Below are 115343 nucleotides of genomic sequence, written 5' to 3'. Positions count from 1 at the left end.
CAAGACATGGCACAGTGGAGTAGCTTTGAAACGGGGCATTTGTATGTACCAAATGCTTTTGTTCAGATCAGCTCGATTATGCCACAAAAACGCAACCCCGTGCCAATTGAACATATGCGTTTGATTGCTTCAAAAGGTATGGGCTTGTGCGATACCTTAGTAAATGCAATGCACAACACACCATTTACCGATATGAATGATAGTGAAAGTGAATCTCAACAAGTGGGCTTTCTTGCTTTTGATAATAGTCATCGTTTACTGTCTTTATTAACAGCTTTTGTGACTTCAGTACAAATCAATGAAACCAAGGTCCATCAACATCTAGATCAAAGTTGTGCGACTATTACCGAATTAGCAGATACCTTGGTAAGAAAAGAAAATTTGTCCTTTAGACAAGCGCATCATGTGGTAGCTGAATTGGCTACTTATGTAGTGGAGCATGAATTAAGTTTACAAACTGTTTCGGTAGATATATTCACACAAATATTCGAAAAACACATTGGACGATCTAGTCAATTAACTGAAGACGATCTACGTTTTTACGTATCAGCAAAAAATTTCATAGCAGTGCGTGACGGTTTAGGCGGTCCAGCCCCATCAGAAATGCGTAAGGCAGTAAGCCAATATAAAGCCCAATTACAAAGTTCAAATGCACAATGGTCATCTATTGAAACATTTACTCTTAATGCAATAGATGTAAGAAGTAAAGTGGTTACCGATTTAATTAGTAAGCGATCATAGGAGCAAATCATGGCACAGGTATTATTAAAAAATATTGCTAAATATTATAACAAAACGAAAGTCATTGAAGAGCTGAATCTATCGATTAAAGATCAAGAATTTGTCGTACTTGTAGGACCATCAGGTTGTGGTAAGTCGACTTTGTTACGTATGATTGCAGGGCTTGAAGAGATCAGTGATGGAGAGCTATATATTGGTGATCGTCTATCAAATGAATTAGAGCCAAAAGATCGTAACATTGCGATGGTTTTCCAAAATTATGCGCTATATCCGCATTTGACAGTCAAAGATAATATATCGTTTGGCTTACGTGCGACAAAAATGGATAAGCAAGAGATTGAAAAACGAGTGGCTCATGCAGCTGACATTTTGGGGGTCACCCATCTATTAGATCGTAAGCCGTCAGAGTTATCAGGCGGGCAAAGTCAGCGTATCGCAATGGGCCGTGCGATAGTGCGTCAGCCTGAGGTATTTTTATTTGATGAACCGCTGTCGAATCTCGATGCAAAATTACGTGCGAATATGCGTGTGGAAATTAAAAAATTGCATCAACGTGTTAAAACAACGTCGATTTATGTGACACATGATCAGGTTGAAGCCATGACTTTAGCTGACCGTATTGTGATCCTAAAAGGTGGGGATATTCAGCAAATTGGCACGCCGATGGATTTATACCATACCCCAGCCAATGTTTTTGTCGCGACCTTTATTGGTAATCCTCCAATGAATATTCTTAACGGAACGTTAACGCAGAATAACGACAATAGTGACGAAAACTGGTGTGTGAAATTTTCAGACACAGAAAGCTTATCTTTTAGTATCGATAAGCCTTTAACTACCTATCAAGATAAGCCTGTGAAACTCGGTGTTCGTCCAGAAGATATTCGCGTGCTACGAAATAATGAGCAACCACAATCATATGAACGTGTTTTTTCAGTTCAGGCGACAGTCATTGAGCCGCTAGGAGCAGATACCACTATATTCACAGATATTGCCGGTATGGAAATAAAAGCTATTACTGATGGTCGTCATACCATTCATCTTAACGATCCGTTAAAAATAGCCATAGATACTCGTCACTTACATTTGTTTGATGCACAGACAGAAGAGCGTATTTTTAGTACGCAAGTAAGTGTAAAAGTGCAGAACTAATTGAATAATAAAAATAATTAAACCTTCCTCTTATAAAGAGGGAAGTTTTAGGAGGTTATTAATGGATAACAATAAACAAAGAAAAAAGCCGACAAATAGTGAACTTAACTTATCTGCGCTGGAACAATTGTGGCTACAAACAAACTCACTTTCTACTACGTTAACCTTTTTGCAAACCGGGGCGCACCCTGATGATGAAACAACTCGAGCGTTAAGCTATTTATCCAGAAAAATGGGTGCAAGGGTTGCTTATTTTTGTGCGGTTCGTGGTGAGGGTGGGCAAAACAGCATTGGTAAAGAAAAAGGCACGGCTATCGGTTTATTACGAAGTCGTGAAATGGAGCAAGCGGCTCGCCATGTCCCTATGGAGCTTTATTGGAGTAATACTGATTTTGATACTACCATTCGTGATTTTGGTTTTTCTAAAAATCCTGAAGATACTTTCCAAAACTGGGATAAAGAGAAATTATTGGAATCGTTGGTAAGAGTTATCCGTGAGCTAAAACCTAATGTAATTTCTCCAACGATGTTGGATATCGAAGGACAACATGGTCAACATCGTGCAGTAACACAAGCAACTATCGAAGCTTATTCTTTGGCTGCTGATTCAACAGCGTTTCCAGAACACTTTAAGCAAGGTTTATCGGTATGGCAAGCGAATCAATTGTTATTACCTGCTTGGAGTGCTAGCGGCGGTACTTATGATGAAGCATTACCACCACCTAAAGCGCATTTTGAATTAGCGACAGATATTATATTACCTATATGGCAACAAAACAGTTATCAATTAGCTGAAGAAAGTCGTCAATATCACCAGAGCCAACAAATGGGCTTTCAAGTTGATAGTCAATTTGGTGTAAAAACACCTTTTCATGTGCTAAAGGAACACTATGAAAACCCTCTCCCTGTTCTGGGAGCTGGGGTGCCGTTGTCGTTAAATGACTGGGCTAAATCATTAAATATGGATATCAATTTACAAAGTTGTGTCAATATTATTCAACAAATGCAGTCTTCTTTTCCTGAGCACCAGAAGCTTAAAGAGCAAGCACTTAAAGCGTTACATTGTTTACGTAATGTTGATACAAAAACTAATGTGTATTTAGAAGCACATTTGGCATTTAAAGAAGTGCAGTTGCTTAAATTGATTGCTGATATTTCAGGGTTGTTTGTTGAGGCTAAATTGGAATCAAATTCATTGTATTGCCTTGAATCTAGCTCGTTAACTGTGTTATTCAACAATACTCAAAATAGTGTTTTTGACAATATTCAAGTGCACTTATATGATCAATGGAATAAACCGTTAACAACGGTGAAATTAAATCACCTTGGTGCATTTGAAGAAGCACAAAAGAACATGCACTTTACGGTTCCTTCACGAGAGTTTTATCCTTTACAGCGTTATGTTTCTCTTCAAAACGAAAATAATGCGTTACGTGCCGAATTAATTTATCAAGTAGATGGTATTGATATAAAACAAAACATTTCTATTCCTCCTGTGATTATTAAGCCGGAAGTAGATATTTCTTTTACATTGTCAGCACGTTATTTGAATCTTAAAAAAGAGCGTTCTTTTGAAACCGAGGTGAAAGTATCAGGTAACAGAAAAGGTCATGTAGCTGTTTCGTTACAAGCACCTAAAGGCTGGACTGTGACACCATCTAGCGCTGAATTAAATTTAACTAAACATGAACAAACCGTGATGTTTAAGGTATCAGCACCGAATGATGTTAATTTAAATGCTTACACTCTTTCTGCTAATGTGAAACAAGGTAAAAAACAATGGAACTCTAAGTTTCAATCTATTGATTATCAACACATTTATGCTACAGGTTATACAGTAACGGCAGAGCAAAAAATACAAGTGGTTGATTGTGTTGTACCCAATAAGTCTGTAGCTTGCTTGACTGGTGCAACAGACGATTATTTACTCCAGTTGAAGTCATTAGGGATTACATTAGACGTCATTAATGAATTAACCCCCAATGTATTAAAGAGCTACGATACCTTGCTTGTCGGCAGTCTTGGTTTTGCTAGCGTTCAAGAAACGGAAGCATTAAAACCTTGGATTTTACAAGGTGGACGTATGGTAAGTTTATATCATCGCCCGCATGATAACTGGAATCCACCAAGTCACTTAGTAATAGGATCTCCATCTTTCCGTTGGCGTGTGACACAAGAAGATAGCCCTGTAAACTATCTTGTACCTGATTCACCGTTATTAAATTTACCTAATGTACTTGATGAGAAAACATGGCAAGGATGGCACAAAGACAGGGGCCTGTATTTTGCTAAGGAGTGGGGAAATGATTATAATCCTTTGTTGGAAGTGATTGATGCCGAAGGCATTCGTTATAACGGCTCTTTGCTGTATGGCAAAATAGGTAACGGTGAGCATATTCACTGTTCATTATTATTGGGATACCAACTTGAACGGGTTGTTAGTGGTGCCGCTTCATTCATTGCAAATTTGTTGACCTATAAGGTTTAAGAATGATTTATGGATAAAATGCGGGAAGTAATTTTACAGAAAGCATTGGAAATTGATGTTTCCTCTCCTGGTATGTTGTACCAAAAACTGGCAAATAATATTAAGGCAGCAATAGATAAAGGCATATTAGAGGAAGGAGACTTTTTCCCGCCGCAACGAGAATTGGCGGCAAATTTATCGGTGTCTCGTGTAACTGTTACTAAAGCTATAGACGAGTTGAGAAGGCAGGGTGTCGTTAAGCTAATTCCACGTCAGGGTGTGCAGGTGATTGCCAGTAAAATCAGTGCGATTGTCCCACCTAGATTACAATTGTCTGATCAATATAATTTTACTAGAGATATGCAGGCTCGTGGTATGACTCCTTATACACACTGGCTTAAAAAAGATAACGCTATTGCCACTACTCATGAAGCACTCACTTTAGGACTGCCACAAAATAGCAAAGTTGGACATTATTGGCGTTTACGTTATGCGGATGATCTACCTATTGGAATCGAAGTAGCCTGTGTACCTGCAACGGTTATTCCTGATTGTAAAGAAGTGGGCGAATCGTTATATGAGGCATTAAAATCTCGTGGGATTTTGCCTGTTCGAGCTACACAAACGGTTACAGCTTGTGCAGCTGATAAATATACGGCAGAACAATTAAAAATAACTATAAACACGCCAGTACTTTATATCGAACGCCGTGGTTATGATAAAATCAATCATTGTGTTGAATATACTCGTTATTGGTATTTAGCCGATAAGTATTGTTTCATTGCTGAGATAACGTTAGATTATTAATCTATAAATCATTTTTTATAATTGCACGAATTTGAATTGGTCTACCAATACACCTAACCTTACGCATTTATCGATTCATTTTGTGATGTTATTTAATGACATCACGGTAGGCATGAGAACAATATTGGCTGCCCACTTTGAACTTATGTGCTGCCTTAGCCACTAATTACGGCCTATTCATACTCTTGGCAATGGTTTTAACATAGGGCCGAATTCCTTGCTCTGCTAGGTCTCTTGAATGCGTCTAGCACCGTTTTGTTGTTTACTGTCATCAAACGCTGCTTTAATACGCTCGTCACGGTGCTGTTGTGCTTGTTGACGTTTACTGGTCTGTTTGCACGATATATTCCACGCATAAAACCCACTTGGCGATACACACAACACCTTGGCCATTCGCGTAATACGGAATGTCTTTTGGTGACCTTACATAAATTCAAATCGTGCTATTTTTGATTCTTCGCGAAATAGGTGGCGGCTTTTTTAAGTGCAGATGTACGCCAGTAATAAAGTTGAGGCTCAGCCACACCAAGCTCTCTAGCCGTTTGTGCAACACGACTTTACTCGCCAATTTAAGCGCTTCTTCTTTGAATTCTGCTGAATAGGTTTTACGTTTATTCTTAGTTGTCATTATTCACCTCTGTGAGTTTGTTTACTCACTTAATGAGGTGTCCAAAACTAATGGTTCAGATCGGTACCACCAAGAGTATTACTAAAAAGCGTGGATTTCAAAAAACACTATAGGAATGCTTAGGATATAAAAAACCCGAGAGCCTTTATTTTAATGGACTTTCGGGTCTTTATTGGTTCTCAATGAACCTGTGTATGGTGCGGATGGGGAGACTCGAACTCCCACGGCCTAAGCCACAGCCCCCTCAAGGCTGCGTGTCTACCAATTCCACCACATCCGCAATCTAACTTTTAAACTAGAGGTTTGGTACGTCATCTTCTTTAGGTGCTTCTGTTACTGGCACATCAGCATCTGTTGTAGATTGCATAGTTTGTTCAGTCACTGGCACAACTGGTACGTCAGTATCAACAGCTTCTTCAACAACTGGTACTTCTAGGTTTTGCCAATCATCGACTGCTTTTTCTTTATCGGCTGTTTGGTTACCCAAAATCAGACTAATAACAAAAAATAGCGTCGCAAGAATGGCCGTTGTTCTAGTTAAGAAGTTACCAGATCCTGTTGAACCAAAAACAGTATTTGAGCCACCACTACCAAAAGAAGCGCCCATACCGGCGCCTTTGCCTTGTTGGATCAGAACAAATCCGATCAACATAACCGCTACAATCAAATAAACAATAACTAAAATTTCATAAAAAACCATGTGCTGCCTCTACTGATTTGCCGCTTGGCAAATACTTAAAAAATCTTCTGGATTTAAACTGGCACCGCCAATTAAACCACCATCTACATCTGCCTGAGAAAACAACTCTTGGGCATTGTTACCTTTAACACTGCCGCCATATAAAATAACTATATTAGCCGCAATCTTGTCATCTTGTTTTGCTAAATGTCCGCGAATAAAAGCATGCACTTCTTGGGCTTGCGCCGGACTAGCTGTTTTACCTGTGCCTATAGCCCATATAGGCTCATAAGCTAAAACTATTTCAGCAAATTGGCTTATGCCAACTTTAAGCAATACTGCATCTAGCTGCGTAGCGATATAATCGAATAAAGTGCCATCTTCTCGCACACTTTCTGGTTCGCCTACACATAAAATTGGGGTCAAATTGGCTTTTAAAACCTGTGCAACTTTTAGTGCTACTAATTCGTTAGATTCATGGTTGTCAGCACGACGTTCAGAATGCCCAATAATCACATATTGGCAGTTGAACTCTTTAAGCATGGCGACAGACACTTCTCCAGTATGTGCCCCCGAATCAAATTCGCTAATGTTTTGCGAGCCCAATTTTAATTTGCTGTCAAACTGTCCAAAATAAGGGAAAGGTGGACAAATCACCACATCCATATTTTCAAGACTGGCAGCAGCGAGTTGCTTCTGCATTTGCTCAACCAGAGCTTTATCGCCATTCATTTTCCAATTACCAGCGACTAATTGCCTACGACTATTTGTTCGCACGTTGTGCTCCGTCATGTCACATCACACGCCAATAAAAAAGCGCGCGAGATATTAACTAACCCAATGACAATATACAAGTGGTTACACCTATTATTGCCCTGTAAACCTTATCAATCGGTTACTTTACGCACAGCATCAGCAATATATTCAGCCCAAGTACTAGAATCTTGTGCATCATTCGCTTCTACCATCACTCGAACCAGTGGTTCAGTACCACTTTTGCGTAACAATACTCGCCCTCGATCATCCAAGGCTTTTTCTGCTTTAATGACTGCTTGTTTAACCGCTTCGTTTTCCAGTGGTTTAGTACCTTCAGAAAATCTCACATTGATAAGAGTTTGTGGATATTTAACCATGCCACGGCTCAACTCATTCAAGGTCATATCAGCGTTTAACATAGCGGCTAAAACTTGCAACCCTGCCACTATACCATCACCTGTAGAAGCAGCAGATAAGTTCAATACATGGCCAGAACCTTCACCACCAATTGACCAGCCTTTTTTCTTGAGTAACTCCATAACATAGCGGTCACCTACTTTGCTACGCACAAAGGGCACACCCAAAGTGCCTAGAGCCACTTCTAAGCCTAAGTTGCTCATCACTGTGCCAACGACACCACCTTGTAAACGTCCACTCTTTAGGGCATCTCTGGCAATGATGTAAACAATTTGGTCACCGTCTATCACATTGCCCTTGTGATCAACTAGCATGATGCGGTCACCGTCGCCGTCTAGCGCAAAACCTAAGTCAGCTTTATTTTCGATAACACTTTCAGTTACCGCCTTCATTGATGTGGCACCCACTTTACGGTTGATGTTTAAACCATCAGGTTCAGTGCCAATCTCAATCACTTCAGCACCTAATTCGCTAAGTACATTTGGCGCTATGTGATAGGTTGCGCCATGAGCGCAGTCGACCACAATTTTTAATCCTTTTAGTGACAGTGCAGAAGGGAAATTACCTTTGCAAAATTCAATATATCGACCTGCCGCATCTCCAATACGCACCGCTTTACCCAGTTTATCTGAAGCGACACACACCATGGGTTTATCCATTTGTTCTTCAATGGCTATCTCGATTGCGTCGTCTAATTTCATACCATCAGCAGAAAAAAACTTGATGCCATTATCATAGTAAGGATTATGTGAAGCACTGATAACAATACCGGCTTCAGAACGAAATGTTTTAGTAAGATAGGCAATAGCTGGGGTTGGCATAGGGCCGAGCAGACCGATATTAATACCTGCTGCTGATAAACCTGCTTCCAATGCAGACTCCAACATATAACCTGAAATTCGGGTATCTTTACCAATCAGAACTTTATTTGTTCCCTGCCCCGCCAAAACTTTACCCGCGGCCCAACCCAGTTTCATCACAAATTCGGGATTAATGATAGTTTCACCAACTTTTCCACGAATTCCATCTGTACCAAAATATTTTCTATCGCTCATTATTAGTCCTGTAAGCGTTAATTATGTTTACTACTTTAACAGCATCTACTGTCTCTTTAACATCATGTACTCTAATTATTTGCGCACCCTTTTGCGCCGCTATAGTGGCAACAGCAACATTACCAGCTAAACGTTGACCTATTTCTCGCTGCAACAAATTTCCAATCATAGACTTACGTGACATACCAGCCAAAACAGGCACATTTAATTTATGAAAGACTTCCAAATTAGCTAACAATTGGTAATTATGCTCTAGTGATTTACCAAAACCAAATCCTGGATCTACTATGATTTGTTCCTTTTCGATCCCAGCTTGACAACAAACAGCAATGCGCTGCTGTAAAAAGGTCATCACATCATTAACAACATCATCATAACTGGGGTTTTGTTGCATCACTCTAGGTTGCCCTAACATATGCATCAGGCACACTGGCACTTTAGCTATTAAGGCTGCCTCTAAGGCACCGTTTTCTTGTAGAGCACGAACATCATTAATTAAGCTAGCGCCGGCATTAATGGCTTCAGTCATCACTTGGGCTTTACTGGTGTCTATGGAAATAATGGTATCAAAGCGTTGGTTTATTGACTCAATCACTGGGATAACACGATCCAGTTCTTGTTGCACTGAAACATCCTGGGCATCAGGCCGGGTGGACTCACCACCAATATCAATAATGTCAGCACCTTCACTTAACATTAACGCCGCTTGAGTCAACCCATTTTCGAGCATATCAAACGCCCCACCATCGGAAAATGAATCCGGAGTGACGTTTAAAATCCCCATCACTTTAGGTGTAGATAAATCTAAGAACTTATCTCTAAACTGCATAGCTGCTCAATATTTCTTATTCTTTTATATGTCCTAATAAATAAAAAACGCTTTGCCGAACCATCAACAAAGCGTTTTAATCGCATCCAGTAAGTTTAGCTGGTAGCGTCACCAGGCGTGCCTACATTAGGCTTCACTGGCTTATCATCTTTTTTATCGGCTTCGGTCACAGGTGCACCGCCCGAAGGTTTGCCGCTACTGTCATCTTTGTTATCACGTTCCCAATCTGCTGGGGGTCTTGGTTCAATTCTTGCCATTAGATCGTCAATTTGTTTGGCGTCAATGGTTTCGTATTTCATTAAACAATCTTTCATTGTTTCCAAAACATCACGGTTTTCTGTCAGAATTTTTTCTGCACGTTCGTAATTGCGATCAATAATAGATTTAATTTCTGCATCTATTGCACGGGCTGTATCGTCAGACATATTCTTAGATTTAGACATACTGCGCCCTAGGAATACTTCGCCTTCTTCTTCAGCATATAACATAGGTCCCATTTTTGAAGATAAGCCCCACTGGGTAACCATTTTACGAGCAATGTCGGTAGCCCGTTCAATATCATTTGATGCGCCCGTAGTTACGCCATCTTCACCCAAAGTCATAGCTTCGGCGATACGTCCGCCAAACAGACTAGAAATCATACTTTCAAGATGCTGTTTACTGTGGCTATATCTGTCTTGTTCAGGCAGATACATGGTTACCCCTAACGCTCTGCCGCGAGGGATAATCGATACTTTATATACTGGGTCATGCTCAGGCACCATACGGCCAACAATCGCGTGACCTGCTTCATGATAAGCAGTATTGGTTTTTTCTTCCTCAGACATCACCATGCCTTTGCGTTCAGAACCCATCATGATTTTATCTTTGGCTTTGTCAAACTCATCCATGGCCACTACTTTTTTGCCTGTACGAGCGGCAAACAATGCAGCTTCGTTGACTAAGTTAGCCAAATCAGCACCAGAAAACCCTGGAGTTCCACGTGCAATCAGGCTTGCTTCGACATTGTCGCCTAATGGTACTTTACGCATATGTACTTTAAGGATTTGTTCGCGGCCACGAATATCAGGTAAACCAACTGTTACTTGACGGTCAAAACGACCAGGGCGTAATAACGCAGGATCCAGTACATCAGGACGGTTAGTTGCAGCGATAACAATAATACCTTCATTACCTTCAAAGCCATCCATCTCAACTAACATCTGGTTAAGGGTTTGTTCTCTTTCATCGTGACCACCACCAACACCGGCACCACGTTGACGGCCAACAGCATCAATTTCATCGATAAAAATGATACAAGGAGCGGACTTCTTAGCCTGTTCGAACATGTCACGAACACGAGAAGCCCCAACACCAACAAACATTTCTACAAAGTCAGATCCAGAGATTGTAAAGAAAGGTACCTTTGCTTCGCCAGCAATTGCTTTAGCCAACAAAGTTTTACCCGTTCCTGGAGGACCTACCATCAGTATGCCAGTAGGAATTCGACCGCCTAACTTTTGAAATTTACCTGGGTCGCGAAGAAAATCCACTAACTCAGATACATCTTCTTTAGCTTCATCACAACCTGCCACATCGGCAAAAGTAGTTTTAATTTGATCTTCACCTAACAGCCGTGCTTTGCTTTTGCCAAAAGACATGGCTCCTTTACCACCGCCGCCACCTTGCATTTGGCGCATAAAAAATATCCAAACACCAATCAGCAGTAGCATTGGGAACCAGGATATAAATATCGAGGTTAAAAGAGACGACTCTTCTGGCTCTTTACCAAATACCGCTACATTGTTTTCAATCAACTCATCCATCAAAGCAAGATCTGTGTAAGGAATAATAGTAGTAAATGACTCACCATTACGTTTTACACCATTTATCTGCCCGCTATTTCTGTCGATAGTGGCACTACTAACCACACCATTACTCACATCACGCAAAAACAACGTGTAATCAGTATTGGTTGATTTAGATTCATTGCCTGAAAAATTTTGGAAAACCGACATCAGTACGACGGCGATAACCAGCCATAAGATTAAATTTTTTGCCATGTCGCTCAAGTTGTTAAACCTCTGTTGTTGCTAGAGTCAGTGTGACTCTATGAATTGCGTCTCGCGCCTTATTACTCGTTAACGTCGAGACTACTATAATTTGTACCCTGTCGCTACCAGATAAACCTCTCTAGAGCGCGCTCGGGATGATTCAGGCTTACGAGTTTTGACTGTTTTAAAAGCAGTTTGTAACTCTTTCATAAACGCCTCAAACCCTTCACCCATAAATACTTTGATTACAAAACTGCCATTTCTCTTCAAAACTTGGTGACACATGTCTAAAGCTAATTCACTTAAATACATTGACTTAGCTTGGTCTATCGCATCGTTACCACTCATATTGGGCGCCATATCAGACATCACAACGTCTACGTTCTTGCCGCCGATTTTGTTCAATAATTCGTTTAAAACATTTTCTTCACGAAAATCACCTTGAAGAAATGATACTCCTGCTAACGGATCCATAGCTAAAATGTCACAAGCTATAACTAAACCATCGTCCCCCACTACTTTGGCCACGTATTGAGACCACCCACCGGGCGCAGCACCTAAATCAACCACTGTCATAGAAGGTTTAATCAAACCATCTTTCTGTTGAATTTCTTCTATCTTAAATCCAGCTCTAGATCTCAGACCTTGTTTTTGCGCTTTTTGCACAAATTTATCGTCAAAATGTTCTTTTAACCAACGCTGGCTACTAACAGATTGTTTATTTTTGCTCATCGAACTGTCAAAAACACTGTATTCAAATTAGGAATAAATGGGAGATGGCGCTAGAATAGCTCTTTTCAACCATCCATCTTTAATAAATTTGTAAGAAAAATTAATCAATGACTTTATCAAACAAACAAAAGCAACATCTTAAGGGCCTAGCCCATTCTATTAAACCAGTAGTGCAATTAGGCAATAACGGCCTAACAGAAGGCGTTTTAGCTGAAATAGACGGCGCTATTAAACACCACGAATTAATCAAAGTTAAAATCCCAACTGACGATAAAGAAGAAAAAGCTCTGATTATGGATGCCATCATTAGAGAGACAGGTGCAATTAAATTACAATCGATTGGACACATTTTAGTTTTATTTAAACAAAGCGATGAAAAAAAGATAGAGCTACCAAAACGTTAATCTTTTGCGCAACCGATAAGTAATTATATGAGCGAAATAAATAAAACAGGCAGTATTGTTTGTGTGAGTACTGGCATGACACTTGGCGCACACATGTCGCCCATCTGTCGAAGCCACATTGAACAGGCTGATGTGGTATTTGCTGCTTGCCATCCCATGATCGAACTTTGGTTACAGGAGATGAATTCTGATGTTCGCTCTATGCAACAATTTTATGGTGAAGGTAAAGACAGACGTATTACTTATCGTGAAATGGTTGCGGCTATGATGAGCGAAGTACGCGCAGGTAAAAAGGTAGTGGGCGCATTTTATGGTCATACAGGCGTATTTGCTTGGGCACCGCATAAAGTGATCGAAGAGGCAAAGGCAGAAGGTTATGCGGCTCACATGGAGCCTGGTATTTCAGCTGAAGATTGTTTATATGCGCATTTAGGTATTGACCCTGGTACCTATGGTTGTCAAAATTTTGAAGCCAGTCAATTTATGTTTTATCAACGTAATATTGATCCCAGTGCTTATTTGATTTTATGGCAAGTAGCCATTGCCGGCGATAAAACCGTCAAACGTTTCAGTACCGGCCCGGCATACAGACAACTTTTGATTGAACTGCTAACCGAACATTATCCTTTAGATCATAAAGTGGCATTATACGAATGCCCAACTTTGGCTATTGATGAAGCCCGCATAGATTGGATACCACTAAGTGACTTTACTCATGCTGATATATCATTGATCACCACGATGGTTATACCTCCTAGTAAAAAAATGCATAAAAACCAACAAATATTAGATAGACTTGCAGAGTTAGATAAAAAATTTCAATAAACGCCAAATTTACTAAATATTAAAAATAGGAACTATCTATGACAGCTATACAAATTTTAGAAAAGCTAGGCGCCAATGCCTCATTCAACCCATCCCATCTAAATGAAGAAGATAAGTTGGGTATACAGCAAACGTTAAGTGACACAAAACCATTTAACGCCATTCAGAGTCAAACTCCTCCTGACGAAGAAGAAATTCCAGAGCAAAACCAAGATGATGAAAAAAATGACGAGAAGGAATCGTGATTTTTAGACTATAAAAATCAAAAAACAAGTCATAAATTAAATGTTTAAGTTATTGGTCTTGCTAATCTGTGTCTATGCTTCTGCGGCTTATGGAGACATAGACTATGATCATATACTCAAACAAGCAGATAATTTAAAGACGTCCGCCCCAAAACAATCAAATGATTTACTTGAAAGTATAGATAAAACACAATTATCCAAAGAACAGAAAGATCTATATAGCCTTATAATTGCCAACAATTTTTTTACTTTTGGTAAGCCGAATAAAGCCAAAAAATCGACTTTACAGTTGCTTGAAGAAGCACCAGAAATTTCAATAAAAATAAGAGCACTGACTCAGCTCATTACATTTTACATAACAATCAATGAGTGGCCTAACGCCATACATACAACAAAATCTCTGCAGCAAGAATTATCTTTGGCCTCTCAACTTGACTCCACAATACGTGAACAAGCGGAATTTAAAATATTTGACTTCTATAACCAGATTGGCGAATACCAACATGCTAAAAAGCTGGGAGTAGAATTAATATCTAAAGCGACGAATACCAAGGTCCGCTGTCTCATTGAAACAAATTTGTTAAACAGTCATATGGAAACCACTCCAGAACAAATTAGTCCAGGTGATTTTTATCACGTACAATCATTATGCCAAGCTATCAAAGACCCAATGCTAGATAATATTGTTAATGCTTATTTTGCTAAATACTATTTAATTATTAAGCAACCTTCAGAAGCCCTTGAGGTCTTAAACAATAATCTAGATTATGTAAAGACGACTGGGTATCAAGCTCTAATCGCTAGTTTTTATGAACTTATGGCAACCGCTTATTTAGCAAAAAAGGATTATCTGCATGCTGAAAAATACGCGAAAATAGTACTAGATACACAACAACAACACCAGTATGACCCCAGTATCACAGCGGCATATAAAGTCATGTCAGAAGTCACTAAACAGGCAAAAAACTTTGAGCAAGCATTGTATTATTACCAAGCGTATTCTAATGCTAAACAGTTAAATCTAGACCAAGAAAATGCAAAATTGCTGGCTTTACAAAAAGCCGAATTTGATGATGCAGAAAAATCCGTGAAGATTGCCCTTCTTGATAAAGAAAATGCGCTACTAAAAACCCAAGCCTTATTAGACAGTACTGCCGCCCAAAATAAACGTTTAGCCTTAGCACTATTAAGCATAGTTTTAATAGTGTTTGTTTTATGGACTTATAAAAATCGCCGCAACTACCTAAGAATGCAACACTACGCGCAAACAGATGAGCTAACAGGAATTGCAAACCGTCATTATTTTACCCAACAAGCCAATACCGCTATTAAGTATTGCAAACGCACTGACCAAGCGGTTAGTTTTATAATGTTTGACCTAGATTATTTTAAACGTATTAACGATAGCTATGGCCATAAAGCAGGTGATGTGGCATTAAAAATTGCAGTAGATGCTGTGAAATTGGCGTGTCGAAAAAACGATATTTTAGGCCGTTTAGGCGGTGAAGAATTTGGTATTTTATTACCCGGTTGTGCTAACCACTTGGCGTCATTTATAGCAGAAAAGTGTCGCAAGGCCATTGAACTCGCAGATTTCACGTATTCAGGTCATGACTTAGATGTTACCGCTAGCTTTGGTATTGCTGATTCCAGTAATTGCGAATACAATTTCGAAAAACTATTCGCAGGTGCTGATTTCGCATTATATCAATCAAAAGATATGGGGCGTAACCGCGTGGTGCAATACCAAAAAGAAATCTCTAATTTTGATATCTAATACCAGCCATTTTTTCCCCATTATCCTTTGATAATTTAAGTTTGTATTCTAGTGGTGATGTCCACCAGCACCATGGGCATGACCATGCTCAATTTCTTCATCGGTTGCTGCACGTACATCATCAACTTGAAATTCAAATTGTAAGGTTTTACCCGCTAAAGGATGGTTAGTATCTATGGTTACCATAAATTTGCCTACTTTAAGAATTGTCACTTCACGCTGACCTTGCTCTGAATTAACTACAGCTGTCATTCCCGCTTTCCATTTAGGTTTTTTCTCAGCACTGAGTAAATGTTTTACAGGGATACGCTGTTCACTGTCTGGCTGGATTTCACCGTAGGTTTCTGCGGCTTCCAATTCAGCTTCAAGCAAGTCTCCCTTTGACATAGACTCTAAAGATTTTTCGATACCTGGCATCATATTGTTATAACCATGGAGATAAGCAACGGCTTGATCATTAAAATTAGATTCTAACTCTTTGCCGTCTAAATCTTTGATTCGATAATGGAATTGTACAACTGTGCCTTTTGAAATTTTCATAATATGATCTTATAAAGTAAAAAATAATGGCAAGATCCTAACAGAATAATGCTTCACTGTTGAGAATTTAAACTCAAGGTATTGGGTATATAAAAAATAAAAAGCAAAAGGCTAAAAGTAAAGCGTTTGAACCACAGAGGGCACAAAGTACACAGAGAAAAACATCAAACAAGTTACAGGTTAAAACCGAAACTCATCAGTGTTCCCCCTATTTATAACAATTCATCTTAATTTCCTTCCTCTGTGTAGCGCAGCGCTCTGTGTTCTCTGTGGTGAATAACCTTTTGCTTTTTTTATCCCCTATCTGAACCACGCATTTAGAGTTATTAAGGGTATATATGAACTTACTCATCATCTGCACCGGCTACTATATTGGCAATATTCAGCAAGCTTGAAACCGCCATATAATTAACCGAACCTTTTGGATATCGGCCTTTGGTATTATGTACACCCGCCTCTTTGTCCATCAACAACGTCAGCGCATCATCAACAGTTTCAACCACACATATATGGAATTTTTGCGCTTTTACCGCTGCTAACACTTCTTTATCAAGCATAAGATTTACTTGATTAGATTTCGGAATAATCACCCCTTGAGTGCCCGTTAACCCACGATGTTGGCAAAGTTTAAAGAAACCCTCAATTTTTTCATTCACACCACCTACAGACTGCACTTGGCCATATTGATTGATTGAACCGGTAATCGCTAAGTCTTGACGAACAGGCATTTTGGTAAGTGCTGAAATTAGCGCGACCAATTCTGCCAATGACGCACTATCTCCGTCTATGTGTCCATAAGACTGCTCGATAGCAATATTAGCTGATAAGGTTAACGGAAATAACTGCGCATATTTGTGTCCTAAATACCCAGTTAATAACATCACACCTTTAGAATGACTAGGTTGACCGAGTTCGACCTCCCGCTCAATATCTACTACACCATTGGCGCCTGCATATACTGTTGAGGTGATGCGCGCTGGTGTGCCAAACATACTATCGCCGATTTCTAGGACCGTTAGGCCATTCACTTTACCTACGTCTATACCTTGGGTGGCAATCAGAATTTGGCCTTGTTTAATATCATCTAAAACGGCTTCACTAACTCGCCCCGTGCGATGGGTTTTTGCCGCCAATGCAGACTCAAGATGAGTCACATCGAGTTCTTGAGAATGCTTTTGTCTACAAAAATATTCGGCCTCATGGAGTAACTCAATCACGTCTGAAAAACGCGCAGATAAACGTTGTTGATGTTCTGCAAGACGCAAACTGTATTCTACTAATCGATACATGGCTTTTGCCGAAATACTGTGTAAACCCAACTCTTTTACTTGAATTCTGACGCGCCCAACAAAATCAAATAAGGTTTTTTTATCTAAGGGGATCTCGTGGTCAAAATCCACTAACACCCTAAACAACTCATAAAATTCATCGTCGTAATCTTGCAAGGTGTAATAAAGGTCGCGGGAGCCCAACAATATCACTTTGACATCTATAGGTATTTGCTGTGGATTAAGGGTAATAGAATTCACCATGCCTACTTCATGCTGTGGCAAATCCATTTTCAAGGAACCAAATTTCAATACTAATTTAAGGGTTTCCCAGGCAAAAGGTTGTTCAATGAGTTTGTCTACATCTAGCAGTAAATAGCCACCATTTGCCCGATGCATTGCACCTGGCCTGATCATCCGATAATTAGTAAAAACCGACCCTTGAATATTGGTATATTCAACCCGACCAAACAAATTTTGATGGGTTGGGTTAGGCTCATAGACCACCGGAGAGCCGCTGTTTAATTCATGTGACACTATAATATTCGGTAAATACTGTTCTTCTAAAATAGAACGTTTATCGTATTCGTCGTGTTTTTCATCTTTTTTATCGTCAGCTAATACTTCAACCACAGTTTCAACTAAATGTGGCTTAAGCTGACGTAGAAATTTTAAGATAGCCAAGTCAGATGAATATTTGTGCTCTAAATCTTTTAGTAGAGGCTTAATGCCCTGCTCTGCCGTTTCCTTTTTTAATGATCTTAGTTTTTCAGCCGTGGCTCGTTTCCATTTAGGTAACTCAATTAACGCTTCGCTTAATTTTTTTTCTAGATCATCAATTAATTGATAATAATGTTGCCGCTCTTGATCTGATACTTTTGCAAAGTCTTCATCGCTAACAAGGTTTCCATCCACAATCGGCGAAAAAGTAATAGTGCCACCGTCTTCATTCAAAGCCACACTTTGTTGTTGTGCGAGTTTTTCAACTTCATCAATGGCTTTGTCATACCCTTGATCAAATTCACGGGTGATCGCCGCTTTTTTTCGCTGATAACCAGGATTATCGAATGCTGCAGGAAAAGTATCTAATAATTCATCCACCAAATTTTCGAGGTCTTTGCTGAGATTTTTACTTTCTCCAGCCTTCAACCTTAAAGAAAAAGGTTCACGTTCATCTTCAAAATTATTGATATAACACCAATCATCAGGTGTGACGGTTTTACTCACATATTTATCAATAAATTCATGTACTAAGGTAAAACGCCCAGTGGCTTGTTCGCCCATCACATAAAGATTGTATCCTCGCGCGTCTATACCTAAACCAAAAGACAAAGCGTCACGCGCCCTATCCTGACCGATAAAAGTGGAATTTAACGCATCCTGATCTTTTAGCGCTTGATTAATCAAACGTCTACTGGGTTTTGCAGTCAGTTGCTGCAGATGTAAGGCATATTTGCTTTGCATGTTAGAAGGCTTAATTACGACAAATGAGGAATATACCAATTAGTGAAACCCGTAATCAGCAGGCTGTCAAACGGATACGAAAATAATCTGGAAAAGTGTCTACTTTTAATACAAATCACAGAAATTATGGCTAAACCAATAGCGAACCTTTAACAGGTTAAAAATTAGCCATTTAGTCATAAAACAGTGAATACTCCTAAAAACTTCAGAATAAGCTCGATAAATCACGTATTTACTATTGTTAGCATGGGATACGCTAAGGTATTCTAACAAGCTAAATTTTATATCATTGTTTAGGGTCGTTTTGACCTTATCCCTCTAGTCACGGAAATCTTTTTTAATGGCCGAAAAACAGTACCAACCTCAAGAAATCGAAAAAGAGGTTCAAGCCTACTGGGAAACTCAGCAGACTTTTAAAGCAACTGAAGACGCTGATAAAGAAAAATTCTATTGCCTTTCTATGTTTCCTTATCCAAGTGGTCGTTTACACATGGGGCATGTTCGCAATTATACTATTGGTGATGTGATCAGCCGTCATCAAAGAATGTTGGGGAAAAACGTATTACAACCTATGGGTTGGGATGCTTTTGGATTACCGGCAGAAAATGCGGCGATTAACAATAATACTGCGCCAGCCAAATGGACTTACTCAAATATTGAGTATATGAAAACCCAATTAAAAACCTTGGGATTTGGTTACGACTGGGATCGCGAAATCGCCACCTGTAAAAAGGATTATTACCGCTGGGAACAATGGTTTTTTACCCGCTTATTCGAAAAAGGCTTAGTCTACAAAAAAAATTCTACAGTTAATTGGGATCCCGTAGATCATACGGTTCTAGCTAACGAGCAAGTGATTGACGGACGCGGCTGGCGTTCGGGTGCCTTAGTGGAACAAAAAGAGATACCTCAGTGGTTTGTTAAAATCACAGACTATGCGGAAGAATTGCTCGATGATTTAGAACAATTAGAAGAATGGCCAGAACAAGTTCGCGCTATGCAAAAAAACTGGATTGGCCGTTCAGAAGGCGTAGAAATAACTTTCGCACTTGAACAAACAGTGGCTGAACTCACAAATTTTGATGTGTATACCACTCGCCCTGATACTTTATTAGGTGTGACTTATGTTGCCGTTGCAGCGCAACATCCTATTGCTCTAGAAGCCGCCAAAACGAATAATGATTTAGCGACATTTATTGAAGAATGCAAAACCACAAAAGTGGCCGAAGCTGACATGGCCACCATGGAAAAGAAAGGCTGCGCTACTGGATATTTCGCCATTCATCCTTTGACTGGCGACAAAGTACCTGTTTGGGTCGCCAACTTTGTATTGATGGGTTATGGATCAGGCGCAGTGATGGCCGTACCAGGACACGACCAACGAGATTGGGAATTTGCCACTAAATACAAACTTGAAATAAAACAAGTGATCCAAGGCGATGCGCAAAATACCCTTGAGTGCGATTTAAGCCAAGGGGCGTTTACCGAAAAAGGCCTATTGGTTAACTCTGGTGAATTTGATGGCCTGACCTCAGAACAAGCCTTTGATAAAATTGCCCAAGCGCTTATCGAGCAAGGTAAAGGTCAAAAGAAAATCAATTATCGTTTAAGGGATTGGGGCGTTTCACGACAACGCTATTGGGGCAGCCCTATCCCAATGTTGAATTTAGAAAATGGCGAGTCAGTACCCGTACCTACCGACCAATTACCAGTTGTATTGCCAGAAGATGTGCATATGAACGGGGTAATTTCTCCCATCAAAGCCGACCCTGAATGGGCAAAAACCGAATATAAAGGGCAACCCGCTTTAAGAGAAACCGATACTTTTGATACCTTTATGGAATCATCATGGTATTACGCTCGTTTTTGCAGTGCGCAAAACGATCAAACTATGTTGGACCCAGAGCAGGCAAACTATTGGTTACCTGTTGATCAATATGTAGGTGGGATCGAACACGCTATCTTGCATTTATTGTACTCACGATTTTTTCACAAATTAATGCGTGACGAAGGATTGGTACAATCAGATGAGCCTTACAAGCGTTTGTTATGTCAGGGTATGGTGTTGGCTGATTCGTTTTATCGTGAAGATGCGGCAGGCAAAAAAGAATGGTATTCACCTGCTGATGTTATCAGTGAAAAAGATGATAAAGGTAGGATCATCAAATCTATACTTGAGTCTGATGGTAAGGAAGTGATCCATCATGGCATGATTAAAATGTCCAAGTCGAAAAATAATGGTATCGATCCACAGCAAGTGATTGATCTATACGGTGCTGATACCATTCGCGTGTTTACTATGTTTGCAGCACCACCTGAACAAACACTGGAATGGATTGATTCTGGGGTTGAAGGTGCACACAGGTTTGTAAAACGCCTTTGGAACTTAGTACAAGATCACTTAGAAGCTGGAGAAATAGCCCCTCTAGATAAAGCGAATTTATCTGGCGAGCAAAAAAACCTCAGACGTTTAGTGCATAAAACCATTGAAAAAGTCAGTGATGATATTGGTCGTCGCCAAACATTTAATACGGCTGTTGCTGCCACCATGGAATTGCTTAATCATTTGCAAAAAGCAGCTAATACTTCGGCACAAGATTTAGCCGTATTACGCGAGGGCATAGATTCAATAGTCTTGTTATTAACGCCTATCGCACCACATATTTGTCATGTAATGTGGAAAGACTTAGGCCATAAAAATCCTGTCGAAACTGCACCATGGCCTTTGGCTGAAGCTGACGCCATGATTGAAGACGAAAAGCTAATAGTGGTACAAGTGAATGGCAAAGTTAGATCTAAAATTACTGTCGCTGCTGATGCCACACAAGAGCAAGTTGAGTCTATGGGTTTAGCAGAACAAAATGTGCAGCAACATACAGATGGCAAAACTATTCGAAAAGTCATCTATATACCGGGTAGATTGCTCAACATAGTGGCGAATTAAGGTGCTAAAACGCTTACGCCTAAAAGTCTGTATTCTCACTATCATTTTCACGATAGTGGGATGCGGCTTTAAGTTACGCGGCGATTACGGACTGCCTGCAGATATTGGGCAACTGCAATTATTGGCGGCGCAAAAAAACACCCCGCTATATCGAATTTTGTGGAAACAGCTACAAGGATTTAACATAGAAGTCTTGGATAACACAGCCAGTGTTAATCGAGCTGAGCAACAAATCGCTGTCGTTGTTTATTTAACATCTGACAAGCTTGAAAGACGTTTGTTATCACTATTTTCAACTGGGCAAGTAGCAGAATACGAATTAGTATATACCATAAAATATCAAATCCAATTTCCCGCACTAGATGCGCAAGAAATAGAGTTTGATGTCACAAGGGAATACCAAGACGATCCAAATGCGGTGTTAGCTAAATCTCGTGAATTGGACTTGATCCAAAACGAAATGCGCCAAGAAGCATCCAATCGCATTATCCGCCAAATTGCCAGCTCTTATAGTAACTGGCAACAGACTACAGGTGGCTAATGCAGGTTTATCCAAACCGTTTTAATCTTGAAGCCTCCTCAGAGCTAAAGCCTTTTTATTTAATTTTTGGTGATGAGCCGCAACAAAAACTCGAATGTATAGAGTTAATTCGAAGCGCAGCATTAACCCAAGGCTTTGACGAACGCCAGTCTTTAGTGGCAGATGGCCAATTTAGCTGGGACACTCTGATCGAAGCAACTCAAACCTTGTCGCTGTTTTCTAGTAAGCAAATTATTGAGCTCGAATTACCCACAGGAAAACCTGGCGCTGAAGGTAGCAAAGTATTAAGTGCGTTAGCGCAAAAAATTAATCCTGATGTGCTGATTGTGTTACATGGTGGCAAAATCGGTAAGGATGTTCAAAACACCAAATGGTTTAAGGCAGTGGACAAATTCGCCGTCTATGTGCCTTGTTATCCATTAGAAGGTAATGCCTTATATCAGTGGCTAAATAACCAAATGCGCCTTGCAGGCATGCAGCCAAGTCAACAAGTTTCACAGTTATTGGTTGACTACTGTGAAGGCAATTTACTGGCAGCCAAACAAGAAATCCAAAAGTTAATGCTGCTTTATCCGCAAGGCAACCCTACTTACGTACAGGTAGAACAAGCGGTAGTTGATCAATCCAGATTCACTGTGTTTCAATTAATCGATGTTTTACTCAGCGGAGACGCTCAAAAAGCAGTCAAAATGCTTTATCGCTTAGAAAGCGAGGGTGTCGAACCTAATATTATAGTTTGGGCATTAACCCGAGAGTGGCAAACCTTGCAAGCGATATTATTTGACCGCAAGCAAGGTAAAACCATTAACTGGAATCAGCACCGTATATGGAAAAGCCGCCAACCTTTATATCAATCAGCATTACAACGTTTATCCTTAGAGCATATGCGAGAACTACAGCAAAAATTAACTGAATTTGATAGCGCCATCAAACAATCGCAAGTGGTGCGTCCTTATGTGGAATTATGTCATTTATGTTTACTCTTTGTTCCATGTTCACTAAATAACGTGCCTTTAGATTATGGTATTTTAGATTAGGGGGATTTAATTACATGCAACTTGCTCCCCCTTTAGGTATTTTTGGTGGCACCTTCGACCCTATTCACAATGGGCATATTTACCCAGTACTGGAGGGGGCGAAAAAGGCCAATATCAAAAAAGTCGCCTTGATGCCCTGTTACATACCAAGCCATAAAAATCCGGCCACCGCTTCGAGCGAAGATAGGCTTAAGATGGTAGAGCTAGTTTGTGCCGAGCATCCTTTATTTTATCCTGACTCTAGAGATATCAATCGTGGAAAGCCCACCTTTAGCGTCGACTCATTAACAGAATTACGGGAAGCCATGCCCACCACCCCGCTGTGTTTTTTCATCGGAACCGACTCATTACAAAACTTGTTTACCTGGCACGATTGGCCAAGACTATTTTCTCTTTGCCATTTTGTGGTGTGTGACAGAAATGGTGGATCAGTAAAAAATCTCAAGGATCATTCTGACGGCTCTTCAAAACTCCTAGCTGAAGGCTCTTCAAAATTAAAAACATTACTAAATAAAAGGCAAATTTTTAATCCTATGGAACTCCATAAGAGTCTCGCTGGACACATTTATGTGGCCAATACACAGACATTAACTGTGTCATCTAGCAAAGTCAGGCAACAACTAGCGAAAAATCAATCAGTTGAGTCTTTTTTACCAGCTACTATATTAGAATATATTCAACAACATAAGCTCTATCAGCCAAGTGCTGATTTCTGTTAAACTATGTCAAACTCGAATCGTATAAAATTCAACCAAAAGGAAATCCTTTGGATCACCAACAATTAAAAGCCTTTGTAATAGAAAAAGTCGAAGACTTAAAAGGCCGTGACATCATTGATTTAGATGTTGCAGAAAAATCTTCAGTTACCGAAACCATGTTAATTTGTTCAGGTAATTCTAAACGTCATGTTATTTCAATTGCCGAAAATGTGGTAGTTGAAGCCAAACAAGCCGGCACCGCACCTTTAAGTATTGAAGGCCGAGAAACCGGCGATTGGGTGTTAGTTGACTTAGGTGACGTGGTGTTACATGTGATGCAAGACGAAGCCCGAGATTTCTACCAGTTGGAAAAACTCTGGGGTTAAGCCAGTGCGCATACAAATGATCGCAGTGGGCATGAAAATGCCCGCTTGGGTTGAACAAGGTTTTTCAGAATATTGCAGACGTTTTCCTGCCGATATGCCTTTGCATCTAACCGAAATAGTTGCCGGTAAACGTGGCAAAAATGCCGATATCAAACGTATCTTACAAAAAGAAGGAGAATTAACACTAGCTGCCATTCCCAAAGGCAATAGAGTGGTCACCTTAGAAGTTACAGGTGTACCTTGGGACACGCCAAAATTGGCTAAAACCATGGAAAGTTGGCAAATGGATGGCCGCGATGTCAGTTTATTAATTGGTGGGCCAGAAGGCTTAGCCCCCGAATGTATAAAAATTGCGGAACAAAAGTGGTCGTTGTCGAGTCTTACCTTACCACACCCTTTAGTGCGCGTAATTGTAGCTGAGAGTCTGTATCGAGCTTGGTCTATCAATAATAACCATCCCTACCATAGAGAATAAATTTGCCGTCACCACGTATCCTTATAAAAGACCATTCAGCAGAAGCAAACCTTTTTGCAAGGCGTACTTTTATTGGACTATTAGTGGTATTTGTAATGATAGGCATGGTGTTGACAAATTTGTATTATTTACAAATAAGTCGCTTCGAAGATTACCAAACTCGGGCAAATGGTAACCGTATAAAAGTATTACCTGTCGCCCCAAACCGTGGCTTAATTTATGACCGAAATGGTATATTGTTAGCAGAAAATCGTCCTGTTTTTAGTCTACAAGTTATTCCAGAAGATATTGAAGATCTAGAATTAACCATCAAGGCACTAAGCAGCTTGTTAGATATTGACGAAGAAGATGTCAGTGACTTTTATAAAGATTTAAAAGGCACAAGGCGATTCAAGCCGGTTAACTTAGTCAACCGTTTAACATCTAAAGAAGTCGCACTATTTTCTGCTAAACAACATAAGTATCCTGGGGTATCTATCGAAGCAAGACTCGCTCGCTATTACCCTTATGGGAGCGCACTTACCCATGTATTAGGTTACGTAGCTAAAATTAACAAAAAAGATTTACAGAAACTCAGTGAAGCGGGATTTGAAGCAAACTATGCAGCCACTTATGACATAGGTAAAAGAGGCATAGAAAAATACCACGAAGAGAAGCTCCACGGAAAAGTAGGATTTCAAGAGGTGGAGGTAAATAATCAGGGCAGGATAATACGAATATTAGACTTCAATCCACCAGCTCCTGGTCAAGATATAGTGTTAAATATCGATATGAAATTGCAACTTGAAGCGGAAAAGGCCTTTGATGGAAAAAAAGGCTCTGTTGTTGCTATCGATCCTCGAGATGGCGGTGTATTAGCCTTATATAGTAGTCCTAGTTACGATCCCAACCTGTTTGTGCACGGTATCAGCAGTAAGAATTACAAAAAATTACTGACCACAGATCGCCCTTTGTTTAACCGAGCTACCCAAGGTCAATATCCGCCAGCCTCAACGATTAAACCGCTTTTAGCATTAGCTGGACTTGAAGAAAAAGTCATCACACTTGAAAGCGAGATTAATGACTATGGAAAATATAAGTTAAAAAATGTTGAACGTGTATGGCGAGATCATAATCCATGGGGCCATGGTAAGGTGAACGTCACTAAGGCAATCGAAGTGTCCTGTGATATATTTTTCTATGATATGGCTTATAAATTAGGCATAGATCGGATCAGTGAAAATATGAACGAATTTGGGTTTGGTGAATATACAGGTATCGATTTACATGAAGAAGCCGATGGCATTATGCCAAGCAGGGGGATTGTCAAAGCCTTGTTTAATCGCCCGTGGTATATCGGTGATACCATCAATATAGGCATAGGACAAAGTTACTGGACTGCTACACCTATACAACTCACTCAAGCAATTACTACTTTGGTCAATAAAGGTAGACGAATTATTCCACAAATTATTCGCGGTAATATGCAAAATGATGCAGTAGTAGTACAGGATATAAAAGAAAGGCGTCCCATAGCCATAAAAGACGAGCACAATTGGGATATCGTATTGGATGCCATGTACGGTACAGTAAATCGAAAAGGCTCTGCACGTAAAGCATTTAGAGGGGCTCATTATATCTCGGCAGGTAAAACCGGTACAGCTCAATTAGTCACTATCGGTCAAGACGAAAAATATGATGCTGAAAAGCTCTCCAAGAAAAACCGCGATAACGCTATGTATGTGGGTTACGCCCCTTTCGACAAACCTCAAATAGCTGTTACTGTAGTGTTAGAAAATGCAGGACACGGCGGCGCTGAAGCGGCACCTATTGCTCGTAAAATGATGGATAATTATTTTAAGGGCCAAACATTTCCTAAACATACAGTCATTGAGTATCTTGGGCAAGAACAAGAGGAGCTTGAGCTTACCCAAGCTGAGGTGCAACTCTAATGATGAGAACTAAGCTAGCTGCAAACAGTCGCACTTTTTTACAGAGAATACATTGTGATAGTACGCTATTGATTGGATTACTGGTGTTAATGGCGGTAGGTTTAGTGACTATTTATTCAGCTGGAGGCCAAGATATTGGGCTAATTCAAAGACAGCTAACACGCCTTGGATTGGCTCTAGGGGTGATGTTCGTTGTGGCACAAATACCCCCTATGGCTTATCAGAAATTGTCCGTTTATTTTTACGTTATTGGCATCGCCATGTTAATTGCCGTCCTAGTGATAGGTGTATCCAGTAAAGGGGCTCAGCGCTGGATAGATTTAGGGGCATTTCGCTTTCAGCCTTCTGAAATCATGAAACTAGCAGTGCCTATGATGGTGGCCTGGTATATTACCCGATTTAACTTGCCACCTAAAACTTGGCATATATTAGTTGGCTTTGCATTGGTTGCAGTGCCCACCTTATTGATTGCACGTCAGCCAGATTTAGGCACCTCACTTTTGATTGCATGTTCAGGCGTTTTTGGACTGTTTTTAGCTGGCATGAGCTGGCGCTTTATATCCTTTGTTGCTATTGCTATATCAGCTTTCACCCCTATTATGTGGACGTTTTTGATGCAAGATTATCAAAAACAAAGGGTTCTGACTTTTCTCAATCCTGAAAGTGATCCTTTAGGGGCGGGTTATCATATTATTCAATCGCAAATTGCCATAGGTTCAGGAGGTGCACAAGGTAAAGGTTGGTTACAAGGCACTCAGTCACAGCTGGAATTTTTACCCGAACCTCACACTGATTTTATCTTTGCTGTATTTAGTGAGGAATTTGGTTTTTGGGGCGTGGTAGGACTGTTGTCTATTTATGCCTTTATTGTAATTCGCGGCATGTTAATCGCTGTAAAGGCGCAAGATGCATTTAGTAAAATTTTGGCCGGTAGTATTACTCTGACCTTTTTTGTTTATGTGTTTGTTAATATGGGCATGGTTTCAGGTATTTTGCCTGTCGTTGGCGTCCCTTTACCTTTGGTTAGTTATGGCGGTACGTCTATGGTGACCTTACTAGCAGGTTTTGGTATTTTAATGGCCATTAGCACTCAAAAAAGAATTATGTCTCGAGAATAATAAGAGTTTTTAGGAGAAACTATGCAGTTGTTTAGATCATTTTTGACATTAGGTTTGTGTTTATCAGGCTTTAGTATTCAAGCCTCGCCAGTAGATCTACAAAAGCAGTTTATTGATTTGATGGTTAATAAACATCAGTTTGATCGTAGTGTGATTGAATCAACTTTAGCAAAAGCCAACAAAAATGAAGCCATTTTAAAATCTATTGCCAAACCTTGGGAAGCCAAACCTTGGCATCAATATTACCCCATATTTCTCACCGAAAAGCGCCTAACAAAAGGTTTAGCATTTTGGCAAACCCACCAACAAACATTAGCTCGTGCAGAAGAAGAAACCGGTGTACCCGCTGAAATCATAGTTGCGATCATAGGTGTAGAAACATTTTATGGAACATATACCGGTAAATATTCGGTTCTAGATGCACTGGTCACTTTAGGTTTTCATTATCCACCTAGGGCCAAGTTTTTCCGCAAGGAGCTAGCGGAATTGTTTTTATTGGCTAAAGAAGAAAACTTTGATATCACCGAGCTTAAAGGTTCCTATGCTGGGGCTATGGGGTGGGGTCAGTTTATCTCCTCTAGTTATCGTCATTATGCAGTAGATTTTGACGGTGATGGGGTACGGGATCTATTAAACAATCCTGCTGATGCTATTGGAAGTGTCGCCAATTATTTCAAAAAACATCACTGGAAGGCCAATACCGATATTGCCTATAAAGCACAAGTTAGCGGTAGTCAATATTCGGAATTATTATCAAAATCACTTAAGTACTCTCATAAATGGGCGCAGTTAGAAGACGCTGGCGTAAGTATTACTGAGCCCAACTTAAGTAAAGATATGAGTGTCAAATTGTTCGAGTTTGAGCAACCCAATAACAAAGAATATTGGATAGGTTTACCTAATTTCTACGCTATCACCCGCTATAACCACAGCCCATTGTACGCAATGGCGGTATTTCAATTCAGCCAACAACTCAAACAAGGCTTCGACTCAGCAACTTTAGCTAAAGTAGACAATTAGTCCTGCCATGATAAATTTTAGTCGTTGCCTTTGTTTTATAGCTTTAGTTCTGATTATCGCTGGTTGCGCTCCTAAAGGGCGTTATAATCAACACCACGACTCAGCACCTAAAGTTGTTCCTGAAAAGGTGACTAGCCATGATGCAGTCGCTAAATATGAGACATACGCCACAGCTAACTTGCGTCCATATACCATTAGAGGGATACACTACAAGCCGCTCAACACCGGCAAAGGTTTCAGCGATAAAGGGCACGCCAGTTGGTATGGCCAGAAATTTCATGGTCATCAAACAGCTAATGGTGAAATTTACGATATGTACCAAATGTCGGGGGCCCACAAAACCCTGCCATTGCCATCTTTTGTGCGTGTTACCAATTTAGAAAATGGCAAACAAGTAGTGGTTAGAGTTAACGATAGAGGACCTTTTCATAGTGGTCGAGTGATAGACCTCTCTTATGCAGCGGCGTTAAAATTAGATATGTTTAAAACAGGCGTAGCTGAGGTAAAAATCGACGTTATCCACGTAGATCAAGAAGGACAAATCACAGTAGGACGCTCCCCTATTATCAAAAAAGAGACCAGTATTAGTAATAATCAACGGGTCTTTATCCAAGTCGCGGCTTTACAAAACAAAACACAAATAGACAAGATGGCCAGAGGTTTAAAAACTTTATATCAACGCCCCTACAAAACCAAATTTGAAAAAGGCATTTATAAGTTACACCTTGGGCCCATGACAGACGAACATGAGGCAGATGAGTTGCTTAGCGTTCTTAAAAGTAATGATTACCCTGGTGCATATAAAATCTACTCCGATTAGTCACTATTGATTTGTCACTCTTCTTGGTTAAACCTTGAGTAAACTTAAACTTTTTATAATAATTTGAGTCTCACTTTATTGTAGCTGACAAAATCTCCCATATTATTGAGGATTAGTCATTAGTTGAGCAGCAATTTAACCTTCAAAGTGCTATATTGCGGGGCAAAATTTGAGGTCATGATTTATGTTGGATAAACGTATCTAAGACTTCTATTCTTACAACATTTTCAAAAACGGTAGTTTAATGCTTAAACCAATAACGTCTTTCAGTTCTCTCGTAAACAGTCTAGTCCTGTTTTTATGCATATTTTCAGCTTCTGCTGCTGTGGTTATTCCACCTGCACCAAGTGTCTCAGCTAAAGGTTTCATATTAATGGACTTCCAAACTGGTAATGTCATAGCGTCGCAGAACGCTGACATTCAGTTACCGCCTGCTAGCTTAACCAAAATGATGACCAGTTATGTCATTGGTATGGAACTCGCTAACGGTAATATCAAAGAAACTGATTTGGTAACTATTTCTGAAAATGCTTGGGCGAAGAATTTCCCAGACTCTTCAAAGATGTTTATCGAAGTAGGCAAAAAGATATCGGTAGCTGATCTCAACCGCGGTATTATCGTGCAATCTGGTAATGATGCATGCGTGGCAATGGCAGAACATATTGCAGGCAGCGAAGATGCTTTTGCTAGCATGATGAATATGCATGCAACCAAACTTGGCATGACCTCCACACATTTTGTTAATAGTCATGGCCTGCATGATGGTGACCACTACACTTCGCCAAGAGACATGGCGATATTATCGGCAGCTCTGATACGTGACGTTCCAGAAGAATATGCAATCTATGCAGAAAAAGAATTTACTTTTAATGATATTAAACAATATAACCGCAATGGCTTATTGTGGGATAAAAGCCTGAATGTTGATGGCATAAAAACAGGTCATACTTCAGATGCGGGATACAGCTTAATTACCTCGGCTTACCAAGGCGATATGCGTTTAATATCAGTTGTGATGGGCACAGACAGCGAGCGCGCACGTAAAGTTGAAAACAAAAAATTACTCAAATACGGTTTCCGATTTTTTGAAACTATTACCCCTTATAAAGCCGGTGATAGCTTCGTAACTCATCGTATTTTTATGGGTGACAAAGAAACTGTCGACCTTGGTATTTTGCAAGATACCCCAATTAATATTCCTCGTGGCCAAAGCAAAAATTTGCAAGCTAACTTTAAGTTAGATAAAAACTTACAAGCTCCCATTGCCAAAGGCGAAGTAGTCGGCAAACTGTACTTACAAATTGAAGGTGAAGATATTGCTGAATACCCCTTGGTCGCTTTACAAGAAGTAAAAGAAGGTGGGTTTATCGACCGTATGGTTGATTTTGTCAAATTACAACTTGGCTTTGATAGTTAATTACACTGCCGTTTTATTAAATATTCGAGAGAAAGATGGACACAAATTTTGATCAACTGCTGGATTTTCCATGCCAGCAAACCTTTAAAATCATGGGCATTGCCCATGAACGTTTGCCAGAAGATGTCATTTCTTGCTTACAGGTTCATGCGCCTGGCGATTACGCGCCAAAAGTAAAACCCAGTTCAAAAGGTAATTACCACTCTATTTCACTTAGTATTACAGTTACCAGTAAAGCTCATATGGAAACCCTTTATGTCGAACTTGCAAAACTGGAACTAGTAAAAGTTGTTCTGTAGAGTGTGTTTGTCTGCAAAATGCCAATTAAATTAATAGTCAGGCAATTAGGCGTTCAAGCTTACTTGCCCATCTGGCAGGCCATGCAAGACTTCACCAATAACAGAGACGCTACAACCGTCGACGAGATATGGTTAGTTGAACATCAAGGGGTTTTCACCCAAGGCCAAGCGGGTAAAGAAGAACATCTGCTGATGCCTGGCGACATTCCAGTAGTTAAAGTCGATAGAGGTGGCCAAGTCACCTACCATGGACCCGGGCAACAAATGATGTATGTGCTGCTTAACCTTAAACGTAACAAATTAGGTGTAAGAACCTTAGTCACTGCATTGGAAGAGTGTGTGGTTAATACACTAAACGAATATGCTATAAATGCCTATCCTAAAGCAGATGCCCCTGGCGTCTATGTTGATGGCAAAAAAGTCTGTTCAATTGGACTGAGAATACGCAAAGGTTGCTCTTTTCATGGTTTGGCCTTAAACGTCAATATGGACTTAAGCCCGTTTAAACGGATAAATCCCTGTGGTTATGCCGGTCTGGAAATGGTAGATTGCGCACAACTTAATGGTCCTGACACACTTGTTGAAGCAGGTACCAAACTGACTGATCATTTATCAGCCTTATTAGGCATAAAAAACAAAGAATACAGAGAAGGTTTTAATGACTAACGCACGCTCGCAAGCCGGAGTAAAACTTCGGGATGACGAAAAAGTTAAACATATCCCTATCACCATCATGCCAACTGAAAAGGCAGAGATGTTGCGTAAACCTGCGTGGATCAAAATAAAGCTGCCGCGCAATACAGACAAAATTGACCATATAAAAAACACCTTACGCAAAAATAATTTGCATTCGGTGTGTGAAGAAGCCAGTTGCCCTAACCTAGCCGAATGTTTTAATCACGGCACTGCAACCTTTATGATCTTAGGTGATATTTGCACCCGTCGATGCCCATTTTGTGATGTGGCACACGGAAAACCTTTACCTCCTAGCGCAGAAGAGCCAATAAAGTTAGCCAAAACCATTGCCGAGATGAAGTTAAAATATGTGGTGATCACCTCTGTTGACCGCGATGACTTACGTGATGGTGGTGCTCAGCACTTCGTAGATTGTATCGCCGCTATTCGCGAGCATAGTCCTGCGACTAAAATAGAAGTGTTAGTGCCCGATTTCAGAGGCCGTATGGACAGAGCCCTTGAAATACTCAAGATAAGCCCTCCCGACGTTTTTAATCACAACCTTGAAACTATCCCACGTTTATACCGGGAATGCCGACCAGGTGCTAACTATCAATGGTCGTTGGACCTACTCAAGAAGTTCAAACAGCAGCACCCTGATATTCCCACAAAATCAGGCCTAATGATGGGCATGGGCGAAGACAAACACGAAATAACCGAAGTATTAAAAGATTTACGCTCACATGATGTAGAAATGCTGACCTTGGGGCAATATTTACAACCCAGTAAACACCACTTCCCATTAAAACGTTACGTACACCCTGACGAATTTAATGAACTTGGTGAAGTAGCCAAAGAATTAGGCTTTAGCCACGCAGCTTCTGGCCCTATGGTACGTTCTAGTTACCATGCAGATAAACAGGCTGCTGGTGAAGAAGTGAAATAATATTTAAGTTATCTAGAAACCAAAAAGCCCAGTTAAATCGCTGGGCTTTTTAGTTTTTGTTCGTGACAGGTTATTTCAACAATGCCAATAATTCAGCGGTTTTTTGTTGCATCAATGCAATATCGGCTCTGGATTCAACATTTAATCTAACCACAGGTTCAGTGTTAGATTTGCGTAAGTTAAAGCGCCAATTTTCAAACTCTAAACCAATACCATCGGTGTAATCCACCACTGTGGCACTGGCTTCATATTTATCCAATACAGCTTTAATAGAGGCATCAGAATCGGCTAGGGTACTGTTAATTTCACCTGAAGATGGGAAGGCAGCAATACGTTCTTTTACTAGCTGCGACAAGGGCTTTTGTGTGGTGCACAACAACTCAGCAACCAACAACCATGGGATCATGCCTGAATCACAATAGGCAAAATCACGGAAATAATGATGAGCACTCATTTCACCGCCATATATTGCATCATCAGCGCGCATACGTTCTTTTATAAAAGCATGGCCAGTTTTACTTTTTATCGGTACACCACCTGCTGCTAAAACAATATCTTCGGTGTTCCAATAAACTCTAGGGTCATAAATAATTTTTGAACCTGGTTTTTTATCCAAAAAGGCTTTAGCAAGCAAACCTACAATATAATACCCCTCAACAAAATCACCTTTTTCGTCGAACAAGAAACAGCGGTCGAAATCGCCATCCCAAGCAATGCCCATATTGGCAGTGTGTTCGATAACAGCATTAGCGGTATCTGCCCTACTCTCTGGCAATAAAGGATTAGGAATACCATTTGGAAAAGTACCATCAGGTTGATGATGCACTTTGATAAACTCAATCGGCACGTTGGCCGCTTCTAAGGCACTTTGAATAGCATCTAATGCGTCACCCGCCGCACCATTACCCGCATTAACTACCAATTTTAATGGAGTGATGTTGTCTGTATCAATATAAGACAACATATGGGCGACATAAGGCTGCATATTGTCTAAAACACTATACTGACCCGTTATCTTTAATTTATCGGCTTGCACCGAGGCCTCACCTTGAATAAATGCTTGTTCACTGACCAAGCCATTCGAATAAAACTCAAGCCTAGCTTGAACATCAACTTCTGCATACGTTTCAGCCAAATCACGAATAGCGTACAAACCAGTATCGCCACTGACAGGTTTAGAGTCAGTTTTAACTAATTTCATACCATTATAATCAATAGGGTTATGACTAGCTGTGACTTCGATACCGCCATCAACACCAAGATACTTAGTGGCAAAATAAATTTCTTCGGTACCTGTAATACCTAAATCGGTGACTGTTGCTCCGCCATCGATTAAACCTGTTGATAAGGCTAACTTCAATGGCTCAGAGGTTAATCTCACGTCTCCACCAACAACCACTGTTTTAGCCTGCATATACTCAGCAAAGGCACGGCCAATGCGATAGGCCACTTGTTCATTTAGTTGTTCAATTAATTTACCGCGTATGTCATACGCCTTAAAACATGTAATTTTCATAAAATCTCTTATGTATAAGTCACAATCAACTATGTCTATTTGGTTTCGATACGGCCGTAACGGTCAGAAAAACGCACAATGTCGTCTTCACCTAAATAGGATCCTGATTGCACTTCGATAAGTTCCAGCGGTATACGCCCAGGATTTTCCAATGCATGTACCACACCTATTGGAATGTAAGTCGATTGGTTCTCAGATAACAACAATGTTTGCTCGCCATTAGTGACTTTTGCGGTACCTGAAACCACAATCCAATGTTCCGCTCTGTGATGATGCATTTGCACTGAGAGTTTTTCGCCAGGTTTGACTGTAATTCGTTTTACTTGGAACCGTTCACCATTATCAATAGAGTCATAACTACCCCAAGGTCTAAAGACTTCGCGATGGAATTCCCACTCAGGGCGATGTTCTGCTTTAAGTTGATTAACCACATTTTTGATGTCTTGCACTTTATCTTTATGGGCCACCAACACCGCATCTTTGGTTTCGACCACTACAATATCGTCTAAACCCACAACAGAGATAAGGCGTTGTTCAGAATTGATATAACTGTTGCTGACGCCATCAAGAATAGCATCGCCGATCACCACGTTATTGTTCGCATCTTTTTGCTTGGCTGTTTCCCATAATGACGACCAACTGCCCACATCACTCCACCCTGCATCAAGTGGCACCACACAAGCAGAATCCGTTTTTTCCATTACGGCATAATCGATGGAATCATCAGGGCAAGTAACAAAAACCTCAGCATCTACACGCACAAATTCTAAATCTGCGGATTCAGAGGCAATGGCTTTTTTACATATTGCCAGCATCTCAGGGGCATATTTTTCAAGTTCTTGGAGGTAACGACTAGCTTTAAACATAAACATGCCGCTGTTCCAATAATATTCGCCAGAATCAACATACTGTTGTGCCGTGGCTAAATCTGGTTTTTCAACAAAGCTGGCCACATCAAAACCAACATCTGCACTGGCAACCTTGTCGCCACGTTTAATGTACCCGTAACCTGTATGGGCCGAGTCGGGCACAATACCAAAAGTGACTAATTTACCTAACTTGGCTAACGCTTCGGCCTGAGTGATAGCTTTATGAAATTCTGATGCATCATTTATCAAATGGTCGGCGGCTAAAATAAGTAAAATCGGATCTTCACCATTTAGCGAAGCATGCAAAGCAGCCAAAGCAATAGCCGGTGCGGTATTACGTCCCATTGGTTCGAGCAAAATACCACCGTGCTGAATATCTTGTTGACGAAGTTGCTCTGCGACTAAAAAGCGATGGGCATCATTACAAATAACAATAGGTTGGTCGGCATCTGTGCCCGCTAGCCTTGCGATAGTGTCTTGCAACATAGTCAAATCACTGGTGAGGCTTAGAAACTGCTTAGGCAAAGCCGCTCTTGATTTAGGCCACAAACGACTACCACTTCCACCAGCTAAAACAACAGGTTTCATCACACATTCCTTTTGGATTATTCTTACTTCTTAAAGCAACAAGATTGCTGCAATTATATATCTGAATAGTATTAAAGCTTGGCCGGTTATTCAATCAAGAACACCAAAGAAGCCAACTTTAATCTAAATTCAATAAAGAGAAATTGACTTGAAAAAGATAACAGACTCTATTGGAGTTATGCACCACGCCACTGATACAATAACAATCCGAATAAAATTGTTTTATTAATGTGAGTTTATGGATCAGCAGCAAGTAACCGAGCAACGTTTTGGTGGCACTCAAAGACTATATGGATTATCAGGAACTGATATTCTACGCAATTCACATGTCTGTGTTGTGGGCATTGGAGGTGTAGGATCTTGGGTAGCTGAAGGATTAGCCAGAACCGCTCTTGGGCATATCACTTTGATTGACTTGGATGACATTTGTGTCACTAACACCAATAGACAAATCCATGCACTGCAGGATACTGTTGGCGAAGCTAAGGTCGAAGCCATGGCTAAGCGGATCACCCAAATTAATCCAGCTTGTGTGGTCACTCAAATCGAAGATTTTGTGACCCCAGATAATGTTTCAGAATTACTCAATAATGGCTATGACTACGTTGTGGACGCTACCGATAGCATAAAAGCTAAGGCGGCTATGGTTGCCCATTGTAAGCGTAATAAAATCCCAATCATTACCATCGGTGGCGCTGGCGGACAGATTGATCCCACCCAAGTTGCAGTGACAGATCTCAGTAAAACCATCCAAGATCCTTTAGCGGCCAAATTACGTTCGGAACTACGCCGATTTTTTAACTTCAGTAGCAACCCCAAACGACGTTTTGGTATTGATTGTGTGTATTCGACTGAACAGCTTCGTTACCCACAAGCTGATGGCAGTGTATGTATGAACAAAACTCTGACTGACGGTAGTGTTAAATTAGACTGTAACAATGGCTTTGGTGCAGCAGTGGCGGTGACTGCCACATTTGGTTTTGTTGCAACTGCAAGGGTAATTGACAAGTTAATCAGTAAACATAGCCAAGTAAATCAGCAGCCTTAACTCGCTGTTCTATACTTTTTATAGTCTAAAAACAAAGCGACACTCAACCAAATACTGACAGCTATGACTAAAAACCAGGTGTTTTCTGCCATTTGCATAACTTGTTCACTTAATACTGACGTTCCCAAAATAAGCAATAAATAATACGGCAAGTTTAATAATCCAGCCCAAAGTACCACTTTGGGCGATTGCTGATTTGCCCCTTGAGCAAACATAAAAAATGCCAGAGAATTAATATGTATCATCGCCACTAACAACTTTTTAACTGATAACTTTGATTGGTTTGTTTTTACCTTTATCTCCTCCTTTGCAAACTTTCTACCTAAAAAATAGTTAATACATGACCCTAACGTTGCCGCTATAACCATGGCTAATGTTAACAAAAGTATGTCTTGCGGCTGTGGTTTAGATAATACAACTAACACCACAGCAAAAAATTGCCCAGGGAAGTAAAACCCAACATAAACAATAGATTCCAACAAAATAATCAATAAAATAAGTAAATAGAAATAGTCCTTAAAATTCCCGTGAATGCTCTGCAATAACTCTAGCCCCGAAGGGATCACCCCATAAGAAACTAAAACAGCTAACAGGCATAATGCGGTCAGCGCTGATAAGGGTAAAACAAAAGAATACTTCAAAAATGAACACACCTATTTTTAATTAGTGTTGCTTTATACGAAAACAACCGCCAACAGATCATCCAAGCAAATTACATTTCTAATCGACAAATTAGTAAATAAACAACACAATAGGCTTATAGAAGGCAGACAGAGACATAATATGCTAATGACATCGGCAGAACTGACAGATTTAATGATAGACAGCGCACAAAATGCGGTAACCACCACCGAAGATGAATTTAATCTTACTTTGGATGGCACTGAAAAAAGTATCGATCAGGTAGATGATGTTATTTTAAGTTGGTTAGGCCGATATAAAGATCAAGCCTTAGAAGAAAATGCGGTGTTTACCATTTGTAATATCTACGGAGCTTATGTAGGCGAAATATTTCGCAATAAGGTGGGTGGCAACTGGGCTTATGATGAATCCGATCCTGACGCACCTTATGTAGTACTGAACTATGCAGGCAATACTTATGCATTTGCGGGGATTTGTTACCAACGCTTGGTAAATGATAGTCAAATCAGTGTCAGAAGTTATTACGACCAAGCACTAGCTAACAATATCCAATAACATGGCTAAGCCAGTACCTCTAAATCATTGGTTTTACTGGTGTTGTCGGAATAGATTTTTTCCAGTCCTTTAACATCAATTGTGTATGTTTGTCTTTTACCAAAAAATAAACAATTAGCGAATCAAGCAGTAATGTGACGGCAATGACCCATGAAAATTGCCAATATTTCATGCTGGCCAGCATAATGTGTAAGCCTAAATCTGCCAATACAGAAAATATTAATAACGGTTTAATACAAGAAAACATCCAACATCTATCTGCATTCCATATTTTTTCTCTAAAGCCTAAAAGCAGCAATACTAAAAAAGCCGGAAAAGCGATGGCGAGGCTGATATAAAGATACTGTTTGTCAGGATAAAACAGTGCCAACAACTGTTCACCATTTTCTCGAACTGAAACTGAACCAACTAATATCAGCAAACTTCGAGATAAAAACGCGATACAAATATATAAAGACACAGCAGGTTTCACTCTGCCGGCCTCATCGTAATATTTTAGAGGCAGTAATATTTTCATTAATATGGTTTTATGAACTTATAGATTTTAAGAATAAAAAATATGCTTATGCCTTACGCAAAACACTACGAATTTCTGCTAACACCTCGTCGGCATCAGATAGACTGGTGACCGAACTATATACGTGCATATTCGAGAAAACATCAACCTTTTCTCTATTGCCAACTTTAAAGTTTACGTCAGTTAAGGCTTTTTGAATTCTTGAGAATAACTCTTCCGCTATCACATTTTCAATATTGACTAAACACACAATAAACTGGTCTGCGCCTACACGGCCAACAATGTCTTTTTCTCTGGTTACTTGCTTTAAACATTCTGCGACTTGTTTCAAGGCTAATTCACCAACCTTGTAGCCATACTGTGCATTAATAGCAGTAAAGTTACTGACATCAATTAGGGCCAGTGCATTAACCTTGTCATCTATCGGTGCTTTTACTTTTTTAATTTGAGTTACGACTGAGTGTTCGTTAAACAATCCCGTAAGTGGATCAGTGGCTAATTTGCGCAAATAACTTCGGCCTACAGTTAGATAAACTAAAACGATCAAACCTAGAATAGTCATTAACACCAACAAAATGATCTGTAAGCGCTGCTCTTTGGCTTTGGTTAAATGAGTTTCTAAACCAATAATTTCATTGTGCAAATTAGCCGCTCCCAAAACACGGGCTGATTGCTGTTGTTTTTTAATCTTTTCTAGCGAGATGGAGAAGTAGTTATCAAAACTAAGCTTAGCCGCTTCAATATTTCCCAAAAACAAATGAGCTTTAACCAAAAAAGCTGCGTAGTGAAGATGATTAGATAAGCTAGCTGGCATAGCCAAGTTAGTATCATTTTGTTTTTGTAAAAATTCACTCACACATATTCGATCTTTATCATGCAAACAGAGCGCAGCTGCATACCAATCATATAAAAGGTTCATAGTCTTTTGAGATATTTGTTTTAGAAACACATTCCAGCTACGCATACTATTGCGTAAAGCTTCAAAATCGTTAGTGCGATAAGCTTGGCGGCTTTGTGCAAAGTGAAACAAGCTATTACTCAATGGCGTATTAATTTTTAAATTGCGCTTTCCTAATTCCTCAATCATCAATTTTGCATTCTCATAATCACCACTGCCAGTGTAAGAAGTAATAAGACTGATCAAAGGGGCAATTTGGTTTTTCTCTTCATAGACCTTTAAACCAAGTTCATAGGTTTTTTCATACTGCTCAGCTGCTAGGGCTCGCTGGCCGATAGAGGCGTATAACAACCCAATATTATTATGGATATGGGCTATTGACTCTAAATCGTCGCTCTCAGAATAGGATTTAAGCAAGGCAAACAAACGCCCAAGTTTAATACCTATATCTTGCTTATCTTGATCACAAACGGTGATAAGTCCAAGTTGCGAGCTTAAATAAACATCAGCAAATTTGTCTTTCGCCAATTGTTCAGACTGACGATAATAATCACATTTTTGCGGACTTTCCTGAACATCAAAAATATAACCTAGGTGATAATACACACTGGCATAGCTCTGAGAGTTTTGAGCCATCAGAGGATCTGATAACAGATTTTCAAGTATCATTTGTGCTTGATCATTCTTGCCAACACAAATCAACCATTGCGCTTTATGCACTTTTAACTTAATAAGTTGTTCTGGCAACACACTGCGGCGCTTAATATATTCGTCGACTTGTGGAATAAATTGATCATCTGGGCAGTTATAGGTAGAAACCTGAATACTTTGAATAAAGTCGTCTATTTTGTCGGCTAAAACACTTTGAGAATAGGTAACAAAAAACAAGCCAATAAACGAGGCTCTTGAAATAAGGAGAAAAGGAAAAATTAGAATACACTTCATATTCGGTAACCATAATTGTTACCAGAGATTTTTTCCAGTTCAATTCACCTCAAAATAAATAAAAAAATAAATTTAATCCCAGACCCACAAAAACTTCTTAGTATTATCGCGGCAATAGGTTACTTGATAATTTTTCCTTAAACAGATTACGACTATCTAAATCATTTTTGTCATGGCACTGCAATCCAGTGCCAACAAGTTCAATCGTTTGAGTACTTGTCAAAATATTTTGTGAATAAGCCACTTGAGCAAACTCACAACAAGACAAAATAAAAAATGCGACCCAAAACAACTTTTTGTTAGACATGCCCTACTCCTTTATTTAATAGATAAAATACAAACGAACTTTGTTTATATTTTATCTATATAGAGCAAATCTAAAGCCAAGTAATAATAGGTAACATTTTCAATGAGTTATATTTCACACCCAATTTCATAGTGAATAAAATCGCTAATTAGTGTTCAATTTAACTAAATTTTGTGTGATCACTAAAATCTTCTAAAACATACTAAGAAGCCGCCCTTAGCGACTAAAATATTATAGATTTTCCGCGTCCATTAGCTTCCGAAGCTGCATCAACTTTGCCATCTTTGTTTAGGATGACATGCATATCTCCAAAGCGACGGTTACTCATGGTGTAGCCCATTTGTTCTAATTCAGAAATCACAGCAGGATCAATTCCATCATGGTAACGAATAACATCTTTTGGTAATAATTGATGATGGAACCTAGGTTTGTTGACTATATTTTCTGCGCTCATAGAAAATTCCAAAGCATTTAGAATAGACAGATACACCGAACTTATAATAGTGGTGCCTCCGGGTGAACCCGTTACAAAAACAACCTCTCCATCTTTTAGAACCATACTTGGTGTCATAGATGACAACATACGTTTTTTAGGTTGAATTTCGTTGGCTTGACCGCCTACCGCACCAAAGACATTGGCGACTCCGGGTTTTGCGCTAAAGTCATCCATTTCATCGTTCAACAAAAAGCCTGCCCCCTCGACTACTACACTGCTACCGTATCCAAGATTAATAGTAGTGGTATTCGATACTGCATTGCCCCATTTGTCCATCACTGAAAAATGAGTGGTTTCTTCGCTTTCTTTTAGCCCAGGTTTGATTAATTCAGTCACTGAAATTTTATCTTTCAATATTGTTTGACTACGCATTGTTAGATATTTATCTGCAATTAAGCTTGCAACAGGCACTTCGACAAAATCTGGATCACCAAGATATTCAGCACGGTCTGCAAAAACTCGCTTACCAATTTCTGCTAATAAATGTAGATATGCAGCAGAGTTGTGAGTCAGTTTTTGTTGATCTCGCGTTAATATGTCGTACATCTTCAACCATTGAATAATAGCGATACCACCAGAGCTGGGGGGAGGTGATGTAAGTAATTGATATTCCCGCCACTTGGCACTTAGAGGTGTACGAGACTTAGCTTCATAAGACAATAAATCTTTTTCTGTCACTAAACCGTTTTCCTGACGCATAAAGTCACTGATTATTTTAGCTGTTTGGCCCTTATAGAAACCATCTCGCCCTTGATCACGAATACGTTTTAAGGTGTCTGCCAATTCTAATTGCTGAAATACCTCATTCGCTTTTGCTGCTGCGAAATAATCTTTAAAGTTCACTTCAAAACTACGTTTTTCTAATCTAGCTATATGCCTTTCAATAGAACCAGCAAGTTTGGGGTGTACCTTAAATCCCTGTTCTGCAAGATTTACGGCTGGTTGTACTAATTCTTTCCAAGGCAAACTGCCATGCTTTTCATGGGCTAACCACATACCTGCGACAGTACCTGGTACACCAGATGCCAAAATACCTATAACTGATTGATAAGGGATAACGTCACCGTTTTCGTCCAAATACATATCTCTATGAGCAGATAAAGGGGCTTGTTCGCGATAATCGATAAAATCAGTTTTTTTATCTTTATACACCAACATAAAACCACCGCCACCAATATTGCCAGCTTCAGGCAAGGTTACGGCTAAGACAAATTGTGCTGCAATTGCGGCATCGACAGCATTACCGCCTTTTTGTAAAATCTCTTTAGCTACATCTGCACTGTAACTATCAGGCATAGCCACAGCGGCTTGCATTTCTGTGGCCGTATCTGTGATCCTAGCTGCTTTTTGTGTTTGTTCGAGCTGCTCAGTGCATGCAAAAAAACATAGACTTATGAACGCTAGAATAACCTGGCTCATAAATTTATATGCGGTTGTCCCAATTGGCATTATTAACTTCCTCTTAAAATTTAAATCATTACTAAATTAGCCATAAACACTTTTTATTTAGGTGAATACGCAAGCCTAAATTAGGCAGTCTTACACTGGCAGTGCGGTAGTATATTTAATTTGTTCCATCGCGAAACTCGATGTCACGTCAGACAAATCAATTCCGCCCACCAATTTCTTATAAAATACATCAAAGGCTTGCATGTCTGCTACTACTACTTTGAGCATATAGTCATATTCGCCGCTCATGCGGTAAAATTCGACAATTTGTTCAATGTTTGTGGCGTGATCAGCAAACTTTTTTAGCCAATCAGAATCATGTTTAGCCGCCTTAACTTGCACAAAAACTGTCATGCTTAGGCCAATTTTTTCAGGATTAAGCAAAACAACACGTTTATCAATAATGCCTTGTTTTTCCAAAGACTGGATCCTTCGCCAACAAGGAGTAGTACTTAAACCGATTTGTTCTGCAATGTCTGCCACCGATTGAGTTGCGTCTTTTTGCAACAACCTCAGTATTTCACAATCTAATCTGTCCATAACTTTTAATATCACTTTATCCGGCTTGAATAGAATATTTTTCTAACATATCAAATTATTACAGAATTATATGTAATTAAATTCCAAATATCACATGTCACAATACTCCGCAAACACTACAGAGCTCATATAGTTATCACAGTCAAGGAATTGGGCAAAAAAGGGGCAATATACAAAACCCGCTCAATTATAGATAAAAACCCTAATCCGCTAATGCTGGATCAATTTGCCAATTAAGCTAACCCTGATATACATTTTAATAATACTGCACAAGAAATATGCCGCGATACGCCTTACGGCAAGCAAGGTTGATATTTTAGTACTGGGTTATTTTTGGACTAAGACAAGTCGACTAAAAAGTCATGACAAATGAACAAAAAAAACACCCAACCCCTTGAAGAGCAGCGCATTGCTTTTAGCAAAAAACGTTTTCTCGCAATGCCTCTAGCAGGCAGCATAGTGTGGACTGTTATAGGTATAATTGGCGCAACAATATCACCTGTGTGGCAAGTTTGGTCTGTATGGATCGGTTGCGGAAGCATTGTGTATTTGGGCATGGCGTTAGCGCCAATTTTGGGCGAGGATTTTTTCAATAAACAAACGCCTAATAACGCATTTAACCATCTGTTTATGGTTGGACTGGTGATGGCTTTATTAGTATTTTCGTTGGCCCTTCCATTCGCAATGCAAGATTACACCTCCATTCCTCTGACGGTTGGGATATTAAGTGGTTTAATGTGGATGCCCTTTTCATGGGCGATACAACACTGGGCTGGTTACTTTCATGCCATTAGCCGCACTGTTTTGGTTTTGAGTGTTTGGATAATATTTCCAGAACATAGATTTGTAGCTATACCGGTTGTCATAGTAGTAATTTACATTATTACTATGCTGGTACTTGAACGCAGGTATAAAGCAGTCAACTGTTTACACGAAGAATAAAACGCACCTATAAATGAGATGCAAAAACATGTTGAATTTTTCGTTGTGCGCTTAAGCTTAAAAAGCTTTGCATGCGACTAAATAGGTCCAAAAGTTCATCGCCATGTTGAACAACAAAATCTGAATTATTGATTGCTATTTCAGTTTCGTTGGCGGCGCTAAGTTCACATAATTGTTGCAACAACTCAGAGGATATAGCAGATCTTTGAGTTGTTATGCGGTTATAAAATATAGGTTTATCGACCTTCCCAAACTGAGTGAAAAAAGCATCTCTGTCACAGGCACAATAGTGATATACGATGTTTTCTATTTCACTACCAATTACAGTCGCCACTTCTTCTCTTTGCGCTAACTCAAATAGGTTTTGTGCAAAAGCTGAGGTGCCATAAGCTGCATGATACAAACCCGCGTCTTGCAATACTTGAGATGCGTTCCATTCTTTCAATAGACACCTAGTACCTTCAAGATGGGCAATGAGTGAACCATCGACGTGTTCAAACTCCCCAGCACCTAGTTCTATCAATAGTCTAAATTTTTTATCCATAACCTCTCCAATTTCAAGTCATCTAGCTAAAACTAATAATATACTTACTTATATAACCCTCTAGTGCAAGAGCTGCTATTGGGCTCCATCAATTGATTTGATATATAGAATTGGCATTTTTAGAATTTAATATGTTAGGCTAATTTTTCGAGTTTTGGTGGTTCATAATAATGACTAAAATTAAGCATTGGGTTAGTGTGTATACAACCAATAGAGTCACCAATTTTGGATTGCAGTAATTATCAAGTAGTCAATATTTGAGGTGAAAATGATCGGAAATTTGCATTTAAACGGAAACCCAACCCTTAGATCTGACTTTGAATTGAGATCTAGAAAGCTTGCGAACATCTTACAAAAGCAAGGTATTGGAGAAAACGATACTGTTGCAATTTTAATGCGTAACGACGTTAAATACTTAGAGGTGATCCAAGCCTGTCGATATATTGGTAGCTACTTCGTGCCACTAAACTGGCATTCTGTTCCAACAGAAATTGAACACATAGTTCAAGACTCCAAAGCAAAAATACTGATTGCACATAAGGACTTAATTCACCAACTTGAAAAGCAAGATTTACCCGAAGTATTGTTTGCAATTTTTCCAACACCACCCGAAGTTGTAGAAAATTACCATCTTGATTTAGATATACAAACTCAATCCGCTGATATGGCCTTAGATATAGAGTTGTCATTGCAAACCGCCCAACCAATCGATTCACAGCCCAAGCCTTTTAGAGGAATGTTTGCCTATACATCTGGTAGCACTGGCAGACCCAAAGGTATAAAACGCAAAGCTGATGATAGCATGGTTGATAAATATTCGGTGTACCAAGGGTTATCAAAGTCCTTAATGCAATTAACCACAAACGACCGATTCTTTGTAGCCGCACCTATTTACCACAGCGCCCCTAATACACTAAGTATTTGTAGCCTAGCAGCATCTGATGTAGATCTTTATATTGCCACTAAATTTGATCCCGAAGAATTTTTGGCCAGCATAGACAAATACAAAATAACCCATATTTATATTGTGCCTACCATGATGATTAGGTTATTAAAGTTGCCGCAAAATATTCGTGAGCAATATGACATAAGCTCATTAAAATACGCAGTATCTACTGGCTCAGCCTGTCCTGCCGAGATTAAAATGGCGATGATTGAGTGGTTTGGCCCGATATTTTATGAATCATATGGCGCCAGTGAAATTGGCTTTATGACCTTAATATCCTCACCCGAGGCAATAAAGAAACCTGGTTCTGTAGGTAAAATAGTGCCCGGTGGTGCCATCAAGATATTGGATGAAACACAACAAGAATTAGGCCCACAACAATCAGGGTTAATTTATGTCCATTTACCTATGTTTGGTGAATTTGATTATACCAACTATGATGGTGAAAGCAGTGCCTACACTTATCAAAACTATACTTCAGTAGGTGATGTTGGTTTTTTAGATGACGAAGGTTATTTGTTTATTAACGATCGTCAAAAAGACATGATTATTTCAGGTGGCGCCAATATATTTCCCCTTGAAATTGAGTCGGTTTTAATTCAAATGGATGACATAGTTGATTGTGCTATTTTTGGCGCACCAGATCCAGAGTTTGGCGAAATGGTTGTGGCGGCCGTTCAATGTAAGCCAACAACAAATATCACCCTTGCGCAAATGCATGATTTTTTAGATGGCAAATTGGCTCGCTTTAAGTATCCCAGAAAACTTGATATACATGAGAAACTCCCTAGAGAGGACAGCGGCAAAATTTTCAAACAAAAATTACGGGCAACATAAATTCTAGATCACTCGATCACCAGTTTTTTGTAACTCACTTTCTCAATATCTGAAACTTCAACAGAAATCGAAATAGGTGGCTGGATATCGTTTTTTAGTTTATCCAGCACTAAAGTGCTTAAGTCTTTTTTCTGCTGGTGATCCCTACCATGCAAAATTTTCAATGTAATATGTATAAAAGGCATGTCAGATAAACCAGTTTGAAAGTGCGTATATTCAATAGCCCGTGTTTTAATAGACGACTCTTCAAATAACCCCGACAAAAATACATAGCTATGTACCGCCCCCACTAACCTTTTAATAGATACACTTTGCTCTAGATTTTCAGAATATTCAATAATACAGTGAGGCATTTCAGGTCCCAACTTTAGGTAGAATTATCAATGGAAATAAGATCTTATCATCTTGGTGAAGAACATGAAATATGGCAACTATCCAATCAAACTATCCATAATGTCAACGCTCAGCATTATTCTCAAAAACAATTAGACGCTTGGTCCCCTGCTCTTTTCGACAAAACTTTATGGAATAACAAGCTAGCTAAACTCAATTCTTTTGTTTGTATTAAGGATAAAAAAATAGTGGGTTATAGTGATTTACAATCAAGTGGTTATATCGACCATTTTTTCTGCCATCACCTTTATCAGCGACAAGGTATAGGTGCTGCATTAATGGCACATATTCATACGTTAGCTAAGCAACAACATATTACTCAACTATCCGCTGACGTCAGTATCACAGCCAAGTTATTTTTTGAGGGAAAGGGCTTTAAAGTAGTGAAACAGCAAGTTGTGCCAATTAGAGGGCAAAAATTAAGCAACTTTAAAATGATGAAGTCATTATTATTTTAAAGGCGCAGTGTACTCAAAATATAAAATAATTAAGCTCGACACTGCGGTCAACATCAGCACATAACCATTAATACCAAAATGATCATTGTCACGGCGATTGCGCCTGCGCTTCATAATCAATACCACTACACTTATCAGCACACATAAAGACAACAAACCCGCTAAATACACAGTAAGCGTTCTAGACCACTCTTGACGCACTTCTACGCCCCAGAATGCTTGCAGCCCAGAGACAAATTCGGGCCGGGCATCATGAAACACTAACAGCGCACCAATAAACACAAACCAACCCAAAACGTTGACAAATACCATAGATTGATAAAACTTGTCTTGTTCCCTTGGCAACTTTCTTCTGTTTTGCACCGATTTTGATCTTTGCTCTAAGTTTTTCATATGCTTAATAATACTAGCTTTATTGTCGATTTTTCTTGAGTCTAAGCGCTACCTGAGTAAGATTACACATCTTGCGAGATTAGCCAAGTAAACTGCATGTCTAAATGCAGTCAATTTGTGTTTGTTTTCGGCTGTATCCTAAGTTTCAAGAGTATTTTTTTGTCTCCTTACATGGCTTCCAGAAAAATTCAGTAGATTTGATCTTACAAATTGTACTTTTGTTTATGCTTAGGAAAACAGTTTACATATTTAATGATGATGGGATCGATATCCCAATAATTGGAGAGAAGTAGATGGCGCACGCCCCGGTGGCAGACATTTTTGCCGGTAAATATTCAGTTGGTGACCAAGTGACAGTTAAAGGGTGGGTTCGTACTCGCCGTGATTCAAAAGCAGGTTTGTCTTTTATTGCCTTACACGATGGCAGCTGTTTTGATCCTATTCAGGTGATTGCACTTAATACCATTGAAAATTACTCTGATATTCAAAAACTCACTACTAGTTGTTCACTTGTGGTGACAGGTTCATTGAAGGAATCACAGGGTCAGGGGCAATCTTTAGAAATTGAAGCCACAACAGTTGAAATAATTGGCTGGGTAGAAAATCCGGATACATTCCCTATGGCGCCTAAACGCCACAGTTTGGAATACTTACGTGAGCATGCACATCTGCGTGCTCGTACCAACGTAGGCGGCGCGGTTACCCGTGTTCGCAACTGTTTATCTCAAGCCATTCATCGTTTTTTCTACGAACAAGGTTATTGCTGGGTAAGCACTCCTATATTGACAGCTAGCGATACCGAAGGCGCTGGTGAGATGTTCAGAGTATCAACTTTAGATATGCTGAATATTCCTAAAACTGAAGAAGGCAAAGTAGATTACAGCCAAGACTTCTTTGGCAAAGAAACCTTTTTAACCGTCTCTGGACAGTTAAACGGTGAAACTTACGCAACGGCTATGTCGAAAATTTATACTTTTGGCCCTACTTTCAGAGCCGAAAACTCCAATACTAGTCGTCACTTAGCCGAATTTTGGATGATCGAACCTGAAGTCGCCTTTGCTGACTTAGCCGATATCGCGCAGCTATCTGAAGATTTGCTTAAATATGTATTTAAAGCAGTTTTAGCAGAACGTCCAGACGATATGGCGTTTTTTGCCGAGCGTATAAATAAAGAAGCCATCTCTCGATTAGAAAAAGTCATAGACCAAGATTTTGTGCGCATGGATTACACTGACGCTATTGAAATTTTGCAAAACTGCGGTAAAAAGTTTGAATTCCCTGTCAGTTGGGGTGTGGACTTGTCATCGGAGCATGAGCGTTATTTAGCCGAAGAACATGTTGGCGCACCTATCATCATGCAAAACTATCCTAAAGACATTAAAGCTTTTTATATGCGCATTAATGACGATGGAAAAACGGTTGCAGCTATGGATGTATTAGCACCTGGCATAGGTGAAATTATTGGTGGTTCACAACGTGAAGAACGCCTTGACGTTTTCGACCGCCGTTTAGCAGAAATGAACCTTAGCCAAGAAGACTACAGCTGGTATCGCGACTTACGTAAATACGGCACAGTTCCTCATTCTGGCTTTGGTTTAGGCTTTGAGCGTTTGGTTGCTTATGTAACAGGCATGCAGAATGTCCGTGACGTCATTGCCTTCCCAAGAACACCGGGTAATGCTAGTTATTAAACACAGCTAATGTTTATATTTAGATTAAGCCACCTTTTGGTGGCTTTTTTAATGGTACATATTTGTTCAGTTTATTGAGTTGATGAGCTCTAGACGTTTATTTCACCTGACATATACTCAACAGCATTGCCGCTTAAAATAACCCTGCCCTCAACTAACTGACAGTGTACTAAGCCACTTCGTTTCGATAATTGTTTGCCACATAAAACAGATGAGCCAAGACGAAGTCCCCAATAAGGAGCTAATTCACAGTGTGCAGATCCAGTTACAGGATCTTCATTAACGCCTAATTTAGGGAAAAAGCAGCGGCTGACAAAATCTACATCAGAACCTTGTGCCGTCACTACTACCCCTCTTAAATCGAGGTTTAACCACTGTGAAAAATCGGGTCTAAGATCTATGACCTCTTTTACACTATTTAACACCACTACATAATCAAATCCAGCCAATACGGTTTCGGCTTTTATTTTGCCTAATCCTAATAATAATGCAGCAGGCGTACCAACGACTTGCGGCATAGAAATAGGGAAATCCATGCTGAAACCTGTAGCGGTTTTAGTCACTACTAATTGCCCACTTTTAGTATCAAAAATAGCGCTCGGAGCACTATAATTACAATGTTGATACAAGACATAAGCCGCAGCTAAAGTGGCATGACCACACAAATCCACTTCTTCTACAGGAGTAAACCATCGAAGCTGAATGTTTTTATCAGTTCGAACAAAAAAGGCAGTTTCGGATAAATTATTTTCTTCTGCAATTTTTTGCAAAAGATGATCATCCAACCAGTTTTCCAACGGGCAAACCGCTGCGGGATTACCTTCAAATACGTTATTCGCAAAGGCATCCACTTGGTACAGTTTTATCTTCATCTAACTCCCACCAAGATCAAAGTAATCTTGTTTAATATTGAGGATCTGTAATAAATTTAATCAGTTTTGATACTATTAGTGAGGGGCGTAGAATTTCCATGTGAAGCCCGAAGAGTTTCATAGTGTTCTCGACGAATAGTAGCAAACTCATCAGCCGCAATAGCATCTCTAACAGCGGACTCAAGCAGGTGTTTCTTATCAAAAAGTGGAGAATTTTGGCTTATAGTCACATAATAATCATTCATTTCTATGGGTTGGTAATCCGCTAAAACAATATCATTTTGCAGCCCCATCCGTGTAATGAGTGGTAGCGTACTTTCTTGAAAATGAATGAAAGTATTAATTCTCCCTTTCATTAATAGTTGTACTTTTTGTTTAAGTGTCGATACGGAAACCATTTTCAAGTCTGGTTCTTGGTTAAACAGTGCAAAATATTTTGCGTACCGGGTAACACCAACACTGAGTTTTTTTAAATCTTCAAAACTCTGTAATTTACTTCGATTTTCTTTCCTGACAAAAAAAGTATGCCTTAGCGTTTCATAACTTGGGTTGATATAAACTACTTCGTCCTGTGTTTCATCAACACGCTGTATACCAACCAAGATGTCTAATTTGCCTTTACTTAACTCTATTAGTCTTCTCGCAAATGGCATGGGAACAATTTCAATTTCCATGCCCATATGCTTAGCTAAATTTTTAAGATATTTGGCGTGTAAACCATTCATAAACTCTTCGGATACAGAGCTTCGAATGACTTCTTGACTAAAAGAAAACGGGGAAAAAAATCCTAACACCAAGATGTAGAAGAAAATAGATGACTTCATGACTTAACCAAAAAAAATAGACGAACTATTATTACCCACGGCATAGGTTAAGCCAATAGCAGAAGCAGTTAAAAGCGAAAAGAATTTTAACCACAGAGGACACAGAGAGCACAGAGGGAAAGCTGGTAAAAAGAGAATTATTATTGGATTGATGAGTTTGAGCTGACTGGTTCGAATGTGCCAGAAGCGGTCATAGCCGAACCGCGCAGTGAACGATCCCAATTAGCAGTAAACAGACGGTGAGGATTTTTAAGATATTACACCTCGCTGACGGCGCAGATATTGAAGATATTACACGTCATTCCCTCGGAGGAGGGAACCCACTAACATTTACCGTACAGCCAATTTAAATCGTTTAAAAACAGTATGATATCAGTGTATTTCAATCAATTTTAACTTTGGAAATAAGATACTTTATTGAAATCTACAGATGTTGTTGGAGGTTCCCGCCTTCGCGGAAATGACGGGGTATATACGGGTGGATGTCACCATCCGCTTATTCAGTTTTTGAAACAGTCATCAGGTATTAATCATATGACCGCTCATCATTCCAGCCCGTCAGCTTTAATTTGTCTCCATTGACCAGAAGTGCTAGATATCTATTTTCAGCTAAGTCACAATTTTCTTTTCTTTTCTTTTCTTTGTGTACGCTGTTCTTTCTGTGGTGAGAAATTTTTGGCTTGTATCTATTTACTCACCACAGCTCAAAGAATCAAGTGTTAGAATACAAAATCCAAATCATTAATAGGACAGGTTATGAAATTTATTGTTTTACTTGTAGTCATTGCATTGGCGATATTCTACTTCACTAGAAACTCAACTAATAAAAAACTAGCTGTGGAAAATGTTGCGATAGGAAAAGCGTTCTTAGCCAAAAACAAAACTAATGAAGATGTGCTTGAAACGGCTTCTGGTTTGCAATATCAAGTATTACAAAAAGGCGAAGGCAATAGTCACCCAAGTGCCAACTCAACTGTAAAAGTGCATTATCATGGTTTGTTATTGGACGGTAGTGTATTTGATAGTTCGGTAGAGCGTGGGCAACCCATTAGTTTTGGTCTAAATCAAGTGATAAAAGGATGGACTGAAGGGGTTCAATTGATGGTTGTTGGTGATAAATTTAAATTTTTTATTCCATCTGTATTGGGATATGGCGATAGAGCTACTGGAAAAATAACGCCAGGTTCTTTGTTGATTTTTGAAGTAGAGCTTTTAGAAATTCAATAGTTAATCAAGCTGAATTCTGCTTACTTAGATGCCAGTCAAAGTGCTGGCATAAAACCTGATTTGTGTCAGTTAAATTGCTAGTCAGCCAGCTTTAAAGCCCATAGTTGGTGAACTGTTCCCTAAATATTTCATCCATTGTTAATAAACACATTAATAAATGAGAAGGCTCCTATTTTGCAGAATAGGAGTAGCATACAGTCAAATCAACTAGGCCATAGCGAGGAATCACTTCAATCCACTATTTGCTAATAACATTAGAACATCGAATGACAATACAACTTTTCCATACATACAAATTATCGACCTATGTTCACCATTAAAATGGCAGAAATATTCTGGTTCAGTTAACTTTATAGTTACTTTTATAAGCTAGGGAAAACAACAATGAAAACATCTAAGCAACTTTTCACCTTGATCACTTCTGATGGACAACTTGAAATGTCCTTAAAAGAACAGGATGTGCCCACTCCTAAATCTCATGAAGTCATAGTACGTATTGAAGCGGCTCCTATAAACCCGTCGGATATGTGGCCCATGTTTGGCCCCGCTAATTTGGAAGAAGCAGAGTACGATCCAGCCCAAAAAGTCATGACGGCTCCTATATTTAAAGGTATGTTGCCACGGATTAAATCCAGATTAGACCAAGTTTTACCTATTGGTAATGAAGGTGCGGGTACAGTGGTAGCAACTGGCGACCACCCTGCAGCAAAAGCCTTAATGGGTAAAACCGTAGGTGTTTTATCGGGGGCTACATATAGCGAATATTGTTGTGTGCCTATGCAAGCTTGTATAGTGCATAACGAAGGCACCACAGCTAAAGAAGCCGCATCATCATTTGTAAATCCTCTAACCGCCTTGGGTATGGTCGAGACAATGCGTATGGAAGGTCATACTGGATTGGTACATACAGCGGCGGCGTCAGCTTTAGGTCAAATGCTCAACAAAATCTGTCTAGCTGAAAACGTGCCTTTAGTGAATGTTGTGCGTAATCAGCAACAGACCGATATTTTAAAAGAGATTGGCGCTAAACATATTTGCGATTCATCTAGCCCAAGCTTTAAAGCCGATTTATATAAAGCAATTGCAGAAACAGGCGCGACTCTTGCCTTTGATGCTATTGGTGGCGGTGACTTAGTTAGTGACATTTTGACTGCAATGGAAGCTGTGGGTAGCAAAGATGCTGTAGGCTTCAATACTTATGGCTCAGAAGCCAATAAACAAGTTTATATCTATGGCGGTTTAGACTTCGCTCCTACAATACTTAATCGTGCATATGGTATGACATGGGGTATAGGCGGATGGTTATTAATGCGTTTCTTAGGTAAATTGGCACCTGCACAGGTAGCGGAATTACACAAAAAAGTGGCAAATGAAATAAACACCACTTTTGCTTCTAATTTTACCAAAGAGCTTAGTTTAGAAGAAGTAATACAACCTAAAACTGCACTCAAGTACAACGCTAAAAAAACAGGTGCAAAATACCTGGTCAATCCTTCCAAAGGTTAACAAACCACCAAATAAAAAACGGGCGCTATTTGCGCCCGTTTTTTTATATCATCTAAAATTGAATTACCAAATACGCACTCGATCTTCAGGTGCTAAATATAAAGCATCTTCAGGTTGTACGTTAAAGGCTTCATACCAAGCATCGTGATTACGCGGAGCCAAAGCACGGTAACGACCAGGAGCATGGGTTCCACCTTTTAATTGTGACAACATACTTTCTTCTGTACGTTTTTCTCGCCATACTTGCGCCCAAGCTAAAAAGAAACGTTGGTCGCCAGTTACGCCATCAATCACAGGTGCTTCTTTACCATTTAAGCTAAGTTTATAAGCATGGTAAGCCATGGCTAAACCACCTACATCACCTATGTTTTCGCCTAAACTATTACGACCGTTGACAAAATTCCCTGGGATTGGCTCATAGGCACTGTATTGCGCAGCAAGTGCATCGGCTTTAATTTCAAAAGCAGCTCTGTCTTTATCAGTCCACCAGTTTTTCTGAATACCATTAGCATCTGATTTAGAGCCTTGGTCGTCAAAACCGTGACCCATTTCATGGCCAATGACTGCGCCTATTCCGCCATAGTTAACGGCAGGATCAGCATTAGGGTCGAAGAATGGTGGTTGTAATATTGCAGCAGGGAAAACAATTTCGTTAAACGAGCTATTGTAATAAGCGTTGACTCTTTGTGGTGCCATTCCCCAGCGATTGCGATCGGTTTTCTGTAATTCTTTACTGGCACTATCTTCGCGGAAAAACTTCCGCATACGCAGCACATTTCCTAACAAATCGTCTGCTTTTATGTCCAATCCCGCAAAACTTTGCCATTCATCTGGGTAACCAATTTTTGGTACAAAGGCAGCCAGTTTGGCCTGGGCATTAACCTTGGTTTCAGGGCTCATCCAATCTAGGCCTTCAATACGCTCACCCAGAGCTTTACGCAAATTTTTAACTAAATCAGCCATTTGTGCTTTCGAATTAGCAGGAAAATGTTTTTCAACGTATGTTTTGCCTATGGCGAAACCTAAAGAGTCAGTTCCAGACATTTCAGAAATTGCTCGTTTCCAACGGGGACGAGGCTCTTGCTGACCATTTAATGTTTTACCATAAAAGTCAAAGTTAGCATTAAAAATATCATCAGATAAGAGTGAAGCATGATTAGAAATAGTATGGTAAGTCATATAGTCCTTCCACACAGCAAGAGGTTGCTCTTTTATTACTTTAATCACGTCTTTAATGGGCTGCGGTTGCGATATATTAAGATGAGGTATTTTATACCCCGTTTGAGAAAAATATGTATCCCAATCAAAACCGTTGTATGTATCGGATAAATATTCACGTTCTATTTGATTAAGTGACAGATCTCTATCGCGACGTTTTTCACGAGGCCATTGAACCGCAGCTATTTTGGTTTCGAGTGCGAGTATTTGTTGCGATTTTTCAGCAGCATCTGCAACCTTCGCGAAATTTAACATTTGTTCGATATGTGCAACGTAAGCGTTGCGAATTTCAACAAAACTTTCTGAGTCTTCAAGATAATAAGAACGATCGGGTAAACCTAGTCCACTGACACCAATAGACATTTGATACTGATCGGGATCTAAGCGGTTAAACCACATGCTGCCACTAATTGGACTAATTGAACCATCTACCCAAGCACTACCGAAGGCAGCAGTTAGGACACGTTTATTTTTAATCTTGCTAATTTTATCCAGTATTGGCGTGATTGGTGCCAGGCCTTTAGCGTTAGCAGTATCAGTGTCCATATATGCAGTATAAAAATCTGCAATCATTTGTTGCTCAGGGTCTAAATCTGAACCTTGACTGATTTCTTCTATCAGTTCTTTAATTTGTGTTTCGCTGCGTTCAGCTAATTTATCAAATGCACCGTAACGGGTTTTGTCGCTTGGAATTTCAAAGTTCTTATACCAAGTACCACCGGCATAACTAAAAAAGTCATCACCTGGCTTAATGGATTGATCTCGGGCATCAAGTTCAACACCGAAGCTACCTAATTCAGCTGAGCCTTTCGACATATCTGCTGCGGCCGTTTTTTCAGCCATATTGGTTTGTTCTGGTTCAGCCTGCTTACTGCATGCGCCAAGTAATAGTACTGAAGCAATAGCGCTACTAATGATTGTTTTTTTCATTCTTTCCCCTACTGTCGTTAATTTTATTTATTATTGTGAACGTTGTTAACCTAAATTTGGCTTGCTGAAAAGCAAAACAGACCAAGTCGTGCATTAATAATTGTAACCTTAATTGTCCGCTGCGTGGTCTTTGTGGTTATTTTGAAACTGTATACATTGAAAAAAACTAATCTGTATCTGTCAAGGTGTATCAATAAGCGTAATAATCTCTTTAGCATCAAAGAGGCAAAAATGAACAAGCTACAAGTAGAATTACTTAAACAACAAAAAACTAAAGCACTACTGAAACAAGCACAACAGGCGGCCTTTGATTATGTTGATAAGGTGTCAGAACAGCGGGTATTTCCTAGTAGTGAGAACCTTAGAAAACTTACCATATTTGATGAACCTTTACCTGAAATCAGTAGCGACCCAGCTTTATTATTGGAGCTCCTAAACACTGTAGGTTCAGTAAATACAGTGGCCCAAACAGGGGGCCGTTATTTTGGGTTTGTAAACGGCAATGCCCTACCCGTTACTTTAGCCACTAAATGGTTAGCAGACGTATGGGATCAAAATGCAGCTTTATATGTGATGTCACCAATTGCATCTAAGCTGGAGAGTATTTGTCAAAGTTGGCTTAATCAACTATTTGACTTACCTGAACAGACAGTAGCAGGCTTTGTTAGCGGCACGTCTATTGCGACGTTAGCGGGACTTGCTGCAGCACGATTTCGTCAGCTACAAAAGTTAGGTTGGGACGTTAATCAACAAGGGTTATTTGGTGCTCCCAAAATTCGCCTGATACTAGGTAAACAAACGCACGGCACTGTAGCGAAAGCCATCAGTTTATTAGGCTTTGGACAGGCATCTATTGAGTGGGTAGATTGCGATAAACAAGGTCGAATGATTGTGGAAAAACTGCCACATTTAGATCCTAGTTGCATTTTGGTGTTACAAGCAGGTAACGTAAATTCAGGTGCATTCGATGACTTTAGTCAAATATGCCAGTTGGCAAATAAAGCCCAAGCTTGGGTCCATATCGATGGCGCATTCGGATTATGGGCGAAAGCGTCTAAAGTGTTTGCTAGTCAAACCAAAGGTATGGAGCTAGGCGATTCGTGGTCAGTAGATGCCCATAAAACACTAAACACACCTTATGATTGTGGTGTTGTATTATGCAAAGACGCCGAAGCGTTAACTAGTGCCCTACATCAACAAGGCAGTTATATTCAGTTCAGTGAACAGCGCGATGGTTTACTGTATACCCCGGAAATGTCAAAACGTGCCAGAGCTATAGAACTGTGGGCGGCAATAAAGTACTTAGGGCATTCAGGCATAGCTGAGTTAGTTGAACAACTGCACAGCCACGCACAGAAGTTTGCTACTTTATTAACTGAAAATGGCTTTACAGTATTAAACGATGTGGTTTTTAATCAAGTGATCATTAGCTGCGATACCGAACAACTGACACAAAAAACCTTAACTCTAGTGCAGCAATCCGGTGAATGTTGGTGTGGCGGTTCAGTTTGGCAAGAGAAAAGTGTCATACGTATCAGTCTGTGTTCTTGGGCGACTACCGAACAAGATATAAGGCGTTCAGTAGACGCATTCATTGAAGCGCGAAACCAAGCAGTAAAAACATAACCAGCTTATTGCTGAATCTTGCGCTGAATTGATGTTTAATGGATCAGTAAATATTTATGACATCAACAATGTGATCCAGATTGAAACAAAAAAAGCCAAGTCCATAATGTCGAATACACACTCTATTTTGTGCCATGAATGCCACTATAAAGTTACGTTGCCTACATTGTCCCATAAGCAAGCGGCTATGTGTCCTCGATGTGGATTGCAGCTAACTGTTTACCACAACAATGCGTCGCAGCGTATTATTGCTTTGGCGACTACTTCCCTTATATTTTTGTTTGCATCCCTACCATTTGAATTTCTGTCTTTCAGTGTCAATGGTCAAACTCAATCCATTGATATTATGGGTAGCCTATGGATTTTAGTTGAAAAAGATTATGGGCTGCTTGCGTTAATACAAGCGGTTGCAATGTTAATTCTTCCCGCTTTTGTTTTAATAAGCTTATTATATTTACTGGTACCACTTGGCTTAGGTTTGCACCAAAAACATGAACAATGGCTGTTAAAGGCGTTATTTAAATTACTCCCTTGGACCATGGCTGAAATATTTTTAATTGGAGTATTAGTTAGCCTAATTAAAATAATGTCGATGGCAGACATAGGAATAGGGTTGTCCTTTTACGCTTACCTGCTTTTTACACTTTTTATGACCATTACCTTGTTGTATGTAGACAAATACCAGCTTCAACAACTGCTAATTGGCAATATTGAAGATGAGTACATAGCTATTGATCGCAATCGCAGTATTCAAACAACATGGGCTTGGTTATTCACATCAGCGTTGTTATATATTCCAGCTAATATTTTACCGATAATGCATACCAGTGTTTTAGGCAGCGACGACCCAAGTACAATATTGGGAGGTGTAATAATTCTCTGGAAAATGGGTTCATACCCTATTGCAGTTATTATTTTTATTGCCAGTGTGTTAATCCCAGTGGCGAAGATAATTATTTTGTGTTGGTTAAATTATTCAGTTCAAACTAATCAGCAATATGCTTTTCGTGAAAGAATGTTTTGGTATCGGTTCACAGAGTTTGTTGGTCGTTGGTCGATGATAGATGTGTTTGTAGTCGCTGTATTGGTAAGCTTAATACAACTCGGCAACGTAATGAATATATTGCCAGGCCACGCGGCACTCGCATTTTGTGGTGTAGTGATAAGTACCATGTTAGCGGCAATGTCGTTTGACTCAAGACTCATATGGTATGAGGCAGAAAAATTAACATCAAGAGAGAAACCAATATGAGCAAGGAACAGCAGCCACCTACTCTGCCTGAAGAAGCCTTAGTGAAACCTGTTAGAACAGTTTCAAAAATTTGGCTGGTGCCTATAGTTGCCTTGTTTATCGGGGTCTGGATGGTGTACTACCAATGGAGTAATCAAGGCCAACTTATCACCCTTCAATTTAAAACAGCCAATGGACTAGAAGCCGGAAAAACTAAAATAAAAACTCGCGATGTGGACATTGGTTTGGTCAGAGATATAGAACTTTCTGAAGATTTAAGTGGGGTCGTTGTAACCGTCAGAATGCATAAAAAGGTTGCCCCCATATTGCATTCTGACAATCAATTCTGGATAGTTTCTCCTAGTGTTTCACTCAACGGCATATCAGGCTTAGGCACAATATTGTCTGGACCTTACATCAATATGGCGCCTGGTATCGACAAACAGATGAGTGAGGACTTTGTTGCCCTTGAGGCTCCGCCAGTCACTCCGGCAGGTACGCCCGGCCTGCATGTCACCTTGAATAGTGAAAGTGAATTCGCATATAAAAAAGGCGATCCAGTGATTTATAAAGGCATAAAAGTGGGTGAGTTTGAAGACATCCATTTTAACTTCAAAGAGCGAATTGTGTATTACAACACCTTTATTGAAGCGCCTTATCACAAGTTAATCACCTCAAATACAACATTTTGGGATATTAGTGGTGTACAAATGGAGTTAGGTGCCAGTGGCGTAAAAGTCAGCACAGGTAGCTTAGAAACATTGCTTACCAATGGCGTGACATTCGGTATTCCTGAAGGCATGCCAGTAGGTGAACAAATAAACGGTCGTAGTTTTTTTGATATCCATCCATCTTACGCTTCTGCTTCAGAAGAACGTTTTAAGTTAAGCGCTGAATACGTCATCCTAGTTAAAGACACAATACGTGGTCTACAAGTAGGTGCACCCGTTGAGTACAGGGGGCTAATAATAGGTAAAGTATTGGCGATTAATTCATTAGATACCACCCAAGAAGACTTGCTAGAGCAAGGTTATGACATACCGGTAGTCATTAGTATTCAACCTGGCCGTGTGCAGCAACCAGATAATGCAATAGGTTTAGCTTTTATTCGAAAACAAACCAGCCTTTGGATTGAACAAGGGTTAAGGGCTACCTTAAAAACTGGTAACCTTTTGACTGGTGCCTTGTTTGTAGACTTACAACATTATCCAGATGCCCCACCTTTAAAATCTCAACGACAAATGGGTTATGAAGTCATACCGACCATTACGGGAGAATTTTCAGAAATTACTTCCAAAGTGACTGCCATATTAGACAACATCAATGAAATCAAATTAAAAGAAATTTCTGAGAATGCCAATACTATGTTGTCGCAAATTTCTCAATCAGCACAAGCACTGCAAGCTACTGCAAGCTCTGTTGAGCGCCTTCTGAATACGGTGCAAGAAGATAAAATCAGCAGCACATTAACAAATACATTAGAAAACATATCCAATTTAACTCAAGATTATTCAGCTGATTCAGAAACTTACAAAGAACTCAATCACACCATGCAGTCATTGCAAGGTACCTTAAAGGAATTACAACCTTTGTTGATGCAGCTAAATAGCAAACCAAATAGTTTGATTTTTACCAACGGTAACGGCCCTAGGTTAATCCCCAAAGCTAAAGCAAACAGCAAAGATGGAGCAATAAATTAAAATGAAAATAATCACTATTTGTTTATGTATATTGTTGATCAGTTGCACATCTGAGCCTTTAAATGTGAGGTATTATTTATTACATACCCCACAGAAGAAAGTGGATACCAAAAGCGATGTTGCAAAACCTATAGTAGTTGTGCAGTCACTTAAAATTGCCGATTATTTACGTCAGTCAAATTTAGTACTGCAGGTAGATGAATACGAACTACATTACTCTCGCCAAGACGTATGGGCTGAAGAATTGGGCTCTTCTTTTTACAACGCTTTACTGCAAGATTTGAATACCAATAGCCAGCGAAATTATGTCGCCTCGTCATCGCCAGAAGCAATAGGTGCAACTACAACCATCAATATTAAATTAGAGCATTTTCATGCTACAGACGCTTCAACTGTTGTTAGTTCTGGCCGTTATTGGTTGTCAGCAAATGATCTTAAAACAGCTAAAAACAAAGTACTTGCTACATCTAGTCATTCATTCTATTTCGAATCGCAATTAAAGCAGGATGGCTATTCTCATGCGGTTGAAAAACTAAGAACATTAGTTGTCAATTTAGCCAATCAAATTGAAAAGGATATTGCGGCTTTGCCGAATAATTAATCAGGGTTTATGGATTTTAAAAGCTTTGTTTTAAATCATTTAAATACTGGCGTGGTGCAAACTAACGGCCCAGAAAAGAATCAACAGATTTTTATTGCCAATTTGTTTAGTTTTATTGGTTACGCTCTCGCGTTCTTAATGGGAGTGAGTGCGTTTATAAGACAAGACTGGTTACTTGGTTCAGTACTATTAATAGCTTGTTTATTATTTTTTAGTTCACATTTAATTCTTCGTTCAAAACGTATCACCAATCCTTACAATGTCTCTGCAAATTTAGTTACTAGTTCACTTATGTTATTAATGGTTTACCTAGTGTATACCGGAGGTGTAAATGGTACTGGCCCACTGTGGATTTACATTGTGCCACCAGTAGTATTATTTTTTGGAGGTCTGCGCAAAGGCACCCGAAATCTTGCTCTATTTGTTTTAGTGATTAGCATTTTAATGTTTTATCCCAATAATGAATGGCTTGGAACTTCCTATACGTTTGAATTTAAATCTAGACTACTGTATTCGTTTTTAACGGTTTCATGCTTATTTGCACTCTATGAATATGTAAGACAAAACTCATTTCAGCGGATCAAAGAAATGAGCCAAAAGTACGAAAAACAAGCCATGCGAGATCCTCTTTCTGGATTATTAAACCGCAGAGGAATGCGCGAAAGATTACAGAATGAGTTTGAACGTAGTCAACGTTACAAGAATGATTTAACTGTAATGATGTGTGATATCGACCACTTTAAAGTGGTTAACGACCAATACGGTCATGATAAAGGCGACGATGTCATCATAAATTTAGGGGCCATTTTTGAATCCTGCTTACGCAAAAATGACTCACTGGCAAGATGGGGTGGCGAGGAATACTTATTGCTACTACCTGAAACCAACGGTGACCAAGGCATGCAATTGGCAGAAAAGTTACGTCGTAAAATTGCAGAAACGCAATATAAACATGATGACAAAACTTTCAGTGTGACTATTAGTATTGGATTACATCAAATTGCTGCGACTGATACTATTAACCAAGCGATCACCAAAGCAGATACCAATCTTTATAAAGCTAAGAAACAAGGGCGAAATCGCTGCATCATAGACTAGCAAACCAACAATCTGAATTAAACACCTAAGGTAGAACACTCACACCATGCGTCACAACCGTTACCCCATGAATGACGATACACCTATTAACTGGCGTATATTTTCCCAGTTGTGGCCGTATTTAATTGAATTCAAACTCAGAGTAGGCCTAGCGTTACTTTGTTTAATTGCCGCCAAAACAGCCAGCATTTATTTACCCTTTATTCTCAAATATACGGTTGATGAGCTTAATGTAAATGCTTCGGCTAATGCCATTTTACTGGTGCCTTTTGGCTTAGTTGCAGCCTATGGGCTGTTGCGTTTGGCGAATGTATTATTTGGCGAAATCCGCGACACTCTTTTCGGAAGAGTGACTGAGCGGGCCATGCGCCGTTTAGGTTTACAAGTGTTTCGCCACTTACATAATTTAGACTTGGAATTCCACCTCAATAGGCAAACAGGCGGATTATCAAGGGACATAGAACGCGGCACCAGTGGCATCAGTTTTTTAATGCGCTTTTTAGTTTTCAATATTGTTCCAACATTATTTGAAATAGCCGTTGTTGTTGGCGTGTTGTTCTACAACTATGGAATAAGTTTTGCGCTGATAATTTTGGTTTCAGTGGTCATTTATGTGAGCTTTTCGGTGAAAGCAACAGACTGGCGTACTAAGTACGTTCGCGAGGTTAATCAAGCGGACTCCAGTAGCAATTCAAGAGCCATAGATAGCTTACTGAACTACGAAACCGTTAAGTATTTTAATAACGAAAACTACGAAGCCAACAGATACGACTCTGACTTAGCCAACTGGGAAACCGCAAGGCGTAAGAACCGTTTATCATTATTCGCATTAAACGGCGGTCAGGCGTCAATTATCGCCATTGCTATGACCAGTATGATGGCATTGGCTGCTTATAACGTTGCACAGGGCAAGATGACCATTGGAGATTTTGTTTTAATAAACGCCTTCACTATGCAGATATTTATGCCACTAAACTTCTTGGGGTTTGTGTACCGAGAGATCCGCGGATCATTAGCGAATATTGAAAATCTATTTAACCTGTTAGATAAACAGCCAAATGTGCCAATTGACGAAAACGCCAAAGAGTTAATTATCAGCCAAGGAAAAATAACCTTTAACCAAGTGCAGTTTAGTTATCGCCCCGAGCGCACTATTTTGCATGATATTAGTTTTGATATTCTACCTGGACAAAAAGTCGCAGTGGTGGGAGAAAGTGGCTCAGGCAAGTCCACCTTAGTAAAATTGTTATTTAGATTTTACGATACTAGCAAAGGTAGTATCAGCATCGATGGGCAAGATATCAGTGCGGTCAATCAGCACTCTTTGCGTAAGGCCATAGGTATAGTGCCGCAAGATACGGTGTTATTTAACGACACTATATTAGAAAATGTTCGTTATGGAAGGCCAGATGCGACTGATGCCGAAGTTCAGCAAGCCATAGACTTAGCCCATCTTCGTACCTTTATTGGATCACTACCGGATGGTGAAAAAACCCCTGTCGGTGAACGTGGCCTTAAGTTATCAGGTGGCGAAAAACAACGAGTCGCTATTGCTAGAACAATATTAAAGCGTCCTCCTATCATGGTGTTCGACGAGGCAACCTCTTCTCTTGATAGCCAATCAGAACAAGCGATTTTGGCTGCAATCAAGGAAATATCACAAGGCCATACAAGTTTGGTGATTGCCCACCGTTTGTCTACCATAGTAGATGCCGATAAAATTGTAGTAATGGGTAACGGGCGTATATTAGAACAAGGCACCCATAGTCATTTATTAACTAAAAACGGCGCCTATAAAGCATTGTGGCAAGCGCAACAAAACAATCAACAAGATGAGTCAGACCTTGGATAAACAAGCGCTCTTAGTAGCAATTAACCAGAAAATGCCTTTCGGGAAATATGCCGGCAGGAAATTATTACACTTACCTGAACCTTACTTAGTGTGGTTTAACAACAAAGGCTTTCCAGAGGGAAAGTTAGGCCAACAGCTGGCGTTAATACACGAAGTGAAAGTGAATGGGCTTGAGTCCATGTTGGAACCATTATTACGAGATGATTAATGGGTTATCAGCCAACATGCAATCGAGCTAGAGGCAGACTCAAAACCGCTCAGCAACAAAATATCGATAAACAAATTCTGTGTTTACACCATGCTATGGCCGAAAAACTCATCGCTAACCATCACTATCTTTCGCAAATCATAGAAACAATAGAAGCCCGATACGAGTGCGGTAGGATGCGTTATGGTGCCTACTTATTTTGGTCGAGCTTACTAGAGCATATTGAGCAGCCGACACTCTTTATGGATACCCTGCTAGAAGATTCACCTCAGCTCAGAGCTTATAGACGCCAAACCCCATTGGTGGGAATATTAACAGAACAAGAAAGACAAATAGCCTTAGAGAAAATAATGCAGACATAAATTTTCATCTCCCTTATAGGATAGAGGGATTTGTAACTATGATTTTATGTTATTACTAGGATAACTTCATTTATACTAGCGCCGCAAAATTTTCCGATAAAACCTAACCTAATGGAATTCAAACTTTGACAAAAACAATTAAACACCTTGGTTTAGCATTGTTAGTAATCAATTTATCAATGTCATTAGTCTTTGCCTCAGGTCCCTCCGTTCGTTTTGAACATTTATCTATCGAAAATGGCCTACCGCAAAGCAGTGCCAAAACCATATTACAAGACCAACAAGGATTTTTATGGGTAGGTACTGAAGAGGGGGTAGCACGTTATGATGGTTATGAATTTAAGGTTTTTAAACATAACTTAGAGAATCCTCGCTCTCTATCAAATAACTACGTCACTGTTATTTTTGAAGATCGACAGGGCAATCTTTGGGTGGGAACACGAGGTGGTGGTCTTAATCGCTTTAACCCAGCTACCGAACAGTTTACTCATTTCCTTCATCAAGCAACTGACCCCAACAGTTTAAGCCAGGATTCCATTCATGCTATTACACAGGACCGGCAGGGAAATCTTTGGTTGGGAACTGATGACGGTGGTCTTAATCGTTTTAATCCTATTAGCGAACAATTTACCCATTTCCGTCATCTGGAAACTGACCCTAACAGTTTGAGTGATGATGCAGTAAGCGTCATAACTGAAGACCAACTAGGCAATCTTTGGGTAGGCACTTGGTCCGGTGGCCTTAATCGTTTTAATCCTATTACCGAAAACTTTACCCATTACCGCCATCATGCAACAGACCCCAACAGTTTAAGTAATAATGCAGTTACCGCCATAATTGAAGATAAACAAGGCAAACTTTGGCTGGGCACTAAGGGAGGCGGACTTAATTATTTCAACCCAACCACCGAGCAATTTACTCATTATAGTCATGAGGCAAATAACCCCAACAGTTTGAGTCATGACGAAATCGATACCATTATTAAAGATAAGCAGGGCAACCTTTGGCTGGGGACGCTAGGTGGTGGCCTTAATCATTTAAACCTCATCACCAATAAATTCACTCATTACCTGCATAAAACATCAGATATCAATAGTTTAAGTAATAATACAGTAGTAGCCATTACCTATGACCAACAGGGAAACCTTTGGGTGGGAACTCATGGCGGTGGTCTTAATCGTTTAAACTCACTCACAGAACAATTTACTCATTATCAACATCAGGATCAAGAACCCTATAGTTTAAGTAATAATATAGTACGGGCTATTACACAAGACCAACAAGGCAACCTTTGGGTGGGAACTTGGGGTGGTGGCCTTAATCGTTTTAATTCAACTAGCGAACAATTTACCCATTACCGTCATGATGAAACGGACTCCAATAGTTTGAGTGATGATAAAGTTTACGTTATCACTGAAGACCAACAGAATAACCTTTGGATAGGGACTGATAGCAGTGGTCTTAATCGTTTTAACCCAAACACCGAACAATTTACCCATTACAGTCATGATGCAACAAACTCTAACAGTTTGAGTGATAATGCTGTTAGTGCTATTACTGAAGACCAAAATGGTAATCTTTGGTTAGGCACCTGGAAAGGTCTTAATAGGTTTAATCCAAGCACCGAACAATTTACTCATTACCGTCATCAGGCAACAACCCCTAATAGTTTGAGTGATGATAGTGTCCGTGTCATTACCGAAGACCAACAAGGTAATCTTTGGGTAGGCACTTGGAAAGGTCTTAATCATTTCGATCCGCGCACCGAAAAATTTACCCATTACAATCATCAAGCAACAGACCCTAATAGTTTGAGCAATGACACGATTTACGCAATTACCGAAGACAGGCAGGGAAATATTTGGGTAGGAACTGCAAGCGGCTTAAATTTACTCAATAAAACAACCGGAAATTTCAGCCATTTCTTTGAAAAGGATGGCCTAGCGAATAATGTTGTTTATCGAATTGAGGAAGCTAATGACGGAGGGATCTGGCTAAGTACAAATCTCGGATTATCCAATTTTAACCCTAATACAAAAACCTTTAAAAATTACAATATGGATGACGGCTTACAAAGTAACGAATTTAATGCTGATGCATCGTTTAAAAGTAAAAATGGTGAATTGTTTTTTGGCGGTATTAATGGTTTTAATCGTTTTTTCCCTAATAAAATAATCGGTGATAACCAACAGCCAAAGGTGATTTTTACCGATATGTTGTTATCTAATCAATCAGTACCTGTAAATGTTGTAACCCTATCAAAAGATAATAACCCGCAGGTAATTAACCGTACATTAGACGACAAATATAGGTTAGCAAAAGCAATTCACTCAACGTCAGAAATCACCTTAACCCATCAACAAAACTTAGTAACCTTTGAATTTAGTACCTTGCATTTTTCCAATCCCAAAAAGAATCAATATGCTTATAAAATGCAAGGTTTTGATGACGAATGGATTAGAACTGATTATAAAAATCGCCGCGCAACCTATACCAATCTACCAACGGGTAATTATGTTTTACGCGTTAAAGCTAGCAATCCATATGGCATTTGGAACGAAACAGGCATATCTCTGAAAATCACCGTATTGCCACCACCTTGGTTCTCATGGTGGGCATATTCGTTATATTCTGTGTTACTAATTCTTATTATCGGATTGTTTGTTCGCTCACAGCACAAAAAAGTTCTTTTTATAGAACAAGTGAATCAGTCCTTAGAATTTAAAGTTGCTGAACGCACATTAGGCTTGCATCAAGCGAATGAAAAGTTAGAAAAAATAAATATAACTGATGATCTGACCGGATTAAATAACAGACGTTTTATAACCAATAATTTAAAAAATGATATCGATTTAGTATTGAGAAAACATCGCAATCAAAATTCAAATGGGATTAAAGGTGATAAGAAAGAGAATAATGAATCAGACTTAATCTTTTTTTTAATAGACCTTGACCACTTTAAACAGGTTAATGATGTTTATGGTCACACTGCAGGTGATACCGTTTTAATGCAAATCAAGCCTATTTTAACTAAAGTATTTAGGGAAACAGACTACTTTGTAAGATGGGGGGGTGAAGAGTTTTTGGTTGTGGCTCGTTTTACAGATCGAAAAATTGCTCCAGTACTTGCAGAAAAGTTAAGAAAGTCAGTTGAAATGTATGACTTTGTTATTGGTGAAGAAAATATTATCAAGAAAACATGTTCTATTGGCTACGCAAGCTTTCCTTTCATAAAAAGTAGTCCAGACAGTTTAGATTGGGAGCATGTTTTAGATATTGCCGATCACTGTTTGTATGCAGCTAAAAAGTCAGCTAGAAATTCATGGATAGGACTTGAAGATATAGGCTGTAGAGATGAAAATTTATTCGACACTATTACAGAAAAAACACAAATGTTGATTAACGTAAAACAATTAAAAGTTGAATGTTCTTTACCAAAATTAGATAAGATAAAATGGCATTAAATCAAGGTTAGTAATTTACCATAAGTATAACTGCATTAATTTAGTTCACTGTTAGTCTGCGTTTCCAATCACCATTATGTTCCATCAAACAGGCTTCTTCTGTATCAAAAAATACATTTCGCCTGACATCTTTAAGCAGAATCCCTGCTTTTAAAAGTTGTTTTTGAATGAGCTTCCGCAGCACCTGATCTTGTTGATTGGTTAACATAAGGTCTAGTGAGATGGAATTATCCAACACACAAGTGACCATTAAACTGCCTGGGAAATTGGCATAATTGGCTGAGTGAGTTAACCACTCAAAGCCAACTATGTCTTGTTTAGCCATCTCGCAGACAATAGTCAGTGCTTTGACTACATTGTTATCTAACTTTTTGACTGTTTTGTTCATGCTCAACTTAAAAAATTAGCCATAAGTACATAAATAGACGGTATTAACTTTCACTTGTACTTTAAATTTTTGATTGGCCTCTACCGTAAAACTTTGATTCGCATCAAAGGTTTGCCACTGATCATTACCAGGCAATTGCACAGTCAGCGCTCCACTAACAACATTCATAGTTTCAAACTGACTGGTACCGAATTCATAATCACCCGGAGCCATGACACCTATTGTTGCAGGTAATGTGGCGGTATCAAAAGCAATAGACTTCACTTTACCTTCAAAATATTCGTTAACTTCAAACATATTATTTCTCATTAAAAATAGGGATTAACTTGGTGGCTAATTTAACAGTTTTTTAAACACTAATAAGCCACCAACAAAACCTAAATTAGAAGTAAAAGAACTAGGGTAATTTCAAAGTTTCATCCTCGTCTTTAGGTTCTTTGTCTCCATCTTGTTGTTTTTTAACTTCCTGTTTGCGTTCTGCCACAGCTTCAATGGTGGATTCTGCACTAGGGTCAGGCAAGATCATTTGAAAAAACAAACCAAAAGCAATGGCCCCCGCTTTCCTATTTTTTGCCCAGCCAGTCATTTTTATACATAGATAAATAAAGACAACGAAACACAACCAAGGCTTCAGCAACTGCCATAATAAAATTAAAGTATCCATCATATCTCTCAATAAATAAGGAGCTGCAACACAGCGATCCCAAAAAATGTAATATTAAACAAAGGGTATTTGCCAATTAATAATTTTTAACTAAGGGAGACGTGCAGATCAGATTCATCGATGTGAACCTGCATATTATTTGAGATTAAAATTGGATCAAGCTCAAAAGAGAGTTTACGTTTCTGTTGATAGATAAATGAGGTAGATAACTTGTCTTGGTAATTTTTACAAATAGCGTCGAGACATTCGAGCATAAACATGCGAAATGGATGTGCTAGCTGCCGCTCTATCCCTGAAAGGTAATGGCGTTGCTGCGTAAGTTTTATTTTTTGAGGAGATAAATAAGCTTGTTTTGATGCGAGTTGTTGAACATAGATAAATCTATTATCAATATTCTTATCTATTATACTTACACTGACTTCTTCAATATGAAAGATTCGTTTATCATTCAGTTCAGACTGGATTTCACCAACTGGGTGAAACTGTAAAGCCAAAAAACAGGCAGCAAAAAACAAAGCAAAAAATTTGCCTAACCCACGATTCATAAACTACTGACATTTACAACTTTCATAGTAATGAAGTATAGGCAGTTCAAAAAAATACAAGAAATAAAACTTAGCTAAATCAGGTCTTTATAATAACTGACCTGAATTTGTCAGACTTTTTAAGGAAAAACATGATTATTCAGCATCACGTTAATGATATTAAAACTGCAACAGGCCTAATGCGAACTTCGGTATTTCGTCCATCACAGGAAGGGAAATATCCAGCCATTATCTTCTACTCAGAAATATTTCAACAAACCAGCCCTATCACCCGAAGCGCACAAACATTGGCAGGTCATGGTTTTGTGGTGTTAGTGCCTGAAATTTTCCACGAACTCAATCCGTTAGGAACTGTGCTGGCATATGACGATGTAGGAAAAGACAAAGGCAATGCAGACAAATTTGCTAAGCCACTGGAAGATCACGATTCTGATACCCAAGCCATGGTTGAGTTTGTGCAGCAACAAACCTACTGCACTGGCAAAATTGGCGTGATGGGAGTCTGTATTGGTGGTCATCTTGCATTTAGAGCAGCCCTAAACAACCAAGTTTCTGGAGCATTTTGTTTATACCCTACTGATGTACACTCTAACACCTTACCTTGCGACGAAGGCAATGACTCTTTAACCAGAAGCAGTGATATTCATTGCCCTATGGTGTTAGTTTTTGGCAAACAAGACCCTCACGTATCAGCAGAAGGTCGAGTACTCATTCACCAAACGCTGAGTCAAAATGAATGTGACTTTAGCTGGCATGAAGTCAACGCCCAACATGCCTTTATGCGAGATGAAGGGGAAAGATATGATGCAGCCATAGCCATGCAAATGTACAAAATGGCGATTGATTTTTTTCACGATACTTTGCGTCCATAACCTAACAATGATCCACTCACTCCTATCGAAATGGCTCAAACTAAGTGTCTGTATACTACTAATACTTAACTCGTTTCGAGTTTTGGCTGTTACAGAAAATCAGTTTAAAGTGCATGGTTTGTCAGCTTTCAATACAGAACAAGGCAAGATGCTACAAAGCTGGTTAACCCAAGGTGTGAATGCCACACGTGCCACCTTAGGTATTTACCCAACACCACTTGCATTGCACCTCTACCCCAAAAAATCCAATCAACCAGTACCTTGGGCTTATACAAGGAGATATGGACAAGGCAGTGTACATTTTCATGTAGACCCTAGATTTGGTCTCACAAAATTTGTCGATGACTGGACCATTTACCATGAACTAGCCCACATGGCACTGCCCTATTTAGGGCCGGAATACCGCTGGCTTTCAGAAGGGTTCGCAAGTTATATGCAGTATCAGATTATGGCACAATCTGGGGTGTTAAAAGGCTCGTTAGATACAGGTTACCAACAGAAAATTGCGCCCCATTTACGTTGGTTTAATAGTGATTTAACTGCAGCGTCAATTGCAACAAGGCTGATGGATAATAATCAATACCCAGCCGCCTATTGGGGCAGTGCTTACTTTTTTGTCTATGTAGACAAATTATTGGCTCAAAAACACAATACCTCTTTGACTGAACTTATTACTTACTATCAAGACTGCTGTCGCAAAAATGATAACAATCTAACTGATGTTGTGACTTCCCTCGATGGCATTTTAGATGACAAGTTATTTAGTCATTTGTTAGAACAATATGAAAACGTCCCAGCTCGTGAGTTGTATCCAGAAAATTTTGATTGAGGCTAAAACAAAAAAGTCTTAGAGCATCTTATATTAGTTCATTAAGCTGCGCGCCCAAGTGCTGGTGAAAATGGACTATTGCCGGTTCAAAGTAACCAAAAGTAAAAGCATCATTGGCCCCAGAGTTAATACTTTTTTGAATTCCCCTGACTAAAGCTAAATCTTCCAAAGCACCTGTTTGTGCAACAAAACTCATATCTCGTTTGGCCGCCTCCAATGCGACTTGTTGATCGCCATCTATTGTCTGATTCGTCAGTTGATATAGAGTTGTTCGAGTTGTGTTTATATCGACAGGTTCAAGAATAATAACGTTTGTGTGATGAGATAATAATGTGACTACAACATTTGGAAAAAGATGATAAACGTAAGTTAATCTTCCAGACACATCCCGTTGACTAGGCGTAACGTCGGTTAGGCTTTCCATCCTCCTAAAGGGAAATGTAACCCTAGCGTGGGGACCACAAAATTCGATAATGTTCAAATTATCGTAGCCAAAGGGATAAAAAGTCTCAGGATGGGCAAATTTAATATGATAACCTTCAATAAAACTCTCCAGATAAACTTTCCAATTTGCTTCAATCGTAGCTTCATTTTTACTGATAATAGTGTGGTGCTGTTGAAGTAATACTGGCAAGCCTTCGAGTAGATTTTCAGTCTTACTGTTTCCACCTTGTTGGACAAAAACAAGCCCGCACTTTTCGAATACTTTGACTTCAGAAAGTCCATGTTCTGATTTTTCAAAACCTGGAAAACCTTGTTCATGGGGAATACCTTGCAAGCGGCCGTCCAATCGGTAAACCCATCCATGGTAAGGGCAAACAAAAGCTTTTTTGCACCCAGATCCGGATACTAACTGGGTACCACGATGTCGACAGGCGTTTTTAAAAGCCCGGATTTTTTTATCTTGACCGCGCACTACAATGAGGGGAACACCTGCTACATTTTGAGTGATAAAGTCTCCGGCTTTGGCTAACGCAGCAGAGGGGCATATCGCTATAGGTGACTGCTTTATCAGAGCAAGTTCATTTTGAAAACGTTGCTCTGAACAATAATTTGCAACCGGCTCTCGCCAGATCTGGTCGCCCTGATCGGTTGTCCCGTCTCTAACATGGCGGAGAACCCGTTCTGCTACTTCAGCATTACTCATATACTCTTTCATTGTTTGTAGGCCTTTTGTCACAATTAATTATAAAACTGATCCAGCAAGATATTCCCCGTCTTAAAAAGCAGTAAAACTAACACAGCTTAAAAATTAGCACCTCAAGCTAGCCCTTTTGCTGTTCAATCCATCTATCTATTTTTGCTTCTAGAATTGGCATAGGTAAGGCACCATCTATTAACACTTGGGTATGGAATTTTTTCACGTCGAATTTATCACCAAGTATCTGCTGAGCTTTATTTCTGAGTATTCGAATATGTCGTTGGCCCACTTTGTAACTCACCGCTTGTCCGCCAATGGCAATATAACGTTCTACTTCAGCTTCGATGTCAGTTACAGCAAGTGACGAATTATCTGTCATAAAGTCGATGGCTTTTTGTCTACTCCATCCAAAAGCGTGCAAACCAGTATCCACCACTAAACGCATGGCGCGAAGTTGTTCGTCTGATAATCGCCCGTACCACATGTAAGGGTCAGTAAATAAACCCATTTCTTTGCCTAAACTTTCGGCATACAAGGCCCACCCTTCGGCAAATACTGTGTAGCCACCAAATTTACGAAAGTCAGGCAAACTTTCGACTTCTTGTTGGATAGCAATTTGGAAATGATGACCAGGTGCAGCTTCGTGAATACTTAGGGTTTCCATCAAGTATTTTGGCTGTGCTTTTAAGTTGTAGGCATTAATATAAAATATTCCAGGCCTAGAACCATCTGGTGCTGGACTCTGATAACTAGCTCCGGCGGATGAAGCTGCTCGAAAAGCTTCTACTGCCCGAACTTCGTAGTCCGCTTTAGGGAATACTTCAAACAACATGGGCAAACGACTATCAATTTTTTCTTTTACTTGGGTATAAGCATCAATTAAGGCTTGCTCTGACTTAAAGAAAAATTGTTCATCGGTACGTAAAAATTCAAAAAAGGCCGGTAAGTCACCTTCAAAACCAACGGTTTCTTTAACCTTGGTCATTTCCACTAGAATTCGTGCTACTTCTTGTTTCCCGAAGGTATGTATTTCGTCAGCCGTTAAAGGCAAAGTGGTGTTGGTTTCGATTCGATATTCATACCAAGCTCTACCATTAGGCAAGTCGCTTAAACCAAAAGTGCTGCGTCCTTTCGCTAAATATTCTTCAGACATAAACTCATAAACTCTGCCATAGGCCGGAATGATGACGTTTTTGATTGTCTCAATATAATCTTTGGTAATTTGCTCTTTATCTGAAACGGTTATGTCTTGATCCTCTTTAAGCTTTTCCAATGGAGCGTAAAAGACACTCTTAGTAACATCTTCAAGTATATGCGCTTGCAGTTGCGGCAATACCTTTTCAATCAAAGGTTTAGGAAGCACTATAGACTTTTCGATCCCCTCTTTCATTGCCACTATCGCGCTATCCATATAAGTCGCAAAACCTTCTGCTCTGCTCATAAAATTGCGGTAATCGACTGCCGTATTAAAAGGCTGAGCACTTTTACCTGAACCTAAGGAGGCAAAATAACTATGTGCCCCGCCCATTTGATGAAGGGGGATGAGGTGGCTAGGAAATTGTGCACCTTTAATGGCAATTTCTCTATCCCGCAAAAATATTTGGTAACTTAACAAATCCTGTCCGCTTAGTGCTGATGCATCTATGCCTTTTATTTTGGCCAAATACTTTTCTTCAAAAGCTAAAGACTGAGCAAGATTATGTTTATTTATAGGAGCCCTAAACCTGTCGTTAAAATCGTTTATGCCTACGTATGTCGCTGATATAGGATCCATCTGCATACTTTCATCAAAATACGTTTGAAACAGCGCATTGGCTTTCTCAGACTCAGATAAGCTTACTATCACACTTCCTTCGTTTACTTTTTGCGTTTGTGCTGTATTTGACTGATTACAGGCGACTACCCCAAGTGAAAAAGCAACGGCAAGGGCAAGGTGTTTTCTATTCATTGTGTACTCTTTATTCTGATTTTATTAAGTGAAATTGGATCTGACGACCATCTAAGTATCTGACTCCAGATTGATCGAAATAAGCCTCTTCTTCAAGCATAATGCGAATTTCTTTTTTCCACTCAGAGATAAAAGTTGCGGCATTCAATTCTATAGAATATGCGGTATTGTAATGTAATGGATAATCCCCTTGTACTGGCACACCACCTTGGGAGTCCCACATGCCTAGAGTAGTGCCTGCAGCATGTCCATGGTAACCAATGGGATGAGTGTAAATAGAAGGTTTAATGCCTTCTTTGATGGCTTGTTGTCGAGAGAGTTTTAACACTTCATTACCCGTGCGGCCCAGTTTAAAGTTTGCAGTGAAAATGTCCTGCAATCTATTGGCATTTTCTAAGGCTTTTTTCAGATAATCAGGGGCGTCGGTTTCATTAGGTTTGAGCACATAAGCATGTTGTTGTTGGTCTGACTGGAGACGTAAATAAGTTAGACCAAAATCCATATGTAACAGATCACCGGGCATAATGGTTTGTACCTCGTGACCTTCACTAAATGCTTTTAAGTGATCAAACTTTTCATTGCTTGAACGCTGCAAGGAAACAGAAGGATGAAACCAAGTTTGTAACCTTAAGTCTAAGACTTTCTCTCTTAACCACCACACAATACCATCGGTAGTAGTCACACCCGGCTTAACAACTTGATTTGAAAATGCTTGAGCAATTACCTGATGACCTAACTCAATCAAATTGGGATAAATCTGCATTTCCATTTCGCTTCGGGTTTCAAGCCAAGCAATAGCCAGCTTTTCCGAAGACACTAACCGAGTATCAGTTTGTATAGCTAATGCTTGGCTAAACTCCTCATATTCTGTAGCCGTAATTCCATCAGCTAATGCAAAATGTTTAGATTTATTAACAGCCACTTTTTTGGGTTGTTTTTGTTTTATCATGTTGACAAGACTATCCCATTGATTAGGCTGTTTTTCTTTGTCCCAAGATTTTCTAAATAAGCTATCCACAGCATATCGAGCAACAGCCAAGCGATCAATTGGCTGACCTTCACCAGGGTCAAAAAGCACTAAAATTGTACGTCTTCGAGCAGATAACCAGTTAGCGGGAAGCATTGTTTTTAGTATAGGATCTTCGTTATATTCCCGGGAGATAAGCACCCACATATCTATGCCCTCACGGCGCATCAGATTTGGTAATACCTTTTGTAACTTATCATCTAGTATCTGATTAATTAGCTCTGCACGTTCACGCATAGGCAATACATTTGGAGCAGCGAAACTACTCGCACAAAATACTAATAACAAAAATCCGATTATTTTATTTTTCATCGTTATTACTGCGCCTATATAAATTAAATTTGTAAACAAATTTTTAGATCTCTAACTTAATGGAATTATTGGTTAATTTCGAGGGTAACAGTTACAGTAGTCAAAAATAATCTGAGGTGTATATCCTTCATATGAAAAAACACATCTATGTCGCATACACAGGCGGGACTATTGGCATGCGTCCTTCTTCCCACGGTTTTATTCCTGCTGCGGGGTTTTTAACTGAAACCTTAGCAAAAATGCCGGAGTTTCATCGTAGCGAAATGCCCAACTTTACAATCCATGAATACGACAACCTGATTGACTCTTCTGATATGAACCCTACTGATTGGCAAAAAATCGCCAATGATATCCATCAGAACTACCAAAAATACGATGGCTTTATTATTTTACATGGCACAGATACTATGGCGTACACCGCCTCAGCTTTGTCATTTATGCTCGAAGACTTGGGTAAACCTGTGATAGTTACCGGCTCACAAATTCCCCTTGCCCAATTGCGCTCTGACGGTCAAGTAAATCTACTAAATGCGTTATACATCGCAGCCAACTACCCTATTGCTGAGGTCACCTTATTTTTTAACAATCAGCTTTTTAGAGGCAACCGCAGCCGCAAACTTGATGCCGATGGGTTTAATGCTTTTGATTCACCCAATTTCCCACCTTTGCTCAAAGCGGGCATTAATATTGAGGTTAACAAAAATATACTGGGCATAGACAGCAGTAAAAACCTCCATGTTAGTCAAATTGAATCACAGCCTATTGGTGTGGTGACCCTGTATCCTGGCATAAGTACTGATGTGATTAAAAATACCTTACAACAACCGGTTAAAGCTTTAATATTGCTTAGTTTTGGGGTGGGTAATGCGCCACAAAACCCAAGCTTACTGAAACAATTATCCATAGCAGATCAACAAGGCATCATTGTCTTAAATTGTACCCAATGTGTGCGCGGTAAAGTCAATATGAATGGTTATGCCAATGGCCATGTATTACGAGAAGTAGGAGTAGTATCAGGTCAAGACATGACCCCAGAAGCTGCTCTCGCCAAGCTACATTATCTACTCAGTAAAAACCTACCAGCAAGCCATATCAAACGCCAACTAATTGCCAACTTACGGGGCGAGTTGACGGAATAGTTAAAGCAATAACAAAAGATTAAAAAATTTAACCACAGAGGGCACAGAGCGCTTCGCTCCACAGAGTAAAAGAAAAGCATATTATTATGTATTTCCTCTGTGCTCTCCTTTTCCTCTGTGGTTAAAATTCTTTTTTATGCTCAAAGCGGCTTTTCTCCAGGCATAAAAAAAGCAAACCCTAAGGTTTGCTTTTTCTTATAGAATTTTAATTATTTGATAATTAAAGTACTACGATGTTCTCAGCTTGAGGACCTTTTTGGCCTTGAGTTACAGTGAACTCAACTTTTTGACCTTCGGCCAAAGTTTTAAAGCCAGTACCTGTGATAGCACGGAAGTGAGCAAAAACATCAGGGCCGTTTTCTTGTTGAATGAAACCGAAACCTTTTGATTCGTTAAACCATTTTACTGTACCAGTAGTTGCAGACATAGTCTTTCCTATATTTTTCAAGAGTAATTGTGTCTCCGAGGAGACGTAAGTTGTGCTGAAGTGTGTTGCAATTACTTATGAGCTACGAGACCGGGTACTACAATGGAACGTCGAAACAATGTACATAAATATCAAACTTACTTTCAAGCTTGTTTAGTATATCTCTAAGACTCCACAGGTCAACAACTATTATTAATAAAACTGGTCGAACAAGGCTTTTTGTTTCAACGAGTTAGTCACAATTTTGTTATACCTATGTAATCTCAAACAAGAAAATCAAATTGAAACAACTGTCTATTTATCAAGCAACTTTCTGAATTATTTCGAACCGCAACTGATGAATATTTAATCATATAATTCAATAAGATGGTTGCAAACTTCTAATATTTACATTCGCTTTGACGACACGAATAATAGACTCAAAGCAGATAAAACTGCAGCCACAGCAGCTAAGGTAAAAGTTAATTCAGCACCTTGACCTTGTTGCCAAAAATAACCGGCTCCATAACCACCTAACGCACCACCTACCCCAAAGCCAACACTGATATAAATGGCCTGCCCCTGACTTTGAAACTTTTTGCCAAAATAGTGATGAATAAAATGCATAGACGCGGCGTGTGTCATTCCGAAACTAAATGCATGTAACATTTGACTGAGCACTAATAGTGCAGGACTGTTTGCGGCCACAGCCAACAAATACCAACGTAGCGCAGTGAGTAAAATACTGATCACCAAAATCCACTTTACACCAAACAGTGTAATCAATTTACCTGCTTGCAAAAAAATAATGACTTCTGCCAATACCCCTAATGCAATAAGCCATCCGGTTGCTTGGCCGCTATAGCCCAAATCAAGAACGTATAAAGCAAAAAATCCATAATAGGCACCAAAGCTAAGTTGCAGCAAGGCAACAGACATTAAAAAAGCATAAAACACAGGAGTATTAATTTTATGCCAAATAGACAAGTGTTGATGGTCGGTATTTTTTTCTCGAGGCGGTTCTTTGAGTAATAAGGTTATGGCAAACAGGCTAAACAACACTATCGCCCCGACGTAAATGGGCGCTTCGCTAGAAAACATATCGATCATTTTACCGGTAAAGATAGTCAGTAAAATATATCCAATGCTGCCCCACAACCTTATTCGGCCATATCGGCTCGTATGACCCAATACACAATTTAAGGTTAATCCCTCAATTTGCGGCAAAATAGCGGTCCAAAACATCATCATTAGGGCAAGGCTAAGAGTCAGCGCCCAAAAGCCCTCAACAAAAAATACCAAACAAAAAGTAGCAAAGGTCAACAATGCACCTAATTGTAATACCTTGAGCGCCCTACCCGTTTTGTCAGCAAGCACCGCCCATAAATTTGGCCCAGCAATACGAGCAACGGTGATCAATGCAAAAAGTTCACCTATTTCACTGGATGAAAAGCCTCTGCCATCTAAAAAAACCCCTAGATATGGCATCAGCACACCAAACTGTCCGTAATAAAACAGATAAGTTATCGCGAGTAAAATTAGATTCGAATTTGAAAATGCGGATTTTGGCAATGGTAATACTTAAATGGAGTAACAGTAGAACAGGCCAGTTAGGCCTGTCGAAACGCTGCTAGCGAGGCCCGGCTTGGGCAGGAATAACGGGTGTTGTACAATGCACATCAGCATTTTGGGCGCGATCTCTAAGTAAGTGATCCATCACTACCAAAGCCATCATAGCTTCAGCAATAGGCACAGCCCTGATACCCACACAAGGATCATGCCTACCCTTGGTGATCACTTCAGCCGATTTTCCATGTATGTCAATGGTTTCACCAGGAACACTAATACTTGAAGTGGGTTTAAGTGCCATATGCACCACTAAATCCTGACCTGTTGAGATCCCTCCCAAAACCCCACCAGAACGGTTTGAGGCAAATCCTTCAGGGGTTAATGCGTCGCGGTGTTCGCTACCTTTTTGTTCAACTGTAGCAAAACCATCACCCACTTCTACCCCCTTAACAGCGTTAATCCCCATCATGGCATGAGCTAGGTCCGCATCTAATCGATCAAAAATTGGTTCGCCCAAACCAACAGGCATATTAGTTGCGACCACTGATACTTTTGCACCAATGGAATCACCTTGTTTTTTAAGATCACGCATATAGGCATCTAAAGCGTCTATCTTGCTTGCATCTGGGCAGAAAAACGCATTAGTGTTAGTGACACTATGATCAACTGTTTCAACTTTGATCGGCCCTAACTGCGATAAATAACCATGAATTTCAATACCATGTTGTTGTTTCAGGTACTTTTTAGCCACACCACCAGCAGCCACACGTATAGCGGTTTCGCGAGCCGAAGAACGACCGCCACCACGATAATCACGTAGTCCGTATTTTTGTTGATAGGTGTAATCAGCATGACCGGGTCTAAAGGTGTCTTTAATTTTTGAATAATCGTTACTACGCTGATCGGTATTGTTAATCAACAGACCAATGCTGGTACCTGTGGTTTTGCCTTCAAACACACCAGACAAAATTTTCACTTCATCTTCTTCACGCCTAGCGGTGGTGTAACGGGACGTGCCAGGCTTGCGCCTGTCTAGATCACCTTGTAAATCAGCTTCACACAACTCTAAACCAGGAGGACAACCATCAATAATACCACCAATAGCAATGCCATGACTTTCGCCAAAAGTGGTGACGGTGAATAATTTACCGAAGGTGTTACCTGCCATAATTTTAAAATCCTGTTGTATTGATACTTATCATTTAGATGTGTTTAGTTTAATGGTCAACCGAGCGCCAGTACTCAACTAAATCGTTCTTGCTTATAGCAAACACACCATGACCACCATTTTCGAATTCTACCCATTGAATGGGTAATTCTGGATAACGGCTAAACATATGTACTTCGCTATTTCCTACTTCAACAAACAGCCAACCATTTTCCGTCAAATGAATCGGAGCCTGACGTAAAATATCATCAACTAAATCCAGACCGTCTGCGCCTGCAGCCAAAGCCAACTCTGGCTCGTGATGAAACTCCTCAGGCAAGTCATCCATATCTTCAGCATCCACGTAGGGTGGATTGCTCACAATCAAATCATACTGCTGGCCTTGCAAGGCCTCCATCAAATCAGACTTGATGGGATAAACTCTATGATTCAATTCATGTTCAGTAATATTGAGTTCTGCTACATCAAGGGCATCTTGGCTAATATCCACAGCATCTACCTGGGCCTCTTCAAAGGCATAAGCCAAAGCGATAGCAATACAACCACCACCAGTGCATAAATCCAAGATATGTTGAGGCTCACTATCACCAATCCACTCTTCAAAATGGTTTTGGATCAACTCTGCAATAGGTGAACGAGGAATAAGCACACGCTCATCCACAAAAAAGGGTAAATCACAAAACCATGCCTGATTAGTCAAATACGGCACTGGAATACGTTCATCAGCTCGACGTTTAACTATGGCGATAATCTTCAACTTTTCAGCTTTGGTAAGGCGACTATGAAACAATTGGTCGCCCGTTTGTAACGTCAAGTCTTGATGTAAATGCAATAGCTGTAAAACTAAACTAACTGCCTCATCCCAAGGGTTATCGGTGCCATGGCCATAGAACAGTTCAGCCTGATTAAAACAACTCACTGACCATCTCACCATATCTAAGATGGTATGTAAGTCTTCTGCAATCTGTTCGGCGTCTATTTCGGAAAAAGTATCTGTGGTCATGTTATCGCTTAATAAATCTAGGTCCGCAGACCTTGAATACATATGCTCTTGTAGCAAATTTTGTTATGCTTATTCTATAGCAAATATGTACTTGTAATGAATGAAAAACACGCCACATCACCGTAAAACTCAAACAGATAATGATGAACCCGATCTATTTAAAAATGAGTTCAAAGATGTCGCGCCAATTAAGCAGGACAAAATACCGCCTCAGCGCTTTTCCAGCAAGCAGAATTCGGGACTTAGGGCAAAAAATAACAAAGAATTAGCAGAAATCAAACAAGCTGCAGCAACATTTGAGTTTTCAGATGGTTTTGAAGGCCATTTTGATATTGACCAACCACTCAAATATGTCAAACCAGAGACCGATAGCCACGAAGTTAAACGACTTCGTCGTGGCGATTACCCACCAGATTTCATCCTCGATTTACACGGTGTAAAGAAAGAAGAAGCCAAACACGAAATTGCAGCACTAATTCATGCCGCCCAAAAACAACATGTTTATTGTGTGTCTATTATGCATGGCAAAGGTACCTACGCTCTGAAAAAATCAATCCCCAATTGGTTAGTTCAACACCCCGCAGTGTTGGGCTTTCACCAAGCGCCAAAAGAATGGGGTGGTCAGGCTGCTTTACTTGTTTTGATTGATTTACCGTTGCACCATGCAAAATACTAAACATCTGTTTTTATGCAATCAATAGTCACCTTAACTATTTAACCTGAACATTTAACAACACAAACATGCCAACCTAGCCATAAAGAGAAAAAAGAGTAAAAATCTTGCATTCAAAAATACAATTAACCAAACAAGATCTTAGAAAAAACAAACCAGCTCGAAATGAATATTTAACTCAGCCAAAAATGCCTTTGATAGTGGTACTAGACAATGTCACTAACAGCCATAATATCGGTGCTTTTATTCGTTTAGCTGATGCTTTTGCTATCGAAAAAGTCATTGTCTGTGGAGAGCTAACAATTTCTGACAAAAAGCTAAATAAAGCCTCTAGAAACGAGGCAAAATGGGTATGCGTTGAATACAGTGATAGCACCACATCGACTTTACAAACCCTATTAGATGATGGGTATACAGTTTACAGTGTTGAGTTATGCCATGAGTCTGTGGATTATAGTGATGTAACTTACCCATCGCGCTGCGTATTAGTTTTAGGCAATGAGCGCAAAGGTGTGAGTGAAGCTGCATTAAAATTAAGCCAGCAACAAATACATATTCCTATGTTTGGTATGGGCAACTCGCTAAATGTTTCAACCGCTGGCGCTATAGTGTTAGCCAACTGCGCTAATCAAATTAGAAAATTGGCTAATACTTAAACAACCATAAAAAGATCGACAAAATCAGTTGTTTAACAATTCTTGCTTATTGAATAATGGTTCAATATCATAGTTTTAAACACTTTAAATATTGATTGTGTTTCGTTTAGAAAGTTGTGTTTTTGTGTAAAAAAAGCTTGTTTTACAACCAACAAGGTTCTTAAGTACAAGAAATAGATGAAGGACAAAACTATTTTGAGTTTTGTACCTTAACAAGATTTAGGAACAAAGATGGTGACGAGTGTTAACTGATTTAGATGCATTAATACCCTTAGGGCGGCGTGGTTTGATCCAAACCACAAATATTATTTCAACCCTTTTGATCGCCACTTTGGCGGCCATCAAAATAATGATTTTAGGGTTTGAATCTCTACCTATCCCCGCGTTTTTTGTAGTTACAGTAGGACTTGTCAACTGGATCTATATTAGACGTCATGGCTCTATTGATGTCGCAGCCTGGATATTAATGATGTCAGCGCTCTTTGGTTTGGCCTTTTCCAGCTTTTACACAGGTGGATTTAATGCCCCTGTGGTGTTGCTTGCCCCGATTATTCCTATTATGACAGTAATACTTATCAATAAGCGGGCGGCATGGATATCCCTTGGACTTGTGTGTTTAATTCTAGCCGGCGTATTTGTTCTTGGTCTGTACGGTTATGTGCCTAAAAATCAAACAAATCCGGATTTAATGCTATTTGGCCGTTATATTGTTTTGACTTCTCTTTGCCTAATATCAACTTGGGTAATATCGAGTTTTGCATCAATATCCCGCACATTGATGGCCCAACTAGAGACACAATCAAATATAGACTTCCTAACGGGTATATTAAACCGACGAGCAATAGAAGCTAGGCTGTTACTAGAAGTAGGGAGAGCGAGACGTTCGGATACATGGCTATCGTTTATCATGGCAGATGTTGACTTTTTTAAATTATATAATGATACCAATGGTCATCTGGCGGGAGATAACTGCCTTAAAGATATAGCCAAGTTAATAGACGGATGTTGTGAACGGGCTACGGATGTTGTCGGGCGTTTTGGAGGGGAAGAGTTTGTTTTAATCTTACCCGACACTAATAACGAAGGTGCGCGAAGAATTGCTGAAAACTTACGAAAAACCCTCTTAGCTCAGAATATTCCTTATGGGCCACAAAACACCAATCCGGTCACTTTAACTTTAGGTATAGTGAGTGCTAAAGGTAGTACAATAGATAGCGTTGAAAAACTAATCAAAGATGCTGACGCTGCACTTTATAGAGGCAAGGATCAAGGCCGAAATTGTGTCGTAGGCCCAGAAGATGTTGAGTACCAAGTGGCAATCTAAATACCCCAAGATACGATAAATTGGCAGAAATTAATCAGCGGTTATCTCAGATTTTTTCCTCATCAAATCTATAACAATACATTTGAGCCCCCCCTAAAAAAAATCAAAGTATTAATTGGCCGTGAAAATCATTCACAATATTAGCAAAGTGATCGGGGCGAAAAAAAGGCGAACCATGCCCTGTCATCTCCATTAGTTCGAATTTTCCACCAGGAATGACCTTAGCAATACGTTGCGCTTCATTTAAATTCATATCCTGTCTACCACAAGCTACCAATACTGGTACTTTAAGATGCCCCATCATGTTAGATGTATCGGGTTCATGTTGATGGGCAGTGTGTGCTTTAAGCGCCGCATCTCTGTTTTCATAAAACCGCCATGATTTCTTAAACTCTATCTCTGGCTCTGAGGCCTCTTTTAATAACTCTCGCGCTTTAGCTGCTAGGATTTTTTGTTGTGACTGTTCGACCGGAGGTGTCAACGCCACGTCAAACAAAGCTAAACCAGTCAACTTATTTTCATGACGTAATGCAAACTGAGCTGCTGTTCTGGCGCCATAAGCCACACCCAGAACAAACGCTTTAGGAATATTCAAAACGTCCATTATGGCTGCTAAATCATCTGCATACTGAGAGAAAGTAAATTCATCATCTGTTCCCCAAGCACTTTTCCCCGTTCCTCGAATATCAAAACGTAAAATACGATATGACTTCAACAACTTCGCCAATACGGGCTCCCAAGCGGTTAAGTTAACACTGGCCATATTTATTAAGGCCAACACTGGCTTAGAAACTTCACCATCAAGGGCATAATGAAAATCCACGCCGTTAGCGGTAAGGGTTTTATTACTTTGTTGGTAAGACAAACACATAATACTTCCTGATGTAGTGAATTTAGCTAAGGGCTATAATTGTAAAATCGATACATAAAATAAGAGTAAACACTGCAGCCACTGTAAGCAATACACAACAGCCTTGAATGATACAACTAGGTTTCAAATTCGAAACTGCTATAATACTAGTATTGATAGATTGAGAATATACAAATGAACAGACGTAAAAAAGGTAATCAAATTTTAAAAGCACGAGCCAAAAAGGCCAATGCTAAATTGTCCTCCAATAATAAGCCTAAATACATTAGTAAAGCAGACCGAGAAACAATAACCACTGAGCTTACACAAGACACAAGTGTCATTGTAGATGAGTGAACTCGGCTCTAATTGCTTTTGATAAAAAACTCATCCTGAAATTCTACAAGAGAGTCATGGATAAGCCAGCCAATGCCAGACCCCAAATAGATCCCATGTGAATTAGAAACTCACACATAGCTAGTTAATTTTTTATACTCACAGTTAGCCTAAAAAATAAAATGTCGCAACTTTGAAACACTTTAGTAAAGTTTTCACTCTGTAGAATAAAAAATACACTTATAAAATTCATAACACATTGATTTATAAAGCTATAATAATATTGGAACAATATCTGCTACCCCTCACTTAAATTAATAAAAATAAGCACCTAGATACCTAGCGTTGTTTTTATCTAAAGTGAGTAAATTCCATGTTTGAGCAAACTTCTACCTATTCAACAGATAACCAATCCCAAAGACTAGAGCATAACCAAGCGACCGAAACCAACCTCTACGGTTTGAATAAAATAATAGCGGTTGGATACGATCAAAACAAAAGTCAGCGTTTACCCATTAGCCGCTATAGTTTAAAAATCAGTATGATAGGACTAGGTACAACAGGCGTGGCGTCGGGAATAGGATTAGCCGCCTTGGGTCACAAAGTGGTGGCAGTTGATCACGATCAACGTAAGGTCAATGCATTAAACCAAGGACGTGTCTCCTCAGTTGACTTAAAGCTAAAAGCGCTTGTAAAACAAGTGCGTAGACTAAACAATTTAGTTGCATCATGTGATTTACACCACGCTATATTAAGTACTGATTTAACTATGATCTGCATAGGCAACAGTAGTATTCAAAAAACGACAGCTGACGCAACTATTATGACCTCTGTCATAGAACAAATATCTGCTACTTTACAATCCAAGCGAGACTTCCATCTAATCGTTATTTGCCAACCAACAGCTAGTGCAGATATTCAAAATTTTATCGGCTCAGACATTGAACAAAGAACAGGTAAAACACTAGGCAAAGACTTTGGCTTGTGTTTTGTTCCTCTAGTACTCAAAGAACATCAAGAATTAGGTGACTTTTATACCTTGCCTAACATGAGTATTACCGCAAGCGATACAAGGAGTGAGATCTTAGTAGGGAAACTTTTTAATGGATTTAAGAATAAAATAAAATTTAACAGATATATAAAAATGTAGTACAGACCGATTAATGGCCTGTACTATTTTCTCGAGGCGTTAAGTGAACAATCTCCAAAACCAACCTTTAGAAAGCTCTTCTTCACAGGTTTTTAACTGAGTTGCATACCTTAAAGCACGAGCATTTACGGTTTTAGCCACATCTTTTAGCCATGATTTTTTATTATGGCTGCCACGGCTATAACCGCCCCACCCCTCATGATAATTAAGATACTGCAATTCAGCATCCCATTTTGACACAGCGTTCAATTCGTTAGTTTTATTAATAAACCAGCCCATAAAATCCATAGCGTCACTAAAATCTGAACGATCAGCCCAGGAGTTGTCTGTTTCCCGTTTGTAATCATCCCAAGTAGGCGTTTTGGCCTGAGAATAACCATAGGCACTACTGACTCGCCCCCAAGGGATCAGTCCAAAAAAGAAATAGTCTTTTGGAGGCCGGGCTTTCGCTTTAAACGAACTTTCCTGATACATGATCGACATAGGTACATGAATAGGTACACCCCACTTCTCTTTCATGTCGTTTGCCGTTTCAAACCAATCTCGTTTTTCAGTAAAAATATCGCAAATATTACTAATGTTTTGTGGTGGTGTGGTAGTACAAGCCGCTAAAAATAAGGTGCTAGCCATGGTGATTAAAATAACATTAATAATTTTATGCGTTTTTGTGAACTTTTGATCCATAACCTACTCTTAATTAGCGTGTTCTAGTTATTATGTGTTTTCCCTAGTAGTAGCTTTCAAGCCTGATATATGTCAGGCTTTTTTTTTGCCTTAAATTAATCGGTTTCCGAAACCGAAAAGTAACTACTTAGAAAATCATCGAAAGAAATATTATCCTGCTGCTCAATAACACGCTGCTTTTCAATGGATAGCCTCGCGTGTTCTGCCAAGTCCTCAGCATTCATAAATTCATAATCAGAATCTATCAATTGTTGTTTGTAATCTTCTGCCAACATTAACCCTAATGTGCCGTTGTCACATTGTTGGCTGATTAATCGTTGCAAAACCTTAGCTGAGGGAGTCAAACTAGGATCCAATATTTTTTGTTTTTCCAGTTCTAACGCAGTTGAATAATGTGTTGTGTCATTTGCCTGATCGAGTACCAAAGCCACTTGTTGCATATCAGAAAAGAGTTGCAATGCCCAAGCAGTTAAACTTATGGATTGTTGCTCATTTAAGAGCATTATCTCTGGGTCTCTGCCATGATCCACAACTGCACGCAAATTGACTTCGGTTTCGTTATATTGCTGTGCATCCATCATTGCACTTGGGTGAGTGACACAGTACAACAAAAACACATCAAGAAAATAAAACTGATTTTCCTCAATGCCAATTGCACTAAATGGATTAACATCAAGCGCCCGCACTTCTATGTAGCTCACGCCTCTTTGATCTAATGCCTCTGAGGGTTTTTCTAACGGCAAAGTTGGCTGTTTGGGTCTAATTGGCGAATACAGCTCATTCTCAATTTGCAAAACGTTGGCATTTAACTGTTGATACTCGCCCTGTTTTTTTCCGGCATATTTTTGGAAAACCGTAGATGGTTGGCTAATAGCAGCTCTTAACGATGCAATGTAGGTGTCAACCTTGTTATAACAAATATTTAAACCAGACTGGGCACTATTGGTATAGCCCAAATCACTCATTCTAAGAGACGTTGCATAAGGTAGGTAATAAGTGCCCTTGCCCAACTTTTTAAAAGGCAAATTAGTTTCTTTACCTTTGATAAACGAACTACAAATTGCTGGAGATGAACCATATAGATAGGGAATTAGCCAACAAAAACGGCGGTAGTTTCTGATCAGAGCAAAATATCCAGCAGAGATCGTATCTTTGTCAGCATTCTCTGCAGATGTTTTTTCTAACCACTGTTGCCAGAACTCATCAGGAAGAGAAAAATTAAAATGCACCCCCGAGATGGCTTGCATCATACTTCCGTAGCGGTTTTTTAAGCCAACTCGATACAAGGTTTTCATTTTACCAACATTAGACGAACCAAAGTTGGCGATTGGAATGGCATCTTGATTTTCAATAAAACAAGGCATACTCATAGGCCAAAGACGTTCATCACCTATATTTGAAACCGTAAATTTATGCACATCATTCAATTGTGCAATCGTTTTTTTCACGGACACTTCAGGTGGTGTGATAAATTCTAGTAAAGACTCAGAAAAATCAGTAGTGATAAACTCATGAGTCAAAGCTGCCCCTAATGCCTCTTGATGAGGGCTCTGTGCCAAACCACCGTCGGGATTAATACGCAAAGTCTCACGCTCGACTCCATGACGTATTCCAGTTAAGGTTTGTGAAACTGCTTGGTCTCGTAATACATTTAAACGCTCTGCAAAAGATTTCTGTTTTACTTGCAAAATTCCATCCAACTAAAAATAAAAACTACTTATGGGTTGTAGTCTACCTGCAGTTTATAAATAAAGTAACTAGGGTCTGTTTATATCAGAAAATTACTTGGTGTATCAAATACACTAATTTGTTTGCTAGAATATGAAAAACGAAGACTCAGCAACCTTTTCAATACGCTATCACATCAAAGGAACGCTATTTTGCCTAGCTCTGATTTAAACATTTTTGATGCCCAATTTGCTTTAAACCAATTTAGTGGTAATCAATCGTTATTGGTGAAAATTTTAGAAAAATTTTCCCAACAATATCAACATTTTGATACTTCTCTAACAGAGCACTTACAGCAAGAAAATATCAATTCTGCCAAACAAGAAATCCATACTATAAAAGGCGTCAGCGGAAATTTAGGTATGCAGGCCTTACACCATGCCTGTAAAGAATTTGAAGAAAATTTAGCTCAGCAAACAACTGAGAATGCCTTAAAAGAATTTTTGAATGTTTTTAGGCAAACCTTAACCTCAGTACAAAACTTTTCTACAGAAAATGGGGTTAAAACAAGCCCTGAAGTTGCTCCTCAACAAGACGATAAAGCAGCCCTAATCGCAGCGTTGAAGCGCAGTGAGTTTATTTCTGAGAGTAAGATGCAAAGTTATGGGCAATCTTTAAATTTGTCTCCTGAAAAACTAAATGAACTGAAACTGGCAATTGATAATTTAGATTATGTCTGTGCCATTCAGTTACTGGAGTAACAACTCGTTTTGTTAGATTCGATATACGTTTTGTTTGATCACCCAGATTTTGTGGTAGTTAACAAACCCAGCAATATTGCGGTGCAAAATGAGTCTCACCAATCCGGTATTTTGCCAATACTTTGTCAACAACTTAAGATTGAAAAATTATGGTTGGTGCATAGATTAGACAAGATAACTTCTGGTATTTTAATTCTGGCTAAAAATGCACAAGCTGCCGCTGTGTTTGGCCAGCTATTTGAGCAAAAAGAAATAGAAAAGTACTATCTGGCCATTTCAGCGAAAAAACCCAAGAAAAAACAAGGTGCCATCAAAGGCGGCATGAAAAAAGTTCGAGACGGTAAGTGGATGTTAGATAGTAGTAATATTGCTGTTGCCATCAGTCAATTTTTTAGCTTCTCTATTTCCCCTGGCCTTCGATTATTTTTGGTTAAACCTCTTACGGGTAAAACACATCAAATTCGCGTAGCATTAAAAAGTATCGGCAGCCCCATTTTAGGTGACGACTTATACAAAGGCGAAAACGCTGACCGCACTTATCTTCATGCTTATTGCATTCGTTTTAGCTATCAACAACAACCTTTTTGTATCATCTGCCCGCCCAATAAAGGTGAGATGTTTTTATCTGATAATACCAAGCAGCAAGTTGCCAATCTAACAACACCTTGGACACTAGCATGGCCAAGCATCAAATCGACTCAAGTAAAAGATGCAGGATAAGACACCAATTGTTTTCCCTAAATTAGCGATTGTTGGTAAAGGTGCCATAGGTGGATTAATCGGTTTTAAGTGCCATCAGCTTGGTTATGATTATCAGCACTTAATAAAAATACAACAGCAGCAAGCAGTTACTGTTACTGATATATCTGGGGTGTCACATAATTTGACTCCCCACACATCAGTCATCGCTGAGCCAGACCAATTTGATTTGTTGATATTGCCTGTTAAAGCTTACCAAGTGTTGCCAGTGCTGGTGCAATTACAACCTTTCATTCAACCACAGCATATAATAATGCTGCTACACAATGGCATGGGTACAATCGAACAAGTTAGAAAGCAGCTACCCAATAATCCATTGATCGCTGCGACCACCAGTTACGGGGCATTTAAACCCGATGTAAACAGGCTGATAGAAACAGGTTTGGGACAGACGCATCTGGGCTGGTTAGCCAATGTTGATACAGCGTTAAAACAATCAATTGAACCAATACTTTCAAAACTATTACCACCTAGTAAATGGCATCAAGATATCAATTTGGCATTGTGGAAAAAGTTAGCGATCAATGCAGTGATTAATCCACTTACCGCCATTCACAACCTAAAAAATGGCGAGCTTGCAGATATCAAATACAGTACCAGTATCTCTAATATTTGTGATGAAATTGCAAAAGTAATGAGCGCTCTAGGTTACTTAGTTGACAGTGCTGAACTAGTTGAAAACGTGCAACAAGTGATAACAGCCACAGCTAATAACTACTCATCAATGCATCAAGATATAAAATTCAAACGCCAAACTGAAATCGCCTTTATAAATGGTTATGTCACCTCTAAGGCAACTGAGTTAAATATTGAGGTTCCACATAACCTTCGATTAGTTGAACAAGTAAGACGGCTAGAATAAGCACATAGGCTTAACTTTATTTCTGCTCAACTACAACTTTTATTGACTCCTAGAGAAGATAAACAAATAGCTCATAGTTGCACACCCTCTTATTCAGGCTCCAGCTAGGCCTATATAAATTGGCCATTCATCCAGATCAAAAAAGGACGCCTAAGTGTAATGCCGCTCACCTTAACTGAACGGCATTATCTATTGGTGGTTGTTTTGTTTTTTAAGTTTAAAAATCATAAAACGTCCTTGCTATTTCTGTTAACAGTTGCGGTGTAACTGCCCAGAGGATATTGATTTCTTTATAGATAGTTTCCTAGTATTAACAATTACCATCGAGTTCTTCGATTACAAAAAATTACAAGATGTATAAATTTGGCTCTATTTTAGAGAGTGTTTTTTATACAGGATAATGTCTGCTCTAAACCTAATAACAATATGATGAGAATGGATGATGGATCAGTCAAAAAATGTCTTACTAAGCTTTCTTTTATGCTTAATTAGTTTTATTTATTATGTCCCTGATGTCGCCGCGCAAAATAATTCACAGAAATCAGATGATTATCAAGATGATTTGCGTCCAGCCACAATTACTAAGATATCCCAATCACATCAAGCAACTTTGCTAAGTGAAACAGACAAACAAGCGGCTCTAAAAAATAAGTTATCACTTTACAAGGCATCATCTTCCCATCCAGTAGTCAAAGATCTTGAAAATCGTTATATCGTTAAACTCCATTCTGCTCCTTTAAGCAAACAGATAAATAACCTCTACACCTTAGGCAGTGCAACACGCGGTAAAACTTATAGCTCTGCAAGCCTCAATAGTGCAGCCGCTAAGTCGTATCAATCCAAACTACAACATGATCAAAATCAATTTAAGGCAAAGCTCAGCGGCCAACTAAGTACAGTCAAAACACTTAGACATTTTGATACTTTGTTGAATGGCATGGAAATTAGCGCAAACGCGAAACAAGTCGCGATTATTCGGTCCATGCCCGAAGTTGCACAAGTGTATCCTGTGAAAATGCGTTACGTGAATTTAGATGCCAGCCATAACACTATTCAATTACAAGCTGCCTGGGAAGCCGTTGGAGGACAATCTGAAGCAGGAAAAGGTATTAAAATTGCCATAGTAGATACCGGTATTCGCAACAATAATCCTATGTTTAGTGACAACGGAATGCAGCCACCTGATTTATCAGATAATAATTTTCTGGCTGACAATCCTGATTATTGTCGCGATCCTCAAGGAGATACCAGTTTCTGCAATAACAAATTGATTGTCGCCCGCTGGATGGATCCTGCAGACTATGATTTTAACGTATACCAAAATGAACATCTTAGCCCACTTGATTTTGATGGTCACGGCAGCCACGTAGCGGGCATTGCCACAGGTACACAAGTCAATATCAATTATGCGGATAGCGATGTCACTATAGGCGGCGTCGCCCCCGCCAGTTATTTAATGGTCTATAAAGCCTTATTTGCTGCCCCCGATGGCCAAGCACAGGCCCCTGATACCATGTTATTAGACGCTCTTGAATATGCCGTCAAAGATGGCGCTGATGTCATTAATAACTCATGGGGAGCAGGCAATGGCGCCAATCCAAACGACTCCATTTATAAAGAGGTATTCGAAAATGCCGAAGAACTGGGGATCATAGTAGTAAGTGCTTCAGGTAACGACTTACATGCAGGGCGGGGACAAACCATTAGCTGTCCCTCCTGCATTGAATCAGGAATTTCTGTCGCCAATACAACAACAGGTCGTTACTTTGGCAACACCATTGAAGTAGCAGGACAAAACTACTTTGCATACCAAGGTGATAATCGCCAGTTTAATCAACAAACGACCTTTCCGTTACGTGCTTTAAATGCAGCTTCCCCTACTGCTGATGACGGATGTCAGCCCTTAGAAGATGGCTTTGGGAATTTTGCAGGCAGCCTGGTACTGATCGACTATCGCCATACTTGCTCTCATGAAGAAATTGCAGAAAATATGCGTCAGGGTGGGGCCGCAGGCGTATTGCTTTATTCTTCTGGCGCTTTTGGTTTAGCCACTATTGAGCCTGTGATCCCATTTATAGGTGATTATGTGATCCCTGTTCTAGGTTTATCACGTGATACAGGTTTGGCTATTTTCAAACAAGCTTACAGCGCTAACAACAGCATAACGATAAACCCTGAAATTGTGGCGGCAATTGAACCCCAATATGTGGATATGATGCATCCATTTAGCTCAACAGGGCCCAATGGTGATCCCCATATACTAAAACCTGATATGGCAGCTCCAGGTACAGATATACTTTCAGCCTATTCACCGGATATATTCGAATCATCGCCCTTCCCTATTGGCTTTTCTGGAACCGTAAATGCGAGCAAAGCTAGCACTGACACGGCAACATTCGCCAAACTTACTGGCACCAGTATGGCTTCCCCACACGTGGCTGGTGCAGCTGCGCTAATGCGTCAATCCCACCCTGATTGGAGTGCTAAACAAATAAAATCGGCCTTAGTCAGTTCTAGTAATTCAAACGTGCTTTTAGGTATGGATCATGCCCGTCCTTTTGATATGGGCGCTGGAAGGTTAGATGCGACAAAAGCTTTAAACACCACACTCACCACCGAAAAAGTGTCCTATGCCGACCCTGCTTGTATTGGTCAATGTAGTTTCGACAACATCATTAGCAATCTAGATGATCAAGCTGCACAAGTGAGTTTTTCTGTTAGTTTCGATGATGGCATCACTCAAGGCGAAGTGAATATTTCTGAACAAACACTAACAGCACAGGGCACAGAGGGATCATCTTTACCTTTTACGCTTACAGTAGACATTGCTCGAGCACCAGCAGGAGAATGGATATACGGCGACCTGTATATTTATCACAATAGCTCAACCCAGCAACTACCAATAGCACTATATGCCAATGATACTAGTGACGCTGGCGTACTTACAGTGGATACAACTGATAGCAATACCGACACCACTCAACCTATTACTTTTACTACTACGGTGCGAAATAAAAATGTCGGTGAAACCTTTTCGCTAACACTACCAATGCCAAACAACGCCGAATTTATACCCGGCAGCGAAATCGCAGTGGTAGAAGCAGGCGAAAGTACTCATCTGGAATTCGACGCAGCCCAGAAAAACTTAATTTGGCAAGGAAAGTTACAACAGGGCAAAATGACGTTTGAAAGAAACAACATCCCCTTCAATCGCAGTTTGGCCCAAGCTGAAATAACACCTATTGCCTGCTCTCAGGGGTGTACTAATATTTCAGCTGTGGTTGATTTTAATTTTTACTTTAATGGTGAAAATTATGATGCACTGACCTTATCAGACAATGGCTTTGTAATAGCGGGGGCTACTGAGATTGATAGGTTTTCTGCGCTGTTTAACCAAGAATTACCCCACCCATCCCCACTAAACAGAGTTATTGCACCCTTGTGGGCCGAATATGACTTACAAGATCCATTAGATGATGAAGATGTAGGAGGTGGTTATCTGCGCTCCGCAATTCATGAAAATGCTGGCCGTACATTTTTGATTGTAGAATGGGATCGAGTTGAGGTTTATGCTAATGACGACTTGGAAGAGCAACCTAGCTCACAGCAAAAGCCAGGCCCTTACACCTTTCAACTGATTATCGAAGAAAATACCGATAATATCTGGTTCAATTATGTTGATGTAGAGGGGCTCCCAGACGAAGCCACTATTGGTGCCGAAAACAAAGATGGCAGCATAGGAAAAAGCCTTTATTTTGATGGGCAACGAGACACTTTTCTCACAGAAGATAGCTTAACCGGCACTAGTTTACAGCTACTTACAGAAACCGAAGGTGTGGCACGGATTAGTTATTCAATTGAATTAGCCTCAGAACAGGGGTTTGCCCAAACTGACGAATTTGAGCTACAAGAGGATAACGCACTAAACTTTGATGTTTTATATAATGACCTAACAGATACCTTTGTCACTGCTTTTTCTACGCTGCAAGTTAACAACATGGAACACAAGGCAATACGTAATGTAAAAGTGACCGCCAATGGAGGCCTGACCCCTGACAGTTTGGAAATAATACAAGCACCTAGCAACGGAACAGCCAAAATTGAAGATGCTCAGATTAAATATCAGCCAAATAGTCACTTTAATGGCTTAGACACATTCAGTTATCGCGTGGCAGATAGTGCTGGTAAATATTCCAAAGCCACTACTGTAGGGGTAACTGTGATAGCAGTGAATGACCAACCTAGCCTACAAACAGATGAAAACATCAAAGTTGAGGAAGGACAAAGCGTCACCCTAAAAGTCACAGCAACCGATGTAGATGACGATCCGCTGACCTACTCTTGGACCCAAACTGCAGGGGAAGTTGTATCTTTTACTCAATCAGATAACAGCATCACTTTCACTGCTCCTGATGTGTCAAAAAACAAGCTGTTTAGCTTTTCTGTGGTAGTAAGTGACGGCCAAACTAGCAGCGAAGCGGTTACCAGCCAAGTCATGATCACTAATAAAAACAAAAGTGGTGGTGCATTAACATACACATTATTGATAATGCTAGGATTGCTGGCAATCAATAGCTACCGTATTAGATTTAGATTTAAATACATCTAGCTTTCAGGTAAATCTCTGATAAGAAGGCTACTTATCGTTAATCTGTTAAATATCAGTAAGATCAAAAAAGCCGTCATTTAACAATGACGGCTTTAAATTTTTAGCAGTGGTAACTACACCACTTGTTAACCCGAACTTACCAACCAGTAATTTCGCGCAAACCTTTACCAATATCAGCCAAAGAACGTACAGTTTTAACACCTGCCGCTTCTAACGCTTTAAACTTCTCATCAGCTGTACCTTTACCACCGGCGATAATCGCGCCAGCGTGACCCATACGTTTGCCTTCAGGTGCAGTTACACCAGCAATGTATGAAACAACAGGTTTAGTGACGTTAGCTTTAATAAATTCAGCTGCTTCTTCTTCAGCAGAACCACCAATTTCACCAATCATAACGATAGCTTCAGTTTCAGGATCTTCTTGGAATAATTTCAAGATATCAATGAAGTTTGAACCTGGGATAGGGTCGCCGCCAATACCTACACAAGTAGATTGACCAAAACCTTCATCTGTAGTTTGTTTAACCGCTTCGTAAGTCAAAGTACCTGAACGAGAAACAATACCAACTTTACCTGGCTTATGGATATGGCCAGGCATGATACCGATTTTACATTCACCAGGAGTGATAACACCTGGGCAGTTAGGACCGATCATACGAACGCCTTTCACGGTCAAGTATTCTTTTACAAACAACATATCGATTGTTGGAATACCCTCAGTGATACAAATGATCAATTCAATACCGGCATCAGCCGCTTCAACAATTGAATCTTTACAGAATGGAGCTGGTACATAGATCACAGATGCTGTTGCGCCAGTTTGCTCAACCGCTTCACGTACTGTGTTAAACACAGGCAGATCTAAGTGAGTTGTACCGCCTTTACCAGGTGTTACACCACCGACCATTTGAGTACCATATGCAATAGCTTGCTCAGAGTGGAAAGTACCTTGTCCACCAGTAAAACCCTGACAGATAACTTTAGTATGCTTATTTATTAATATAGACATTATTTGCCCTCCGCAGCTTTAACAACTAACTTAGCAGCATCAGTTAAACTACTTGCAGCAATGATATCAAGACCAGACTTAGCCAATACTTCGCGGCCTAATTCTGCATTAGTACCTTCAAGACGTACAACAACAGGAACATTAACACCGACTTCCTTAACCGCGCCAATAATACCTTCAGCAATCATGTCACAACGTACAATGCCACCGAAAATGTTCACTAATACAGCGCTAACGTTACTGTCAGAAAGAATGATTTTGAATGCTTCTGCAACACGTTCTTTAGTTGCACCGCCCCCAACATCAAGGAAGTTAGCTGGTTTGCCGCCGTGTAGGTTAACTATATCCATAGTTCCCATAGCAAGACCTGCACCGTTAACCATGCAACCAACGTTTCCGTCTAGTGCAACGTAGTTAAGTTCCCATTTAGCTGCTTCTGCTTCACGTGCATCATCTTGTGATGGATCGTGCATAGCTGCAACTTTAGGTTGACGATATATAGCATTACCATCGATTGCCAATTTAGCATCTAGACAGTGAATATCACCGTCAGCTTTAATTACTAGAGGGTTGATTTCGATAAGGGCGATATCTAGATCAACAAACATTTTTGCTAAACCAAGGAATATCTTAGTGAATTGTTTAACTTGTACGCCTTTAAGGCCCAATTTAAACGCCATTTCACGGGCTTGGTAAGGTTGTGCACCAACAATAGGATCGATTTCAGCTTTTAAAATCTTTTCAGGTGTTTCGTGAGCAACGGTTTCAATTTCAACACCGCCTTCAGTAGACGCCATAAAAACAATACGACGAGAAGTACGGTCAACTACAGCGCCTAAATACAACTCATCAGCGATGTCAGTACATGTTTCAACTAAAATTTTAGTTACTGGCTGGCCATGTTCGTCAGTCTGGAAAGTCACTAAATTTTGACCTAACCACTTTTCAGCGAAGGCTTTGATTTCATCTTTAGTTTTAACCAATTTTACGCCGCCAGCCTTACCACGGCCACCTGCGTGAACTTGGCATTTGACTACCCACTCACTGCCGCCGATTTTATCAGCTGCCGCTACAGCTTCTTCTGGAGAGGAAGCGGCTATCCCGTCAGAGACAGGCAAGCCGTACTCTTTGAATAACTGCTTGCCTTGATATTCATGCAAATTCATGGTTTTTCTACCCGTTTAATTTAAGAAAAAAGCCGCTAATAAGCCGCTTTATTTTGAAAGCCGTCAACTTAAAAGTAACGACTAAGACGCAGGCGAGGATTTCCTCACCCGCCTCGATTAGTTACACATCTAATAATAGACGTGTTGGATCTTCTAACATTTCTTTGATAGTTACTAAAAAGCCAACAGACTCTTTACCATCGATAATGCGGTGATCATAAGACAATGCTAAATACATCATTGGCAAAATTTCTACTTTTCCGTTCACTGCCATAGGTCGATCTTGGATTTTATGCATACCCAAAATAGCACTTTGTGGAAGGTTTAAAATAGGTGTCGACAACAACGAACCAAACACTCCGCCATTAGTAATAGTGAAATTACCGCCCTGCATCTCAGCCATGGTCAATTTACCATCACGGCCTTTAAGTGCTAGTGCTCTGATACCGCCTTCAATTCCTGCCATACCTAATGAATCAGTGTCTTTAAGCACTGGCGTCACCAATCCGCGAGGAGTGGATACAGCAATAGATATATCGAAATAGTTGTGATAACAAATATCATCACCATCGATAGAGGCATTCACTTCTGGAAAGCGTTTAAGTGCTTCAGTCACAGCTTTCACATAGAAAGACATAAAACCAAGACGAATACCGTGACGTTTTTCAAAACTTTCTTGATACTGTTTACGCAAGTCCATGATTGGTTTCATGTTTACTTCGTTAAAAGTAGTCAACATAGCCGTGCTATTTTTCGCTTCTAGCAAACGAGTAGCAATGGTTTTACGCAAACGTGTCATAGGCACACGTTTTTCAGTACGGTTACCTAAAGCAACAACAGGTGCCGTTTCTGAAGATGCTGCTGGTTTAGCTGCTGGCGCTTGCAAAGACTTTTCAACGTCTTCTTTAGTAACTCGACCACCTTTGCCTGTACCTTTGATATTAGAAGCATCTAAGCCTTTTTCAGCTAACAATCTACGTACTGAAGGGCTAAGAGCATCATTTTCTTCAGACGATGCTTCGGCCGCTGGAGCTGCAGGAGCTGCACTGGCACCACTACCTGCAACAAAATTAGCAATGACTTGCTCACCCGTTACAGTTTCGCCTTCCGGAGCTAAAATTTCACTTAGCGAACCGTCTGCTGGTGCCACAACTTCCAACACAACTTTATCGGTCTCGATATCAACTAAATTCTGATCACGAGAAATGGCTTCACCTGGCTTTACATGCCAAGTTGCAATTGTTGCATCTGCCACTGATTCTGGCAGAACAGGTACCTTAATTTCCACTGACTCACCTTTATTACCGGATGGTTGATTTGATTTTTCACTGGTTTGAGCTGGAGCTGCAGTTGCTGCGCCCTCACCTTCCTCAAAATTAGCAATAGTTTGTTCGCCTAACACAGTTTCGCCTTCAGCTTGAAAGATCTCGCTTACGACTCCGTCTGCAGGAGCAACAACTTCTAACACTACTTTATCTGTTTCAATATCTACAAGATTTTGATCGCGACTAACTTTGTCGCCTACCTTTACGTGCCAGGTAGCGATGGATGCATCTGCCACTGATTCAGGCAATACCGGTACTTTTATTTCTATTGTCATACTGGTTCCTTATTTAATTGTTAATGCATCATCAACCAAGTCTTTTTGCTGTTGGTTGTGAACTGAAATATAGCCTACCGCAGGAGAAGCAGAGGCTTTTCGACCGGCATAAGTTAATGTAGCTGGAACAGGTAATGAAGACCAAAAATGATGTTGGCTACAATACCAAGCACCTTGATTTTGTGGTTCTTCTTGACACCAGACCCAATCTTTAACGTGTTTAAATTTACTGACTACTTTACCAATTTCCTCATGGGGGAAAGGATAAAGTTGTTCGATACGAATAATCGCCACGTCAAGTTGTTCATTTTTACGACGCTGCTCTAACAAGTCGTAATAAACTTTACCTGAACACATCACCACACGTTTAACTTTGCTTGGGTCAATATCATCAATTTCATCGATAACATTATGGAACACACCCTCAGATAACTCTTCAATGCTAGAAACAGCCAATGGATGACGTAACAAAGATTTAGGTGACATAACAATCAGCGGTTTACGCATAGGACGTAGCGCTTGACGACGTAACATATTAAATACTTGAGCAGGCGTTGAAGGGATACATACTTGCCAATTATGATCAGCACACATCTGTAAGAAACGTTCTAACCTAGCTGAACTATGCTCCGGCCCTTGTCCTTCGTAACCATGAGGTAACAACATGGTTAATCCACATAAACGTCCCCATTTGGCTTCGCCAGAGCTTAAGAACTGATCTATTACTACTTGCGCACCATTTGCAAAGTCACCAAATTGGGCTTCCCAAATAGTTAAAGTACCAGGTTCCGCTGTGGCGTATCCAAACTCAAAGGCTAGCACTGCAGCTTCAGATAAAACAGAATCATATATTTCCATTTTTCCTTGGTCAGCATGTAAATTAGCTAAAGGCATATAGGCAGAACCATCAGTTTGGTTGTGCAGCACTGCATGGCGATGGAAAAAAGTACCACGACCAGAATCTTGGCCAGTCATACGGATATGACTACCTCCATCTACAATAGCAGCATAAGCTAAGTTTTCAGCCATGCCCCAATCTAATGCTTTTTCGCCATTAACCATAGATACACGGTCTGCATACAGTTTAGCAACACGTGATTGCAGCTCGTATTCGGCTGGGAAAGTACAAAGCTTTTCACCTAACTCTTTAATTTTTTCAACACTGATGGCACTGTCAAATTTGACGTCCCAGTCGTGTCCAAGATATGGAGACCAATCTACTGAATGTTCAGTCATTGGACGCCATTCTTCCACCACACAAGCACCATGATCTAGTGCTGCGCGATAATCACTGACCAATTTTTCAACTTCGTGAGCTTCAATACTGCCTTCAGCGATAAGTTGATCGGCGTATATTTTACGAGGAACAGGATGCACTTTAATTTTTTGATACATCAAAGGCTGAGTGGCATTCGGTTCATCAGCTTCGTTGTGACCGTGACGACGATAACAAACTAAATCAATCACCACGTCACGTTTAAATTGATTGCGATAATCTAACGCCAGTTTAGTGACAAACATAACCGCTTCAGGATCATCGGAATTCACGTGAAATATAGGCGCCTGAACCATCTTGGCAATGTCAGTACAGTATTGCGTTGAACGCGCGTCTTCTATTTTAGACGTGGTAAAACCCACCTGATTATTAATCACGATACGTACTGTGCCGCCCACTTGGAAACCACGGGTTTGCGACATGTTAAAGGTCTCTTGTACCACACCTTGGCCCGCAATGGCCGAATCACCATGAATGGTAATAGGCAATACTAAGGAACCATCGGTACAACCACGCCTGTCTAATCGAGCTCGTACCGAACCAATAACCACAGGGTTAACAATTTCAAGATGCGAGGGGTTAAAGGCTAAGGCTAAATGCAGGTTACCGCCGGGTGTGGCGAAATCAGAAGAATAACCTGCGTGATATTTAACATCACCAGCACCTAGAGAATCGTCATGTTTACCAGAAAACTCATCAAACAGCACCGATGGGTTTTTACCCAATACATTCACTAAGGTATTAATTCGCCCTCTGTGTGCCATGCCGATAACAACTTCTTTAGTCCCCTTACTGCCAGCATGATTAATCAAACTTTTCAGCATAGGTACTAATGCATCACCGCCTTCCAGAGAAAAACGTTTCGCACCTGGGAATTTAGCGCCGAGGTATTTTTCCATACCGTCTGCCGCCACTAATCCTTTGAGAATACTGATTTTTTCTTCCCGCGAGATTTCAGGCTTTGCTTGCACCGACTCGATGTGATGCTGCAACCAGCGCTTCTGCTCAGTATCGGTAATATGCATGTACTCAGTACCGATAGAGCCACAATAGGTACGATTGAGAGATGCAAACAACTCACCTAGAGGCATAGATTCTTTACCAATAGCGTAAGAACCTACATTGTAGGTGGTATCAAAATCTTTCTCAGTAAGGTTGTGGTGAGACAGTTCTAGATCTCTGACTCTTGGTTGTTTCCACAACTCTAGGGGATCAAGATTGGCATGTTGATGACCTCTAAATCGAAAGGCATTAATCAACTGCAAAACTTTAACTTGTTTGTCGTCACCGCCACTTACATTTGACTGGGTGGAACCAGAACCAACTCGAGCAGCAGGACCAAGCGCTGCTAAGGCTCGAAATTGATCACGAACAATACTGTGTTTGCTTTCAACTTCTACCCCATCAAGTTTAGGTAGATTTTCAAAAATGCCTCGCCATTCATCAGATACGCTTTGCGCATCGTCTAAATACGCTTCATACATTTCTTCTATATAAGTAGCGTTGCCACCAGCCATGTGAGAGGAGTCCCACCATGCTTTCATCACGCTTTGTTGCATTGAAGTACCTTGCTTTAATCAGACTTGCAATTATGTGTGCTTACGCACACGGGATTTTATTCTTGGTAAAATCTATACCGCTCGTTTCAACAGCATGGATTTAATATGACCAATCGCTTTAGTAGGGTTTAATCCTTTAGGACAAACACTGACACAATTCATGATGCCGTGACACCTAAACACACTAAAGGCATCATCTAAATCACTTAAACGCTCATCTGCGGCTGTATCTCGGCTATCGGCTAAAAAGCGATAAGCATGCAACAAACCAGCAGGGCCAATAAACTTGTCGGGATTCCACCAGAAAGACGGACAAGAACTTGAACAACAAGCGCATAAAATACACTCGTACAAACCGTCTAGTTTCTCCCTTTCTTCAGGCGACTGCAAGAATTCACGAGCTGGAGCATGATTATCATCATTAATAAGAAACGGTTTAATTTTTTCATACTGAGTATAAAATTGCGTCATATCTGTGACCAAATCACGCACTACTGGCATGCCAGGTAATGGACGAACCACTATCTTAGACCCTTTAAGTGCTGATAGTGGCGTGATACAGGCTAAACCATTTTTACCATTCATGTTGACGCCATCAGAGCCACACACACCTTCACGGCATGAACGACGAAATGACAAAGTAGGATCTTTTTCTTTTAATGCTATCAAGGCGTCCAATACCATCATGTCTTGGCCTTCTTCGACCTCCAACTGATAGTCTTGCATACGAGGAGCGTTATCAACATCAGGGTTGTAACGGTAAATAGAGAAATTTAATTGCATGGTCATTACTCCTAGTACGTTCTTGCTTTAGGCGGAAAGGCTTCACGCAATTTAGGTGACATATTCACCTCACGTTTTATCATTGATTTTGTTTCAGGTAAATAAACAGAATGACATAACCAATTAGCATCATCTCTATCAGGGAAATCGAAACGACTATGAGCGCCACGACTCTCTGTCCTGAAGTTAGCGGCTACAGCAGTGGTGTACGCCGTTTCCATCAAATTATCTAATTCAAGACATTCAATACGCATAGTATTAAAGTCGTTACTTTTATCGTCTAAACGAGCATTTTCTAATCTTTCGCGGATATCGCCCAATTCTTTCAAGCCAGATGCCATTGAGTCACCTTCGCGGAATACCGAGAAGTTTAATTGCATACACTGCTGCAAATCTTTCTTAATTTGTACTGGATCTTCGCCTTTTCCTACAGTTGAATTTTCCCAGCGGTTAAAGCGAACCATAGCGGCATCAACATCGTCGCTTGACGCTTCACGAGCATCAATACCATCAATCGCTTTACCAAGATGTAAGCCTGTTGCACGGCCAAACACCACTAAATCTAACAGAGAATTACCACCTAATCGGTTGGCACCATGTACAGATACACAAGCAATTTCACCACAAGCAAATAAGCCTTTAATAGGTGATGTTTTACCGTTGGCATCAATGCTCAGGGCTTGTCCGTCAACATTGGTCGGTACTCCACCCATCATATAATGACAAGTTGGAATAACGGGAATGGGCTCTTTAACTGGATCGACATGAGCGAAAGTACGAGATAACTCTAAGATACCAGGCAATCGAGACTCAAGTACGTCTTTACCTAAATGGTCAAGTTTCAACTTACAATGTGGTCCTAGTGGGCCGTCAAAACCACGGCCTTCACGAATTTCAGTCATCATAGATCGGGCTACTACGTCACGACCTGCTAAATCTTTAGCATTCGGCGCATAACGTTCCATAAAACGCTCACCGTCTTTATTCAGAAGATAACCACCTTCACCACGGCAACCTTCAGTTACCAGTGTACCGGCACCTGCAATACCCGTTGGGTGAAACTGCCACATTTCCATATCTTGCATTGGAACACCAGCGCGTAGTGCCATGCCTAGGCCGTCACCAGTGTTGATATGTGCATTAGTGGTAGAAGCATAGATACGCCCTGCACCACCAGTTGCTAAAACAACCGCTTTAGACTTGAAATAAACAACTTCGCCAGACTCGATATCAATGGCAGTACAACCAACAACATCACCATCTTGGTTTTTAACTAAATCGAGTGCATACCACTCACTAAATACTTTTGTCTTATTTTTAACATTTTGCTGATATAGCAAATGTAATAATGCGTGACCTGTTCTATCTGCCGCGGCTGCAGTACGAGCGCCTTGCTCACCACCGAAATTTTGCGATTGGCCGCCGAAAGGACGCTGATAAATTTTTCCGTTTTCGAAACGTGAAAAAGGTAGTCCCATATTTTCCATTTCGATAATGGCTTCTGGGCCTGTTTTACACATATATTCTATGGCGTCTTGGTCACCGATATAATCAGAACCTTTGACCGTATCGTACATGTGCCATTCCCAATTATCTTCATGGGCATTACCTAGAGCTACTGTAATACCACCTTGGGCAGAAACTGTGTGTGAACGTGTAGGAAAAACTTTTGATAAAAGAGCACAAGATTTACCAGACTCTGAAATTTGTAAGGCTGCGCGCATACCCGCGCCACCAGCACCAATTACGACCGCATCATACTCATGAACAGGAATACTCATTTACACACCCCACAAAACAAATAAACCAACAACTACATAAACAAATGCAATTAGGTTAAGAACAAATTGAATAAACGCACGCAAACCCGGTGCTTTTACATAGTCGGTTAAGACTTGCCACATGCCAATACGCACATGAAACATAATTGAAACCAAAGTCAGAAACGTGAAGACTTTCATCGCTAGACCAGAAAATAAATCATGCCAAATGGCATAGGTCACTTCTGGAGTGCAGATAAAAAACCACCCCATGAACAATGAAAACGCAGTCATAATGATTGCAGTGGCGCGAATGGTCACAAAATCTTGTACACCATTTCGTTTTAAACTTGCTTGACCCGTTACCATAATACAACTCCTACTAAGATGGTTAAGATGATCCATGCGACAATAATGGCTTTTGCACTGATGTCCCCTGATTGAAGCTCTTCCCAATACCCCAGATCCATAATCATGTGCCGCACACCGCCTAATACATGGTAAGTCAAGGCAGAAATCGTGCCTATAGCTACAAACTTACCTAAAGGACCCGCCATTTGTTCTTGAACAAAAGCAAATCCCTCTATAGAAGATACAGACGTCGCCCATGCCCAGATTACAAACATCAAAGCAAAAAACATTGCGACGCCTGTAACACGATGGAGAATGGAAGTAATAGCTGCGGGAGGAAAACTAATTGTATTGAGTTGTAAATTAACTGGTCTTTGTTTTTTCACGTTTATCGCTCTCTATACCCGTAGGTGGTTTAAAAATTTCGGCTTATAACATCTTGCATGTTAATAAATTGCTAAAATTGAATTTCTTATCCCTGATTTTGTTGCCACTTTGTTAATGAGAAGTTAACTAAAAATAAACTTTTCATTCTGAAGTGTTTTAAGCCACAGAAGTATATCCAGCCATTCGAATAAATACAATTATTGTTCTTTATTAAAGGTTTATAAGCATCAACAAACAGTTACCTTTTGCAGTAGTAACCTATAATGCAGGCCTAATACTAAACTTAACCAAGCTATGCGAAAATTTTATTTGCTTGAATGAGCTAAAGAAGTGAATATTTAATAAGCGGAAATGCATAAAAATTGACTTTATAAGTCATTGTAAGTTCAAATAGCGTCAATTTCCCCCCCAGTAAATAGCAGACTATGCTGTTTATCGAACACAAAACGATTCTGAGGAGAACAGTATATGGCAGACAATAAAGCCATTTTAAAAGTGGGTGACAAAGAAATCGAACTTCCGATTTTGTCAGGCACGGCAGGCCACGATGTAATAGACATACGGTCTCTAGGCGCAAATGGGTACTTTACCTATGACCCTGGATTTATGGCAACTGGCTCATGTGAATCATCGATTACTTATATTGATGGTGCTAAAGGCATTCTGTTGCACAGAGGTTATTCCATCGAAGAATTAGCCCGAGATGCAGATTATATTGAAGTGGTTTACATGCTTTTGCATGATAAAACCCCCAATACTGAAGAATACAGAGACTTTAAAGACACTATTACTCGCCATACTTTAGTTCATGACCAAGTTAATAACTTTTTCCGAGGTTTCAGACGCGACGCGCATCCTATGGCTATGTTATGTGGGACAGTAGGTGCTATGGCATCTTTCTACCATGACGACTTGAATATCCATGATCCAGAACAACGATTACGTAGTGCCTATCGCTTAGTGGCTAAAATGCCCACTTTGGTTGCTATGTGTTACAAGTACAACATTGGACAGCCGTTTGTTTATCCTACGAATAAGTTAAGTTATGCTGAAAACTTCCTAAATATGATGTTTTCTGTTCCTGCTGAAGATTACAAAATCACACCAGCAGTTGCCAAGGCAGTGGATAGAATATTTATCTTACATGCTGATCACGAACAAAATGCATCAACCTCTACAGTACGTTTGGCTGGCTCTTCTGGTGCTAACCCTTATGCATGTATTGCTGCTGGTGTTGCATCTTTGTGGGGACCTGCTCACGGTGGTGCCAACGAAGCCTGTTTGAACATGCTTGAAGAAATTGGCACTGTTGACCGTATTCCTGAGTTTATTGCTAGAGCTAAAGATAAAGATGACCCGTTCCGTTTAATGGGATTTGGCCATAGGGTTTACAAAAACTTCGATCCACGCGCTACGGTAATGCGCGAAAGTTGTCATGAAGTTTTAGCAGAACTTAATATAGATGATCCTTTGCTTAACGTAGCAATGGAGCTTGAACGCATTGCTTTAAGTGACCCCTACTTCGCAGAGAAAAAACTCTTCCCGAATGTAGATTTTTACTCTGGTATTATCCTAAAAGCGATTGGTATTCCTACCAATATGTTTACCTGTATTTTTGCCTTGGCACGTACAGTAGGTTGGGTATCACATTGGCATGAAATGTTAAGCCAGCCAGGACAAAAAATTGGTCGTCCTCGTCAGTTGTATACTGGTGAAGCACAACGTCCGTATACTAAAATTGAGAAATAGTTAATTATCAATTTTAAAAATAGCGACCTTCATTGGTCGCTTTTTTTTTGCGCTAAAAACAGTCAATTTTCTCAGGAACTTTGATTATAAAAAATTAAAACACGCTTCGCGCCATCCTCCATGATGGTTTTTGACTCGAATCCTTTCGAACCAGTTATTTTTTTTATAAAGTACGTCCTGTACTTTACCTTTCAGACCAGCTAAAGCTGTTCCATATTTATCCTGTAAATATGGAACAGCCAAAAGAAGTAAGCAAGAATGGCCGCTCACAACTAAAATTATTAACTACTAAAAATGGCAGAGAAGCAGTGAAATTGCCACCAAAGCGGTATCGGCAAAGCCGATATTTTTGATTTACTGCGCATGTATGTTCACCCATTATTTGATGAATTTAGTAGATTACACAGGAGCAGTTATCGAAATGCGCTAAGCGTTAGTAAATGCTTTAACTTTTCCAAATTCACTTATTAACTTTATGGCAATTCTAAATCGATGATGTCAGGTCACTTTGATATCAAAATGATTAAGTTGGACCATGACAACAAACATATGGCTGCTGAACCACAAGGGAGCGTCCATATTGGTCCTATTTGTTTTTATTATTATCTGAAATAACTCTTTTTTATTTTGAGCCCAGCGTGTTTTGCTACAATAGCGAAAAAGTAGATCCATAGTGTAGCTACATTGATTAAATTATTACCTTCTGCAGTTTTTCTAGCTTGGCTTTATTGCACCAGTTTTCAGGGGATTGCAGCTGACAACATACGTATCAAAGATGGATCCTCTAGTCTGGATTTACGCGGTCAGTACCTCGATAACCTATTGATTTATGCACTTCGTATCAGCCAAGAGAAATATGGGCCTTTTACTATTGTTAGGTCAAAAGCTGATTATCCTAGCCACGGAGTGTTGCAGTTACTTGAAAAAGGCGACCTTATTAATGTGTCTGTGGCCATGACTTCTCACGAATGGGAAAACAAGGCAATCCCTATCAGTATCCCTTTGAGGCGAGGAATATTCAAATATAGATTATTATTGGTTCACAAAGATGATTTAGAACAATATAAAAATATCACTAATGTGGAACAGCTCAAAAAGCTTCCAGTTGGATTAAAACGTGGTTGGACAACTCACTCTATATTAGAAACGTTAGATTTTAATATTGTCGACGTAGATTCTTACGACCTAATATTTGAAATGCTTCATAACAAACACTTTGCATATACTATAAGAGGGATACACGAAATTTATGAAGAACTTAAATTACGTAAGCGATTCTTTAATGATTTAGTGATTGAACCTAATATATTGCTGCATTTGCCAGCGCCAAGTTACTTTTTTGTGTCTCCTCAGTACCCTAGGATTGCAGAACGCCTCGAATATGGCTTAGAAGAAATGGTGGCATCAGGAGAACTGCAGCAGTTGTTTGCAGAGGTTTTCACAAAATATATCGATATCTTAGACTTGAAAAATCGAAGAGTGATTGAGGTGGGTAATCCTTTGTTACCCGAAAAGACACCTCTGGATCGCAAAGAATTATGGTTTGATTTTAATTTAGTTGATAGTTAAATCGAAAGTACCAGATCACCTTAATTTTAAAATATTCAAATTAGAAACCTATAGAGAGTTAGTAAACGTTAACTCCTGCTCTGATTTTATCATCGATGATGATATTCAAGGCTATACTCCAACAAACAACAACTTTCATATACCCAAATCCCCTGATTAACCAGATGATTTTTCGCTAAAGAACTGCTAAACTTCGCGTCCTTTTTTCAGCCTCTAATTCTAATATTCAAATTCTATGACAACAACTTCCCAAAGCAGCAACGACACCCGAGACAACAGCCAAATTAAAGTAGTGGTAGGCATGTCTGGAGGGGTTGATTCATCTGTATCAGCTTATCTTCTCAAAGAACAAGGCTATCAGGTTGAAGGTTTGTTTATGAAGAACTGGGAGGAAGACGACAATGATGAATATTGCGCTGCTGCAGACGACTTAAAAGATGCCCAAGCGGTGTCAGATAAGTTAGGCATCACTCTGCATACCATTAACTTTGCGGCTGAATATTGGGATAACGTATTTGAGTACTTTTTGGCAGAGTATAAAGCAGGCCGTACGCCTAATCCTGACATCATGTGCAACAAAGAAATCAAATTTAAAGCCTTTCTCGAATTTGCAGCTGAAGAATTAAATGCAGATTATATTGCCACTGGTCATTACGTGCAGCGCTCAAATGAGACTGGCAACTGGCAGATGTTGCGTGGCTTGGATGGCAACAAAGATCAAAGTTACTTTTTATATACCTTAGGTGAGCAACATATCGCTCAAACTCTTTTCCCTATTGGTCATTTAGAAAAACCTAAGGTACGAGAAATTGCTTTAGAACAAGATCTAGTGACCCATGATAAAAAAGACAGCACAGGTATTTGTTTTATTGGTGAACGTAAATTTAAAGACTTTTTAGCCCAATATTTACCTGCACAGCCCGGTGAAATTGAAACGGCTGAAGGTAAAATTATCGGCAAACATGAAGGTTTGATGTACCACACCTTAGGCCAACGTAAAGGTCTGTTGATTGGTGGTATGAAAGAATACGGCGAAGAGCCTTGGTACGTTGTGGATAAAGATATCGAACGTAATGTACTGATTGTTGGCCAAGGAGCCAATCACCCTCGCCTTTACTCAACAGGATTGTTAGCTAATCAGTTGCACTGGGTTGATCGTAAAGGTCCACAACAAGCCATTAAGTGCACTGTGAAAACCCGTTATCGCCAACAAGATATTCCTTGCCAAATAACGCCTAATACTGATGGCAGTTTATTGGTTAAATTCGATGAACCACAAAAAGCCGTTACCCCAGGTCAGTCTGCCGTTTTCTATCAAAACGAGATTTGTTTGGGTGGTGGCATAATTGAGAATTATATCCGTTAATGAGTAACAATAATCATCATCGATTTCATGAAAGTAACATCGCTTTAGCTGGCTTATGCCAAGCTGCCGCCTTAGTGAAACAAATCGCCCGTAGTAATGAATATGATAAACCGGCTTTAGCGACATCGCTAAATAGTATCGCTATTACTAATTCAGAGAATACCGAGCAGGTATTTGGTGATACCAATCAGTTAGCTTTGGGTTATCAAACGTTACTTGCTCAGCTTAGCAGTCAATCAGATAACAAAGACGTGGAAGTCACACGCTATATCGCAAATTTGTTGTCTATTGAACGCAAACTCAGCGGCAATAAAAAAACTATGGCTGCGCTAGGCGAACGTATATCCAATATACAAAGGCAACAGCTTCATTTAGATATAACCGACAGTCAAATGTTGAGTAACTTAGCCAGTATTTATACTGATGTGGTGAGTCCAGTTGCCAGAAAAATCCAAGTAGCTGGTGATCCAACAATATTACAGCGACCAGATAACCAACACCGAGTTCGAGCTCTATTATTAGCCGGTATACGCGCGGCTGTTTTATGGCGGCAACTAGGTGGAAAACGTAGACATATATTATTCAGTCGATCACAGATTGTAGCTAGCGCACAACACACTTTAAATAACATTAGCACGCCAAATTAGGAGCATTTCATGAACTTATCTGCACTCACTGCTGTTTCCCCAGTAGACGGTCGTTATGGAAGTAAAACAGTTGAGTTAAGACACATTTTTAGCGAATTTGGTTTGCTAAAATACCGCGTGATCGTTGAAGTGCGCTGGCTACAAAAGCTAGCTGCCACTACCGACATACAAGAAGTGCCAGCGTTCAGCACATCTGCCAATGCCTTTTTAGATAAAATAGTAAGCGATTTTTCTGAGGCCGATGCTCAACGTATTAAAGACATCGAGCGCACCACTAATCACGATGTGAAAGCAGTAGAATACTTTTTAAAAGAAAAAGTTGCCGACACTCCTGAGCTTCAAGCGGTAAATGAGTTTATTCACTTTGCCTGCACCTCAGAAGACATCAACAACTTATCTCATGCGCTGATGTTAACTGAAGCCCGAAATGAAGTGATTTTGCCATATTGCGATAAATTAATTTCAGAGCTTAAGCGTTTAGCCATAGAGCTAAAATCAGTCCCTATGATGGCGCGCACCCATGGACAACCAGCCTCCCCTACCACTATGGGTAAAGAGATGGCCAATGTGATGATCCGTTTGCAACGTCAACGTGACCAAATTGCACAAGTCGAAATATTAGGAAAAATAAATGGCGCTGTGGGTAACTACAACGCACACCTTAGCGCTTATCCTGACTTGGACTGGCACACATTTGCAGAAGAGTTTGTGAATAGCCTAGGTATCACTTTGAATGCCTTTACCACCCAAATTGAACCTCATGATTACATCGCAGAGTTGTTTGATGCCATTGCTCGGTTCAACACCATCTTGCTAGATTTTGATAGAGATGTATGGGGCTATATTGCCCTTGGTCACTTTAAACAAAGAACCATAGCTGGCGAAATTGGTTCGTCTACCATGCCACACAAAGTTAACCCTATCGATTTTGAAAACTCAGAAGGTAATTTAGGTTTAGCCAACGCTATGTTTGGACACCTCGCTAGTAAACTACCGGTTTCTAGATGGCAACGAGATTTAACTGACTCAACAGTATTGAGAAACTTGGGCGTAGGCGTAGGTTATTCGGTTATTGCTTATCAGTCCTCTCTAAAAGGCATTAGCAAACTAGAAGTTAATGAACAAAGTTTACTAAATGAACTAGACAACAACTGGGAATTATTGGCCGAGCCAGTGCAAACAGTGATGCGTCGTTATGGTATTGAAAAGCCATATGAAAAACTCAAAGAATTAACTCGTGGTAAAAAGATCAATCAACAAATTATGGCTGATTTTATCGATACCTTAGCATTACCCGATAACGCCAAAACCCATCTCAAAACACTCACGCCAGCTAATTACATTGGACGAGCTATCGAGTTTGTTGAACAGTTAGAAAGTAAATAGAACACTAAATCCCTATCCTCAAATTGTCGGAGTGAACTACACTTAGTTTTCACTCCGATTTTTAAAGGGATTTAAAAATGGTTAAAACAGCCCTCAAAGCTTGGGTTAATGCTGGTATAGAACCGCAATCGTCAGAAAACATTAGCCCGACCCGCTTGACTAATATTGTCGCAATGTTAGTCATTTTTGTATCTTTACTACAACTACCTACCGCTTTTTATTTTTGGCAAGAATCCGGTTGGCATGAAACAATCATGTCCGTTTTGACAATTATACTGCTAACATTTGTACCACTGCTCAATAACCTACAAGCCCGTAAACTAGCACGAGCCTTGTTGATATTAGTTTATGTTTCAAACATTTCCATTTCTTGCCTACTTTGGGAAATCAATATTAATATCCAATACTTTTTGCTATTAGCCGTTTTGGTTTGCCCCTTTCTTTTCGCTCAAAATGAAAGCTTTGTAATGGGAATATTATTAGTTGGATTATGTCTATTATTTGTAGGGATAGAGGTTTGGTTTTACCTTTCTATAATTCATCCCCCTCATTTATTCGAACAACAAATATTTAAGTTGTCCTATTCAAGTTTATTTGCACTCTCGTGTTTGTTATGTAGCTTTCATCTTTGGAAAAATATCAATCGTAGCTGGCAAAAATTAGACCTAGAAAAAGCTCGTTCAGAAAGACTTTTACTAAATATTTTACCGTTAAGTATTGCTCAACGATTAAAATACTCCTCAACATTAATCGCTGATTATTTTGAGCAAGCCAGTATTTTATTTGCTGACATTCAAGACTTTACTCCCCTGTGTAAAAAGCTGTCTCCACAACAATTAGTTGGCTTGCTAAACGAAGTGTTTTGCATTTTTGATAACTTATCTCAGAAATATGGGCTAGAAAAAATAAAAACCAGCGGAGACGGTTACATGGCAGCAGGGGGATTACCGACTCTTAGCCCTGTTCATGCAATTCAGTGCTGCCACTGTGCATTAGATATGCAGGATGCATTTCAAATAATATGTAGAAAATACGATTTGCACACAGGTTTGAGGATAGGCATAGGGTGTGGTGAAGTAGTTGCTGGTATCATTGGAAAAAACAAGTTCAGCTATGACCTTTGGGGAGAGGCAGTTAACTTAGCCTCACGCATGGAAAGCCAAGGTTTATGTAATAGAATTCAAACCACAGAATCCACCTATCAGCTCACAAAATCGAAGTTTAGGTTCGATAAACGTGGTGGCATTGAGGTAAAAGGTGTGGGCTGGGTAACAACTTATTGGCTATTAGGCAAAAAAAACAACTTGGAAACACATGTACTCGTTAAATAATATTGATATAAAACAATTCCTTAAACAATACTGGCAAAAACAACCATTAGTAATTAAACAAGGATTCACTGACTTTATTGATCCTTTAAATGAAAACGACTTAGCCGGTTTAAGCCAAGATCCATCCATTGACTCAAGAATAGTCAGCCAAACGGATAACAAATGGCAAGTGAGTCACGGACCATTTGAAGATGTGAATGAAGATTGCCTAGGTGCCTGGAGTTTACTGGTGCAGTCGGTAGACCACTTTATTCCCGAAGCCGACCAACTGATGCGAGCTTTCGATTTTATACCGCACTGGCGCATGGACGACCTGATGGTGAGCTTTTCAAATAAAAATGCCGGTGTAGGTCCACACCTTGACCAATACGATGTATTTATCATCCAAGGCAAAGGTTCAAGACGCTGGCAAGTAGGCTTACCTGGAGATTTCGAGCCAATTCGTCCACATACAGACTTATCACAAATTACCGGGTTTGAAGCTGTTATCGACCAAGTCCTAACCCCTGGTGATATTATATACATCCCCGCCAATCACCCACACAACGGGATCGCTTTAGAAGAATGTTTAAACTATTCAGTAGGCTTTCGCGCGCCTTCTCAGCAGGAAATGCTGTCTTCCCTTGCGGACTTTGCCATAGATAACAACTTATTTAATGAGCGATACACAGATAAAGAAATCGCACCTCGTGACTTTAGTGGTGAAATAAAACAGCAAGAAGTTGCAAGGTTTAAACACATGTTACAGCAACTATTAGAAACCGATCAGTTTTCCAGTTGGACAGCTCAGTTCTTAAGTCAAAGTGGTGCAAAACAAGAGCTTGACGAAGCAGACATACAAAACTTTAGTCATCAAGAGATTAATAAAAAACTCACTTCAGGCGTACATTTTATTCGAAGCCCTGGGATTAAAGCCGTATTTGTTGAACCACAACCTTCTGATATTCAAGATTTTACCTTTTATATCCAAGGTGAAGAATTTTCAGTGCCAATAGCAGACAAAGATGTAGTGACAGACTTCATAAATCGCCCCATCTATGGCCTTACTAATCCCAACATAGACGAAAGTAGTATTTTTTTCACACAATTAGTCACTACAATGGTTAATGCAGGGTATTGGTACCCTGATGATTAAAATACCCAAGGGTATTCATATACTAGGAGAGACCATATGGCGTTTTATGCAAAAAACGTCGATTGGGGAAACGAACAACACAAACTTAAAAAAATTAGAGAAAAAGTATTTATATGCCAAAGGCGTATTCCAGCGGAATACGAGTTTGATCACCAAGATAGCATTGCATTTCATGTGTTAGTGGTAGACGAACACAATCAAGCAGTAGCGACGGGCCGTATCACTCCCAAAGGAGAAATAGGTCGCATCGCGGTTGAGCCTGAATTTATACCATTCCGCATAAATAAGTGACCACTCAGAAATCACCAGCCATTTTTGCACAAGGCGTCACTATGCAGGAATGGCAAGCCCTTTCAAATAGTGAGAACGAAGTGCAAGAATGGCTGGTGCTTTCCCTTTAGGGCGAGTTTTAAAAGGGCTTACTCTGCGTTGCTCGAATTCGCAATAGAATAACTATTACTTCATTCAAGCGCCTTGATTAAGCCCTTTTAAAATCTCGCTGAGAGG

At 39.8% G+C, this 115343-nt stretch carries 105 protein-coding genes and 1 tRNA gene (1 of these 106 running past the window's edge); 59 read left to right on the top strand and 47 right to left on the bottom strand.

What is annotated here, in order from left to right; translation table 11 throughout:
• The 4 genes from argH to GARC_RS05400 all read left to right on the top strand — a co-directional run.
• Nucleotides 1–741: the end of an argininosuccinate lyase gene (gene argH, locus GARC_RS05415; RefSeq protein ID WP_007617575.1), read on the top strand. The gene continues 756 nt to the left of window position 1, outside the view; only the last 741 of its 1497 coding nucleotides appear in the window; its start codon lies beyond the left edge, outside the window; the stop codon is at nt 739–741.
• A 9-nt stretch (nt 742–750) separates the two neighbouring features.
• Nucleotides 751–1893 carry an ABC transporter ATP-binding protein gene (locus GARC_RS05410; RefSeq protein ID WP_007617574.1) on the top strand — a complete coding sequence of 381 codons (1143 nt, stop codon included), beginning with the start codon at nt 751–753 and terminating at the stop codon, nt 1891–1893.
• A gap of 61 nt (nt 1894–1954) precedes the next feature.
• Nucleotides 1955–4381: a PIG-L family deacetylase gene (locus GARC_RS05405; protein WP_007617573.1), complete on the top strand. Its 2427-nt coding sequence runs from the start codon at nt 1955–1957 to the stop codon at nt 4379–4381.
• A 9-nt stretch (nt 4382–4390) separates the two neighbouring features.
• Entirely contained in the window at nt 4391–5167 is a 777-nt protein-coding gene (locus tag GARC_RS05400) for a GntR family transcriptional regulator (protein WP_007617572.1), read from the top strand.
• A gap of 225 nt (nt 5168–5392) precedes the next feature.
• Here GARC_RS05400 and GARC_RS27685 read toward each other — a convergent pair whose 3' ends face one another.
• From GARC_RS27685 to rlmE, 9 genes are all read right to left on the bottom strand, one after another.
• Nucleotides 5393–5560 (bottom strand): hypothetical protein, encoded by a 168-nt coding sequence (locus tag GARC_RS27685; protein WP_007617571.1) that lies wholly within the window; start codon nt 5558–5560, stop codon nt 5393–5395.
• Between the two features lie 40 nt (nt 5561–5600).
• Nucleotides 5601–5795 carry a hypothetical protein gene (locus tag GARC_RS27680; RefSeq protein WP_039988823.1) on the bottom strand — a complete coding sequence of 65 codons (195 nt, stop codon included), beginning with the start codon at nt 5793–5795 and terminating at the stop codon, nt 5601–5603.
• 195 nt (nt 5796–5990) lie between these two features.
• A tRNA-Leu gene (locus GARC_RS05385) sits at nt 5991–6075 on the bottom strand.
• A gap of 15 nt (nt 6076–6090) precedes the next feature.
• On the bottom strand, nt 6091–6495 hold the full coding sequence (gene secG, locus GARC_RS05380) for a preprotein translocase subunit SecG (protein ID WP_007617570.1): 405 nt from the start codon (nt 6493–6495) through the stop codon (nt 6091–6093).
• Between the two features lie 9 nt (nt 6496–6504).
• Nucleotides 6505–7251, bottom strand: a complete 747-nt coding sequence (tpiA, locus tag GARC_RS05375; protein WP_007617569.1) for a triose-phosphate isomerase — start codon at nt 7249–7251, stop codon at nt 6505–6507.
• Between the two features lie 110 nt (nt 7252–7361).
• Nucleotides 7362–8702, bottom strand: coding sequence for a phosphoglucosamine mutase (glmM, locus tag GARC_RS05370; RefSeq protein ID WP_007617568.1), 1341 nt, complete (start codon nt 8700–8702; stop codon nt 7362–7364).
• Nucleotides 8692–9531, bottom strand: a complete 840-nt coding sequence (folP, locus tag GARC_RS05365) for a dihydropteroate synthase (RefSeq protein WP_007617567.1) — start codon at nt 9529–9531, stop codon at nt 8692–8694. Before folP ends, glmM begins: the two co-directional genes overlap by 11 nt.
• Before the next feature lie 95 nt (nt 9532–9626).
• The gene (gene ftsH, locus GARC_RS05360; protein ID WP_007617566.1) at nt 9627–11582 is read right to left on the bottom strand and encodes an ATP-dependent zinc metalloprotease FtsH; all 1956 of its coding nucleotides are present in this window, start codon (nt 11580–11582) and stop codon (nt 9627–9629) included.
• An 84-nt stretch (nt 11583–11666) separates the two neighbouring features.
• Nucleotides 11667–12296, bottom strand: coding sequence for a 23S rRNA (uridine(2552)-2'-O)-methyltransferase RlmE (gene rlmE, locus GARC_RS05355; protein ID WP_007617565.1), 630 nt, complete (start codon nt 12294–12296; stop codon nt 11667–11669).
• A 107-nt stretch (nt 12297–12403) separates the two neighbouring features.
• Here rlmE and yhbY point away from each other — a divergent pair, with 107 nt between their 5' ends.
• The 4 genes from yhbY to GARC_RS05335 are packed head-to-tail and all read left to right on the top strand — an operon-like array spanning nt 12404 to nt 15547.
• Nucleotides 12404–12700 (top strand): ribosome assembly RNA-binding protein YhbY, encoded by a 297-nt coding sequence (gene yhbY / locus GARC_RS05350; RefSeq protein ID WP_007617563.1) that lies wholly within the window; start codon nt 12404–12406, stop codon nt 12698–12700.
• Between the two features lie 27 nt (nt 12701–12727).
• Nucleotides 12728–13525, top strand: coding sequence for an SAM-dependent methyltransferase (locus tag GARC_RS05345; protein WP_007617562.1), 798 nt, complete (start codon nt 12728–12730; stop codon nt 13523–13525).
• A 38-nt stretch (nt 13526–13563) separates the two neighbouring features.
• Nucleotides 13564–13770: a hypothetical protein gene (locus GARC_RS05340; RefSeq protein WP_007617560.1), complete on the top strand. Its 207-nt coding sequence runs from the start codon at nt 13564–13566 to the stop codon at nt 13768–13770.
• A gap of 40 nt (nt 13771–13810) precedes the next feature.
• A complete protein-coding gene (locus GARC_RS05335; RefSeq protein ID WP_007617558.1) occupies nt 13811–15547 on the top strand; it encodes a tetratricopeptide repeat-containing diguanylate cyclase in 1737 nt (578 codons plus the stop codon).
• Nucleotides 15548–15595: 48 nt separating this feature from the next.
• On the opposite strand, the gene GARC_RS05330 is transcribed toward GARC_RS05335, so the two are convergent.
• Both GARC_RS05330 and GARC_RS05325 read right to left on the bottom strand, forming a co-directional pair.
• Entirely contained in the window at nt 15596–16087 is a 492-nt protein-coding gene (locus tag GARC_RS05330; RefSeq protein WP_007617556.1) for an FKBP-type peptidyl-prolyl cis-trans isomerase, read from the bottom strand.
• Nucleotides 16088–16431: 344 nt separating this feature from the next.
• Entirely contained in the window at nt 16432–18819 is a 2388-nt protein-coding gene (locus tag GARC_RS05325; RefSeq protein ID WP_007617554.1) for a Lon protease family protein, read from the bottom strand.
• A 340-nt stretch (nt 18820–19159) separates the two neighbouring features.
• Here GARC_RS05325 and leuS point away from each other — a divergent pair, with 340 nt between their 5' ends.
• From leuS to lipA, 14 genes are all read left to right on the top strand, one after another.
• Nucleotides 19160–21763, top strand: a complete 2604-nt coding sequence (leuS, locus tag GARC_RS05320) for a leucine--tRNA ligase (protein ID WP_007617553.1) — start codon at nt 19160–19162, stop codon at nt 21761–21763.
• A 1-nt stretch (nt 21764) separates the two neighbouring features.
• Nucleotides 21765–22304: an LPS-assembly lipoprotein LptE gene (locus tag GARC_RS05315; RefSeq protein ID WP_007617550.1), complete on the top strand. Its 540-nt coding sequence runs from the start codon at nt 21765–21767 to the stop codon at nt 22302–22304.
• Complete coding sequence (holA, locus tag GARC_RS05310; protein ID WP_007617548.1) at nt 22304–23341, top strand: DNA polymerase III subunit delta; 1038 nt, start codon at nt 22304–22306, stop codon at nt 23339–23341. Before GARC_RS05315 ends, holA begins: the two co-directional genes overlap by 1 nt.
• 14 nt (nt 23342–23355) lie before the next feature.
• A complete protein-coding gene (nadD, locus tag GARC_RS05305) occupies nt 23356–24060 on the top strand; it encodes a nicotinate-nucleotide adenylyltransferase (protein ID WP_007617546.1) in 705 nt (234 codons plus the stop codon).
• A gap of 47 nt (nt 24061–24107) precedes the next feature.
• The gene (gene rsfS / locus GARC_RS05300; protein ID WP_007617537.1) at nt 24108–24425 is read left to right on the top strand and encodes a ribosome silencing factor; all 318 of its coding nucleotides are present in this window, start codon (nt 24108–24110) and stop codon (nt 24423–24425) included.
• Nucleotides 24426–24429: 4 nt separating this feature from the next.
• Nucleotides 24430–24900: a 23S rRNA (pseudouridine(1915)-N(3))-methyltransferase RlmH gene (gene rlmH / locus GARC_RS05295; protein WP_039988822.1), complete on the top strand. Its 471-nt coding sequence runs from the start codon at nt 24430–24432 to the stop codon at nt 24898–24900.
• A 2-nt stretch (nt 24901–24902) separates the two neighbouring features.
• Nucleotides 24903–26831, top strand: coding sequence for a penicillin-binding protein 2 (gene mrdA / locus GARC_RS05290; RefSeq protein WP_039988821.1), 1929 nt, complete (start codon nt 24903–24905; stop codon nt 26829–26831).
• Nucleotides 26831–27949: a rod shape-determining protein RodA gene (rodA, locus tag GARC_RS05285; protein ID WP_007617531.1), complete on the top strand. Its 1119-nt coding sequence runs from the start codon at nt 26831–26833 to the stop codon at nt 27947–27949. The genes mrdA and rodA overlap by 1 nt, the downstream gene beginning before the upstream one ends.
• A gap of 21 nt (nt 27950–27970) precedes the next feature.
• Entirely contained in the window at nt 27971–28969 is a 999-nt protein-coding gene (mltB, locus tag GARC_RS05280; protein ID WP_007617516.1) for a lytic murein transglycosylase B, read from the top strand.
• Nucleotides 28970–28976: 7 nt separating this feature from the next.
• A complete protein-coding gene (locus tag GARC_RS05275) occupies nt 28977–29789 on the top strand; it encodes a septal ring lytic transglycosylase RlpA family protein (RefSeq protein ID WP_007617514.1) in 813 nt (270 codons plus the stop codon).
• Nucleotides 29790–30033: 244 nt separating this feature from the next.
• Nucleotides 30034–31206 carry a serine hydrolase gene (locus GARC_RS05265; RefSeq protein WP_153810870.1) on the top strand — a complete coding sequence of 391 codons (1173 nt, stop codon included), beginning with the start codon at nt 30034–30036 and terminating at the stop codon, nt 31204–31206.
• 35 nt (nt 31207–31241) lie between these two features.
• A complete protein-coding gene (gene ybeD, locus GARC_RS05260) occupies nt 31242–31505 on the top strand; it encodes a DUF493 family protein YbeD (RefSeq protein ID WP_007617509.1) in 264 nt (87 codons plus the stop codon).
• 18 nt (nt 31506–31523) lie between these two features.
• On the top strand, nt 31524–32171 hold the full coding sequence (gene lipB / locus GARC_RS05255; protein ID WP_007617506.1) for a lipoyl(octanoyl) transferase LipB: 648 nt from the start codon (nt 31524–31526) through the stop codon (nt 32169–32171).
• The gene (gene lipA / locus GARC_RS05250) at nt 32164–33126 is read left to right on the top strand and encodes a lipoyl synthase (RefSeq protein ID WP_007617504.1); all 963 of its coding nucleotides are present in this window, start codon (nt 32164–32166) and stop codon (nt 33124–33126) included. Before lipB ends, lipA begins: the two co-directional genes overlap by 8 nt.
• Nucleotides 33127–33196: 70 nt before the next feature.
• On the opposite strand, the gene GARC_RS05245 is transcribed toward lipA, so the two are convergent.
• Nucleotides 33197–34642, bottom strand: coding sequence for a phosphohexomutase domain-containing protein (locus GARC_RS05245; protein ID WP_007617502.1), 1446 nt, complete (start codon nt 34640–34642; stop codon nt 33197–33199).
• Between the two features lie 35 nt (nt 34643–34677).
• Entirely contained in the window at nt 34678–36099 is a 1422-nt protein-coding gene (locus tag GARC_RS05240) for a mannose-1-phosphate guanylyltransferase/mannose-6-phosphate isomerase (RefSeq protein ID WP_007617499.1), read from the bottom strand.
• A gap of 238 nt (nt 36100–36337) precedes the next feature.
• Here GARC_RS05240 and tcdA point away from each other — a divergent pair, with 238 nt between their 5' ends.
• A complete protein-coding gene (tcdA, locus tag GARC_RS05235; protein WP_007617497.1) occupies nt 36338–37147 on the top strand; it encodes a tRNA cyclic N6-threonylcarbamoyladenosine(37) synthase TcdA in 810 nt (269 codons plus the stop codon).
• Here the strand turns inward: tcdA and GARC_RS05230 are convergent.
• Complete coding sequence (locus GARC_RS05230; RefSeq protein WP_007617495.1) at nt 37144–37788, bottom strand: hypothetical protein; 645 nt, start codon at nt 37786–37788, stop codon at nt 37144–37146. The two genes, tcdA and GARC_RS05230, sit on opposite strands and share 4 nt — an antisense overlap.
• A gap of 142 nt (nt 37789–37930) precedes the next feature.
• Between GARC_RS05230 and GARC_RS05225 the strand changes: the two genes are divergently transcribed.
• Entirely contained in the window at nt 37931–38344 is a 414-nt protein-coding gene (locus tag GARC_RS05225) for a hypothetical protein (protein WP_007617493.1), read from the top strand.
• 19 nt (nt 38345–38363) lie between these two features.
• Here the strand turns inward: GARC_RS05225 and GARC_RS05220 are convergent, their stop codons facing one another.
• The 5 genes from GARC_RS05220 to GARC_RS05200 all read right to left on the bottom strand — a co-directional run bounded on the left by GARC_RS05220 (nt 38364) and on the right by GARC_RS05200 (nt 43496).
• The gene (locus GARC_RS05220; RefSeq protein ID WP_039988819.1) at nt 38364–38861 is read right to left on the bottom strand and encodes a DUF2919 domain-containing protein; all 498 of its coding nucleotides are present in this window, start codon (nt 38859–38861) and stop codon (nt 38364–38366) included.
• Between the two features lie 46 nt (nt 38862–38907).
• On the bottom strand, nt 38908–40704 hold the full coding sequence (locus GARC_RS05215; RefSeq protein ID WP_052151469.1) for a GGDEF domain-containing protein: 1797 nt from the start codon (nt 40702–40704) through the stop codon (nt 38908–38910).
• A gap of 103 nt (nt 40705–40807) precedes the next feature.
• Nucleotides 40808–41011 (bottom strand): hypothetical protein, encoded by a 204-nt coding sequence (locus GARC_RS26915; protein WP_007617486.1) that lies wholly within the window; start codon nt 41009–41011, stop codon nt 40808–40810.
• A gap of 223 nt (nt 41012–41234) precedes the next feature.
• Entirely contained in the window at nt 41235–42956 is a 1722-nt protein-coding gene (gene ggt, locus GARC_RS05205) for a gamma-glutamyltransferase (protein ID WP_007617484.1), read from the bottom strand.
• Nucleotides 42957–43046: 90 nt separating this feature from the next.
• A complete protein-coding gene (locus GARC_RS05200) occupies nt 43047–43496 on the bottom strand; it encodes an Lrp/AsnC family transcriptional regulator (RefSeq protein ID WP_007617482.1) in 450 nt (149 codons plus the stop codon).
• Nucleotides 43497–43865: 369 nt separating this feature from the next.
• Between GARC_RS05200 and GARC_RS05195 the strand changes: the two genes are divergently transcribed.
• Nucleotides 43866–44438: a DUF7010 family protein gene (locus GARC_RS05195; RefSeq protein ID WP_007617480.1), complete on the top strand. Its 573-nt coding sequence runs from the start codon at nt 43866–43868 to the stop codon at nt 44436–44438.
• A 7-nt stretch (nt 44439–44445) separates the two neighbouring features.
• Here GARC_RS05195 and GARC_RS05190 read toward each other — a convergent pair whose 3' ends face one another.
• Nucleotides 44446–44982, bottom strand: a complete 537-nt coding sequence (locus GARC_RS05190) for a DUF6817 domain-containing protein (protein ID WP_007617478.1) — start codon at nt 44980–44982, stop codon at nt 44446–44448.
• A 268-nt stretch (nt 44983–45250) separates the two neighbouring features.
• Here GARC_RS05190 and GARC_RS05185 point away from each other — a divergent pair, with 268 nt between their 5' ends.
• A complete protein-coding gene (locus tag GARC_RS05185; protein WP_007617476.1) occupies nt 45251–46765 on the top strand; it encodes an AMP-binding protein in 1515 nt (504 codons plus the stop codon).
• Nucleotides 46766–46773: 8 nt separating this feature from the next.
• Here GARC_RS05185 and GARC_RS05180 read toward each other — a convergent pair whose 3' ends face one another.
• Nucleotides 46774–47118: a 5-carboxymethyl-2-hydroxymuconate Delta-isomerase gene (locus tag GARC_RS05180; protein ID WP_007617474.1), complete on the bottom strand. Its 345-nt coding sequence runs from the start codon at nt 47116–47118 to the stop codon at nt 46774–46776.
• A gap of 30 nt (nt 47119–47148) precedes the next feature.
• Between GARC_RS05180 and GARC_RS05175 the strand changes: the two genes are divergently transcribed.
• Nucleotides 47149–47616, top strand: a complete 468-nt coding sequence (locus GARC_RS05175) for a GNAT family N-acetyltransferase (RefSeq protein WP_007617465.1) — start codon at nt 47149–47151, stop codon at nt 47614–47616.
• Here the strand turns inward: GARC_RS05175 and GARC_RS05170 are convergent.
• Nucleotides 47608–47979: a hypothetical protein gene (locus GARC_RS05170; protein ID WP_226989065.1), complete on the bottom strand. Its 372-nt coding sequence runs from the start codon at nt 47977–47979 to the stop codon at nt 47608–47610. The genes GARC_RS05175 and GARC_RS05170 overlap by 9 nt on opposite strands.
• 323 nt (nt 47980–48302) lie before the next feature.
• On the opposite strand from GARC_RS05170, the gene asnS reads away from it, so the two are divergent.
• Nucleotides 48303–49700 (top strand): asparagine--tRNA ligase, encoded by a 1398-nt coding sequence (gene asnS / locus GARC_RS05165; RefSeq protein WP_007617463.1) that lies wholly within the window; start codon nt 48303–48305, stop codon nt 49698–49700.
• A gap of 89 nt (nt 49701–49789) precedes the next feature.
• Here the strand turns inward: asnS and GARC_RS05160 are convergent, their stop codons facing one another.
• Both GARC_RS05160 and GARC_RS05155 read right to left on the bottom strand, forming a co-directional pair.
• Nucleotides 49790–50572 carry a PhzF family phenazine biosynthesis protein gene (locus GARC_RS05160; protein ID WP_007617462.1) on the bottom strand — a complete coding sequence of 261 codons (783 nt, stop codon included), beginning with the start codon at nt 50570–50572 and terminating at the stop codon, nt 49790–49792.
• A gap of 56 nt (nt 50573–50628) precedes the next feature.
• Entirely contained in the window at nt 50629–51396 is a 768-nt protein-coding gene (locus tag GARC_RS05155) for a substrate-binding periplasmic protein (protein ID WP_007617461.1), read from the bottom strand.
• A 756-nt stretch (nt 51397–52152) separates the two neighbouring features.
• Here GARC_RS05155 and GARC_RS05150 point away from each other — a divergent pair.
• Together GARC_RS05150 and GARC_RS05145 are read left to right on the top strand one after the other, a co-directional pair.
• Nucleotides 52153–52623 (top strand): FKBP-type peptidyl-prolyl cis-trans isomerase, encoded by a 471-nt coding sequence (locus GARC_RS05150; RefSeq protein ID WP_007617459.1) that lies wholly within the window; start codon nt 52153–52155, stop codon nt 52621–52623.
• Between the two features lie 384 nt (nt 52624–53007).
• Nucleotides 53008–54129: a zinc-binding dehydrogenase gene (locus tag GARC_RS05145; RefSeq protein WP_007617457.1), complete on the top strand. Its 1122-nt coding sequence runs from the start codon at nt 53008–53010 to the stop codon at nt 54127–54129.
• A 63-nt stretch (nt 54130–54192) separates the two neighbouring features.
• Here GARC_RS05145 and GARC_RS05140 read toward each other — a convergent pair whose 3' ends face one another.
• Nucleotides 54193–56277, bottom strand: coding sequence for a M13 family metallopeptidase (locus GARC_RS05140; protein ID WP_007617455.1), 2085 nt, complete (start codon nt 56275–56277; stop codon nt 54193–54195).
• Nucleotides 56278–56508: 231 nt separating this feature from the next.
• Between GARC_RS05140 and GARC_RS05135 the strand changes: the two genes are divergently transcribed.
• The 9 genes from GARC_RS05135 (at nt 56509) to GARC_RS05095 (ending at nt 68419) form a co-directional block, all read left to right on the top strand.
• Nucleotides 56509–57903 (top strand): pyridoxal phosphate-dependent decarboxylase family protein, encoded by a 1395-nt coding sequence (locus GARC_RS05135; RefSeq protein WP_007617453.1) that lies wholly within the window; start codon nt 56509–56511, stop codon nt 57901–57903.
• A gap of 28 nt (nt 57904–57931) precedes the next feature.
• Nucleotides 57932–59155, top strand: a complete 1224-nt coding sequence (locus GARC_RS05130; RefSeq protein ID WP_039988817.1) for a paraquat-inducible protein A — start codon at nt 57932–57934, stop codon at nt 59153–59155.
• Nucleotides 59152–60834 carry an intermembrane transport protein PqiB gene (pqiB, locus tag GARC_RS05125; protein ID WP_007617450.1) on the top strand — a complete coding sequence of 561 codons (1683 nt, stop codon included), beginning with the start codon at nt 59152–59154 and terminating at the stop codon, nt 60832–60834. The genes GARC_RS05130 and pqiB overlap by 4 nt, the downstream gene beginning before the upstream one ends.
• Before the next feature lies 1 nt (nt 60835).
• Nucleotides 60836–61435 (top strand): PqiC family protein, encoded by a 600-nt coding sequence (locus tag GARC_RS05120; protein WP_007617449.1) that lies wholly within the window; start codon nt 60836–60838, stop codon nt 61433–61435.
• A gap of 9 nt (nt 61436–61444) precedes the next feature.
• A complete protein-coding gene (locus GARC_RS05115) occupies nt 61445–62533 on the top strand; it encodes a GGDEF domain-containing protein (RefSeq protein WP_007617448.1) in 1089 nt (362 codons plus the stop codon).
• A 46-nt stretch (nt 62534–62579) separates the two neighbouring features.
• Nucleotides 62580–64385, top strand: a complete 1806-nt coding sequence (locus GARC_RS05110; RefSeq protein WP_007617447.1) for an ABCB family ABC transporter ATP-binding protein/permease — start codon at nt 62580–62582, stop codon at nt 64383–64385.
• Nucleotides 64366–64593: a DUF3820 family protein gene (locus GARC_RS05105; protein ID WP_007617446.1), complete on the top strand. Its 228-nt coding sequence runs from the start codon at nt 64366–64368 to the stop codon at nt 64591–64593. The genes GARC_RS05110 and GARC_RS05105 overlap by 20 nt, the downstream gene beginning before the upstream one ends.
• Nucleotides 64593–64955, top strand: a complete 363-nt coding sequence (locus tag GARC_RS05100; RefSeq protein ID WP_007617445.1) for a hypothetical protein — start codon at nt 64593–64595, stop codon at nt 64953–64955. The genes GARC_RS05105 and GARC_RS05100 overlap by 1 nt, the downstream gene beginning before the upstream one ends.
• 125 nt (nt 64956–65080) lie before the next feature.
• Nucleotides 65081–68419 (top strand): ligand-binding sensor domain-containing protein, encoded by a 3339-nt coding sequence (locus GARC_RS05095; RefSeq protein WP_007617444.1) that lies wholly within the window; start codon nt 65081–65083, stop codon nt 68417–68419.
• Nucleotides 68420–68459: 40 nt separating this feature from the next.
• Here the strand turns inward: GARC_RS05095 and GARC_RS05090 are convergent, their stop codons facing one another.
• The 4 genes from GARC_RS05090 to GARC_RS05075 form a co-directional block, all read right to left on the bottom strand.
• A complete protein-coding gene (locus GARC_RS05090; RefSeq protein ID WP_007617443.1) occupies nt 68460–68807 on the bottom strand; it encodes a hypothetical protein in 348 nt (115 codons plus the stop codon).
• A 15-nt stretch (nt 68808–68822) separates the two neighbouring features.
• On the bottom strand, nt 68823–69104 hold the full coding sequence (gene ppnP / locus GARC_RS05085) for a pyrimidine/purine nucleoside phosphorylase (RefSeq protein WP_007617442.1): 282 nt from the start codon (nt 69102–69104) through the stop codon (nt 68823–68825).
• Nucleotides 69105–69204: 100 nt separating this feature from the next.
• Nucleotides 69205–69474: a hypothetical protein gene (locus GARC_RS05080; protein ID WP_153810869.1), complete on the bottom strand. Its 270-nt coding sequence runs from the start codon at nt 69472–69474 to the stop codon at nt 69205–69207.
• An 83-nt stretch (nt 69475–69557) separates the two neighbouring features.
• Entirely contained in the window at nt 69558–70016 is a 459-nt protein-coding gene (locus GARC_RS05075; RefSeq protein ID WP_007617440.1) for a hypothetical protein, read from the bottom strand.
• A gap of 131 nt (nt 70017–70147) precedes the next feature.
• Here GARC_RS05075 and GARC_RS05070 point away from each other — a divergent pair, with 131 nt between their 5' ends.
• Nucleotides 70148–70888 (top strand): dienelactone hydrolase family protein, encoded by a 741-nt coding sequence (locus tag GARC_RS05070; protein WP_007617438.1) that lies wholly within the window; start codon nt 70148–70150, stop codon nt 70886–70888.
• A 109-nt stretch (nt 70889–70997) separates the two neighbouring features.
• On the top strand, nt 70998–71717 hold the full coding sequence (locus tag GARC_RS27170) for a hypothetical protein (RefSeq protein WP_407636164.1): 720 nt from the start codon (nt 70998–71000) through the stop codon (nt 71715–71717).
• 28 nt (nt 71718–71745) lie between these two features.
• On the opposite strand, the gene GARC_RS05055 is transcribed toward GARC_RS27170, so the two are convergent.
• From GARC_RS05055 to GARC_RS05045, 3 genes are all read right to left on the bottom strand, one after another.
• The gene (locus GARC_RS05055) at nt 71746–72876 is read right to left on the bottom strand and encodes an aromatic ring-hydroxylating oxygenase subunit alpha (RefSeq protein ID WP_007617434.1); all 1131 of its coding nucleotides are present in this window, start codon (nt 72874–72876) and stop codon (nt 71746–71748) included.
• A gap of 106 nt (nt 72877–72982) precedes the next feature.
• The gene (locus tag GARC_RS05050; protein WP_007617432.1) at nt 72983–74806 is read right to left on the bottom strand and encodes a DUF885 domain-containing protein; all 1824 of its coding nucleotides are present in this window, start codon (nt 74804–74806) and stop codon (nt 72983–72985) included.
• A gap of 10 nt (nt 74807–74816) precedes the next feature.
• Nucleotides 74817–76145 carry a M24 family metallopeptidase gene (locus tag GARC_RS05045; RefSeq protein ID WP_007617429.1) on the bottom strand — a complete coding sequence of 443 codons (1329 nt, stop codon included), beginning with the start codon at nt 76143–76145 and terminating at the stop codon, nt 74817–74819.
• A gap of 131 nt (nt 76146–76276) precedes the next feature.
• On the opposite strand from GARC_RS05045, the gene ansA reads away from it, so the two are divergent.
• Nucleotides 76277–77284 carry an asparaginase gene (ansA, locus tag GARC_RS05040; protein ID WP_007617426.1) on the top strand — a complete coding sequence of 336 codons (1008 nt, stop codon included), beginning with the start codon at nt 76277–76279 and terminating at the stop codon, nt 77282–77284.
• 220 nt (nt 77285–77504) lie between these two features.
• Here the strand turns inward: ansA and GARC_RS05035 are convergent, their stop codons facing one another.
• The 4 genes from GARC_RS05035 to prmB form a co-directional block, all read right to left on the bottom strand.
• Nucleotides 77505–77711, bottom strand: a complete 207-nt coding sequence (locus GARC_RS05035; protein WP_007617424.1) for a cold-shock protein — start codon at nt 77709–77711, stop codon at nt 77505–77507.
• A gap of 387 nt (nt 77712–78098) precedes the next feature.
• On the bottom strand, nt 78099–79229 hold the full coding sequence (locus tag GARC_RS05030) for an MFS transporter (RefSeq protein ID WP_193363070.1): 1131 nt from the start codon (nt 79227–79229) through the stop codon (nt 78099–78101).
• A 91-nt stretch (nt 79230–79320) separates the two neighbouring features.
• A complete protein-coding gene (aroC, locus tag GARC_RS05025) occupies nt 79321–80427 on the bottom strand; it encodes a chorismate synthase (RefSeq protein ID WP_007617415.1) in 1107 nt (368 codons plus the stop codon).
• Nucleotides 80428–80476: 49 nt separating this feature from the next.
• Entirely contained in the window at nt 80477–81430 is a 954-nt protein-coding gene (gene prmB, locus GARC_RS05020) for a 50S ribosomal protein L3 N(5)-glutamine methyltransferase (RefSeq protein WP_007617414.1), read from the bottom strand.
• 100 nt (nt 81431–81530) lie between these two features.
• Here prmB and smrB point away from each other — a divergent pair, with 100 nt between their 5' ends.
• The 3 genes from smrB to GARC_RS25865 all read left to right on the top strand — a co-directional run bounded on the left by smrB (nt 81531) and on the right by GARC_RS25865 (nt 84083).
• On the top strand, nt 81531–82106 hold the full coding sequence (smrB, locus tag GARC_RS05015) for an endonuclease SmrB (protein ID WP_007617413.1): 576 nt from the start codon (nt 81531–81533) through the stop codon (nt 82104–82106).
• 104 nt (nt 82107–82210) lie between these two features.
• A complete protein-coding gene (locus GARC_RS05010) occupies nt 82211–82759 on the top strand; it encodes a TrmH family RNA methyltransferase (RefSeq protein ID WP_007617412.1) in 549 nt (182 codons plus the stop codon).
• Nucleotides 82760–83000: 241 nt separating this feature from the next.
• Entirely contained in the window at nt 83001–84083 is a 1083-nt protein-coding gene (locus tag GARC_RS25865) for a GGDEF domain-containing protein (protein WP_007617411.1), read from the top strand.
• Nucleotides 84084–84186: 103 nt separating this feature from the next.
• Here GARC_RS25865 and GARC_RS05000 read toward each other — a convergent pair whose 3' ends face one another.
• Nucleotides 84187–84954, bottom strand: coding sequence for an alpha/beta fold hydrolase (locus tag GARC_RS05000; RefSeq protein ID WP_007617410.1), 768 nt, complete (start codon nt 84952–84954; stop codon nt 84187–84189).
• A gap of 174 nt (nt 84955–85128) precedes the next feature.
• Here GARC_RS05000 and GARC_RS26235 point away from each other — a divergent pair, with 174 nt between their 5' ends.
• Both GARC_RS26235 and GARC_RS04995 read left to right on the top strand, forming a co-directional pair.
• Nucleotides 85129–85290: a DUF2986 domain-containing protein gene (locus GARC_RS26235; RefSeq protein WP_007617409.1), complete on the top strand. Its 162-nt coding sequence runs from the start codon at nt 85129–85131 to the stop codon at nt 85288–85290.
• 352 nt (nt 85291–85642) lie between these two features.
• Nucleotides 85643–86419 carry a Rossmann-fold NAD(P)-binding domain-containing protein gene (locus GARC_RS04995; RefSeq protein WP_007617407.1) on the top strand — a complete coding sequence of 259 codons (777 nt, stop codon included), beginning with the start codon at nt 85643–85645 and terminating at the stop codon, nt 86417–86419.
• 39 nt (nt 86420–86458) lie between these two features.
• Here GARC_RS04995 and GARC_RS04990 read toward each other — a convergent pair whose 3' ends face one another.
• Both GARC_RS04990 and gshA read right to left on the bottom strand, forming a co-directional pair.
• Nucleotides 86459–87103: a transglycosylase SLT domain-containing protein gene (locus tag GARC_RS04990; RefSeq protein WP_007617406.1), complete on the bottom strand. Its 645-nt coding sequence runs from the start codon at nt 87101–87103 to the stop codon at nt 86459–86461.
• 95 nt (nt 87104–87198) lie between these two features.
• Nucleotides 87199–88791 (bottom strand): glutamate--cysteine ligase, encoded by a 1593-nt coding sequence (gshA, locus tag GARC_RS04985; protein WP_007617405.1) that lies wholly within the window; start codon nt 88789–88791, stop codon nt 87199–87201.
• Between the two features lie 192 nt (nt 88792–88983).
• On the opposite strand from gshA, the gene GARC_RS04980 reads away from it, so the two are divergent.
• The 4 genes from GARC_RS04980 (at nt 88984) to GARC_RS04965 (ending at nt 95762) form a co-directional block, all read left to right on the top strand.
• Nucleotides 88984–89532: an Hpt domain-containing protein gene (locus GARC_RS04980; RefSeq protein ID WP_007617404.1), complete on the top strand. Its 549-nt coding sequence runs from the start codon at nt 88984–88986 to the stop codon at nt 89530–89532.
• A gap of 9 nt (nt 89533–89541) precedes the next feature.
• Entirely contained in the window at nt 89542–90252 is a 711-nt protein-coding gene (locus tag GARC_RS04975; protein WP_153810868.1) for a TIGR01621 family pseudouridine synthase, read from the top strand.
• Nucleotides 90242–91153, top strand: coding sequence for a ketopantoate reductase family protein (locus GARC_RS04970; RefSeq protein ID WP_007617402.1), 912 nt, complete (start codon nt 90242–90244; stop codon nt 91151–91153). Before GARC_RS04975 ends, GARC_RS04970 begins: the two co-directional genes overlap by 11 nt.
• Nucleotides 91154–91592: 439 nt before the next feature.
• Nucleotides 91593–95762 carry a S8 family serine peptidase gene (locus GARC_RS04965; RefSeq protein WP_007617401.1) on the top strand — a complete coding sequence of 1390 codons (4170 nt, stop codon included), beginning with the start codon at nt 91593–91595 and terminating at the stop codon, nt 95760–95762.
• Nucleotides 95763–95898: 136 nt separating this feature from the next.
• Here the strand turns inward: GARC_RS04965 and sucD are convergent, their stop codons facing one another.
• The 8 genes from sucD to sdhC form a co-directional block, all read right to left on the bottom strand.
• Nucleotides 95899–96771 carry a succinate--CoA ligase subunit alpha gene (gene sucD / locus GARC_RS04960; RefSeq protein WP_007617400.1) on the bottom strand — a complete coding sequence of 291 codons (873 nt, stop codon included), beginning with the start codon at nt 96769–96771 and terminating at the stop codon, nt 95899–95901.
• Nucleotides 96771–97937, bottom strand: a complete 1167-nt coding sequence (gene sucC, locus GARC_RS04955; protein WP_007617399.1) for an ADP-forming succinate--CoA ligase subunit beta — start codon at nt 97935–97937, stop codon at nt 96771–96773. The genes sucD and sucC overlap by 1 nt, the downstream gene beginning before the upstream one ends.
• A 121-nt stretch (nt 97938–98058) precedes the next feature.
• Nucleotides 98059–99537 (bottom strand): 2-oxoglutarate dehydrogenase complex dihydrolipoyllysine-residue succinyltransferase, encoded by a 1479-nt coding sequence (gene odhB / locus GARC_RS04950; RefSeq protein WP_007617398.1) that lies wholly within the window; start codon nt 99535–99537, stop codon nt 98059–98061.
• 9 nt (nt 99538–99546) lie between these two features.
• Nucleotides 99547–102372 carry a 2-oxoglutarate dehydrogenase E1 component gene (locus tag GARC_RS04945; protein WP_007617397.1) on the bottom strand — a complete coding sequence of 942 codons (2826 nt, stop codon included), beginning with the start codon at nt 102370–102372 and terminating at the stop codon, nt 99547–99549.
• Nucleotides 102373–102444: 72 nt separating this feature from the next.
• Entirely contained in the window at nt 102445–103155 is a 711-nt protein-coding gene (locus tag GARC_RS04940; RefSeq protein ID WP_007617396.1) for a succinate dehydrogenase iron-sulfur subunit, read from the bottom strand.
• 11 nt (nt 103156–103166) lie between these two features.
• Entirely contained in the window at nt 103167–104936 is a 1770-nt protein-coding gene (sdhA, locus tag GARC_RS04935; RefSeq protein WP_007617394.1) for a succinate dehydrogenase flavoprotein subunit, read from the bottom strand.
• On the bottom strand, nt 104937–105284 hold the full coding sequence (sdhD, locus tag GARC_RS04930; RefSeq protein ID WP_007617392.1) for a succinate dehydrogenase, hydrophobic membrane anchor protein: 348 nt from the start codon (nt 105282–105284) through the stop codon (nt 104937–104939). It abuts the gene before it with no gap.
• A complete protein-coding gene (sdhC, locus tag GARC_RS04925) occupies nt 105278–105652 on the bottom strand; it encodes a succinate dehydrogenase, cytochrome b556 subunit (protein ID WP_039988791.1) in 375 nt (124 codons plus the stop codon). The genes sdhD and sdhC overlap by 7 nt, the downstream gene beginning before the upstream one ends.
• A gap of 469 nt (nt 105653–106121) precedes the next feature.
• On the opposite strand from sdhC, the gene GARC_RS04920 reads away from it, so the two are divergent.
• The 8 genes from GARC_RS04920 (at nt 106122) to GARC_RS04885 (ending at nt 115127) form a co-directional block, all read left to right on the top strand.
• On the top strand, nt 106122–107402 hold the full coding sequence (locus GARC_RS04920; RefSeq protein ID WP_007617389.1) for a citrate synthase: 1281 nt from the start codon (nt 106122–106124) through the stop codon (nt 107400–107402).
• A gap of 684 nt (nt 107403–108086) precedes the next feature.
• Nucleotides 108087–108971 (top strand): type 2 periplasmic-binding domain-containing protein, encoded by an 885-nt coding sequence (locus tag GARC_RS04915; protein ID WP_007617386.1) that lies wholly within the window; start codon nt 108087–108089, stop codon nt 108969–108971.
• A gap of 235 nt (nt 108972–109206) precedes the next feature.
• Complete coding sequence (mnmA, locus tag GARC_RS04910) at nt 109207–110337, top strand: tRNA 2-thiouridine(34) synthase MnmA (protein WP_007617385.1); 1131 nt, start codon at nt 109207–109209, stop codon at nt 110335–110337.
• Nucleotides 110337–110984 carry a high frequency lysogenization protein HflD gene (hflD, locus tag GARC_RS04905; RefSeq protein ID WP_007617384.1) on the top strand — a complete coding sequence of 216 codons (648 nt, stop codon included), beginning with the start codon at nt 110337–110339 and terminating at the stop codon, nt 110982–110984. Before mnmA ends, hflD begins: the two co-directional genes overlap by 1 nt.
• 9 nt (nt 110985–110993) lie before the next feature.
• Nucleotides 110994–112370, top strand: coding sequence for an adenylosuccinate lyase (purB, locus tag GARC_RS04900; protein WP_007617383.1), 1377 nt, complete (start codon nt 110994–110996; stop codon nt 112368–112370).
• Nucleotides 112371–112447: 77 nt separating this feature from the next.
• Nucleotides 112448–113701 carry an adenylate/guanylate cyclase domain-containing protein gene (locus GARC_RS04895; protein WP_007617382.1) on the top strand — a complete coding sequence of 418 codons (1254 nt, stop codon included), beginning with the start codon at nt 112448–112450 and terminating at the stop codon, nt 113699–113701.
• Nucleotides 113685–114836: a cupin domain-containing protein gene (locus tag GARC_RS04890; RefSeq protein ID WP_007617381.1), complete on the top strand. Its 1152-nt coding sequence runs from the start codon at nt 113685–113687 to the stop codon at nt 114834–114836. The genes GARC_RS04895 and GARC_RS04890 overlap by 17 nt, the downstream gene beginning before the upstream one ends.
• Nucleotides 114837–114872: 36 nt before the next feature.
• A complete protein-coding gene (locus tag GARC_RS04885) occupies nt 114873–115127 on the top strand; it encodes a GNAT family N-acetyltransferase (RefSeq protein WP_007617380.1) in 255 nt (84 codons plus the stop codon).
• The last annotated feature ends 216 nt before the right edge of the window (nt 115128–115343 follow it).

The sequence above is a fragment of the Paraglaciecola arctica BSs20135 genome (assembly GCF_000314995.1).
Taxonomy (GTDB): Bacteria; Pseudomonadota; Gammaproteobacteria; order Enterobacterales; family Alteromonadaceae; genus Paraglaciecola; species Paraglaciecola arctica.
Note: the sequence above shows the minus strand (reverse complement) of the source record. Positions and strands in the feature narration are given on the sequence as shown.

Coding starts and splice junctions, on each gene's coding strand:
- GARC_RS05115 (WP_007617448.1), top strand. CDS start 61,445: ATGGATTTTAAAAGCTTTGTTTTAAATCATTTAAATACTGGCGTGGTG.
- GARC_RS05175 (WP_007617465.1), top strand. CDS start 47,149: ATGGAAATAAGATCTTATCATCTTGGTGAAGAACATGAAATATGGCAA.
- GARC_RS05180 (WP_007617474.1), bottom strand. CDS start 47,118: ATGCCTCACTGTATTATTGAATATTCTGAAAATCTAGAGCAAAGTGTA.
- secG (WP_007617570.1), bottom strand. CDS start 6,495: ATGGTTTTTTATGAAATTTTAGTTATTGTTTATTTGATTGTAGCGGTT.
- GARC_RS05145 (WP_007617457.1), top strand. CDS start 53,008: ATGAAAACATCTAAGCAACTTTTCACCTTGATCACTTCTGATGGACAA.
- GARC_RS05050 (WP_007617432.1), bottom strand. CDS start 74,806: ATGAATAGAAAACACCTTGCCCTTGCCGTTGCTTTTTCACTTGGGGTA.
- nadD (WP_007617546.1), top strand. CDS start 23,356: ATGCAACTTGCTCCCCCTTTAGGTATTTTTGGTGGCACCTTCGACCCT.
- mnmA (WP_007617385.1), top strand. CDS start 109,207: ATGACAACAACTTCCCAAAGCAGCAACGACACCCGAGACAACAGCCAA.
- pqiB (WP_007617450.1), top strand. CDS start 59,152: ATGAGCAAGGAACAGCAGCCACCTACTCTGCCTGAAGAAGCCTTAGTG.
- GARC_RS04995 (WP_007617407.1), top strand. CDS start 85,643: ATGTTTGAGCAAACTTCTACCTATTCAACAGATAACCAATCCCAAAGA.
- GARC_RS04920 (WP_007617389.1), top strand. CDS start 106,122: ATGGCAGACAATAAAGCCATTTTAAAAGTGGGTGACAAAGAAATCGAA.
- GARC_RS05135 (WP_007617453.1), top strand. CDS start 56,509: ATGAACAAGCTACAAGTAGAATTACTTAAACAACAAAAAACTAAAGCA.
- rodA (WP_007617531.1), top strand. CDS start 26,831: ATGATGAGAACTAAGCTAGCTGCAAACAGTCGCACTTTTTTACAGAGA.
- smrB (WP_007617413.1), top strand. CDS start 81,531: ATGAAAAACACGCCACATCACCGTAAAACTCAAACAGATAATGATGAA.
- GARC_RS05325 (WP_007617554.1), bottom strand. CDS start 18,819: ATGCAAAGCAAATATGCCTTACATCTGCAGCAACTGACTGCAAAACCC.
- purB (WP_007617383.1), top strand. CDS start 110,994: ATGAACTTATCTGCACTCACTGCTGTTTCCCCAGTAGACGGTCGTTAT.
- ppnP (WP_007617442.1), bottom strand. CDS start 69,104: ATGTTTGAAGTTAACGAATATTTTGAAGGTAAAGTGAAGTCTATTGCT.
- prmB (WP_007617414.1), bottom strand. CDS start 81,430: ATGACCACAGATACTTTTTCCGAAATAGACGCCGAACAGATTGCAGAA.
- GARC_RS05120 (WP_007617449.1), top strand. CDS start 60,836: ATGAAAATAATCACTATTTGTTTATGTATATTGTTGATCAGTTGCACA.
- sucD (WP_007617400.1), bottom strand. CDS start 96,771: ATGTCTATATTAATAAATAAGCATACTAAAGTTATCTGTCAGGGTTTT.
- GARC_RS05275 (WP_007617514.1), top strand. CDS start 28,977: ATGATAAATTTTAGTCGTTGCCTTTGTTTTATAGCTTTAGTTCTGATT.
- GARC_RS05220 (WP_039988819.1), bottom strand. CDS start 38,861: ATGAAAATATTACTGCCTCTAAAATATTACGATGAGGCCGGCAGAGTG.
- GARC_RS04945 (WP_007617397.1), bottom strand. CDS start 102,372: ATGCAACAAAGCGTGATGAAAGCATGGTGGGACTCCTCTCACATGGCT.
- GARC_RS05200 (WP_007617482.1), bottom strand. CDS start 43,496: ATGGACAGATTAGATTGTGAAATACTGAGGTTGTTGCAAAAAGACGCA.
- GARC_RS05160 (WP_007617462.1), bottom strand. CDS start 50,572: ATGAAGATAAAACTGTACCAAGTGGATGCCTTTGCGAATAACGTATTT.
- GARC_RS05035 (WP_007617424.1), bottom strand. CDS start 77,711: ATGTCTGCAACTACTGGTACAGTAAAATGGTTTAACGAATCAAAAGGT.
- GARC_RS04885 (WP_007617380.1), top strand. CDS start 114,873: ATGGCGTTTTATGCAAAAAACGTCGATTGGGGAAACGAACAACACAAA.
- GARC_RS05345 (WP_007617562.1), top strand. CDS start 12,728: ATGAGCGAAATAAATAAAACAGGCAGTATTGTTTGTGTGAGTACTGGC.
- hflD (WP_007617384.1), top strand. CDS start 110,337: ATGAGTAACAATAATCATCATCGATTTCATGAAAGTAACATCGCTTTA.
- GARC_RS05090 (WP_007617443.1), bottom strand. CDS start 68,807: ATGAACAAAACAGTCAAAAAGTTAGATAACAATGTAGTCAAAGCACTG.
- lipA (WP_007617504.1), top strand. CDS start 32,164: ATGACTAACGCACGCTCGCAAGCCGGAGTAAAACTTCGGGATGACGAA.
- GARC_RS05335 (WP_007617558.1), top strand. CDS start 13,811: ATGTTTAAGTTATTGGTCTTGCTAATCTGTGTCTATGCTTCTGCGGCT.
- GARC_RS05080 (WP_153810869.1), bottom strand. CDS start 69,474: ATGATGGATACTTTAATTTTATTATGGCAGTTGCTGAAGCCTTGGTTG.
- GARC_RS05110 (WP_007617447.1), top strand. CDS start 62,580: ATGCGTCACAACCGTTACCCCATGAATGACGATACACCTATTAACTGG.
- GARC_RS05000 (WP_007617410.1), bottom strand. CDS start 84,954: ATGTGTTTGTCTTACCAACAAAGTAATAAAACCCTTACCGCTAACGGC.
- GARC_RS26235 (WP_007617409.1), top strand. CDS start 85,129: ATGAACAGACGTAAAAAAGGTAATCAAATTTTAAAAGCACGAGCCAAA.
- GARC_RS05185 (WP_007617476.1), top strand. CDS start 45,251: ATGATCGGAAATTTGCATTTAAACGGAAACCCAACCCTTAGATCTGAC.
- odhB (WP_007617398.1), bottom strand. CDS start 99,537: ATGACAATAGAAATAAAAGTACCGGTATTGCCTGAATCAGTGGCAGAT.
- GARC_RS05410 (WP_007617574.1), top strand. CDS start 751: ATGGCACAGGTATTATTAAAAAATATTGCTAAATATTATAACAAAACG.
- GARC_RS05330 (WP_007617556.1), bottom strand. CDS start 16,087: ATGAAAATTTCAAAAGGCACAGTTGTACAATTCCATTATCGAATCAAA.
- sdhD (WP_007617392.1), bottom strand. CDS start 105,284: ATGGTAACGGGTCAAGCAAGTTTAAAACGAAATGGTGTACAAGATTTT.
- aroC (WP_007617415.1), bottom strand. CDS start 80,427: ATGGCAGGTAACACCTTCGGTAAATTATTCACCGTCACCACTTTTGGC.
- GARC_RS05195 (WP_007617480.1), top strand. CDS start 43,866: ATGAACAAAAAAAACACCCAACCCCTTGAAGAGCAGCGCATTGCTTTT.
- GARC_RS05245 (WP_007617502.1), bottom strand. CDS start 34,642: ATGAAAATTACATGTTTTAAGGCGTATGACATACGCGGTAAATTAATT.
- GARC_RS05265 (WP_153810870.1), top strand. CDS start 30,034: ATGCTTAAACCAATAACGTCTTTCAGTTCTCTCGTAAACAGTCTAGTC.
- GARC_RS05140 (WP_007617455.1), bottom strand. CDS start 56,277: ATGAAAAAAACAATCATTAGTAGCGCTATTGCTTCAGTACTATTACTT.
- asnS (WP_007617463.1), top strand. CDS start 48,303: ATGGCGCACGCCCCGGTGGCAGACATTTTTGCCGGTAAATATTCAGTT.
- GARC_RS04990 (WP_007617406.1), bottom strand. CDS start 87,103: ATGGATCAAAAGTTCACAAAAACGCATAAAATTATTAATGTTATTTTA.
- GARC_RS05075 (WP_007617440.1), bottom strand. CDS start 70,016: ATGAATCGTGGGTTAGGCAAATTTTTTGCTTTGTTTTTTGCTGCCTGT.
- ybeD (WP_007617509.1), top strand. CDS start 31,242: ATGGACACAAATTTTGATCAACTGCTGGATTTTCCATGCCAGCAAACC.
- sucC (WP_007617399.1), bottom strand. CDS start 97,937: ATGAATTTGCATGAATATCAAGGCAAGCAGTTATTCAAAGAGTACGGC.
- lipB (WP_007617506.1), top strand. CDS start 31,524: ATGCCAATTAAATTAATAGTCAGGCAATTAGGCGTTCAAGCTTACTTG.
- GARC_RS04940 (WP_007617396.1), bottom strand. CDS start 103,155: ATGCAATTAAATTTCTCTATTTACCGTTACAACCCTGATGTTGATAAC.
- GARC_RS05215 (WP_052151469.1), bottom strand. CDS start 40,704: ATGAAGTGTATTCTAATTTTTCCTTTTCTCCTTATTTCAAGAGCCTCG.
- ggt (WP_007617484.1), bottom strand. CDS start 42,956: ATGCCAATTGGGACAACCGCATATAAATTTATGAGCCAGGTTATTCTA.
- rlmE (WP_007617565.1), bottom strand. CDS start 12,296: ATGAGCAAAAATAAACAATCTGTTAGTAGCCAGCGTTGGTTAAAAGAA.
- GARC_RS05100 (WP_007617445.1), top strand. CDS start 64,593: ATGGGTTATCAGCCAACATGCAATCGAGCTAGAGGCAGACTCAAAACC.
- GARC_RS05150 (WP_007617459.1), top strand. CDS start 52,153: ATGAAATTTATTGTTTTACTTGTAGTCATTGCATTGGCGATATTCTAC.
- sdhA (WP_007617394.1), bottom strand. CDS start 104,936: ATGAGTATTCCTGTTCATGAGTATGATGCGGTCGTAATTGGTGCTGGT.
- mltB (WP_007617516.1), top strand. CDS start 27,971: ATGCAGTTGTTTAGATCATTTTTGACATTAGGTTTGTGTTTATCAGGC.
- GARC_RS04965 (WP_007617401.1), top strand. CDS start 91,593: ATGATGGATCAGTCAAAAAATGTCTTACTAAGCTTTCTTTTATGCTTA.
- GARC_RS27680 (WP_039988823.1), bottom strand. CDS start 5,795: ATGACAACTAAGAATAAACGTAAAACCTATTCAGCAGAATTCAAAGAA.
- yhbY (WP_007617563.1), top strand. CDS start 12,404: ATGACTTTATCAAACAAACAAAAGCAACATCTTAAGGGCCTAGCCCAT.
- GARC_RS04970 (WP_007617402.1), top strand. CDS start 90,242: ATGCAGGATAAGACACCAATTGTTTTCCCTAAATTAGCGATTGTTGGT.
- glmM (WP_007617568.1), bottom strand. CDS start 8,702: ATGAGCGATAGAAAATATTTTGGTACAGATGGAATTCGTGGAAAAGTT.
- GARC_RS05340 (WP_007617560.1), top strand. CDS start 13,564: ATGACAGCTATACAAATTTTAGAAAAGCTAGGCGCCAATGCCTCATTC.
- ansA (WP_007617426.1), top strand. CDS start 76,277: ATGAAAAAACACATCTATGTCGCATACACAGGCGGGACTATTGGCATG.
- tcdA (WP_007617497.1), top strand. CDS start 36,338: ATGGATCAGCAGCAAGTAACCGAGCAACGTTTTGGTGGCACTCAAAGA.
- GARC_RS05190 (WP_007617478.1), bottom strand. CDS start 44,982: ATGGATAAAAAATTTAGACTATTGATAGAACTAGGTGCTGGGGAGTTT.
- GARC_RS04895 (WP_007617382.1), top strand. CDS start 112,448: ATGGTTAAAACAGCCCTCAAAGCTTGGGTTAATGCTGGTATAGAACCG.
- GARC_RS04890 (WP_007617381.1), top strand. CDS start 113,685: ATGTACTCGTTAAATAATATTGATATAAAACAATTCCTTAAACAATAC.
- GARC_RS27685 (WP_007617571.1), bottom strand. CDS start 5,560: ATGGCCAAGGTGTTGTGTGTATCGCCAAGTGGGTTTTATGCGTGGAAT.
- GARC_RS05400 (WP_007617572.1), top strand. CDS start 4,391: ATGGATAAAATGCGGGAAGTAATTTTACAGAAAGCATTGGAAATTGAT.
- GARC_RS05070 (WP_007617438.1), top strand. CDS start 70,148: ATGATTATTCAGCATCACGTTAATGATATTAAAACTGCAACAGGCCTA.
- GARC_RS05405 (WP_007617573.1), top strand. CDS start 1,955: ATGGATAACAATAAACAAAGAAAAAAGCCGACAAATAGTGAACTTAAC.
- holA (WP_007617548.1), top strand. CDS start 22,304: ATGCAGGTTTATCCAAACCGTTTTAATCTTGAAGCCTCCTCAGAGCTA.
- GARC_RS05225 (WP_007617493.1), top strand. CDS start 37,931: ATGCTAATGACATCGGCAGAACTGACAGATTTAATGATAGACAGCGCA.
- GARC_RS26915 (WP_007617486.1), bottom strand. CDS start 41,011: ATGTCTAACAAAAAGTTGTTTTGGGTCGCATTTTTTATTTTGTCTTGT.
- GARC_RS05240 (WP_007617499.1), bottom strand. CDS start 36,099: ATGAAACCTGTTGTTTTAGCTGGTGGAAGTGGTAGTCGTTTGTGGCCT.
- GARC_RS05045 (WP_007617429.1), bottom strand. CDS start 76,145: ATGAAAAATAAAATAATCGGATTTTTGTTATTAGTATTTTGTGCGAGT.
- GARC_RS05105 (WP_007617446.1), top strand. CDS start 64,366: ATGAGTCAGACCTTGGATAAACAAGCGCTCTTAGTAGCAATTAACCAG.
- folP (WP_007617567.1), bottom strand. CDS start 9,531: ATGCAGTTTAGAGATAAGTTCTTAGATTTATCTACACCTAAAGTGATG.
- leuS (WP_007617553.1), top strand. CDS start 19,160: ATGGCCGAAAAACAGTACCAACCTCAAGAAATCGAAAAAGAGGTTCAA.
- GARC_RS05155 (WP_007617461.1), bottom strand. CDS start 51,396: ATGAAGTCATCTATTTTCTTCTACATCTTGGTGTTAGGATTTTTTTCC.
- GARC_RS05055 (WP_007617434.1), bottom strand. CDS start 72,876: ATGAAAGAGTATATGAGTAATGCTGAAGTAGCAGAACGGGTTCTCCGC.